The following is a 111,418-nucleotide window of genomic DNA, read 5'->3' as shown; positions in this document are numbered from 1 at the left end:
CATGGTCGCGCCGGTGTTCAGCTCGACCTCGAAGCCCGGCTCGGGGGTGCCGGAGGCGGCCACGTCGCGGCGGTAGACCACGAGTTCCAGGCCGCGCGCCGGGCACGGCAGCGACTCGTGGCGCAGCCGGTCCACGAGCAGGCGCTTCGCCGCCTCGGGCAGCGGCGCGGCGACCAGCAGCGCCACGTCCACGTCGCTGCGCCCCGGCTGGTACGCGCCCAGCCCGACCGACCCGGCCGCGTACGCGCCGACCAGGTCGTCACCGAGCACGTCGCGGGAGCAGCGGACCAGTTCGGCCAGGTAGTCGCGGATGTCGTCGCGCATTACGGCATCCTGCCCCGGCCCGGTCGCGGTCAGTCCGCCGGGTCGGGACAGCACACGGTCAGCGCGCCCGGCACCACCTTCACCTTGAGCCGTTTCGCCTTGCCCCGGGCGCCGCCGTCCAGCTCGTACGTCTTCGGCGCGTCGAACCGCACCTTGATCTTGCGACCGCGGGTGATCCGGACGAACGGCGACTCCTCGGAGCGCCCGGCGGCCATCCGGCCCAGCGTGCGCGCCCAGTCCACGGCGCCGCTGGCGGTGGAGACGCCGACTTCGAGGGCCCCGTCGTCGGGGCGGGCGTCGTCGAAGGCCGGGATGCCGCCGGTGATGGTGCCGACGTTGCCGAACAGCACGCAGCTCGCCTCGTCGTCGAACCAGTCGGCGCCGTCGACCCGGATCCGGGTCCGTACGCACTCCCCGCGCACGTGCCGCAGCCCGGTCCAGACGTACGCGATCCGGCCGAACCGGCCCTTGAGCTGCCGGTCGGCGTCGCGGATCAGGTCGCCGTCGAAGCCGGCGCCCGCCATCACCGCGAAGTGCTCGCCGTTGATCCGGCCCAGGTCCAGCTCACGCCGGCGGCCGTGCAGCGCGATCCGTACCGCCTCGGGCAGGTCGACCGGGATGCCGAGGTTCACCGCGAACAGGTTGGCGGTGCCGGCCGGCAGGATGCCCATCGGCACGCCGCTGCCGGCCAGCGCGTCGGCGCACCGCTGCACCATGCCGTCGCCGCCCCACACCAGCACCAGCTCGGCGCCGGAGTCCAGCGCCGCGCGGACCCGCTTGGGCGCCTTGCGGCTCTTCGGCACCTCGTACCAGAGCAGCCGCCCGACCCCGGCGGCCACGAGCCGGGAGCGCAGCTCGTCGAGCCCGCCCCCGAACGTCTTCTTCCGGTGGGCGACGACAGCGACCACTCCGGCCGGGGGCGCGGCGGGAGCGGGGGCGGTGTCCGGGCGTTCGGCCGTGCGCGTGTCCATGGTCCGGCTGGTACCCGGACGCCGCGGATCCCACGCCTGCGCCCGGCGCGACGCGCCCGATCCGGATCAACGGCGTACTGTGCCCGGGCCGCCACGTTCGGTACAGTGCGGGACGTCGATCCGTGCCGCCGGGCGCGGGTCCGAAGGGTGCGGGATGTCGGTTCGGACCGGGTGGATGGCGCGCTGCACGCTGCGCCTCGGCCTGCGCCTCGGCCTGCTGCTCGGCGCCGTGGCCGTCGTCTGGGGCGCCCACGAGGCCGCATTCGGCTCGGCCGCCCACGCCGCCGACCGGGAGCCGTCCGGTCCGCTCACCGCCACCGTCGGGGTGCTCACCCACACGCTCGGGACGGTGCTCGGCCTGCCCGTGTCCGGAACCGACGACGGCGGCGCGCCCCCTTCCGGGTCCGGCGACGCCGCGGCGGTACCGGCGACACCCGCCGCGCCCGCGCCTGCTCCCGCCGCACCGGTGCCCGCGCCCGACGCAACCGCGTCGAAGCCGGGTACGCCGCCCTCGCCCGGCGCGGGCAGCCCGGCGGCGCAGCCGGCCCCCGCGACGCCGGTCACCGGCCGGGTGGTCGAGGCGGTGGTGACGCCGGTCCGGGACCACGTGCTCACGCCCGTCACCGGCGGCCTGCACCCGGTCACCGACCCGCTGCGCGACCACCTGCTGGCGCCCGTCGCCGAGGGTCTGCGCCCGGTCACCGACCCGGTCAAGGCAGGCGTGCTCGACCCGGCGGCGGACCTGCTGTCCCCGGTCGTGGAGCCGCTGCGCCCGATCCTCGGCCCGGTCTGGCGAGGGCTGGAACCGGTGCTCGACCCGCTGGACCCGGTGCTCGATCCGCTCAGCCCGGTGACCGATCTGCTCGACCCGCCGGCCGCGCCGGAACCCGGATCACCGCCGGCACCGGGCGAGGCCGCGCCCGGGCCGGCCGATCCGAGCGTCCCGGCCATCCCGGTCGACCCGGCCGCGGCGCCGGCTCCCGGGCGTGTGCACGACGCGCCGTCCCGCTCCGCCGGGCCGGTCCTCGCCGCCCCGGGCGCGCGCACCCTCACCGTCGTCGTCGGCACGCGGTGGGTCGACGCCGTACGCGGCCGGGCAGCGGCGGCGGTCGGCCCGGCGGCGCACGTCACGACCAGGCCCGCGCTGCCGCTGCCGCTCGACGGCGTCACCCACGGCGGCGGCGCCGTGCACAGCGAGCCGGCCGACGCGGACGCGAACCGCTGGCGGCCGCCGGCGCTGACCCACGGGTACGCGCGACCGGCGGCCGACCCGCTGCCGCCGTCCCGCACGTCGCGCCCCGGCACCAGACCCGCCTGAGCGGACTCCACAGGCACCACCTCCGATCCGGAGCACGGGCGTGTCCCGCCCGACTGCCGCATACGCGGCGGCGCTGCCGTCCGGCGCCCACAACCGACCCGATCACGCCTGGAACACAGGAGTTCGTTCATGAGCACAGCTCTGCCCGTCGTCCGCGCCCGGTGGTGCGACATCGGCCGGATCGCCGATCTCGTCGCCGAGGCCCTCGCGCCCACCGCGCTGGCCGCCTGGCTCGTCCCCGACACGTCCCGCCGCCTGCCGGTCCTCGCCGCCGTGGCGCGGATCTGGACCGAACACGCGTTGCTGTTCGGCGACGCGTTCCTGCTGCCCGACGGCAGCGCCGCCACCGTGTGGTTCCACCGCTACCGCCCGCTCCCCTCCCCCCACCGGTACGCCGACCGGCTCGCCGGCGCCGCCGGGCCGGACGGGGACCGGTTCCGCCGCCTCGGTGCGGAACTGGCGGCACGCCGCCCGGCCGAGCCGCACAACCATCTGGCGCTGCTGGCCGCGCCCCGGGGCGGTGCGACGCAGGCGCTGTCCGCGGCGCAGCGCCGGATGGACACGTTGAGCCTGCCCACGTACGCCCACCCGTGCGCCGGTGAGCAGGAGGAGGAGCTGCTGCGGCGGCTCGGCTACGCCGAACGGGAGACGTTCGCCGCCCCGGACGGCACGCCGGTGCGGTCGTTGTGGCGGTCGGCGCCGTTCCACGCGGGCGGCAACGACAGGTGGCGGACCCGCCGGGCCGCCCGCCGGGAACGCGACGACCGGACCGCCGGGTGGGCGGCGCGCTGACCCGGTGAGCCCCCGGGCCGGGGCGGCAGCCGCCCGCCCCGGCCCGGACCGCGCCACACCTTCCGGGTTCGTCGGCCGGTGCGGCCGTCGCAGCTCGGTTAGCCTGCGAGCCGGGCACGACTCAGCCGAGCAGTCGGAGGTAAAGCGTGCGGAACAGCGGATCCACAGCGGAACCGGGCGGCGCGGCCCAGGTGCGTCCCAGGCGCAGGCGGCGGCGTCTGCTGGTCGTCCTCGCGGTCTGCACGCTGCTGGCCGGCTGCGGACTGGTCGCCGGCGGCTACTACTTCGACAGCGTGCCGACGCCCAGCGACCTGAAGCTGCCCGAGTCCACCACCGTCTACTACGCCGACGGGCGTACGCCGATGGCGAAGCTGGGCGCGCAGAACCGCACCATCGTGCCGTACGACCAGATGAACGACTCGGCCAAGCAGGCGATCGTGGCGGCCGAGGACCGTACGTTCTGGACGAACCAGGGCATCGACTTCAAGGGTGTGCTGCGGGCGGCCTGGGCGAACGTGAGCGGCGGGCAGCGGCAGGGCGCGTCCACCCTCACCCAGCAGTACGCGCGCATCGCCGCGGACCTGCGCGGGGTCACCTACTCCCGCAAGCTGCGCGAGGCGGTGATCGCGTGGAAGCTCGACGACGCGTACTCCAAGGAGGAGATCCTCGGCTTCTACCTGAACACCGTGCCGTTCGGGCGGGGCGCGTACGGCATCGAGGCGGCCGCGCAGACGTACTTCGGCAAGACGGTACGCCGGGACGCGCCCGCCGCGCGGCAGCTCACGCCGGCCGAGGCGATGGTGCTCTGCGCGATGGTGAAGCAGCCGGAGGCGGACCCGGCCGACCCGGAGGGCTCGCCCGGCTACGACCCGCGCCGCAACGCGCTGGCCCGGCAGAACTCGATCGACAGGTGGAACTACATCCGCGACGGCATGGTCAAGCTCGGCTACCTGACGCCGCAGCAGGCGGCGGATCTCGCGTACCCGGACACGGTCCGGCCGATCGACAAGGACGCGGGCCGGTCGGACCTGGACCGGCCGACCGGCCTGGTGGTCAACCACGTGCTCGCCGAGCTGCGCGAGACCGAGCCGTTCCGCGGCAAGCCCGACGAGGTGATCCGCGACGGCGGCTACCGGATCGTCACCACCATCGACAAGCGCGTGCAGGACGCGGCCGAGGCGGCGGCGGACATCCGCCGCGACACCGCGCCGCAGGCGGTCCGCGGCCAGCCGGACAACTGGCAGGCGGCGCTGGTGGCGGTGGAGCCGGGCACCGGCCGGGTGCTCGGCTACTACGGCGGCGACAAGGGCTCGGGCGCGGACTACGCCGGCTGGTACTACGACGAGAACGGCGAGACCCGCGGGTTCGGCCAGCATCCGCCGGGGTCGTCGTTCAAGGTGTACGACCTGGCCGCCGCCGTACGCGACGGGATCTCGGTGAAGCAGCGGTTCGACTCGCCGGAAACCAAGGAGTTCCCCGCCTCGGGGCGCACCAGGGGCAGCGCGGCCGGGCCGATCCGCAACGCCGAGCGCGCGCCCTGCCAGCCGGACTGCGCGCTCTGGGAGGCCACCGTCTCCTCGCTGAACGTGACCTACTTCGAGCTGACCGAGAAGCTGGGCACCGACAAGGTGATCGAGATGGCCCGGCAGGCGGGCGTGGAGTCGATGTGGGAGACGGTCCGGGGCAATCCCCGGCCGCAGCGTGTCGACCTGCGCAGCGATCCCGCCGACGAGGTGGCGAAGCGGTTCTCCACCGAGGTCGGGATCGGGCAGTACGGGATCACCGTGCAGGACCACGCGAACGGGATGGCGACGTTCGCGGCCGGCGGCAAGCGTGCCGACGCGCACTTCGTCCGGTCGGTGACAAAGGACGACGAGCAGGTGTGGACCGAGCAGCTGCGAACGACGGACCTGGGCCTGGACCGGGAGGCGATCGACCAGCTCGACTGGACGCTGCGCCGGGTGCGGGCCGCCGAGCTGGGCAACGGCTGGGACTCCGCCGGCAAGACCGGCACGTGGCAGGCCGGGCAGAGCACCACGCAGAACGTGCACACCTGGATGGTCGGCTGGACCGGCGCGCTCGCCTCGGCCGTCTGGCTGGGCACCACCGACGGCAAGCCGCTGCGGACGAAGGGCGGCAGCTACGAGGTGTACGGCTCGACCGGCGCCGCGCCGATCTGGCGGCAGTTCATGACCCGGGCCACCGCGGCGATGAAGCTCGACCCGGGCAAGTACCGCTTCGGTGAGCCGAAGTTCCCCGGCGAGACCCCGGAGCCGACCCGGTCGGCGCCGCCGCCGACGACCGCCGCGCCCACGCCGCCGGAGTCGGAGTCGCCGAGCCCGAGCCCGGACCGGTCCAGCCGGAGCCCGGACCCGACCGGGCGGCCGACCTCGCGGCCGACGCTGACGCCGTCGCTGCCACCGCTGCCCACCGTGTCGCCGACGCGTACCCGCGGCCCGCGCTGACCCAGCCGGGCGGCGGCGCGACCGCCGCCCGGCCTCGCGCGCGGCGGCCTCGCGTCTATGCGCGCCATTCGCACACAGCGGCAACGTCCGCAATTTGCACGGCCATCTATCCATCGCTGGCGATATTCGCCCTGATCAGTGCCTATTGAAGATCATGGTTGCCTGAATCGACGTGCGCGGCGACACGCCCGACTGCCAGTCGTTGCCCAGGTCACCCATTGCTCCGGGCTCGGGCGGCGTGTGATTGTGCACCAGCGAGCCGCCGACCCCCGGCGACTCGCGACGGTCGATCTGTCGACCCGGAGCCACGCCGGCAGCTCCGGTGACCGGCCGTCACCCTGCCTCGCACCACCGCGCCGCCCGTCCCCACCGGGCTCCGTGCGGCGCGCCTGTAGAACAGGAGCACACCCCCGTGAAACTCTCACCTCGCCTCGCCGCGCTCACCGGCGCGGCCGCGGCCGGCCTGCTCGCCGCAGGCACCGCCGCCGCCGTGCAGGCCGCGCCACCCGGACCCGCCGCCCCCGACCCGGCGCAGGCCCGGGCGACCGCCGCCGACTCGGCCCGCGCGCTGGTCGCGAACCGCCCCGCCTACCTGCAGGCCGGCTCCGACGACGCGTTCGTCCAGAAGCCGGTCATCTCCTCCGAGGGCACCCAGTACGTGCCCTACGAGCGCACCTACAAGGGCCTTCCGGTGGTCGGCGGCGACTTCGTGCTCGCCACGGACGCGGCCGGCAACCTGAAGTACGCCTCGGTCGCCCAGCAGCGGCCCATCGGTGCCCTCGCCACCACTCCCGCGCTGACCCGGGGCGCCGCCGCGAAGACGGCGCGCGCCCAGCTCAAGACCGTGAACGCGGTCGAGGGCACCACGCTCGTGGTCTACACGCTCGGCGCCGCACCGGCGCTGGCCTGGGAGACCACTGTTCGCGGCACCGGCGCGGACGGCCCCAGCCGGCTCACCGTCGACGTCGACGCCCGCACCGGCGCGGTCCTGCGCAAGCAGGAGCACGTGGTGCGCGGCACCGGCACCGGTGCCTGGAACGGACCCAGCCCGCTCACGCTCAACACCACCCAGTCGGGCTCCACGTACACCATGAAGGACCCGACGGTCACGAACCTGAGCTGCCAGGACGCGGCGAACAACACCACGTTCAGCGGCTCCGACGACGTGTGGGGCAACGGCACCGCCACCAACAAGGAGACCGGCTGCGTGGACGCGTTGTTCTCCGCGCAGACCGAGCACAAGATGCTCTCCCAGTGGCTGGGCCGCAACGGCGCCAACGGCAACGGCGGCTACTGGCCGATCCGGGTGGGCCTCAACGACCAGAACGCCTACTACGACGGCAGCCAGGTGCAGATCGGCAAGAACACCGCCGGTCAGTGGATCAGCTCGCTGGACGTGGTGGCGCACGAGATCGGCCACGGCATCGACGACAACACCCCCGGCGGCATCTCCGGCGGCGGCACGCAGGAGTTCGTGGCGGACACGTTCGGCGCGGCCACCGAGTGGTTCGCCAACGAGCCGTCCAGCTACGACGCGCCGGACTTCCTGGTCGGCGAGAAGATCAACCTGGTCGGCTCCGGCCCGATCCGCAACATGTACAACCCGTCAGCGCTCGGCGACCCGAACTGCTACTCCAGCAGCATCCCGTCGACCGAGGTGCACGCCGCGGCCGGCCCGGGCAACCACTGGTTCTACCTGCTGGCCAACGGCAGCAGCCCGACCAACGGGCAGCCGTCCAGCTCGACCTGCAACGGCAGCAGCGTGACCGGCCTCGGCATCCAGAAGGCCATGAAGATCATGTACAACGCGATGCTGCTGAAGACGTCGTCCTCGTCCTACCTGAAGTACCGCGTGTGGACGTTGCAGGCGGCGAAGAACCTCTACCCGAGCAGCTGCGCCGAGTTCAACGCGGTGAAGGCGGCGTGGACCGCCGTCAGCGTGCCGGCCCAGTCCGGTGAGCCGACCTGCGCCGGCGGCACCCCGACGCCCACGCCGAGCACCACGACCACCCCGCCGTCGGGCGGCTGCTCCGGCAACAAGCTCGCCAACCCGGGCTTCGAGTCGGGCAACGTGAGCTGGAGCGCCTCGTCCGGCGTCATCACCACGGACAGCGGCCAGGCCGCGCACGGCGGCTCGTACAAGGCGTGGCTGGACGGGTACGGCTCGTCGCACACCGACACGCTCAGCCAGTCGGTGACGATCCCGGCCGGATGCCGGGCGACGCTGAGCTTCTGGCTGCACGTCGACAGCGCGGAGTCGACCACCAGCACCGCGTACGACAAGCTCACCGTCAAGGCGGGCAGCACCACGCTGGCCACCTACTCCAACCTGAACAAGGCCACCGGCTACGTGCAGCGGTCCTTCGACATCTCGTCACTCGCGGGCACCACGGCGACCATCTCGTTCAGCGGCGTGGAGGACAGCTCGTTGCAGACGTCCTTCGTCGTCGACGACACCGCGGTCACAGTGAGCTGACCGTGGCGTGGCGCGGCCGGTCGTCGTCCTCCCGGCGGCCGGCCGCCTCCTCGTGTCAGGCCGGCGCCGCGTCGCGCGTGGTCGGCGCCGCGTCGCGCGTGGTCGGCGCCGCGTCGCGCGTGGTCGGCGCCGCGTGCGGGGCGGCGCCGCGTCGCGCCGGGGCGCGTGCGGTCGGGTCAGGCCGGGCGCCCGGCCCGGGACGGGGTGCCGCGGTCGCGGTGGATCCGCGCGGCCGCCTCGTGCATCGCGCGGCCGAACAGCTCGGCCTGATCGCCCATGCTGCCGAGCCGGGCGGCGAGCGCGTCGGCGTCGGCCCGCGCCGACGCGCTGACCCGGTCGTCCAGCTCGGACAGCGCGGCGTTGGCGGCGGCGACGAGATGCCCGCAGAGGACGTCGAGGGGCTCACCGGCCAGCTCCGGGTCGACCGTCACGGAATCCAGCCGGCCACCCTGGACGGCGACCGCGCGGACCCGCCCGCCGGCGGCAGTGCCCTCGGCCCGGAGCAGGTCGCCCGGCTCGCCGTCGGCGTGCGCCGAGGCCCGGGAGCGCATCGCGGTGAGCGCCTGCTGCGTGCGGGTCAGCAGCTCGTCGAGGCTCGCGGCCGCCGAGAACGGGTCGTTGGTCATTTCCGCGCCTTCTTCACGTCTTAGCCGAGCACCGTGACCCTAGCAACCGGCTCCGACGAATCGCGGTCACCCGCTGTCGCGGGCCGCGCCCCGGCACCGCGAGCAGGCCGGACACCGGCGACGCGGCGTGTCGCGGACGGAGCGAACGCCCGGCCGGACGGGCCGGCCGGGCGTTCGAGGGCCACTCAGCGCAGGCGCAGCCGCTGACCGGGGAAGATCAGGCCGGGGTCGTCACCGACCACTGCGCGGTTGCGCTCGTGCAGGGCACGCCAGCCGCCGTCGACGTGCTGCGCCACGGCGATCTCCGACAGCGTGTCCCCGCGCCGGACCACGTACGTCCCGGCGCCGGTCGCGGGTTGTGGCGCCGCCTTCGTCGCGGGCCGCTGCGGCGCGGCCTTACGCGTGGCCGCCCGCTTCGGGGCGGCCTTGCGCGGGACGGCCTTCGTGGTGGCCCGCTCGCCGGCCGCGGCCGACCCGGAGCTCGCCGAGCCGCCCTTCCTGCCGCAGACCGGCCACGCGCCGATGCCCTGCCCGCGCAGCACCTTCTCCGCGACGGCGATCTGCTCGGACCGGCTGGCCAGGTCGGCGCGGGCGGCGTACTTCTTGCCGCCGTAGCCGTTCCAGGTGGCGCGGGAGAACTGGAGCCCGCCGTAGTAGCCGTTACCAGTGTTGATCTTCCAGTTGCCGCCGGATTCGCAGCGCGCGACCGCGTCCCAGTTGACGCCCGCGCTGGCCGGAGCAGCCGGGCCGAACAGGGCCGCGGCGCCGACGGCGGCGCCGGCCACCACCGCTCCGAGCGCGGTACGGCGGCTTCGGGCTGAGTATTCAGTTGCCATGTGGATTCCTCCACGCCGACGAGGTGAGCTGTCGGGTTCGGGCCGAGGAGCCCGGCCGCCGGTGGCGGCTTCACCCCGAGGTGACGATGCACCGTGGAACGTGTGGTTCCCCCGCTCCCGCGCGAGGTTCGGTTACCGGGGCCGGCGGCGGGATTTGGCGTTTCCGGCACGCGGTGTCCGCGTCTGCGAACGAAACCGACGCTAGGAGCGTTTTGCGACGATCGTCCACTTCTTGTGACGCTCTTCACCCGGCCGGGCTACCGGTGACGGCGCTACGGTGGCAGGGCCAGGCAAGATCACGGGAGGGCGGGACGGATGACCGATCACGGACACGAGCTGACCTTCGGCGGGTTCCTCACCCCCGCCGCCGGGCAGCCCGACCAGGTGGTGGCGCTCGCCCGGCTCTGCGAGCAGGTGGGGCTGGACCTGGTCACGTTCCAGGACCACCCGTACCAGCCGGGCTTCCTGGACACGTGGACGCTCATGTCCTACGTGGGCGCCGCCACCGAGCGCATCCGCCTGGCCGGCAACGTGCTCAACCTGCCGCTGCGCCAGCCGGTGGTGCTGGCCCGCAGCATCGCCAGCCTGGACCTGCTCACCGGCGGCCGGGTCGAGCTGGGACTCGGCGCGGGCGCGTTCTGGGACGCGATCGAGGCGACCGGCGGGCGGCGCCTGTCCCCCGGCGCCGCCGTCGACGCCCTCGACGAGGCGATCCGGGTGATCCGCGAGGTCTGGGACACCGACCGGCGCGGCATGATCCGCGTGGACGGCGAGCATTACCGCGTGGTGGGCGCCAAGCGCGGTCCGGCGCCCGCGCACCAGGTCGGCATCTGGGTCGGCGCCTACAAGCCGCGGATGCTGCGCCTGGTGGGCCGCGCCGCGGACGGCTGGCTGCCGTCCCTGTCCTACCTGCCGAAGGGCCCCGACGAGCTGCCCGCCCTGAACAAGCTGGTCGACGAGGGCGCGGAGGCGGCCGGGCGCGACCCGGCCGCGATCCGCCGTATGCTCAACGTGACCGGCACGTTCGCCCGCTCGTCGGCCGGCTTCCTGGCCGGGCCGCCGGAGCAGTGGGTGGAGGAACTGGCCGGGCTCACGCTGGAGCACGGCATCACCACGTTCATCCTCGGCAGCGACGAACCGCGCGCGATCCAGATCTTCGGCCAGGAGGTCGCGCCCGCCGTGCGGGAGCTGGTCGCCGCCGAGCGCACCGCGCCCGGCGGTGGCGACGACCGCGCGGCCCCCGACGAGCAGACCGCCGCCGGCCCGAGCACGCTCGGCGTCACCCCCACCCCCGACCCGGGGGTACGCCTGAGCGCGCGCCGCCCCTGGGACGAGTCCACCCGCCCGAGCGCCCCGCCGCCACCGGCCGGACACGTCTACCCGGCCCGGGGACAGGCCGCCGGGCAGCACCTGGTGGACGTGCACGATCACCTGCGCCAGGAGCTGGCCCAGGTGCGCGACCTGCTGGAACAGGTCAAGCAGGGCTCGGTCACGCCGGGTCGGGCGCGGGCCGCACTGAACGAGATGACCATGCGGCAGAACAACTGGACGCTCGGGGCGTACTGCGCGGCCTACTGCACCATGGTCACCCAGCACCACGGGCTGGAGGACGCCTCGATCTTCCCGCACCTGCGCCGCTCCGAGGCCGGGCTGGCAGCGGTGCTGGACCGCCTGGAGGAGGAGCACGTGGTGATCCACGGGGTGGTGGAGAGCGTGGACCGGGCGCTCGTCGAGCTGGTCCGCCGGCCCGGCGACTTCACCGGACTCCAGGAGGCGGTGGACCTGCTCACGGACACGCTGCTGTCGCACCTGTCGTACGAGGAGCACCAGATCGTCGAGCCGCTGGCCCGGCACGGATTCTTCCCCGGCCAGCTGTGAGGTAGCTGACTTCTGTAACCCTAAGCCAGAGGGTACCGTCGACGCCATGACGGACCTCCTCGCCCAGCGTGACTCCTGGTCCACCGCCAACTGCTCGATCGCCCGGGCGCTGGAGGTGGTCGGCAACCGCACCACGTTGCTCCTGTTACGGGAGGCGTCGTTCGGCACCCGCCGCTTCGACGACTTCGCCCGGCGGGTCGGCGTCAGCGAGCCGGTGGCCGCCGCACGCCTCAAGCAGCTCGTCGCCGACGGGCTGCTCGACCGGCGTCCCTACCGCGAGCCCGGGCAGCGCACCCGCGACGAGTACGTGCTCACGGCAAAGGGAAGCGACCTCATCCCGGTGCTGGTCGCGCTACGGCAGTGGGGCGACGCGTACGCCGCCGACGAGGCGGGCCCGGCGGTCCGGCTGGCCCACGACGAGTGCGGCGCGGCCGTGCACGCCCAGCTGCGCTGCGACGCCGGGCACGACGTACCGCCCGGCGAGCTGGCCGTCCTGCCCGGTCCGGGCCTGCTGTCCGCCTGACCTCTTCCCCACACCTCGGAGCGAGACATGAAGATCGCTGGAAGCACCGCCCTGGTCACCGGCGCCAACCGCGGCTTCGGCCGGCACCTGGCCGCCGAACTCGTCGCGCGCGGCGCCACCGTCTGGGCCGGCGCCCGCGACCCGGACACCGTGGACCTGCCCGGCGTCACCCCGGTACGCCTCGACATCACCGACCCCGCTTCGGTGGCCGCCGCCGCGGAGCGGGCCGGTGACGTGACGCTGCTGGCCAACAACGCCGGCGTGAGCACCGGCACCGACCTGCTCGACGGCGACCTCGAGAAGATCCGGCTGGAGCTGGAGACGCACTACCTCGGCACGCTGTCGGTGGTGCGCGCGTTCGCACCCCGGATCGCGGCGAACGGCGGCGGCACGATCCTGAACGTGCTGTCGGCGCTGTCCTGGTTCACGTTCCCCGGCGTCGGCGCGTACGGCGCGGCGAAGGCCGCCGAGTGGTCGATGACGAACGCCCTGCGCCTGGAGCTGGCCGGCCGGGGCGTCCGCGTCGCGGGCCTGCACGTGGGCTACATGGACACCGAGATGGCCGCCGCCGTACCCGGACCGAAGGCCCACCCGGCCGACGTGGCCCGGCTCGCGGCCGACGGCATCGAGTCCGACAGCTACGAGATCCTCGCCGACGACGTCGCCCGCCGGGTCCAGGCCGGCCTGTCCGGCGGAGTGGCCGCGCTCTACCCCGGAGTGTAAGGAAGGGCCCCTTCTTAACGCCTGGGCGTTAAGAAGGGGCCCTTCCTTACATCTAGAGGGCGCGGGCGAGGCGGTCGGCGAGGATGCGGGTGAACCGGGCCGGGTCGGCCAGCTCGCCGCCCTCGGCCAGCAACGCCATGCCGTAGAGCAGCTCGGCGGTCTCGGTCAGCGCGGCGGTGTCGCCGCCCTCCCCGTGCGCCTTGCGCAGCCCGGTGACCAGCGGGTGGGCCGGGTTCAGCTCCAGGATCCGCTTGACCCGCGGCACCTCCTGGCCCATCGCCCGGTACATCTTCTCCAGCGTCGGCGTCATGTCGTGCGCGTCGCCCACCACGCAGGCCGGCGACGTGGTCAGCCGGGTGGACAGGCGCACCTCCTTGACGCTGTCGGCGAGCGCTCCGCCCAGGAACGTGAGCAGGTCGGCGTACTCCTGGCGCTCCGCCTCGGCCTTCTCCTTCTCCTCCTCGGTCTCCAGGTCCACCTGTCCCTTGGCGACCGAGCGCAGCGTCTTGCCGTCGTACGCGCCGACGCGCTCGACCCACACCTCGTCCACCGGGTCGGTGAGGATCAGCACCTCGTAGCCCTTGGCGCGGAACGCCTCCAGGTGCGGTGAGTTCTCGATGGTGGCCCGGTTCTCGCCGGTGGCGTAGTAGATCTCGGTCTGGCCGTCCTTCATCCGCTCCACGTACGCGCGCAGGGTGGTCGGCTCGGCCGGGTCGTGGGTGCTGGCGGCGCGGACCAGTTCCAGCAGCGTCTCGGTGTTGTCCGGGTCCTCCAGCAGACCCTCCTTGACGACCGCGCCGAACTCGGTCCAGAACGTGCGGTACGACTCGGCGGACATGTCCTTGAGCGTGGCGAGCACCTTCTTGACCAGTCGGCGGCGCACCGCGCGGATCTGCCGGTCCTGCTGGAGGATCTCCCGGGAGATGTTCAGCGACAGGTCGTGCGCGTCCACCACGCCCTTGACGAAGCGCAGGTAGTTGGGCATCAGCGCGTCGCAGTCGTCCATGATGAACACGCGCTTGACGTAGAGCTGCACACCCCGGCGGCCCTGCGGGGAGAACAGGTCGAGCGGGGCGTGTGACGGCACGAACAGCAGCGCCTCGTACTCGAACGTGCCCTCGCCGCGCATGTGGATGGTTTCGAGCGGGTCGGCCCAGTCGTGCGCGACGTGCCGGTAGAACTCCTTGTACTCGGCCTCGTCGACCTCGTCCCGCGAGCGCGCCCAGAGCGCCTTCATCGAGTTGAGCGTCTGCTCCTCGCGCGTGGTGGCGCCGTCCTCACCGGGCTTGTCGAGAGTCATCCGGATCGGCCACGAGATGAAGTCGGAGTAGCGCTTGACGATCTCCCGGATCGTCCACTCGGCGGTGTAGTCGTGCAGGTTGTCCTCGGTGTCGACCGGCTTGAGGTGCAGCGTGACCGAGGTGCCCTGCGGTGCGTCGGCGACCTCCTCGATCGAGTACGTGCCCTCGCCCGCGGACTCCCAGCGGGTGCCGCCGGACTGCCCGGCGCGGCGGGTCAGCAGCGTCACCCTGTCGGCGACCATGAACGTGGCGTAGAAACCGACGCCGAACTGGCCGATCAGCTCCTGGGACGCGGCGGCGTCGGCGGACTCGCGCAGCTTGCGGAGCAGTTCGGCGGTGCCGGACTTGGCGATGGTGCCGATCAGGCCGACCACCTCGTCGCGGGACATGCCGATGCCGTTGTCCCGCACGGTGAGCGTACGGGCGTCCTTGTCGACCTCGATCTCGATGTGCAGGTCGGAGGTGTCGGCCGACAGTTCCTTGTCGACGAGCGACTCCAGCCGCAGCTTGTCCAGCGCGTCGGACGCGTTCGAGATCAGTTCGCGCAGGAAGACGTCCTTGTTCGAGTAGATCGAGTGCACCATCAGCTGCAACAGCTGACGGGCCTCGGCCTGGAACTCCAACGTCTCGACCCCGTCGCTCACACCGACTCCCTTCCCTCTGGCGGGCCTACGGCGGAAAGGATACGAGGGGTGATCGAGACGGCACGCACCGGCCGCCCCCGAGAACCACTGGTACAACCAGTTGACGAGTTGATGTGTCCGGGGCCACACTGCTGCGCATGACCTTCGATCCCGCGCCTCGTGTCTCGGTCTCCGACCACGTCTTCGGCCGGCTTCGTGACGCGATCGTGTCCGGTCGCTACGCGCCGGGCGAGACGCTGCCCGGCGAGCGGGAGCTGGCCGCGGCGTTCGCCGTCAACCGGCACGCGGTCCGGGAGGCGCTGCGCCGCCTGCAACAGCTCGGCCTGGTCCGGGTCAGCCAGGGCGGCGCCACCCGGGTGCTGGACTGGCGGGTCCACGCCGGGCTCGACCTGGCGCTGTCCCTGGCGCGCTCCGGTGACGTACTCCCGGTCGAGACGCTGGTGCGCGACATGCTGGAGATGCGGGCCTGCGTCGGGATCGACGCGGCCCGGCTCTGCGCCGAGCGCGCGGACGCGGCGGTCGTCGCCGCCCTGGTCCGGGCCGCCGAGGAGTACGGCGACCTGGCCCCCGACCTGGACCTGATGAACGAGGCCAACATCGCCATCTGGCGACTGGTCGTGCGCGGCAGCGGCAACACCGCCTACCAGCTCGCGTTCAACAGCCTGGTGGCCGGCACGTTCGCGGTCGGCGACGTCCCCCCTGACGCCCGCGCGGCCGAACTGCTCGACGTGGCCGGGCACCGCCGGCTCGCCGCGTCGGTGGCCTCCGGTCAGGGCGCGGCGGCGGCCCGGCACGCCCGGGCGCTGCTGACCGCGCCGGTCACCACCCCCACCACCCCCACCACCGGAAGGGAAGCGCGCGCATGATCCCCGCCGTGCTGTACGCCGTCCCGGCGTTCCTGCTCCTGATCGTCGTCGAGGCGGTCTCCTACCGCTTCCTGCCCGACGACGACGAACGCGGCTACGAGCTGCGCGACACCACCACCAGCCTGTCCATGGGGCTGGGCAGCCAGATCATCGGCTTCCCGTGGAAGCTGCTCACGGTCGGCCTGTTCGCGGCGCTGTGGACCGTGGCGCCGGTGCACCTGTCCCCCGGCGACTGGTGGACCTGGGTGATCCTGTTCTTCGCCGACGACCTGGCCTACTACTGGTTCCACCGCTCGCACCACGAGGTACGCGTGCTCTGGGCCAGCCACGTCGTGCACCACTCCAGCGTCTACTACAACTTCTCGACCGCGTTGCGGCAGAGCTGGACGCCGATGACCTCGCTGCCGTTCTGGCTGGCGCTGGCGCTGCTCGGCATCCCGCCGTGGATGATCTTCCTCCAGCAGTCGGTCAGCCTGCTCTACCAGTTCTTCCTGCACACGGAGCGGATCAGGGTGCTGCCCCGGCCGATCGAGTGGATCTTCAACACGCCGTCGCACCACCGGGTGCACCACGGCTCGAACACCGAGTACCTGGACCGCAACTACGGCGGCATCCTGATCATCTGGGACCGGCTGTTCGGCACGTTCGAGCCGGAGCGGGCCACCGCGCGCTACGGGCTCACGAAGAACATCGGCACCTACAACCCGCTGCGGGTGGCCACCCACGAGTTCGCCGCGATCTGGTCCGACGTACGCCGGGCCTCCTGCTGGCGGCACCGGCTGGGTTACCTGTTCGGCCGTCCCGGCTGGCAGCCGGCCCGATGAGGCGGCTGCTGCCCCTGTTCGGGCTGGTCGCCGCCGTCGAACTCGTCGGGGTCGCGCTCGACTCGACTGTGCTCCAGTGGCTGGCCAAGCCGCTACTCGCGCCGGTGCTGCTGGCGTACCTCTGGACGCAGCGGCGCCGGATCGACGCGGTGGCGGTCGGCCTGGTCGCCGCCACCGCGGGCGACGTCGCCCTGCTCCTGCCCGGAGACACCGCGTTCCTGGCCGGCATGGGCTTCTTCCTGGTCACCCAGATCGCGTTCATCACCGCCTTCGTCCGGCACCGACGCGCCCGGGTCGTGGCGTGGGCCGGTTACCTGCTCGCCTGGGCCGGCGCGAACGCGCTGCTGTGGGGCATGCTCGGGCCGCTGCGGCTGCCGGTGCTCGGCTACAGCCTGGCGCTGTGCCTGATGGCCGCCGCCGCGACCGGGGTGTCCGCGCGGGTCGCTGCGGGTGGGGCGTTCTTCCTCGTCTCCGACCTGCTCATCGGCGTCGGCGCGGCCGGCGTGGACCTGCCCGGGCGGGGCCTGCTGGTGATGGTCACCTACTGCGCCGCGCTGCTGCTCATCACCACCGGCTGGGTGGCCGCGACGCGACCGGCGACCGGCTCGCAGCCGCCGCCGGCGGGTACCCTGCTCGCGTGGCCAGGGAGAACGGGCGCAAGCTGATCGCCTCGAACAAGAAGGCGCGGCACGACTACGACATCCTCAAGACGTACGAGGCGGGCATCGTGCTGGCCGGCACCGAGGTCAAGTCGCTGCGTGAGGGGCGGGTGTCGCTTGTCGACGCGTTCGCCCAGGAGCGCGACGGCGAGATCATGCTGTACGGCCTGCACATCGCCGAGTACGGCTTCGGCACCTGGACCAACCACGCGCCCCGGCGCACCCGCAAGCTGCTGCTGCACCGGGTGGAGATCGCCCGGATCCTGGAGAAGCTGCGCGACGGCGGCGTCACGCTGGTGCCGCTGTCGATGTACTTCGCCGACGGCTGGGCCAAGGTGGAGCTGGGCCTGGCCCGGGGCCGCCGGTCGTACGACAAGCGCCAGGCGCTCGCCGAGCGGGACGCCAAGCGGGAGATCGCGCGGGAGATGGGCCGCCGCCTCAAGGGCCGGACGGCCGGCCGCCGAACCTGATCCGCCTCGTGTTGCGGACAGTACCTGTCCGCTGGTTCCGGCAGGCTGGACGCGACCGATCACACGCGCCGCCGTTTCGCCGGCGGACCGGACGGAAGGCGAGCTGACATGGCCCGCGATGTACAAATCACCATCGACTGCGCCGATCCGGCGAAGCTGGCGGCGTTCTGGGCCGAGGTCCTCGGCTATCGGGTCCAGGGCCCGCCGGAGGGCTTCGACTCGTGGGAGCAGGCACTGACCGCGATGGGGGTTCCGCCGGAGCGGCACAACGACGCCTCGGCCGTGGTCGACCCGGAAGGCTCCGGTCCGCGATTGTTCTTCCAGCGGGTGCCGGAGTCCAAGCGGGTCAAGAACCGGGTGCACCTGGACGTCCGGGCAGCGCCCGGGCTGACCGGCGAGGCCCGGATGGCGGCGCTGGAGGCGGCGGCCGACCTGCTGGTCCCGCTCGGCGCGACCCGCGTCGAGCGCTACGAGCCCGGCCCCCCGATGGACGCAGGGCACCTGCTGATGATCGATCCGGAGGGCAACGAGTTCTGCCTCGACTGACCCCGTCAACCAACAATGCTTCTTGTACATTGTTTCTTGTGGGTCTAGCCTGGCGGCATGACCGACGGGACCGGCAACCGGCGCGTGAGCGACCCGCGAGCCATGCGGGCGCTGGCCCACCCCACCCGGCTACGGCTGCTCGGCGAGTTGCGCCTACGCGGCCCGCAGACGGTCGGCATGCTGAGCGAGCGGACCGGTGAGGCGGTGGGCTCGGTCAGCTACCACGTCGGAAAGCTGGCCGAGCACGGCTTCGTGGCCGAGGCGCCCGAGCTGGCCCGGAACCGGCGCGAGCGGTGGTGGCGGGCCGCGCACGCCACCACCGACTGGGATCCGCTCGAACTGCTCGACGACCCGGAGCGCCGGCTCGCCGGCAACATGCTGCGCCAGGCCGCCATGCAGCGCTACGTGGACCGCTACCAGGCGTACCTGGATTCCGAGGCGAGCCTCGACCCGGCCTGGGTACGCGGCACGACCAGCAGCGACATGGTGCTGCGCCTGACGCCGGAGGAACTGGTCGAACTGCGCGACGAGTTGTCGGCGCTGGGCCGGCGCTGGCAGGAGCGCGGCGCACCCGGCCGGCCCGGCGCGGAGATGGTCACGCTGATCTGGCAGGCGTACCGGGGGCCGCAGTGACCCGCGACCGCCGGCCGCTGGCCGGACTGCTGATCGGGCACGCCGTCTCGCTGACCGGCAACGTGCTCACGCTCATCGCGCTGCCGCTCTACGTGCTGGCCGAGACCGGCTCACCGGCCGCCACCGGGCTGGCCGGCGCGTTCGCCACCGCGCCGGTGGTGCTCGGCGGCGCGTTCGGCGGCGTGCTCGTCGACCGGATCGGCTACCGGCGCTCCAGCGTGCTCGCCGACGTGATCTCCGGCGTGACGATCGCCGCCGTACCCCTGTTGCACGCCACCGTCGGCCTGCCGTTCCCGGCGCTGCTGGCCCTGGTCTTCGTCAGCGGGCTGCTGGACACACCCGGGCAGACCGCGCGCACAGCCCTGCTGCCGGAGGCCGCGGAGGCGGCCGGGGTGCCGATCGAGCGGGCGGTCGGCTGGGCGGAGGCGACCTCGCGCGGCGCCCGGATGATCGGCGCGCCGGTGGCCGGCCTGCTCGTCGGCGTGTTCGGCGCGCTGCCGGTGCTGGCCGTGGACGCGGTGACGTTCGCGGTGTCGGCGCTCGTGGTGACGCTGCTGGTCCCGCGCGGCCTGAGCCCGTCCGGCGACGGGAGCGAGCCGGAGACCGGGGGCTACTGGCGGCAGTTCGCCGCCGGGCTGCGCTTCCTGGTCCGCGAGCCGCTGCTGCGGGCCATGGTCCTGCTGGTGCTGGTGACCAACCTGTTCGACGCGGCCAAGAGCCAGGTGCTGCTGCCGGTGGTCGCCGACCGGGAACTCGGCGGACCGGCCGCGTTCGGCCTGCTGGTGGGCGTCATGGGTGGTGGCGCCCTGGTCGGCTCGCTGGTGTTCAGCGCGATCGGGCACCGGCTGCCCCGCCGGGCCACGTTCGTCACCGCGTTCGCGCTCTGCGGCGCGCCGCCACTGTGGGCACTCGCCGCCGCGCCGCCGCTGCCGGTGGTGGTCGCCGTGGTCGCGGTGGCCGGGCTGGCCGCCGGCTCGCTCAACCCGCTGATGGGCGCCGTCGAGCTGGAGCGGGTGCCGCCCGCCATGCGGGCCCGGGTGTACGGCGTGATCGGCGCGGGCGCGTGGGCGGCGATGCCGGCCGGCGCGGTCGGCGCGGGATTCGCCGCCGATCGGTTCGGCACCACGTCCACACTCGTCGTGATGGGCGCCTGCTACCTGCTGGTCGTGCTGACGCCGCTGCTGGGCGGCCCGTGGCGGGGCATGCGACGGCCCGCCGTGGTGCGGCAACGCGAGCCGGAGCCCACGTCGGAGCGCCAGCGGGAAGCACTCTCTTGACATCGACCGACTTCGTTCATACCTTCATCGAAGTCTAATTGTATGGTTTGTTAACCGTTGGGCGGGGCCGGCCGCCGTTACGGAGAACGGCCACCACCCCCGCAGGAGGCGCCCCGTGCGCACCATCCGTACCCTCGCCGCACTGGCGGCGACGGCCGTCGGCCTCACCGCCGCCCTCGCCCTCGTCCCCCACTCCCCCGCGATCGCCGCCCCCGGCGCGGTCACCTGGTCCGACGACTTCAACGGCCCGGCCGGCGCCGCCCCCGACGCGAGCAAGTGGCGCTACGACATCGGTGGCGGCGGCTGGGGCAACAACGAGCTGCAGTACTACACGAACAGCACCCGCAACGCCGCGCTCGACGGCAACGGCAACCTGGTCATCACCGCCCGCAGGGAGAACCCGTCCGGCTACTCGTGCTGGTACGGAAGCTGCCAGTACACCTCGGCCCGGCTGCTCACAAACGGCACGTTCGCCCAGGCGTACGGGCGGTTCGAGGCACGCATCAAGGTCCCGCGTGGACAGGGGCTGTGGCCGGCGTTCTGGATGCTGGGCAACGACATCGGCACGAACCCGTGGCCCGGCAGCGGCGAGATCGACATCATGGAGAACGTCGGCTACGCGCCGTCGACCGTCTGGGGCACGCTGCACGGCCCCGGCTACTCCGGCGGCAGCGGCGTCGGCGCGTCCACCTCACTGCCGGGCGGCCAGGCGCTCGCCGACGCCTTCCACACGTTCACCGTGGACTGGGCGCCGGACTCGATCACCTGGTACCTCGACGGCGTCGCGTACTCCCGCAAGACGCCCGCCGACATCGGCGGCAACCGCTGGGTCTTCGACCACCCGTTCTTCATGATCATGAACGTGGCGGTCGGCGGCAACTGGCCCGGCTCGCCGGACGGCAGCACCACGTTCCCGCAGACCATGACCATCGACTACGTCCGGGTCCAGGCCTGGGACAACGGCGGCGGGGGCACCGGCGGGCAGATCGTCGGGTACGGCGACAAGTGCGTCGACGTGGCCGGCGCCAACACCGCCAACGGCACCCCGGTTCAGCTCTGGACCTGCAACGGCACCGCCGCCCAGCGCTGGACCTGGAACGCCGACGGCTCGGTACGCGCGCTCGGCAAGTGCCTCGACGTGGCCGCCGGGTCCATCGCGAGCGGCGCCAAGGTGCAGCTCTACGACTGCAACGGCACCGGCGCACAGAAGTGGGTGTTCAGCGCGGCCGGGGACATCGTCAACCCCCAGGCCGACAAGTGCCTGGACGCCACCGGTCCCAGCTCGGCCGACGGCACCCGGCTGCAGATCTGGGACTGCACCGGCGCCGCCAACCAGAAGTGGCGCCGCTGACCGGCGTCCCGGCCCGGGGCGGGCGGCGCACCCCGCCCGCCCCGGCGCACCCGCACCCGCACCCGCACCCGCACCCGCACCCGCACCCGCACCCGCACCCGCGATGTTGCACTTTCGGCCCGAGTCGCGCCCCGAATGCCCCGTTCGCCCGGGCACAAAGTGCAAGATCGCGGGCAGGGGTGCGGCGCCGACGAAGCCGGTCCACTTGTGATCAAGGAGTTTGTGTCCGGGGCGGACGCGGATCGGGACACAAACTCCTTGATCAACGGGAGGTCAGGGAGGGGTCAGAAGGGGGCGTCCACGGACAGGCGGCGGACCTGGGTGAGGTAGGGGTCCAGCTCGCCGACCTCGAACCGGCACGTGCCGATGACGTGCCAGAACTGGCCGCCCGGGTCGCCGTCCAGCTTGTACCGGCCGTCCGGGCTGACCGCCGCCCAGCCGTCCGGCAGACCGATGAGCGTGGTCCGCAACTGGGCGTGCTCCGGGTCGGCCACGTCCCACAGCCGTACCGTGCCGTCGTCACCGGCGCTGGCGAGCAGGCTGCTGTCCGGGCTGAAGTGCACCGACCAGACGCGTCGCGTGTGCGCGGCCAGGGTGCCGTGCAGGCGGCCGGTGACCGGATCCCAGAGCCGGATCACCAGGTCGTCCCCGGCGGTGGCGAGCAGGTTGCCGTCGGGGCTGAACGCGCAGGACCAGAGCCGGCCGTCGTGTTCGGTGAGCACCAGGCGCCGCTCGCCGGTGACCGCGTCCCAGATCACCGCCGTGCCGTCGTTGCCGGCGCTGGCGAGCAGCGTGCCCTCGCTGTTGAAGCCGACCGAGTAGACCCGGTCGGTGTGGTGTTCGAGGGTGAGCCGGCAGGTGGCGGTGGCGGCGTCCCAGAGCCGTACCGTCTGGTCGTCGCAGCCGGTGGCGATGGTCTCGCCGTCGGGGCTGAACGCAACGGTGCGCACGCGCCCCCGGTGCGGGGTGAGCGTGGCGAAGTGCCGGCCGGTACGGCGGTACCACAGGCGTACCGTGTCGTCGTCGTTCGCGGTGGCGAGGGCGTCGCCGTCGGGGCTGAACGCCACCGCCCAGACGTGGTCGGTGTCCACGTTGAGTTCCCGCTCGTCGGCGCCCGTGTCGGTGTTCCACAGGTGCACGCCGCCGTCGCCGCTGGGGGTGGCCACCAGGGGCTCCTCGGGGCAGAACACCACCGACAGCAGCCGGTCGGCCGGGCTGGCGAGCTGCCGCAGCAGGCGGCCGGTACGCGGCTCCCAGAGCCGGATCACGCCGTCGTTGCCGCAGGCGGCGAGCACCTCGCCGTCGTCGCGGAAGGACAGCGCGGTGACCCGGCGGCCGTGCCCACGCAGCGTGTGCTGGAGCTGCCCGGTGCGGACGTCCCACAGCCGGGTGGTGCCGTCGTTGCTGCTGGTCGCCACCTGGTTCTGGTCCGGCCGCCAGACCACCGGCCAGACCGAGCCGCGGTGCCGGGTCAGCTCGTGGCGCACCTGCCCGTCGTCGGTGTCCCAGAGCTGGATCGCGCCGTCGCTGGCGGCGGTGGCGAGCAGGCTGCCGTCACCGTTGAACCGGACGCTGTAGATCGCGCCGCGCTGCCGCCCGAGCACCCGTACCGGCCGGCCGGTCTCGGTCTCCCACAGCCGCAGCGCGCCGTGCGTGTCGCCGGTGGCCATCAGCGTGCCGTCGGGGTGGATGTCGAGGGCGTACACGTCGGCCTCGTGGCCGCGCGGCGCGCGCAGCAGCTCGCCGTCGGCGGCCCGGCGGATCCAGATCCGGCCGTGCTGCCCGACCGCGGCCAGCAGCCGGCCGTCCGGCGAGTGCACCACCCGGTAGACCACCTCCGGCTCCTGCACCTCGAACGCCAGCTTGCCGGTGGGGATGTCCCAGCCGCGGACCGTGCCGGCACTGTCGGCCACCACGATCCGCCGTCCGTCCGGGCTGAACGAGGTGCCCCAGATCGGCGCGGAGTGGCCGGGCCACTCGTGGCGCAGCCGGGCGCCGCGGGTGTCGTACAGCCGCACCACGCCCGCCGCGTCGCCGACCACCAGCCGGCCCCGGCGGCCGTCGGTGAGCAGCGGCCACACCCAGCCGGTGAAGACGTCCTCGATGACGTGCCGCACGTCGCCGTGGTCGGCGTCCCACAGCCGTACGGTGAGGTCGGCCGAGCCGGTGACGAGCTGGTGGGAGGCGGCGTCGTAGCGGACCGCGTACACCCGGGACCGGTGTCCCTGGAGCGTGCGCACCGGCAGCCCGGTGGCGGTGTCGCAGAGCAGCACACCACCGTCGTCGCTGCCGACGGCGAGCACCGCGCCGTCCGGGCTGTACGCCACCGGCACCGGCAGCCGGCCCACCTCGAAGCCGTAGCCGACGCCCACCGCCGGCGGGGCCAGGCCCGGCGCGACCGGCCGGCCCGGCGCGACGACGGCGCCGCGCAGTTCCGGGGCGCGCAGCAGCGCCGGGTCGGCGCTGACGTCGATCAGCGCGGTGCGGTGCCAGCTGCTGCCCGCGACGCGCGCGCCGCGCAGGTCGGTACGGAACAGGCGCGCGCCGGCCATCTCCGCGTCGCGCAGGTCCGCCCCGGCGAGGCGGGCCTGGTCCAGGCGGGCGCCGCGCAGCCGGGCGTGCTCCAGCCGCGCCTCGGTCAGGTTGGTCGCGACCAGCCGCGCGTCGGTCAGGTCGGCGCCGGTCAGGTCGGCACCGGCGAGTTCCCGGTGCGACAGGTCCTCCCCGCGTAGCACCGCGCCCCGCAGGTCGGCCCGGTCGGGCAGGCGCAGCCGGGCGGACAGCCGCAGCGCGTTGGCGCGCAGCGTCTCGCCCGCCGACTCGTCGCCGAGCACCCGGGCGGTCCACGCGGTGCAGCGGGCCGGGTCGGCGAGGTCGCCGAGGAACTCCACGGCGAGCGCGGACAGCGACCGCACCGCCAGCGCGGCCGGCTCCTCGCCCCGGTTGATCTGCTCGGCCACCCCCTCGGCGACGAGCCACTCCATCACCGAGGTGTGGATGAACCCGAACAGCCCGTCGTCGGTGCGGACCAGCAGGCTGCCCGCGCCGACCGCGTGCGCCGCCTGCGGGCCGGACAGCCGCGAGTCGGCCCGCCCGGCGAGCCGGCCGGTGGACTCGGCCAGCTCGGCCAGGCGCAGGTATGCCTCGCCGCTCTCCCAGAGCTGGAACGCCAGCCGGCTCACCGCCTGCCACAGCTCGGGCCGGCGCAGGCTCACCGGGGCGCCCGGGATGCCCTGGGTGCGGCGTTCCTCGAAGTCCAGCCAGGACTCCAGGATCTCCCGGTAGAGCGCGGCGGCGCTGAACGTGCCGCCGGCGCCGGCGACGGCGGCGAGCCGCCCCTCGTCCAGGTTGGCGATGAAGCCGAGCATGCGCGGGTTGCGGGAGAGTCCGAGCAGATCCTTCACGCCGGCGAGCAGGTCCATCCGCTCGCGGGCGGCCCGCTCGTCGCCGCCGTACCGGTTGCGCAGGAACGCCTCGATCTGCCCGGGGGTGAAGTCCTCCACCGCGAGTACGCGCCGGTGCGGCAGCAGGCCGACCCGCTCGCCCAGCGCGGTCAGCACCTGCGAGTTGGTCTTGAAGTGCTGGGTACGGCTGCTCACCACGATCTTCGCGTTGCCCTCGGCGGCCTGCAGCAGCGTCTCCAGGTGGTCGGCCGCCCGGTCGTACGTCACCCGGGCGACCAGCTCGTCGAACCCGTCGAACAGCAGCACGATGCGGCCCTGGCGCAGCATGTAGCGGAACGCCTTGAGGTCGATCACCTGCTCGCCGTGGTTGGCCAGGTGCGCGGCGACGAGGCCGTCCACGGAGTGCGCCTTGTCCAGCGCGCGCAACTCGACCAGGATCGGGATGAGGTCGGGCGCGGCGGTGGGCAGCCGCCGGGCCACCTCCCGCAACGCGAACGTCTTGCCCCGCCCGAAGTCGCCGAGCACCAGCACGAACCGGCCGTCCGGCGCGGAGACGGTCTCCAGCAGCTCGTCCACCACGTCGTCGCGTACGCGCTGGTCGGCGCCGACGAGGTGGCGGTAGCGCTGCGGCACGTACTGCCCGGGCGGGTAGAGCCGGTCCGCCTGGAGCCGGGCGGTCTGCGCGGCGACGTACTCGCGCAGGTCGAGCAGGCCCTGGAACTCGGTCAGGTGCAGCACGCGTACGCCCCGGCGCTGCGCCTCCTCGGCCAGCCCGCGCGGCACCCGGTCGCCGTCGTAGACCAGCTCGGAGGCGATGTCCGGGTCGGTGGCGTGCACCCGGCGGGCGAAGACGTCCACGTCGGCGGCGGTGGGGGTGCCCACGTGCGCGCCGACGCGCTGCTGGCGGACCACGCCGTCGGAGCGGTAGCTGATGTACAGGTGCGGTGGGTCGGTGCCGACGCGGCGCACCACCACCCGGTCGTAGCGGGCCTCACAGACCTCGGCGAGCCGGTCCAGCAGCCGTTGCACCGGGGCGACCGGCGCGGCGGCCGCCGCCGCGCCCTGGGTGGCCCCCTCGACGGCGACCGGGCGGCGCGGGTCGGGCACCTGGGCCGGGCCGGACGCGCCGAAGGTGGCCTCCGCGTGCGGCCAGGACACGGCGGTGACCGTGCCGCCGTCGAGCCGGTCGTCGCGGCCGAGCACCCAGCGGGTCATCCCGTCGCCGCCGAGCCGCAGCACCTGCGCCCGGCCGTCGCGGGGCGCGGCGGCCAGCGGCACCACCGGGTCCACCCGGGCCGACGGCGCGGCGTCGGAGAGCAGCAGGTTGAGCATCGGCCCGACGAGCCGGTTGACCGAGCCCCTGTCGCGCAGCGACACCGGGTCCGGCGGAACCTCGTCGGCGTACGGGCTGCGCGCCCCCGGGGCGTGCGCCATCGCGCCCAGCCGCAGCCAGCCGGACTGCTGGTAGTGGCGCAGCCGCTGCGCGAACCAGCTGGACTGCGCCTCGCCGAGGAAGCCGTACCGGTCCTCCTCGCGGTGGGTGATGGCGATGGTGGAGTTCAGCCCGGCCACCACCACCCGCAGGTCCGGCACCGGGAACAGCGTCCAGGGCTGCTCGCTGTCGAAGATCCGGTCGTCGAGACCCTGGTAGAGGTCGTCGAACAGGCGCGCGTAGTGCCGCCACTTCGGCCAGTACGGCGGCTGCGGGTCGACGTCGTCGGCCTCGCAGGTGGCGAAGTACGCGCGGCACGCGGCCATCGTCACGTCGCGCGGGCCGGGCACCACGACGAGCCGGTGCGGTTCCAGCCCGAGCAGCACCCGCAGGCCGGTGAGGAAGCTCAGCGCGTCGGAGAACTCCCGCGGACTGCCCGACTCGGTCAGGTTGCCGGCGACGACGAGCAGGTCAGGCCGGGGCACGCCGTCGTTCATCAGCAGCGTCAGGTCGCCCATCAGGTGTTCCTGCACCTCGCCGGGGGTGACCGGCGCGCCGGGGGTGATCACGCCCCGGCCGAAGCGCGGCCCGGCGACCTGGAGCACCGTGACGGTGTCCCGGGCGGTCGGTGGCGCCGCCGCGGCCGGCGGGAACGGCGGCGGGTTGATCGGGGTACGCCGGGCGCGGCGGGGCGCGGGCGCTCCGGCGGCGGGCGCGGCGAGCACCCCGTGCGGGTCGGCCGGGTGGTGCGGGAACGCCGGCTGCCGCATCGGCTTGGCCCGGCCGTCGAGCGCCTCCCGGATGCGGTCGAGCACCCGGTTGCGGGCCTGCACCGGGTCGTCCACGCCGACCAGGTCCACATAGGTGATGGTGGCGAGCAGGCCGTCGATCGGGCAGTCCTCGACGCGTACCGTGACGAGCTTGTTGCCGGTGCCGTCCGGGTCGGCGCGCAGCGCGGCCTGCCACTCCAGCTTGCCGTAGGTGGAGTGCAGGTAGCGCTCCGACAGCACCGCCACCACCACCTCGGCCTCACGGACGCCGCGGTCCATGAAGTCGATGAAGTTGGTGCCCGCGACGAAGTCCCACGCCTGCAACAGCGTTCGATAGCCGGCCGCCTCGAACTCCCACGCCAGCCACGTGGCCCAGCGTTCGTCCGCGGGCGAGTAGCTGATGAAGAAATCGATGGGGCGGTCGGACCGGGTGGGGTGCGCGCCTACAACCACATGGTCATTATGGCCACCGACGGTCAACAGATCGACACCCTCGGCAGCTCGGATCGCGACCGCGTCGGGCCCCTGTGCCCGCGCCGGCATGTGCGAGGATCATCCCTCGTGGAGACCCCCGGCGATCCGCCGAACGCCGTGCCCGACCGTTCCCGCTGGGGCCGCCTGCACGTGCTGGACTGGATCGCGATCGGGCTGGCCGTGCTCGGGGTGGTGTGCGTGCTCACCGGGCTGCTGCCCCGCGCCGACGCCGAGGGCACGATGCGGCGGATCGTCCCGATCCTGATCTTCCTCGGCACGGTGGTGGTGCTGGCCGAGCTGACCGCTGTGGCCGGGGTCTTCGACGCGCTGGCGACCCGGGTGGCGGTGACCGCGCGGGGCAGCTTCCGGGCGCTGTTCTGGCTCTGCGTCGGCTTCGCCTCGGTGACCACGATCGCGCTCAACCTGGACACCACTGCGGTGCTGCTCACGCCGGTGATGATCGCGCTGGCCCGGGCGCTGAACGTGCCGCCGACGCCGCTGGCCATGACCACCGTGTGGCTGGCGAACACGGCGAGCCTGCTGCTGCCGGTGTCCAACCTGACGAACATCCTGGCCAGCGACCGGGTGGGCCTGGACCCGGTGCCGTGGGCGGCCCGGATGTGGTGGCCGCAGCTGGTCGCCGTCGCGGTGACCGCGCTGCTGCTGTGGTGGTGGTACTGGCGTCCGGCGCGTGCCGGGGCCGACCCGTTCGTCCCGCCGCCGCCGTACGTGCCGCCGGACCGGGTGCTGTACCGCACCGCGCTCGCCGCCTGCCTGCTCTTCGTCGCCGGGATCCTCGCCGGGGTGGAGATCGGCATCGCCTCCGGGGTGGCCGCCGCGATCCTGGTCGCGGGCTTCGCGGTGCGGGCCCGGCACCGGTTGCGGCTCGCGCTGGTGCCGTGGCGGCTGCTGGTGTTCGTGACCGGGCTGTTCCTGGTGGTGCAGACCATCGGGCGGTACGGCCTGGACACAGTGATGGGCACGCTCATCGGCGCCGACCCGGGCGCGGAGGGGGCACTGCGGGCGGGCGCGGTCGGCGCGCTGTTCAGCAACGTGGTCAACAACCTGCCCGCGTACCTGGCGGGCGAGGCGGTGATCGCGGCCGACCGGCACACCCAGCTGCTGGCGCTGCTGATCGGCACGAACGTGGGTCCGTTGGCCACGCCGTGGGCGTCGCTGGCGACCCTGATCTGGTACGAGCGCTGCCGGGCCGCCGGGGTGGCCGTGCCGCTGGGCCGGTTCGTGGCCACCAGCGCCGCGCTCGCCGTGCTCGCCACCACCGCCACCGTCACGGCGCTTCTTGTCGGTCCCGGCGCCTAGCATCGCGACCATGAGCAACACGCCAGAGATCGTCCGCCGCTACTTCACGCTCGCCGGCCAGGCCGACGAGGAGCCCTACCTCGCGCTGTTCGCCGACGACGCGGTGGTCGAGGACGAGGGACGCACCCACCGTGGGATCGACGAGATCCGCGCCTGGCGCAGCGGCACGCCGCTGGTGTCGTACGAGATCACCGACGTCGAGCAGACCCCGGCCGGGACCGTGGTGACCGCGACGATCAGCGGTGACTTCCCCGGCAGCCCGTTCGCCGGCCTGCGGTTCCGGTTCGAGGAGTACGACGACACGCACATCCGCCGGCTGCGCATCGCCCCCTGAGCCGGGGCGGGAAAACCGCTAAGGCGCGGTCCCGGCCGCTGGCTACCGTGGCCCGCATGACCGCCGCGCCGACGCTGCACTTCTGCACCGACCCGGGCGAGTTCCTCGCCGCCGCCGAGGCGTACCTGGCCGCCGATCCGGTGGTCAACACGGTGGTCGCCACCGTCGCGCGCCGGATGGCGGCCCGCCACGCCGAGGGCGTCGCGCTGCCCGAGGGCGACTGGTGGCTCGTGGTCCGGGACGCCTCCGGGGCGGTGGTGGGCGCCGCGATGCGTGCCGCGCCGTTCCCGCCGCGACCGCCGTTCCTGCTGCCGATGCCGCGGGAGGCCGCCGTGGCGCTGGCCCGGGCGTGGCACCGGCGCGGCGAGCGGGTCCGCGCGGTGAACGGTGCGCTGCCCGCCGCGCGCGCCTGCGCCGACGAGGTCGTACGCCTCGACGGCGGCCGGGTCGAGGTCGCCCAGCACACCCGGCTGCACCTGCTCGACCACCTGACGCCGCCCGCCCCGGTGCCCGGTGCGCTGCGGGTCGCCGGGCCGGACGACGTCGACCTGGTCGCCGCGTGGTTCGGCGAGTTCATGGCCGACGCCGACGAGCAGGCGGGCCGCCCGCGCGGGACGAGCGCGCACGAGACGCCCGACCGTGCCGAGCTGCTGCGCCGGATCCGGGACGGGCGGGTCTGGTTCTGGACCGACGGGTCGGGTGCTCCCGTGCACCTGACCGCCGCCAATCCGCCGTCGTTCGGTGTGGCCCGGGTCGGACCGGTCTACACGCCGCCGGAGCAGCGCGGACGCGGCTGGGCCGGCAACGCGGTCGCGCAGGTGTGCCGGCTGCTCACCGCCGAGGGCGTGCGGGTGTGCCTGTTCACCGACCAGGCCAACCCGGTGTCGAACCGGCTCTACGCCCGGCTCGGTTTCCGGCCGGTGGTCGACATGGCCAACCTGGTCGTCGCCGGCTGACCCGGCTGCCTCACGCCTCGGCCGGCTGAAGTCGCCGTCCGGTCTCCGGGGCGTCCAGGCTCGCCGACGCCAGCAGCGCCAGCTTCTCGGCGTCGCCGGACCCGGCCTCGGGGTGAAAGACCACGACCATCAGCGTCTCGGCGCCACCGATGGCCAGCCGCTCCCGGTTGAGGGTCAGCTCCCCGAGCTGCGGGTGCCGCATCCGGATCGGCCCGCCGCTCTGTCCCCGTACCTCGTGCCGGGCCCAGAGCTGGCGGAACCGGGCGCTGCCCAGCGACAGCTCGCCGGTGAGTTCGATGAACCGGGGATCGTCGACGTCGGTGCCCACCGCCTGCCGCAGGTTCGCGACGAGACATTCGGTGAGGTCCTGCCAGTCCGGGTAGCGGGCCTGCTCGGCCGGGTCCAGGAACATGTCCCGGAGCTGGTTGCCACCGACGGCGAGCCGGGGCGACAGCGCGCGGGCGAGCCGGTTCGAGGCCAGGATGTCGAAGTACCGCCCCTCGATGTACGCGGGCTGGGCGAGGGAGTCCAGCAGCTTGAGCGCGCCCGGCGGCGGGGTCTCCTTCGGCGACCGGCGGCGCCGCCGGGGCTGCTCCGCGACGAGGGTCAGCAGGTGGGCCAGGTGGTCGTCGTCGAGGCGCAGCACCCGGGCGATCGACTCCAGCACCTGCACCGACGGGCGGCGGTCCCGGCCCCGCTCCAGCCGCAGGTAGTAGTCGGCGCTGATGCCGGCCAGCATGGCGACCTCCTCGCGCCGCAGCCCGGGCACCCGCCGCACTCCCCCGTCCGGGATGCCCGCCTGCCGCGGGGTCACCAGCTCTCGCCGCGCCCGCAGGTACGCGCCGAGCGCGTTCGTCGTCTCGCTCACCACACCACCGTACGGCGCGGCGACGCCCGCAGAGGGGGCCCTGTCAGGACCCCGGTTCGACAGGGCTCTGGCCGGTGCGGAGGGCCGTTCGTAGCGTTCCCCACGGCCGTCCGGCCCACGTACCGCGAGGAGAGACATGACCGTCACACTGATCACCGGCGCCAACAAGGGCATCGGTTTCGAGACCGCCCGGCAGCTGCTCGACCTGGGCCACGTCGTCTATGTCGGCGCGCGGGACGTCGAGCGCGGCGAGAGGGCCGCGGCGACGCTCGGCGCGCGGTTCGTGCAGCTCGACGTGACCGACGACGCGTCGGTCAGCCGGGCGCTGGCAGCGATCGACGCGGCCGAGGGCCGGCTCGACGTGCTGGTGCACAACGCGGGAGTGCTCGACGAGGCCGTCAGCGGCCCGACCGCCCTGCGTGTCTTCGACACGAACGCGGTGGGCGTCGTCCGTGTCACCGAGGCGGCGCTCCCACTGCTGCGCCGGTCGCCGAACCCCACTGTGGTCACGGTGTCCAGCAGCGCCGGGTCGTTCTGGGCGACGACAAACCCGGACCGGCCGGAGTACGGCATGCCGGCACTGCTCTACGCCTCGTCCAAGGCGGCGGCCACCATGCTGACCCTCCAGTACGCCAAGGCGAACCCGGGAATCCGGTTCAACGCGGTCGAGCCCGGCTTCACCGACACCGACATGACCGCCGCGATGGCCGGCGGCCGGTCGCCGCGGGACAGCGCCCGGGTGATCGTACGGCTGGCGACGCCGGACGCGGACGGACCGACCGGGACGTTGCAGGACGAGCACGGCGAGCTGCCCTGGTAGGACGCGGCTCAGCCGGCGGGGCCGAGCGCGCGGCGGCGGACGCCGGCCGAGGTGGCGGCCCGGCCGGCCGAGCGTCGTCGCGGCGGGCGGCCTGACGCGCCACCGGTCAGGCGTGGCGGGCGCGATCCGGCTGGTGGAACTGCTCGAACATCACCTCGTAGCCGTCCGGGTCGAGCCCGTAGAAGATCCGTGCCCAGCCCACGTCCTCCGGCTCCAGCGTGACCGGCAGCCCCTCGTCGCGCCACAGCGCGTACGTGGCGTCGAGGTCGGCGGTGGGCACGGTGAGCACGACACCGAGCCCCGGCGGCCCGGCCTTGACCTGGCGTTCCCGATCGCTGTCGTGGTGCCCGTGGTGGTGCAGGTCGGACAGGATCAGCCAGGTGTGGCCGAACGTCAGGTAGCGCAGGTCGGGCTGGTCGGGCTGCGGGATCTGCTTGAAGCCGAGTCGCAGGTAGAGCCGGTGGGAGCGGTCCAGGTCACGGACCCGGAGCCCGAGCTTGAGCTGTCTGGCGGCCATCCCGCCGAGGTTAGCGGACCCGGGGTCACCAGCCGACCGAGCCGAGACCGACCGGGGTGAGGCGGCGTACCTGCGGCTCGATCCACTGTGCCGCGGTGACCAGTTTGACCAGCCGGTCGATGGTCTCCGGTGGCCCGGCCACGAAGCTGCGCCGGTCCGCCGGGCAGCCGTACCTGTCGTCGAACGTGCCGCCGTCGAGCGCGCGTACCGCCATGCCGGCCTCGACGGCGAGCAGCATCCCGGCGGGCAGGTCGACCGCCTCGGGGCGGTAGCCGACGATGCCGTCGATGTCGCCGCGGGCCAGCATCACCCAGGACAGCAGCGGTGCCCACAGTTGCAGCACCCGGCGCGCGCTGGTGTCGAGCACCACCTTCAGCGCCCGGGCGGTGCTGTCGTCCCGGCGTACCTCGTGCCCCTGGGTCCAGGCCAGCACGGGCGCGGACGGCACCGGACGGTGCGCGGCCCGCAGCGGCCGCGCCGCCGGGCCGGACGCGTGCACGAACGCGCCCCGGCCGCGCACCGCCGACCAGGTCCGGCCGGCGACCGGGTCGTGCACCACGCCGAGCACCGGCGAGCCGTTGTCGCACAGGGCGATCCCCACCACGTACGCGGGCAGCCCGATCGCCACGTTGTTGGTGCCGTCGAGCGGGTCGACGAGCCACGCCCAGGTGGTGTCCGGGGCGTACTCGCCGCCCTCCTCGGCGATCACGCCGTGCTCCGGCCAGCGGGCCCGGATCCGGTCGACGATCAGCCGCTCGGCGGCCAGGTCGAGGTCGGTGACCAGGTCACCGGTGTCGTTCTTGGCCCGGGCGTGCACCTCCCCCCGGGTGCCCCGGCGCAGCAGGCGGCCCGCCGCCTGGGCGGCCTCCACCGCGAACCGGTGCGCGTCGCGCAGGTCGGGCCCGCCTCTGCTCGGCTCCACGTCCATGGCTCCTCCAGCCAGTCAGCCCCGTGCCACCAGTCGCGCGATCTCCCGCGCCATCCGCGCGGTCTCCGCCGCGTCGCAGCGGTCCCGGCGTACCCGGTGGCTGCGCCCGTCCACCGCGCCGAGGCTCAGGTCGCACGCGCCGGGAGTGGTCCGGCCGAGCGCCACTGTCACGGCCGGCTCACCGGCGTCGACCTCCGAGGTGTGGAAGCCGCCGGCGCGCAGCGCGTACGAGTCGCCCGCGGAGTGTGTCTCCACCGCCGCGGTCATCGCGGTGACCAGCCGGTCGGTGGCGGCCATCTCGTCCACCTCACCGAGGCTGTGCACCTCGTAGATCCGCCAGGCCGGGTCGGCCGGCGCGTCGTCGACCTCGATCAGCTCGTTGCGGACCGTGCCGTGCAGCACGTGGCTGAGCAGGTCCCAGCTGTGCGAGTGCATGGTGGAGGTGGTCGGGCGCACCGGCGGCGGGTCGGCCGGCCAGGCGTGCACGCAGATGCCGTCCGGTCCGTCGCGTTCCACGGGCAGGCAGGTGAAGCCGAGCGGGTGCCGGACCGCGCGCAGCGGCCGCCGCCCGTCGGCCACGTCGCCGAGCACGTCCAGCACCCAGCCGCGCAGCATCTCCGGCCGGGTGCCCCGGTCGATCTCCCGTTCGAGGTCGGCGTAACTGGTCATGAGTAGGGGTTCCTCGCCTGGACGGCCTTGCCGATGATGTCGGCGACCTCGCGGTCGCCGAAGGACCGGGGCAGCGTCAGGCCGAGGGCGGTGAACAACCGCCGTACCTGCTCGACCGACGGCTCGTCGTCGAGCTTGACCTGGGCCGCCGCCTCGATCGGCACGCGCCGGCTCTGCCGGCGGCTGTAGTCCAGCTCGATGTTGAAACGGTTGTAGTAGACCTCGCCGCGGTCGATGCGCAGCGCGGGCGTCTGCGGGTTCTCCTGGGTGATGACGACGCAGGACGAGGAGAGGTCGTAGCGGAACGTGGTCATCTGCGCGGAGAGCCGGACGTCGACGGTGAGCAGGCCGGATCGTTGCAGGTGCCAGCAGGCGGCCAGCACCGTCGCGTACGACTCCTTGCGGGTGCGGTCGACGGTCCAGGGCTCGCCCGGCGCGTCCGGGTCGAGGCTGCGCCGGAACCGCGCGTACCGCTCGCACACCTCCTCGTCGGTCGGGTCGATGATCTCGATCGCGACGGTGAGCGTGGCGTTGCGCCGCCGGGCGTGCTCCAGGCAGTCCGGCAGCGTGACCGCGCGCAGGAAGGTGCCGGTGCCGCCCTTGAAGCTCCACTGGTCGGTGTGCCGCCGCGCCTCGGCGAGCGCCTGCCCCACCTCGCTGCCGTGCAGCACGCGCACCATGGAGACGCTGTCGATGGCCTCGCGGGCCCGGTTCAGCGCGCCCTCCGGGCCGGTGATCTCCTGCATCTGCGGCACCAGGTCGGTCAGCCGGTCACGGGTGTCCGAGATGACCTGGCGGACCTCCCGCTCGGTGGTGCGCCGGCGCAGCCGGTCCCGCAGCATCGCCTGCGCGAGCAGGCCCAGGACCAGCAGGATCGCGCTGTTGACGACCTCCTGGTCGACCGCGTTGGTGAGGCCGAGCACGGACACCGTGAGCGCCAGGACGAGGCCGATGAACGCGTCGAGATTGGTCACGACCCAGGCGAGCAGGCGCGTCATGACATCCCCCGGTCGACGACGGAACCTCCATGATAGCCCGCTGTCAATGTCGCCATCACGCCCTGTTCTGCGGCGGTGGCGGTGCGCCGTGGCGGCGGGCGGCGCAGATCAGCGAACCGCCGAGCCCCGGTGCGGCGCGGGCCAGCCGGCGCGAGGCCACCCACCGGCCGCCCGGCAGCCGCCAGCCGACCTCGTTCGACCGCAGCGCCACCGGCGTGAACCCGGCCCGGCGCAGCGTCCGGCGCAGCAGCGAGGCGGTGAACGGGCGGATGTGCAGCCACAGGTACGGGTGCAGCGGGTCGACCTGCCGCGGCGCCCGGCCGGCCAGGAACGCCAGCCGGTCCTGCACCGGCGCCAGGTTCGGGGTGGTGAGCACCAGCAGGCCGTCGGGCGCCAGCACCCGGTGACACTCCCGCAGCAGCGCCAGCGGGTCGTACACGTGCTCGATCAGCTCCCCGGCGAGCAGCCCGGCGAAGCTGCCGGCCCGGAACGGCAGCCCGCGGGTGGCGTCCAGCCGGACCGGCAGCGCCCGCCCGCCGGCCGACGCGTGGGCCGTGCGCAGCGCCGTCTCGGCCATGTCCGCGAGCACCACCGGACCGGGCAGCGCGGCCGGGTCGAGCATGCCGCGCGGCCCGCAGCCCAGTTCCAGCACCGGCCCGCGCCGGGTCACCCCCTCGGCCATCAGCCGGGCCGCGACCGCGCGGCGCACCCGGTGGTACGGGTCGTCGACGTACCCGTCGACCTCGGCGCCGTCGTGGTAGCGGTGGTGGTTGGCATGCCTGCCGTGCGCCTGCGCGCGGTGCGACGACGTCCCGGTCGGCGGCTCGGCCATCACCCCTCCACAGCGGACGCCGGCCCCTTCGGCGGCGTCCGCTCCAAGCCTCGCACCGGTCGCGCCCGGCGGCGCGGATCTCCACCCCGCCGGGCGTGGGCGGGAGTCAGATGGCGCGGGCCCAGTCCAGCCGCGTGCTGTCGTCGTACTCGTCGCCGGGGATCCACCACTGCTCGCCGAAGCCGCTGGTGGACACGATGATGTTGCCGCCGTCGGGGTACTCGTTCTCCGGCGGGATCGACAGCGCCGCGCAGTAGCGGCCGTCCGGGGAGAACACCGGCGACAGGTAGAACCGGGGCTCGTCGGTGAGCTTCTTCAGGCCGGTGCCGCCGATCCGCACCGACGCCAGCGACTGGTTCAGCGTCTCCAGGTCCGGATACCAGCGGTCGGTGCAGAACACCACGCGCCCGGAGTCCGGCGTGAAGACCGGCGAGAGGAACATCTCGCCCGCCACCGGCGTGTAGATCGGCCGCGCCGTGCCGGTCGCGAGTTCGAGTACGCGCAGTTGCCAGCCCTGCGAACGGCTGCGCCACCTCACGACGATCATCGAGCCGTCCCGGGACCAGTCCGGGTCGGTCATGGTGTGCCCCTCGACCAGCACCCGGGTGCCGCCGGTCGCCACGTCGACAGCGATCAGCCGGTCGTTGTTCTCCCCGGTGACCAGGGCGATCTCGGTGCCGTCCGGCGACCAGGTCGGCGCGCCGTAGTGGACGCCGAACGGGTCGGCGAGCAGCGTACGCTTCTGGCCGGTGATCCGGTCGTACACCGCCACGAACGGCTCCAGCGTGCCGTCGCCCGAGCGGGCCGTGTTGACCCACGCCACGTACCGGCCGTCCGGTGAGGCCTTGGCCTGGTCGCCGTTCGACAGCAGCTCCCGCGGCGTGGTGCGGCCCGGGTCGATCTGGAGCACACCCCAGCCGACGCTGACCAGCCACGACCCGTTCACCGCGTCGGCGGCGGACGCCGGTGCGGCGGACGCGACGGCGGGCCCGGCGGCCAGCCCGGTCGCGGCGGCGAGCCCGGTCAGCGCGGCGGTGCGCAGCAGGGCACGACGATTCATTGCGGTCATTCGACAACCCCCGTGATAGACGTGGCCCCCACCCTCGCGAGTGGATCGACGCACCGGAATCGGACGACCGGGCGCTTCACGTTCGGCTGCTCGTCCATCACCGGCGGTGAGCCCGGAGCGGCCCGGTACGCTCGCCCCGATGACCTCCGACGCGCTGCGCCGCGCACTCACCGAACCGGGCGACCCGCCGCTGCTCCCGCTGCCCGGCGTGGCGGTCGAGCTGCTGGCCGCCCTCGCCGCCCCGCCGCGCCTGGGCGCGCACCTGCGGCTGGTGCACGACGTCGCCTGGCACCTGACCGCCGCGTTCACCGACCGCTTCGGCGCGGTGCCGTTCGACAGGCAGGCGGTGCTGTTCGGCGCGGCCGTGCACGACCTCGGCAAGGTCGAGCATCCCGCCGAGCTGACCGGCCCCGGGTCGGCGCACGAGGAGGCGGGCTACCAGTTGCTGCTGCGCTTCGGCGTACCGGAGGAGCGGGCCCGCTTCGCCGTCACCCACGCGGCCTGGCACTCCCCCGGCGTGCAGCTGGAGGACCTGCTGGTCAGCCTCGCCGACAAGGTGTGGAAGGGCCGCCGGGTCACCGACCTGGAGCAGCTCGTGGTCGACCGGCTCGCCGGCATCACCGGCCAGGAGCGCTGGCAGACGTTCCTGGACCTCGACGACGTGCTCGCCGAGCTGGCCGCCGGCGCGGACCGCCGGCTGGCGTTCCAGGCCGAGCATCCGGTGTACGGCTGACGCCACGCCCGACCCCGGCGCCGGTGCGACGATGAGTCCGGCGCCGGCGGGCGGTCTTCCCTGAGTCGGTGTTCTCCGATCTCCGGGAGGAAGCATGAACACCAGCGAAGCGAGGGGCCGGGTACGGGCGTTCGTCACCGTGTCCCTGGACGGCTACGTCACCGGCCCGGACGACCACGCGGGCCAAGGCCTGGGCGTCGGCGGCGAGCGGCTGCACCACTGGGTGATGGGCGGGCCGTGGACCTACGACACGCCGCGCGAACCCGGTGCCGGCATGACCGACGAGGACCGCGCGTACTTCGACGAGATGCTCGCCGGCACCGGCGCCGCGCTGTGCGGGCGGGGCATGTACGACGCCGCCGGCGCGTGGGGCGGCCGGAACCCGTTCCAGGCTCCTCTTGTCGTGCTCACCCACCGCACCGCCGACCAGCCCGACCCGAGCGCAGGTTTCCTCATGGTGGACGGGTTCGACGAGGCGCTGGCCGCGGCCCGGCGCACGGCCGGTGACGGCGCGGTGGTCATCGGCGGGGGTGCCGACGTCATCCGGCAGGCGCTCGCGGCCGGCGTGGTCGACGAGCTGGGCCTGTCCACCGCGCCGGTGATCCTCGGTCGCGGGAAGCGGCTGTTCGAGGGCTTCGACCACGACGTCGACCTGGAGATCCGCGCCGTGCACCACTCGCGGTACGCCGTGCACGTCCGGTACGCCGTCGGCCGCCACCCGAGCGATACCGATTGACTTTCGATAGGTTCCGCGCGATAGTCGATGCATGCTTACCGCTCAACGCGCGGTCACACCACTCCGCGCATTCCTGGTCCTGCTGTTCGCGATCCTGGTGCTGTTCCAGACCATGTCGCTGCCCGGGCAGTTCGCGCACATGGCGCGCGAGAACCCGGACATGGCGTACCTGCGGTGGCCCGCCACCGCGGTGACGATCTTCTGGGTGCTGTGCGTGCAGGTGGTGATCGTCTGCACCTGGCACCTGCTCACCCTGGTCAAGAACGACCGCATCTTCACCGAGGCGTCCCTGGGGTGGGTCGACGGGATCGTCTGGGCGGTCGCCGCCGCCTGGGTGGTGCTGGTCGGCGTGTTCCTCTACGTGGGCTTCAACGCCGACGACCCCGGCCTGCCGCTGCTGCTGTTCCTGCTGGTCACCGGCGTCAGTGTGCTCGGGCTGCTGATGGTCGTCCTGCGCGCGCTGCTGCGCCAGGCCACCACGCTGCGCACCGACATGGAAGCGGTGATCTGATGCCGATCGTCGTGCGCATCGACGTCGAACTGGCCAAGCGCAAGATGAGCGTCGGTGAGTTCGCCGAACGCGTGGGGCTCACCCCGGCGAACGTCGCAGTGCTCAAGAACGGCCGCGCCAAGGCCGTCCGGTTCAGCACCCTGGAGGCCATGTGCCGGGTGCTCGACTGCCAGCCCGGCGACCTCCTCGAATGGGTCGCCGACGAGGAGGAACGATGAGATATCTGGCCGCCGCCGCAGCCCTGCTCGCCGTCGCGCTCGGCGTCGCCGGCTTCGTGTACGGGGAGGCCGACGACTCCCCCGGCCTCCAGCTCCTGTCCGCGCTGCTCGTCATCGGCGCGGTCGCCATCGGCGTACGCGTCGCCCGGCGTACCCGGTAGGGCCGGCGCCCCCTCGACACCGGCCCTGCCGCTCAACCCTTCACGCAGACGACCTGCTTGAGGTGGGCGACCACCTCGACCAGGTCGTCCTGCTGCGCCATCACCTCGGTGATGTCCTTGTACGCGCCGGGGATCTCGTCGACCACACCGGCGTCCTTGCGGCACTCCACACCGGCGGTCTGCGCGGCCAGATCCGCGGTGCTGTACGTCCGCTTCGCCTGCCCCCGCGACATCCGCCGCCCGGCGCCGTGCGACGCCGAGCAGTACGCGTCGACGTTCCCCTTGCCGCGCACGATGTACGAACCGGTGCCCATCGAGCCGGGGATGATGCCCAGGTCCCCCTTCCCGGCCCGGATCGCGCCCTTGCGGGTCACCAGCACGTCCACCCCGTCGTAGCTCTCCTCCGCCACGTAGTTGTGGTGGCAGGAGATCGGCTCGTCGTAGCCGACGTGCGGGAACGCGTCCCGGACCACCTGGCTCAGCAGGGCGAGCATGACCGCCCGGTTGCGGCGGGCGTACTCCTGCGCCCACCACAGGTCCCGCCGGTACGCCTCCATCTCCGGCGTGCCGGCGAGGAACACCGCGAGGTCCCGGTCCGGCAGGTCGGTGTTGTGCGGCAGGCCGCGCGCCACCGCCATGTGCCGCTCGGCCAGCTCCTTGCCGATGTTGCGGGAACCGGAGTGCAGCATCAGCCAGACCCGGCCGTCGTCCGCGCCGCCCTGCTCCAGGCAGACCTCGATGAAGTGATTGCCGCCGCCGAGCGTGCCGAGCTGCCGCTGCGCCCGGGTCTGGAGGTGGGCCACCTTCCGGTCCAGCGTCGCGAACCGCCGCCAGAACTCGTCCCAGCCCGCCTGCTCCAGCCCCCGGACCCGGCGCGGGTCGACCGCGTCGTCGCGCATCGCGAAGCCCACCGGGATCGCCGCCTCGATCGCCGACCGCAGCGGCGCGAGGTCGTCGGGCAGGTCGGCGGCGGTCAGCGAGGTCCGCACCGCGGACATGCCGCAACCGATGTCCACGCCGACAGCGGCCGGCGACACGGCCTGCCGCATCGCGATCACCGAACCGACGGTGGCGCCCTTGCCGAAGTGCACGTCCGGCATCACCGCGACGCCCTGCACCCACGGCAGCGCGCCGATGTTGCGCAGCTGCCGGGCCGCCTGCGCCTCGATCGCGTACGGGTCGGTCCAGACCCGGACCGGTGCCCGGGTACCGGCCAGCGGGGTGAAACCCATCGTCGTCTCCTTGCTCATGTCCGTCTGAGATAGGTGCCCCGGACACGAAGAACCGCCCGGCTCCGGTGTCGGGGCGGGCGGTTCGCGCGGATCGTCGCGCCGGCGCTAGACGCGCCACCACCCTGGTTGCCACTGCCGTCGCCGGCCCGTGCCCGGTTCGGACAGCAGGACACCGGCGCGCGGCGCGAGCCGCTCGGCGCGGGTGCGGTTCTGCTGCGACACGGCAGGCTCCCTGGTGGATCGGATCGACGTTGCCCGCTCACGGTACGGCGGCCGCGCACGGGCGGCAATGCGATATTCCTTCGGCGCGTCGGTGACGGCGGGGGCGACGACCGACGCACCCGCACCGCGGTTCCACTGTGCCGGGTGTGCCGGCGGCCCGGCTGTCAGCCGGCGTGCGCCACCGGGTGGCGCCGCATCTCCTCCATGAACGGGTAGCGCGCGGTCAGCTCGGCCAGCGTGATGCCGACCCGCCACGCGGCGGCCACCTGCGCGACCTGGAGCAGGTCGGTGGCGTCGCCCCGGGCCTGGACGTCGCCGTCCACCCGCAGGTCGATCATGAAGTAGCGGGCCTGGGAGCCGAGGCTGACGCAGACGACGCCCCGGGCAGAGGTCATCTCGGCGCAGGTGAACCGGCTGCGTCCCTGCTCGGGCGCGGTCACCTCGCCGACGTCGAGCTGGTGCGCGGCGGCGGTGGCCACGAGCGCGGGGGCGAGACCGCCGGGCTCGACCAGGTCCGGGTAGAGGCGCACACCCAGTGCGGCCGACACGTCGCTCATGACTGACTCCCACTTCCTCGTGACAGAGACCAGCAGCGCGCAGGTTACGGGTGTGTTTCCGGCACGCACGGCCATCCTGTCCCGCGCGACCGCTCCGGGGCAATAGGAACGCCCCCATCGAACACCTCCGAGGTAGGCTGCCGCCCCATGGCGCTGATCCGGTGTGACTTCTTCTCCGAGGCGCTCGGCGTGGGCACCTCGATGACGGTGCTCCTGCCCGATCGCGGCGCGGCCGGGATCGGCGTGCCGGGCGCGACCGCCGACGGTGACCCGCCGGTGCTCTACCTGTTGCACGGCCTGACCGACGACGACACCGTGTGGACCCGGCGCACCTCCATCGAGCGGTACGTGGCACCGCTGGGGCTGGCCGTGGTGATGCCGCAGGTGCAGCGCAGTTTCTACTGCGACGAGGCGCACGGCAACCGGTACTGGACGTTCCTCAGCGAGGAGCTGCCCGAGGTGTGCCGGTCGTTCTTCCGGCTGTCCAGCCGCCGTGAGGACACGTTCGTCGCGGGCCTGTCGATGGGCGGCTACGGAGCGGTGAAGTGGGCGCTGCGCCACCCGGACCGGTTCGCGGCGGCGGCCAGCCTGTCCGGCGCGCTGGACGTGACGCGTCGCCGCCACCATCCGACCCATCCGGTCGACCCGGCGGTGTGGCACACCGTCTGGGGTGACGGCCCGGTGCCCGCCGACGACGACACGGTGGGGCTGCTGGAGCGCTCCGGCGACGACCTGCCCGCGCTCTACGTCGCCTGCGGCACCGAGGACTTCCTGTACGAGGACAACCTTCGGTTCCTCGACGTGGCACGCAAGCGCGACGTGCCGGTCACAGTCGACTTCGGTCCGGGTGACCACGACTGGGCGTACTGGGACGCGCGGATCTCCGACGTGCTGGCCTGGCTGCCGCTGCGCACGCGCTGACGAGGTGAGCGCGTGCGCCGACCGCGCCGGCTCAGACGCCGACGGTGCCGTCGATCGCCTCGCGGATCAGGTCGGCGTGCCCGTTGTGGCGGGCGTACTCGTGCAGCATGTGCAGCATGACCAGGCGCAGCGAGACGTCCTCGCCCCAGCGGGCCTGGTGACCTGTCACGTCGAGCGAGGCGGCCTCCCGCTCGATGCGCCGGGCGTGCTCGACCTCCCGGCGCCACGCCTCGAACGCCTCCGCCGCGTCGGCGTCGCGGGCGTCGTACGCCTGCTGGAAGTCGCCGCTGTCCGACCACACCAGCGGCACGTCCTCGGCGGCGATGACCCGGCGGAACCAGGTGCGCTCCACCTCCGCCATGTGCCGGACCAGGCCGAGCAGCGACAGCGTGGACGGCGGCGACGCCGGCCAGCGCAGCTGCTCGTCGGTCAACCCCTCGCACTTCAGGGCCAGCGTGGCCCGGTGGAAGTCGAGGAAGGCGCGCAGCGACTCCCGCTCGTCGGCGAGCAGCGGCGGGCCGATCCGTTCGGTCTCCATGAGCGCCAGCCTAGCCACAATCGATCATGGTGGAACGACCGCGTCACCGCAGTGACGAACCGGCCACCGGGAAGTCGAACCAGGTGTCCGGGTACGGCTCGTCGACGTATCGGTAGTGCCACCACTCCAGCGGATAGTTCTCGAAGCCCTGCGCGGACATCAGCCGTCGCAGCAGGTCGCGGTTGCTCCGGGCGGTGCCGCTGATCCGCGCGTCGGCGGTGTGGGCGCGCGGGTCGAAGCAGTCGAACCCGGTGCCCATGTCGATCGAGTCGTCGGCGAAGCGGCGGCCCGCCGGCTCGGTACAGGGCACGAGCGGCTGGCCGGGCGTGTACGCGGGCTGCGCGGCGGCGGAGACCGGGACCAGGGTCAGGTCGACGGTGCTGCCCCGGCTGTGCGCGGTGGGCGCGCCGATGTAGCCGTCGGCGAACAGCCGGTCCTTGGGTACGCCGGGGTAGAACTCCCCCTTCATCCGCTGCTCGCCGGGGAGTTTCGCCCAGGCGACGAAGTCGTCCGCCGCGCGCTGCGGGCGGTAGCAGTCGTACACCTTGAGGCTGTGCCCACCGGCGAGCGCGGCGGTCTGCACCCGGTGCAGCGCCTGCGCCGCCGGTCGGGTGAGCAGGCAGCGCGGTTCGGCGTACCCGTCGATCGGCCGGCCGACGAAGTTGTGCGGGCCCGCGTACCGGATGTCGGTGCGGACGGTGGGGTCGACGGTGCTCAGGTCCACGAAGTCCGCCGGGGCGCGCGGGCCGGTCGGCGTGGGTGACGGCGGCGCGGACGGCGACGGGGACGGCGCCGGCCGCTGGCAGGCGCCGGCGAGCAGCGCGGCCGTGACGGCCAGGACCGCCGTCGCGCGTCTGCCGGTGCCCACCCGCCGTGTCTACCAGCCCGCGTGGGCCGGCATCGGCGGAACCGGTGGTCAGCCGCCCAGCACGGTACGGAGGAAGTCGACGGCGGCGGCGTCGTCGTCGATGCCGCCCGCCTCGTGGCCGTTGAACCGCCACACCGTCAGGTCCTTCTCGCCCCGGTACTCGTGGTAGGCGGCGTAGACGGTGGACGGCGGCGTGATCTCGTCCATCAGCGCGACGGAGAACCGGGCCGGCACCGTGGCGCGGCGGGCGAACGCGACGCCGTCGACGTAGCCGAGCGTGCGCAGCGCCTGCTCCTCGCGGTCCCGGTGCACTGCCAGGTAGTCGCGGATCTCCCGGTACGGCGTGGCGTCGGTGATCGTGACGGCACGCGGGATGTCGCAGAGGAACGGCACGAGCGCCACCGCCGCGCGTACCCTCGGCGCCAGCGCGGCGGCGGCGAGCGCCGCGGCGCCGCCCTGGCTGTGACCGAGCACGGCGATCCGGTCCGGGTCGACCGCCGGCAGCTCGCACGCGGCGTCCACGGCTCGGACCGCGTCGGTGAGGAAGCGCCGGTAGTAGTACCGGTTCGGGTCCTCGATCCCCCGGGTGGCCATGCCCGGCGCCTGCGGTCCGGCGGCGGCGACGTCCGGCGTGTCGCCCCGGCTCCACCCCGAGCCCTGCCCGCGCGTGTCCATCTGCAGGTGGGCGAAGCCGGCGGCGGACCAGAGCAGGTTCTCCAGCGCGTGGCCGCGACCGCCGCCGTACCCGACGTACTGCACGACGGTGGGCAGTGGCTGCGTCGCGCCGCGCGGCACCCGCAGCCAGGCGCGGATCGGCTGTCCGGCGAAGCCGGGGAACGTCACGTCGAAGACGTCGACACCTGTCAGCGGCGTGGGCAGCGGTGTCGCCGACACGGGGTCGCCGCACGAGCGCGCCTGTGCCAGAGTGTCAGCCCAGAAGGCGTCGAAGTCCGCAGGCTCGTGCAGGTCGCTGCGGTAGGTACGGAGTTCGGCCTCGGTCAGGTCGGTGAACACGCCTCGGAATTCCTCGTCGTTCGTCGGGGATGGACGGCGAGCCGTCGGAAGATGGCGGGCGCATTTCCGGAAGGTTTCCGCAACTCGTGCGAACGCTAGGGCCGGTCCGGCCTGTCGTCAAGCCCTGGGCGTACGGCAAGATGTGCGTGGGGCGGGACGGTCTACCGGTCGGTTCCGGCAGCCGGCGAAGGGAACACGGGTGAGCGCGGACGACGAGCGCAGGGTGACCATCACCGCGATCGCACGGGAGGCCGGCGTCTCGGTCCCGACCGTGTCGCGCGTGCTCAACGGGCGTTCCGACGTCGCGCCGGACACCCGGGAACGGGTCGAGGAGCTGCTGCGCCACCACGGCTACCGGCGCCGGGGCAGCCGTACCGTGCGCCGGGCGGACCTGGTCGACCTGGTCTTCAACGACCTGGACAGCCCGTGGGCGGTGGAGATCATCCGCGGCGTGGAGGACGTCAGCCACGCCGCCGGGGTCGGCACCGTCGTCTCGGCGATCCACCGCGAGTCCAGCTCCACCCGGCAGTGGCTGCACAACCTGCGCGCCCGCGCGTCCGACGGCGTGATCGTGGTGACCTCGCACCTGAGCCCGGCCGTGCAGGCCCAGCTGCGGCGCCTCAACGTGCCGGTGGTGGTGGTCGATCCGGCCGCCGGCGTGGCCGCCACCGACGTGCCGGCGATCGGCGCCACCAACTGGACCGGCGGTCTGGCCGCCACCGAGCACCTGCTCAAGCTCGGCCACCGCCGGATCGGCTTCGTGGCCGGCCCGCCGCACCTGCTGTGCAGCCGGGCCCGGCTGGACGGCTACCGGGCCGCGCTGGCCGCCGCCGGAGTCGCCGCCGACGACCGGCTGGTGCAGCCCGGCGACTTCTACCACGCCTCCGGGTTCACCGCCGGTGGCGCGCTGCTCGACCTCGACGACCCGCCGACCGCCATCTTCGCCGCCAGCGACCAGATGGCCTTCGGGGTGTACGAGGCGATCCGCCGCCGCGGGCTGCGGGTCTGCGACGACGTGAGCGTGGTGGGCTTCGACGACCTGCCCGAGGCGCGGTGGGCCTCACCGCCGCTGACCACTGTGCGCCAGCCGCTGGTGGAGATGGGCCGGCTCGCCGCGCGCACCGTGCTGCGGCTGGCCCAGGGCGACGAGATCGACTCGCCCCGGGTCGAATTGGCGACCGAACTCGTCGTACGGGACAGCACCGCTGGGCCCGCCTGCCGCTGATCCGGGCCGCCCCTTTCAGTCCTGTTCCGGAATTTCCGGCTCCCGCAGGGCCGACCCGGCCGACATGGCGACGGCGGCGGCGTTGCGGCGACGCCGGGCCAGCAGCAGCGCTCCCCCGGCCGTCAGCACCGCGCCCACCGCCACGGTCACGCCCGCGCCGGGCCGCGGCCCGGGTGCCGCCCCGCCGCCGGTCAGACCGGCGTGCCCGGCCAGGGCCGAGGCCGCCCCGCCCGCCGCGGGCGCCGACCGGTCCAGTTCCCCCGGCTCGACCAGCCGTCCCACCGAGGCGTCGCGCGGCTGCGCGAACCCCCAGTCCAGCAGCGCCGCGCCCTGCTGCCAGCCCCGCTGCGTGGTCACCTCGGCGCCCAGCAGCGTCACCACCAGGCGCCGCCCGCCGCGCTCGGCCGCGCCGACGTACGTGTGCCGGGCCAGGTCGGTGAAGCCGGTCTTGCCGCCGAGCGCACCGGGGTAGTGGTCCAGCAGCATGTTGTCGTTGGAGATGGCGAACGCCTTCGCCCGCTGCGCCGGCTGGGCCGGTATCTGCGCGGACCGGGTGGCGGCGTACCTGCGGAACGCCGGGTCGGCGAAACACGCCCGGGCGATCAGCGCCAGGTCGTAGGCGCTGGTGAACTGCCCCGGGCCGTCCAGCCCGGACGGGGTGACCGCGTGGGTCTGCCGGGCGCCGAGCCGGTGCGCCTCCTCGTTCATCGCCCGTATCCCGCCGGCCAGCCCGTCCGGGCCGCCGCCGAGCCGGGCGAGCGCGTTGGCCGCCTCGTTGCCGGAGCGCAGCAGCAGGCCGAGCCAGATCGTCTCGATCCGGTAGCGCCCGCCCTCGACCAGCCCGGCCGCCGAACTGCCCGGTTCGACAGCCAGGTCCCCGGCGGTGACGGTGACCTCCCGGTCCGGGTCCAGCCGGGGCAGCATGGTGGCGGCGAGCAGGAGCTTCTGCACGCTCGCGGGCACGCCGTACTCGTGCGGGCCGCAGCCGCCGAGCACCGCGCCGCTGTCCAGGTCGGCGACCACCCAGGAGGTGGCGGTCACCGCCGGCGGCGCGCTCGACGCGGGCGGGACGACAAGGCCCGAGGTGTCGAGCGCGGCGCCCCCGACGGCCCGGGCGGCCGGATCGGGCGCCGGCGGCGGCTGCGGTGGCCGGATCGACGGGGCCGGCACATTCGGGCAGGGCGGCGCGGCCGGCAGCCGGCGTACGGGCACGCGGGCGGCGGCCACCGCCGGTGTCACCGGCGCCGGCAGCAGCAGGGCGGCGGCCAGCGCCACGAAGGGTCCCCAGGTCCTCATGACCCGGACGCTAGCCACGCCGACCCGAACGGGTCACCGGGTCCGGGATTCGCGTTCCGGCGCCCCAGGCGCGCGGTAGGGTGCCGCCGGGTCAGGCGCGGCGGCGTCCCCGGCGGCGGGATCGGCTCCGGCGGGCGGCGAGCACCGCGGCCACCCCGCCCACCGTGAGCGCCAGCAGACCGGCGACCGGCACGATCACCCGCCAGTCCCCGTCGCCGATGCGTTGCAGCGCCGTCCCGGCCGGCCCCCGCCACGGCGGGGAGGCGGTACGGGTGGGCTCGGCGGCCGGTGCCTGCCGGGGCTGCGCCGCCTGGGCTTCCCGCTCGCCCGGCTCGACCAGCCGGCCGACCGAGGCGTCCCGGGGCAGCCGGAAGCCCCAGTCGAGCAGCTGGGCGCCCTGCTGCCAGCCGCGTACCGGACGGGCCTCGGCGCCGAGCAGCGTCACCACGAGGCGGCGTCCGTCCCGTTGCGCGGCGCCGACGTAACTGTGGCGGGCCAGCTCGGTGAAGCCGGTCTTGCCGCCGAGCGCGCCGGGATAGCGGTAGATGAGCTGGTTCTCGTTCTGGATCTGGAACCCGCCCTTCTTCAGCGCGGGCTGGGCCGGGATCTGCGTGCGCTCGGTGAGCGCGTACCGGCGGAACGCGGCGTCGGCGAAGCAGGCCCGCGCGATGAGCGCCAGGTCGTACGCGCTGGTGAACTGGCCGGGACCGTCCAGCCCGGACGGCGTGACGGCGTGCGTCTGCCCGGCGCCGAGCCGGCGGGCCTGCTCGTTCATCTCGGCGACGCCGGCCTGTGCGCTGCCGGCGCCGAGGCGGGCCAGCATGTTCGCGGCGTCGTTGCCGGACTGCAGCAGCAGTCCCAGCCACAGCGTCTCCACGCTGTAGCGGCCGCCGACGAGCAGGCCGACGGCCGAGCTGCCCGGCTCGATGTCGAGGTCGGCGCGGGTGGCGACGGCGACCTGCTTGGGGTCCAGCCGGCTCAGCATGGTGGCGGCCAGCAGCAGTTTCTGGGTGCTGGCCGGGGTGCCGGGGACGTGTGCGCCGCACGCGCCGAGGACCGCACCGGTGTCCAGGTCCGCCACCAGCCAGGTGGTGGCGGTGACCGCGGGGGGCGCGGGGCTGCCCGGTGGCACGACCAGCCCGGTGCCGGCCAGCGCCTCGCCGCCCACCGCCGCCTGTTCCGGTGTCGTGGCCGGGGGCGTCGGGCGGGGCGGCCGGCTGACCTTCGGAGCGGGCAGGCGCGGGCAGGGAGCGGTGGCGGCGGGTGTCGCGGCCGGGGCGGCGGCGGATGTCGCCGGTGTGGCGGCCGGGGCGGCGGCGACCGGGGCGGGCGCCCCGGCGGCGAGCAGGGTGACGGCGGTGGCGGCGGCCAGGACCCGGGCTGTCATGAGAAGGCACCCTACCGAGCCCGATGATCAGGTCCGGACGGCTCACCGGTGTCGTGACGCCGTGGCGGTCGGGCGGCCCCGTGCGGTGACCGGCGCGGGTGTCAGCGCACGCCTCGCAGCCACCACCGCTGCCACGGCGTCTCCACCGCGCGCCGGTGATAGCGGGACCGGACCCAGGCCACCGCCCGCGCGGGCGGCAGCCCGTCCAGCACGGCGAGCGCGGCCAGCGCGGTGCCGGTGCGCCCGACGCCGCCGTGACAGGCCACCTCGACCCGCTCCCCCGCGTACGCGCGCCGCCGCGCCTCCCGCAGCGCGTCCAGGGCGTCGGCGCGGTCGGACGGGATCCAGAAGTCGGGCCAGCGGACGCGCCGGGCCGGCCACTCCGGCTCCGGACCGGGCGCCAGCAGCAGGGCGAAGTCGGCGGGCGAGGCGGGCCCGGCGACCCTACGTCCGCGTACGGTGGCACCCCCGGGCAGCGTGAGCAGGCCGGCCTGATCGGTCCACGGTGTCGCGTCCATGGCTCATTGTGTCGTGTCACCCGGACACGTGAGTGCCCGCCGGACGAGGTCCGGCGGGCACTCACGATCGAGCCGGGTCGTCCCCGGCGCGCCCCGGATCAGCCGAGGCGACGACGGCGCCAGGCCATGGACGCCAGCAGCAGCACCGCACCGGCGGCGGCGAGGCCCCCACCGAGCTTCAGCGGCGTGCCGATGCTGTCACCGGTCACCGGCAGACCGCCGTGGTGCGGCGACTTGGTCGGCCGCGGCGGCAGGACGGTGCCGGTGGCGCTCGCGATCCGCCCGGACGTCAGGCCGGTGGCGGTGAACGTGTACCGACCCGGCCGGGTCGGCCGGTAGGTGACGGTGAAGTTGCCGTTGGCGTCGGCCGTCACGGTGAACGTGGTCGGCGCGGGCTGAGGCTGGGCGCGGTTGGGCGTGTAGGCGACGGGCGCCATCGCCACCGTGCTGCCGTCGCTGCGCCGCGCGGTCCCCTCGGCCGGGGCGGCCGCGGGCAGGCCCGAGATCGCCACGTCGATCCGCACCGTCTCGTTCGGCGCGAAGTTCGAGCCCCGCAGGGTGAACGTCTCGCCGAGCCGGATGGTGGTCGGTGAGACGGTCAGCGACGCGACCTCGGGCGGGTAGACCGGGGGCTGCGGCTGCGCCGCCCCGGCCGCGGTCGGCACGGCCGCTACGGCCAGGCCCACCGTGAGCGCCATGATGATGCGGGATAGCCGCATGATGGATTCCCTCCTACTGTTCACAGCTTGGTGCGTTGACTACTTGGGTGGTCCATGGGGTGACGGTGGGCGTGTGCACCAGCTCGGCCGTCCCGGCGCCGGTCTTGCCGGTGAGCACCGTGACGTCGAGCGTCCGGGTCTGCCCCGGGCGGGCCTCGACCTTCGCCACCGCCACCTGGCGGCGGCCGTCCGTGCCACTGCCCATCGCGGTGTCCCGTCCGTCAAGCCGGCCGGTGAGGACCGCGCCGCCGGTGGGCGTGTGCACGGAGACGAAGGTGCGTGCGGTGTACTTGTCGCCGGCCAGAGCCAGTCCGGTGACCGACTTGCTCAGGCCCGACTTCGGGGCGGTGGAGTGCACCGTGACCCGCAGCCGCAGCTCGCGGCGCCCGTCCGGGTGGCATTCGCCGACCGTCACGGTGGCCGAGAACCTGAGGTAGTAGCCGAGCTTCGCGCCGCTGCCGTCGTTGAGGAACACGCCGACGGTCGGCACGGAGTCCTTCTCCGGGAGCTGACCGGCCAGCCGGCTGCCGGCCAGTGCGCGTTGCTCCTCAGATCGGACACTCCAGAACAATATCCGACGTTCATTGATTGAACGGGTAAAAACGGTCAAAAGTGCACGCGGGTCGACCGTCTTGGTGAACAGGGTGTCGAAGACGCCCGAGGCCGCCTTGGTGAAGTACTCGTCCTGGTCCTTCGTGTCCAGGTCCCGGTACGAGTCACTGAGGAGCGTGCGTACGGCGGTGGCGGCGGCGAGCGACGGCCCGTCCGGCACGTTCACCGGTCCCACCACGCCGAGCAGGTACGACAGGACCACCGGGTCCACCGCCAGCACGCCGTCCACCGTGGTGCCGGTCCGGCGACGCACCATGTCCCGGTAGAGCGCGGCGGCGGCCGGGAAGTCCGGGTTGAGGTTCACGTCCGCCGGATAGACGCCCGGCAGGTCGCCCCAGAGCCGCTGCGCCTCCGCGTCGACCTTGAGTGGCGGGTCGAAGAACCGCAGGTCGGAAGAGCTGCCCTGCTTCACGAGGCGAATCCGTCCACCCTCGGCGCGCAGGACGGCGTACGCGCCGAACATGCCGCCCGTGGCGCGCAGCTCGGCCGGGTTCTGCGAGACCAGAAGATAGCTGCGCGGCCCGTCCGCGCCGAGCAGTGGCGGCAGCAGCCGCGCGCCGCGATCAGCCGCCGAGGTCAGCTGGCCGAGCTGGTCCAGCTCGGTGCGCAGCGCCGTGACCGCGTCGCGTACCTGGGTCACGAGGTCGCCGGTGGGCACCTTCCGCAGCCGGTCGGCGGTCGTGCGCACCGCCTGGTCGGCCGCGGAGACCTCGGCCGAGACGGCGCGCAGGCGGGCCAGGTCCAGCTTGCCCTGCTTCGGCACCAGCGAGGCGAGGTCGACGCGCAGCAGCGTGGGGAACGCGAGCCGGGCCAGGTCGTCCACCGCCACCGAGATCTTCCGTACCGCGGCGAGGTTGTTCCCCGCGTACGGGGTCTGCTGGCCGACCCACCACACCGGGTCCCCGGTCTCTCCGCGCGCGGCGGCGGCCTGCTCCTGCAACGCGGCGAGCGTGCGCTGGGCCCGGGCCACGTCGCCGTCGAGCACCTGGGCGCTGAGTTCCCGGGCCAGTCCGGCGGCATTGACCAGATGGGCGCGGGCCTGCCAGCCCCGGAACGCGACCCAGCCGCCGGCGCTGAGCAGCACCGACACGACGACCAGGCCGGTCAGCAGGATCCGGCGGACCCGAGCGCGCCGGCGCCGGCGCGAGCGGCGCCGCCGGACGGGCGTGGCACCAGGTCCGGTCACGGATTCCCCCTACGTGTCGGTCGAATCGGACACAATTCGCGATCGAGTGCTTTTTAGCACGAGAAAGTGCCTGTTCGAGGCGTTATTCGACACTCTGATGAATTAGGTGCTGTGTGCGAGTTTTGTTCGGTTCGGCGTCTGCTCGGCCGCCTCGTGCAGCAGCGCCTCGATCCGGTCCACACCGGCCCGCATCGACATGTCCCGCAGGTACGCGTCGCGGCCCCGCCTGCCCATGTCGAGCCGGGCGGCCGGTGGGATGGCGGCAGCCAGCCAGAAGCGGTCGGCCAGCGCCGCCCAGTCCTCCGGCGGGCAGGACAGACCGGCACGGGCCCGCTCCACCACCTCCGCCGTCTCCCCCGCGGCGGAGGCGACCACCGGCGCGGCGCAGGACAGCGCGGCCTGGAGCTTGCCGGGCACCCGGCCGCGCAGCTCCGGCAGGTCGCGCTGGGCCACGAGCTGGTAGTCGGCGGCGGCGTAGAGCTGCGGCATGTCCACGGCGGACCGTCGTTCCAGGAACCGGACGTTCTCCGCGCCGAGGTCGGCGGCGAGCCCCCGCACCCGCCGCTCCTGTGGGCCCGATCCCACGAGCACCAGGTCCATCCGGTCGCCGAGCGCCGCCGCCGCGCGGACCGCCGTCTCCAGATCCTGGCGCGCGCCGATCGTGCCGGCGTGCATCACCACGCAGCGGTCGTCCCGGCGGACCAGCCGCCGCACCGCCGGGCCGGCCTGGGTGGGGCGGAAGATGCGCTCGTCGGTCCAGTTCGGCGCCGTGCGCACCCGGCCCGGGTCTGCCCCACCGGCGCGGACCAGATCCGCCATGGACGGCGAACCGACCGCCACCACTGCCGCCTCCCGGTAGAGGCGACGGGTCGCGGCCCCCAGCCGCGCCGGCCACCCGCTGTCCCGCTCCGCGCGCCCGTCCCGCTCGGTCCACACGTCCTGCACGTGCAGCACGGCCGGCGTACGGCCGAGCAGCCGCAGCAGCCCGGTGGCGGCGAACGTGACCGCCGGGTGGCCGTAGACGTAGAGCACGTCGACGTCGCGCAGCAGGCCCCGGCCGGCCAGCGCGGCGCTGCCGGCGAAGGACAGCCAGGTCGCGGTGCGGGCACGGGCGGAACCGTCGCCCGCGGCGTACCGGGGCACCCGGCGCACGGTCAGCCGCTCGCTGTGCGTCTGGTGCCGCCAGCGCTGCCGCCAGCCGGGATACACGTGGCCGCCCGGGTAGTCCGGGAAGCCGGTGAGCACCCGTACCTCGTGGCCCCGGGCCACCAGTTCCTCGGCCAGGCTGCCCGGGACGAACGCCGGCTCCGGCGGGAAGTGGTAGGTGAGGATGCCGACCCTCATGACCGCTCTCCCGGCGCGGCTTTCCGGACGGCCGGGCGCCGCACCGCGTACGATTCCCGCATCCCCTCTGCGTCCGGCCGCGACCGCCGGAAGAACGCCGTCGCGGCACCCTCCGTCGCGACCGCGCCGACGAGAGGGGTGCAGATGGTCGACGAGGTGCTCTTCGTCTGCCACGCGAACATGTGCCGGTCACCGATGGCGGAGTTCATCGCCCGCCGGATGCTGGCCGGCCTGCCGCTGGCGGTGGCCAGCGCGGGGACCGACGCGATCGACGGGGCGGCGATGCACCCGTACGCGGTCGAGGTGACCGCGGCCACCGGCGCGGACCCGGCGGCCTTCCGGACCCGCCGGCTGCGCCCGGAGCACCTGACCGGTGCGGCGCTGGTGCTGACCGCTACCCGCCGGCAACGCTCGGCCTGCACGGCGCTGGCGCCGGCGGCGCTGACCCGGACGTTCACGCTGCGGCAGTTCGCCCGGCTGGCGGCCGAGGCCCGCCCCGCCGAGGCGGAGGCGGACGCGGGCACGCCGTTGCGGGCCGCGGTGTCGGCCGCGGTCCGCGCCCGGGGGCGGCTGCAACCCGCCGCCCCCGACGCGGAGGACCTGCGCGACCCGATCGGCGGCTCGCCGGCCGACTTCCGGCGCTGCGCCGAGGAGATCGAGCGGTCGATCCGGCCCGTGCTCGCGCTCATCGCGACAGCCGGGTGAGTTCCTGCGTCCGGTCGCCCACGGCCTTCGCGCCCCGGCGGGCGTCGGCCCGGTCGGCCGGCACGGAGGGCGCCGCGGGCGGCACGACCACCTTGTACGCCTCGTACTGGTAGGCGTCCGACTTGGCCACCTTGGCCATGTTGAGCACGCAGCCGAGCAGGCGCACCGAGACCGAGCTGAGCGCCTGCGCCGCCGCCGCGACCTGGCTGCGGGAGGTACGCCCCTGCTGGGTGACCAGGAGCGCGCCGTCGGCCTGCACGGCCACCACCACGCCGTCGGTGACCGCCAGCAGTGGCGCGGTGTCAATGACCACGATGTCCGCCGAGTCCCGCAGCGCGACCAGCAGGTCCGCCATGGACTTGGAACCGAGCAGCTCGCTCGGGTTGGGCGGGGTGGCGCCGCTGGGCAGCACCAGCAGGGACTTCTCGCCCCAGCGCTGCACCACGTCACCGACCTGGACGTCGCCGACCAGCACGTCGGTGAGGCCGACGCCGCCGTCGAGCCCGAGGTAGTCGGCGACCTTGGGGCGGCGCAGGTCGGCGTCGAGCAGCAGCACCCGCCAGCCCGCCTCGGCCAGCGCGATGGCGGTGTTGCAGGCCATCGTGGTCTTGCCCTCGCCCTGCAGCGCGCTGGTCACCGCGATGACCCGGGCCGGCTCGTGCACGTCCACGAAGCGCAGGTTGGTCCGCAGCTTGCGGACCGCCTCGGCCCGGGCCGAGGTGGCCGCGTCGCCGACGATCAGCGGCGCCGAGCGCGCGCCGGTCTCGTAGGGGATCTCGCCGAGCAGCGGACTGCCGGTGACCCGTTGCAGCCCGGCGCCGTCGCGCATCCGGACGTCGGCCACTCCGCGCAGCACGGCCAGGCCGACGCCGGCCAGCAGGCCGAGCAGACCGCCCAGGACCAGGTTGCGGGTGGGCTGCGGCGAGACCGGGTTGGAGGTGACACGGGGACCGCTGACCACCTCGATCTTGATCGGCGGGGCCTTGCCGTCCGGCGGCGTCTCCACCTTGCGAACCAGCTCGGTGAACTTGGTCGCGAGCATCTCGGTGGTCTTCAACGCCCGGGTCTGGTCGGTGTCGGTGATCGTCGCCTTGAGCAGGACCGTACCGGCCGTGGCGGTGGTGTGGATCCGGCTGCGCACCTGGTCGGCGGTGAGGCCGAGCGGCGCGTCGGCGACCACGCTCTGCGCCAGCCGGTCGCTGGTGAGCAGGTCACCGTAGGACTTCACCCGCTGCTGGAGGAAGAGGCTGCCCTGGTAGGCGTCGGTGACCCCCTGGCTGGGCGTGGTGACGAAGAACGTCACCGAGGCCTCGTACCGAGGCGCCGTCCGGACCGTCACCAGCGCGGCGGTGCCCAGGCCGAGCATCACCGTCACCAGCACGATCCACCAGTGGCGTCGGACCAGGCGCAGGTAGCCGAGAACGTCCATCACGCTCCCCCTCGCGACACGCCGGTCTGCCGATGAAACTGCACGAAAGCCCCCTAAAAACCCCAGTCGCCGTGCCAGGATCGAATCGCCTATTCACGACGTTACGTGACTGGACGACAGTAAACGACCGAACAGGCACAGACGGTCTATTCCTTTCAATACGGATAGGACACAGAGGGCAGCCCATGGATCGTGACGCGATCACAGCCGTTCGACCGCCCGGCCGGATCACCCACCGCGCCGCCACCCTTTCCCTGTTAACGCTGGACACGGCCGCGTGGTGCGGAGGATTTCTCGGCGCGGCCTGGACGCGGTACGAGTTCGACCTCACCGCCGCCGCCAGCGCCCGTACGCTCGGCCTGGCGCTGGCCTGCGCCGCGCTGTACGCCGCGCTCACGCTGCTGCGGTCCCGGCTCTACGGCCGGTATCCGATCGGCAGCGCCGGCGACGCGCAGGGCCTGGCCGTCACCGTCGCGCTCGTCACCGCCGCCGGATTCGTCGCCGTCCTGCCGTGGACGCAGCACCCGGTCCCGGCCAGCACGCCGCTGGTCGGCGGCGCGGTGGCGCTCGTGGTGATGGCGGGCGCCCGGGGACTCTGGCGGGCGCACGCCGACCGCCGGCCGCCCGCGGCACGACACGCCGAGCGCTGCCTGATCTACGGCGTGGACGCCGCGAGCGAGCGGCTCGTCCGGGTGCTGCTGCACGACCCGGACAGCAGCTACCGGCCGGTGGGCCTGCTCGACGACGCACCCGACAGCCGCGGCCTGCGGCTGGAGCGGCTGCGCGTGCTCGGCGGCCGGGAGCAGATCGCCGCCGCCGTCCGGGCCACCCGGGCGAGCACCGTCATCTTCTCGATGAGCGGCTCCGACCCGCAGCTGCTGCGCGACGTGCGCACCCGCACGCTGGAGGCCGGGGCGGCGTTCAAGGTCCTGCCACCGGTACGCGAGGTGCTCGACCGCCCGGTGGCTGCCACCGACGTCCGCGACCTCCAGCTCACCGACCTGCTGGGCCGCGCGCACCGGGTGGCCGAGCTGAGCGTCGAGCGCGGCGGGCTGGCCGGGCGCCGGGTGCTCGTCACCGGCGCCGGCGGCTCGATCGGCTCGGAGCTGTGCCGCCAGATCGCCCGCTGCGAGCCCGACGAGCTGATGATGCTCGACCGGGACGAGTCCGCGCTGCACGCCCTGCAGATGTCCCTGCACGGCCGAGCCCTGCTGGACGGGCCGGAGCTGATCCTGGCCGACATCCGCGACGCCGAGGGCATCGCCCGGGTGATCGCCGACCGGCAGCCCGACGTGGTGTTCCACGCCGCGGCGCTCAAGCACCTCACGCTGCTCCAGCGCCATCCGGGTGAGGCGATCAAGACCAACATCATGGGTACGCTGAACGTGCTGGAGGCGTGCCGGGACGTGGCCGAGTTCGTGAACATCTCCACCGACAAGGCGGCCAACCCGGCGAGCGTCCTCGGCTACTCCAAGCGGATCACCGAGCGGCTCACCGCGTACCACGCGCAGCGGCTCAACGGGCGGTACCTCAGCGTCCGGTTCGGCAACGTGCTCAGCAGCCGCGGCTCCGTGCTCACCGCGTTCCAGGCGCAGATCCGGGCCGGGGTGCCGATCACCGTCACCCACCCCGACGTGACGCGCTACTTCATGACCGTGCAGGAGGCGGTGCACCTGGTGCTCCAGGCCGCGACGATCGGCCGGGGCGGCGAGGCGCTGGTGCTCGACATGGGCGAGCCGGTCCGGATCGCCGACGTGGCGCGGCGGCTGGCCGCCGAGGCGGACCGCCCGGTGGAGATCGTCTTCACCGGTCTGCGCCCGGGCGAGAAGCTGCACGAGCACCTGTTCGGCGCCGACGAGGTGGACAGCCGGCCGCTGCACCCGCTGATCTCCCACGTCCCGGTGCCCGAGCTGGACCCGGACGAGATCCGCGGGCTCGACCCGTACGCCGACCCGGACGAGCTGATCAAGCGGATGGCCGCCTTCTGCGACCCGGCCGCGGTGTCCCTGCCGGCGCTGCCCGGGCAACGCTGACCCGTCGGCGGATGGGACGCCCCGACCACGTGATGAGACGGGCGTCCCATCGGCACGGCTCGGCTCGCCGCCGGTGGCGGCGCCCGTTAGGGTTGGTCCCGGTGTGCCGGGAAGCCTGGTCGGCGATGGTTCCGCCGACCCCAGCTTCCGAACGGACGCCGCATGCCCGAGCACACCCCGCACCGGTCCCGCCTGCTGTCCCGCCGCTCCTGGCCGGAGGCCCGCTTCCTGGCCGACGTGCTGCGCACCGAGACGGTCGGCGGCGGCCTGCTGCTGCTCGGTGCGGTGCTCGCCCTGATCTGGGCCAACTCGCCGTGGCGGGCCGCGTACGCCGAACTGAGCCACTGGGTGCCCTGGCCCGGCGGCGCCGGCCTGCACCTGGACCTCGACCTGCGCACCTGGGCCGCCGACGGGCTGCTGGCGATCTTCTTCTTCGTGGTCGGGCTGGAGCTCAAGCGCGAGTTCGTCGCCGGTGACCTGCGAGACCCGCGGCGCGCGGCGCTGCCAGTGATCGCCGCGCTCGGCGGCATGATCGCGCCCGCGCTGATCTACCTGGCGGTGACACTCGGCGCCGGCGGCGCCGGCCTGCGCGGATGGGCCATCCCCACCGCCACCGACATCGCCTTCGCGCTCGCCGTGCTCGCCGTGGTCAGCTCCCACCTGCCGCAGGGGCTGCGCGCGTTCCTGCTCACCCTCGCGGTGGTCGACGACCTGTTCGCGATCACCATCATCGCGGTGTTCTACACCGCCGACTTCCAGCCGCTGCCGCTGCTCGGCGCACTGCTGCCGATCGCCGCGTTCGGGCTGCTCGTGCAGCGCCGGCGGACCTGGTGGTGGGCGCTGATCCCGCTGGCGGTGGCCGCCTGGACGCTGGTGCACGCATCCGGCGTGCACGCCACGGTGGCGGGCGTGCTGCTCGGTTTCACAGTGCCGGTGCTGCGCGGCCGCGACGGCGCGCCCGGCCTGGCCGAGCGGCTGGAGCACCGCTGGCGGCCGGTCTCCGCCGGCCTGGCCGTGCCGGTCTTCGCCTTCTTCGCCGCGGGGGTGACGCTGGTCGGCGTGGACGTGGGCAGCGTGCTGGCCAACCCGGTGGTGATCGCGGTGGCCGCCGGGCTGGTGCTCGGCAAGGTGATCGGCGTGTTCGGGTCGACGTACCTGCTCGCCCGGTTCACCCGGGCCGAGCTGGACGAGGAGATCACCTGGGCCGACCTGCTCGGGCTGGCGCTGCTGGCCGGCATCGGCTTCACCGTGTCGCTGCTCATCGGCGAGCTGGCGTTCGGCGCCGGCAGCCCGGAGGAGGACGGCGTCAAGGTCGCGGTGCTGCTCGGCTCGTTGATCTCCGCCCTGCTCGCCTCGGTGGTGCTGGTCCGGCGCAACCGGGTCTACCGGCGGATCAGCGAACGGGAGAGCCGGGACGCCGACGGTGACGGCGTGCCGGACGTCTACCAGGAGGGCCCGGCCTGAACCGGTGCGTCGGGCGTGACCACACGGTCACGCCCGCCGCGCGGCGGTACGCCTCAGCGCCGTCGCTCGGCCGGGCGCGGCTCGCGCTTGGGCTCCGATTCCTCGAGCGCCTCGGCGGCCGGGCCGGTGAGGTCGTCACCGGGCACGGCCACCTCCTCGGCGCGGTCCAGCTCGTCCTCACGCCCGCCCGGCGGCGGCTCCGGCGCGGTGGCGCCCCCGGCGAAGCCGTACTCGTTGGGCTCGTCGTGCCTGCTCATGGGCGGAACCTCCCGGTCGTGCGATTCGTCCTCCGCCGGGCGGTCACCGCCACGGCGCTCACCCGGGCTACTTACCCACCGGAGCGCTCTCCGATCATCGGGCGCCACCGCGCCACTCACGTCGGTTCCGCTCAGGTCAGCTCGGAGACCGCCTCGAAGATCAGCCAGAGGCCGCAGATGGCGAACAGCACCGCCGCGCCGTAGCGGATGGCCCGCTCCGGCAGGTGCCGGCCGAGCATCCGGCCCACCAGGATCGCCAGCGCGTCCGCGGCCACCATGCCGAGCGTCGACCCGAGCCAGGTGCCGAACCAGCCGTACTTGGTGGCCAGCGTGATGGTGGCGAGCATGGTCTTGTCACCCAGCTCGGCCAGGAAGAACGCCACACCCACGGCGATGACCGCGGACCGGCCGCCGCGCTCGGCCTTGCGCTTCTCCTCCTCGGTCAGCTTGTCCCCGCGCAGCGTCCAGGCGCCGAAGCCGAGGAACGCCAGACCGGCGATCAGCGAGATCCAGTCGGTGGGCAGGGCGGCGTTCAGGCCGTACCCGATGGCCACCGAGGCCAGGTGGACGACGGCGGTGGCGATCGTGATGCCGATGAGCACCGGCACCGGCTTGAACCGCGTGGCGAACGTCAATGCCATGAGCTGGGACTTGTCACCCAGCTCGGCGACGAAGATGACGCCGAAGCTGACCACCAGCGCGACGAGGAAACCCTCCATGTGAACCTTCCCGATCAAAGCCGGGAGGAGGAACGGGGGCGCCCTCGACCCGGCTGCGACAGCCTGAGTCGAAGGTCTCGCCCGCCCCGGGGACCGGGGCCGCGTGGCCGGATGCGGAACGCACCAGTGTGTCGACCACGACATTGGGGGCTACTCCCCTTCGCGCCGCCCAGCCTAGCCGATCACCGGCGGACCCGGTCACCGGGTGCGGGCGGGGCCGCGGCGGCGCTCAGTCGGCCCGGGCCAGGCTCACCCCGAACAGCCCGTCCGGGTCGGTCCAGAACGCCCGCCGGTCGAACCCGGCGGCGGTCAGCTCTGCCGCGACGCCCTCCGGCCGGAACTTGGCCGACACCTCGGTACGCAGCTCCTCACCGGCGGCGAACACCACGTCGGCGTCCAGGACCCGCACCCGGGCCGGGTGCTCGGCGCGCAACCGCATCTCGATCCACTCCCGCTCGGGGTCCCAGACCGCCACGTGCCGGAACGCGTCGACGTCGAAGTCCGCGCCCAGCTCGCGGTTGATCACCCGGAGCACGTTGCGGTTGAACTCGGCGGTCACGCCCGCCGCGTCGTCGTAGGCGGGCACGATCACACCCGGGTCCTTGACCAGGTCGGTGCCGACCAGCAGCCAGTCGCCGGTCTCCAGCGCCGCGCGCATCGCGGTGAGGAACTCGGCCCGCTCCACCGGCAGCAGGTTGCCGATCGTGCCGCCGAGGAACGCCACCAGCCGCCGGCCGCCGGTGGGCAGCCGGTCCAGGTGGCGGGTGAAGTCGCCGACGATCCCCCGCACCCGCAGCCCCGGGTACGCGGCCGCGATCTGCTCGGTGGACGACCGCAACGCGCTCACCGAGACGTCCAGCGGCACGAAGGTGCCCAGGTCGCCGTGGCGGGTGAACGCGTCGAGCAGCAGCCGGGTCTTCTCCGACGAGCCCGAGCCCAGCTCGATCAGCGTCTTCGCGCCGGTCATCGCCGCGACGTCGTCGGCGTGCGCGGCCAGCACCGCCCGTTCGGCCCGGGTCGGGTAGTACTCCGGCAGGCGGGTGATCTCCTCGAACAGCTCGCTGCCCCGGGCGTCGTAGAACCACTTCGGCGGCAGCCACTTCGGCGTCGCGGCCAGCCCGGCCCGTACGTCCTCCCGCAACCCACGGTCGAGGTCCTGCTGCTCCAGGTGGATCTCCAGCGGCTCCGCGCTCATCGAGTGTCCTCTCTCGCGGTGGGTACGGATCGTCAGGCGGCGGTCGTCTCCCGCACGTCGAGCCCGCCCGTGGTCGCCACCACGAGCCGGCCGTCCGGCACGGCCCGCCAGGCCGGGTCGTCGTCGAACGGTTCGGACGCCAGCAGCACCGAGTCCGGGCCGCGGCGCACGGACAGCGCGTGCCCGGCCGTGCTCGCCACCACCGTCGTACCGTCGGTGAGCAGCAGGTTCAGCCGTGAGCCGGGAGCGGCGGCGGCGACCGCCGCGACGGTGTCCGCCACCGCCTCCTCCGGCGGCGCGCCGGCCCGCAGCCGGTGCCGGACCAGCGCCCACAGCAGCGCCGAGTCGGTCGGCACGTCGAGCGTGACCAGGTCGCGGACGGGCAGGCCGGCGGCGAGCGGGACCAGGCTGTCCGGCCAGCCCCGCACCACGCCGTTGTGGCTGAACAGCCACCGCCCCTCCGCGAAGGGCGCCGCGGCGGTCTCGTGCAACGGCATGCCGACCGTGGCGGAGCGGACCGCGGCCAGCACCGCCCGCACGCGCGTCACGGCGGCCAGCTCCGGCAGCGTCGTGTCGCTCCACATCGGCTGGGCCCGCCGGTAGCGGACCGGGTCGCCGCCGTCCGGGTACCAGGCGACGCCGAAGCCGTCGGCGTTCACCGTGCCGCCGCCGCGCATGTCACGCGGCGCCCACGACTGGCGCAGCAGCCCGTACGGCGGGTCGAACAGCAGGCTGGACAGGAGCACTGGTGGACCGAGGTACGCGAGGTGACGGCACATCGGGCCGGCTCACTCCTCCGGTCCGGCGTCACGGGCGCAGCGGAACCCGCTGAAGATCTGCCGCCGGATCGGGTAGTCCCAGTTGCGGAACGTGCCCCGGCAGGCGGACCGGTCGGTGCCGAACGAGCCGCCCCGCAGCACCCGGTGGTCGTCGCCGAAGAAGACCTCCGAGTACTCCCGGTACGGGAACGCGGTGAAGCCCGGGTGGCCCCGGAACGGCGAGGAGGTCCACTCCCAGACGTCACCGACGAGCTGGTGCACACCCAGCGGCGAGGCGCCGGCCGGGTACGCGCCCACCGGCGCCGGCCAGAGGTGCCGCTGGCCCAGGTTGGCGTGCTCGGTGGTGGGGTCCTCGTCGCCCCACGGGTAGCGCCGGGACCGGCCGGTCGCCGGATCCCAGCGGGCCGCCTTCTCCCACTCCGCCTCCGTCGGCAGCCGCTTGCCGGCCCACGCCGCGTACGCCTGCGCCTCGTACCAGCAGACGTGCACCACCGGCTCGTCGTCGCGCACCGGCGACCAGCGGCCGAACCGGCGGTACGCCCAGCCGTCCCCGTCGCGCCGCCAGTGCATCGGCGCGCTCAGGTCCGCCTCGACGCGGTGCCGCCAGCCCGCCTCGCTCCACCAGCGCGGCTCGTCGTACCCGCCGTCGGCGATGAACGCCCGGTACTGCCCGTTCGTCACCGGGGCGGCGTCGATGACGTACGCGGGCAGGTCGACGGTGTGGGCCGGGCGCTCGTTGTCCAGCGCCCACGGGTCGGTGGAGGTGCCCATGGTGAACGGCCCGGCCGGCACCCGTACCTCCCCGCCGACCCGGGCGCAGGGCTCCGGTGGGGGCGGCGCGTCGAGCACCGGGGCGCCGGCGCGCAGCTGGTGGGTGGCGAGCATGGTCTCGTCGTGCTGCTGCTCGTGCTGCACGATCATGCCGAACGCGAACCCGTCGGCGACCAGGGGACGCTCGGTGAAGCGGATGCCGTCGAGCAGGTCGAACACCTTGTCCCGCACCGTACGCACGTAGGCGCGGGCCTCGGCCGGCGGCAGCAGCGGCAGCGCCGGCCGGTCCTTGCGTGGTTGTTTGAACGCGTCGTAGAGGTCGTCGATGTCGTGGCGCACCGGGTCGCGGCCGCCGACGTCGCGGACCAGCCACAGCTCCTCCTGGTTGCCGACGTGCGCCAGGTCCCAGACCAGCGGCGACATCAGCGTGGAGTGCTGCCGGACCAGGTCGTCGTCGTCCACCGCGTCGGTCAGCAGGGCGGTACGGGCCCGGGTGCGCTCCAGTTCCGCGGCGATGCGGTCGCGTAGTCGCTCGGCGGTGGTCACCGGTGTCCCCTCTCCGCGGCGGCGCGGTGCCGCCGGATCGCTTGCTGGATCTCGTCGTGGATGCCGGCCGGCAGGTCGAGCCGGGGCAGGGCGGCCAGGGCCAGGTCGAACAGCGCCGCCGCGGCGGTCGCCAGCGGGCGCTCGGCCAGCCCGCACCGGGCCGCCGCGCGCCACCGGTCGGCGACCGGCGTGGCCGCCGCCAGCGCGTCCCGGGTGGTGGCCGGGTCGGCGAAGATCGCCGCCAGCACCGCCAGCGGCACCGTCCACTCCGGGCCGGGCTGGGTGTCCAGGTAGCGCAGCTCCAGGTAGCCGCGCGGGCGTACCGGCGGGAACAGCGTGCTGAGGTGGTAGTCCAGGTCGTCGGTGGTGGGCGGGCGGGGCAGCGCCCCGGCCAGCCAGTCGGCGAACGTGACACCGGGCGGCGCGGTCCAGTCCGGGCCGTCGCCGCGGACGCAGAGCAGCGGCGCGGTGAGCGCGTACCCGGTCCAGGCCGTCACCGGGTCCTCGTCGGCGTGCTCGGGCGACCAGACCGGGCGGGTCCGCGCCGGGTCGATGGCCAGCCAGGTGGCCATCCGGGCGGAGGCCCAGCCGGTACGGCGCCCCGCGTGCCGGTCGGCGGTGGCGAATGCGGCGAGCAGCGGCGGGCCGACGGCGTGCGCGGCCGCCCACCGTTGCGCCAGATGGTCCGGCTCGCCCGCGTCCAGGCAGATCTGGAGCCCGGCGGTGCTGTACATCATCGCCCGTCCCGCCGGGCCACGGCGGTCGAAGGCACACCGCATGGCCCGGTAGCGCGGGGTCTCCACGACCGGCCGGGGAAGGCGCCAGGGGTCCATGCCGCTGCGGCCGAGCACCAGGCCGGCGGCGTCCAGCCGGGCCCGCAGTTCGGCGACGTCGGCCTCGGTGGCCAGGATGAGCGCGGCGACCGACGATCGCGGTGTCGCGGAGATCTCCACCTGCCCGCCGGGCTCCACGGTCACGGCGCCGCCGCGCCGGAGCTCGTCGGCCGGACTGGTGGGGTCGAGGGTCACGGGGCTGTGCCGCCCCAGCGCCTCGCGTAGTCGCTCGCGGTCGACCGGCCGGGCCGGGTCCGCGGCGTCGTGCACGGTCCATTCCAGTTCGACGCCGACGAGTGCCGGTGGCCCGGTCTTGAAGCAGATCCGGGCGAGGTGGCCGCGGGCCGCCTCCTCGTCTCCCAGGACGACTGCCCGGTCCAGATCCGGCGACATCACCATGGGACGGCTCCTCCTCGGCGATGGGCGACGACGTCGTCGCGACGCGCCCGGCCGGGACGGCACGGGACGCCGCCCCACCATCCTCTGTCTAGCAGACGAGTTCCGCGTGCCCGGAGAGATGAATTTTTGTCCGGAATCTGATTGCGGCGCGGCTGCTCAGTCGTCCGCCGCCGGGCCCGGGTGCGAGGGCTCCGGCGCGTCGCCCGGGTCGTCCGCGGGCAGGCCCAGGAGGTTCCGGCAGTAGCTCTCCACCTGCTCCGGGCCGCCGGCGGCAGCGACCAGGTCGGCGTAGCCCGGCTTGGTGAGCACCTTCTCCCGCTGCCGCTCCGGCTTGGCCAGGTAGGCACGGCAGTGGCCGGCCATCTGCGCCCCGCCGGACGGGGGTGCGGGTCGCCGGGCCGCGGCGCTCGGCGTTCCGGACGGCTCCGCCGTCGTCGAGGGAGCCGGTGGCGACGTCGCGCCGGGCGCGTCGCCGGCCGGGGTGCTCGGAGCCGGCCGCGACGGCCCGGTGACGGCCGGGCCGTCGCCGGTCGGTCCGTCGCCGGTCGGTCCGGCGCTGCTGGGCCCGGCCGTCGTCGCGGGCGGGAGCACCGGCTCCGGTTGGCGGTCCAACCGCACGGCGGCGAACGCCACCCCGGCGACCGCCGTGGCGGCGAGCCCGGACAGCGCGGCGGCGATCCGCAGGCGCCGGCGCGGGCGCGGCGCGGCCACCGCTGCCGGCGCCGGGGCCGGGGCCGCCCCGGCCGCCGCGCGGGCCGCCCGGAAGGCGGCGAGCGCCCGCTCCTCCCCGGCCACCTCGCCGGGGGCCGCCGGTCCGGCGGCGGCGGACAGCAGCCGGGTCAGCGGGTCGGCGTCGGCCCCCGGCGGCGTGCCGGCGCGCGCGGCGTCGAGCAGGCGGTCGGACTCCGCCCGGTCGGCGGGACCGCCGGACCGGCGAGCATGCATGCCGTCGTCTCCCCTCACGTCAGCCCTCCGCCGGCTCGGCCTCGGGCGCGTGCGGCACCTGGCGGTCGGTACGGGGACGCGGCGCGACGGCGTCCCGGGCATCGTCCGGCGCGGCCTGCGCCGCCGAGCGCTCCAACATCGCGGCCAGCCGGCGCAGGCCCCGGTGCGCAGCGGTACGCACCGCGCCGGCCCGCCGGCCGAGCACCCGCCCGGCGGTCTCCGCGTCCAGGCCGATGACGGCCCGCAGCATCACCGCCTCGGCCTCGGCCGGTGGCAGCGTACGGATCAGCGCCAGCGCGCTCTCGGTGGCGATGGCCTCACCGGCCCGGTCGGCGGTGTCGGCGTCGGCGGCCAGGTCGTTGAGCGCCTGCACGGGCACCGGCACGGAGGGACGCCGCCGCTGTCGGCGCAGATGGTCCATGGCCCGGTTACGGGCGATCGTGACCACCCAGGCGCGGAACTCGCCGCCGGTGAACGACGGCAGGTCGCGGGAGATCTGGAGCCACGCCTCCGAGGCCACGTCCTCGGCGTCGGCGCCGACGAGCGCAGTCAGATAGCGCAGCAACGCGGGTTGCAGGCTGCGGTAGAGGAACCGGAACGCCTCCTCGTCGCCCGCCTGCGCCCCGGCGACCGCCTCGTTCAGTTCGGCCGTCACGCTCGCCGTCCCGCCGCAGTGGCAGCCGGACGCCGGGCGCAAACGGGAGCCAGTGGCCACACCGCCATCCGCACTCCCCCCGGTGAGCTGATCAGGCACGCGCACGAGCGTGCGGTGCGCCTCGGACGATGCCGCGCGGCATCGGGCGTCGGCGGGACATACCGTACCGGCGTCCGGGGGCGGCCGGGAGTCGGGCCGACACCGGGACGGGCAAGGTGCGTCGGCAAGGCATGGAGGGCCGGAAAAACAGAGAGAAATGTCTACCCCTGTTTCCGGCGTGTCGAGGTAACACCGAGTGCCGGCGTGACGCTCCCCGCAGCGGGCCACGCCGGTGCGGCGCGGTCGCGAGCGCGGGGACGCGTGACTTTTCTGGCCGATCGTACCGGGTCGATCACGATCAGCCGATCGGCGCCCCGGTCGCCGGACACCCGGCCGAACAGCCCGGCCGGACGGCCACGGATATCGCGGGAAATACTTCGCGCCTGCTGTGGGTACGGTATGGGGGTGCTGTCCTCAGACGTCGTACTCAGCGGTCGGTACCGCCTGGATGACCGTGTCGCCACCGGCGGCATGGGCGACGTCTGGCGTGCCACCGACCTGGTCCTCGGTCGTCCGGTCGCGGTGAAGGTGCTGCTTCCCGCCCTGGTGTCCGACCCTGACTTCATCGCCCGGTTCCGCGCCGAGGCGCGGATCATGGCCTCCCTGCGCCACCCCGGCGTGGTCCAGGTCTTCGACTGCGGCGAGGACGACCTGCCCGGCGGCGGCCGGGCCGACTACCTGGTGATGGAGTTCGTCGCCGGTGAGCCGCTGTCGCGGCGGATCGAGTCGGCCGGGTGCCTCGAGGTCGCCGAGACCATGTCGATCGTGGCCCAGGTGGCGCAGGCGCTGCACGCGGCGCACGGCCGGGGCATCGTCCACCGGGACGTCAAGCCGAGCAACCTGCTCGTGCAGGACGACGGCACCGTGGTCCTGGTCGACTTCGGCGTGGCCCGCTCCACCAACGTCACGAGCATCACCAGCACGAACGCGGTGCCCGGCACCGCCCTCTACATGGCGCCGGAGCAGGCCGCGGGCCGGCCCGTCTCGGGCGCCACCGACGTGTACGCCCTCGGCGCCGTCGCGTACTGCTGCCTCACCGGCAGCCCGCCGTTCACCGGCGACAACCCGCTCCAGGTGGCCGTACGCCATCTCGACGACGAGCCGCCGGAGCTGCCGGCGGAGATCCCGGCGGCGGTCCGGGAACTGGTGTCGCGGGCGCTGGCGAAGGATCCGGCCGACCGCTACCCGACCGCGGCGGCGATGGCCGACGCGGCGCGGGCCGCGCGCACCGACTCGCCGAACGCGACAGTGGCGCTGCGCGGCGCGGCGGGTCCGGCGCGGTCGCGGGACGACCAGCCGGCGGTCCGCCAGGGCGCCGCGGTGGCGACGTCGCCGCGGCGGAGCCGGCGCGGCACGCTCGTCGGGGCGCTGGGCGCGGTGCTGGTGGCGATGGGCGCGCTGGGTGCGCTGGTGGCCGCCGCGAACGACACCGCCGAACCGGCTACGAAGATCGACAAGACGGCGCCCGCGGTGGCGCCGAGCGACCGGGCCGCCGAGCCGGTCGTCGACGAGCCGTCGGCGGACGACGACTACACCTACCGTCCGGTCGGTCCGGGCGGTAGGCCGTCGGCCACGCCCTCGGCCACGCCGAGCGCCTCCCCGACCCCGTCGGCCCAGCCGAGCGTGACCGACGAGCCGGCCCCCACGGACGAGCCGAGCAGCACGCCGTCCAGCGCGCCGACGACCACGGAACCGGTCACGCCGACGACGACCCCACCGAGCACGCCGCCAGCCGAAGGCGGCGGCGGTGACGACGGCACCACTGGGCAACAGGCCACCCAGCCCTGACCCACGGCGCCCACGAGCCGGCCCCGCCCGCGGCGGAGCCGGCTCGTCCGTGTCCGGAACCGGCCGGTCAGTCCGCGCCGAGCGACGCCACGACCGGCCGGGACAGGGCGCGGCGGGCCGGCAGGACCGAGGCGAGCAGCGCGGCCACCACCGCCACGGCGACGATCAGCCCGATCCGTCCCCAGGGCAGCACCAGCGTGAAGTCGCCGCCGATGCGGGCGACCACTGCCATCGCCCCGGCCGCCGCCCCGGTGCCGAGCGCGATGCCGAGCAGCGTGCCGACGAGCGCGGTGAGCACCGCCTCGACCGCCAGCACGCCCCGCATCCCGGCCCGGCTCAGCCCGACCGCGCGCAGCACCGCGGTCTCCCGGGTGCGTTCCACGACGGACAGGCTGAGCGTGTTGGCGACCCCGACCAGCGAGATCACCACGGCCAGGCCGAGCAGCGCGGTGACGAACCCCAGCACCAGGTCGACGGTGCCGGTGAGCATCTTCTTGTACGCGGCCTGGTCCATCACGTTCACCGTCGGGTAGCGGGCCAGCACCGACTCGACAGCGGCCCGGGCCGCGTCGACGCTCACCCCGGCGGCCGGGTCCACCTCGGCCAGATAGCCGCGCTCGGCGGGGAACATGGCGCTGAAGTCGGTGTCGACCACGTCCACGAGGTGACCGGCGGGCACCGGGCTGCCCGCCAGGACCGGCTCCTCGTCGGCCACCACCGCGACGACCCGGAACGGCCGCCCGGCGAGGGTGATCGTGGAACCTGCCGTCCAGCCCCGGGCCGCGGCCAGCTCCCGGTGCACCAGCACCGCTCCCGGCCCCAGGTCCGCCGGGTCGCCGGCGTCCACGGCGGACAACGTGCGCCGGACCAGCGCCGGATGCGCGGCGCGCAGCTGCACGTCGCCGACCACCCGGCTGCGCTGCTCGTGCACCACGCCCAGCTCGGGCCGGGCGGCCAGTTCGCCGGCGAGCGTGGCCGGCAGGTCACCGCCGATGCCGGTGACCAGGAAGTCCACCCCGATCCGGGCGTCCACCGCGCGTTCGATACCGGACTTGACGCTCGCCGCGCCGACCACGAAGGCCGAGACCAGCCCGATGCCGATCACCATGGCCGTGGCGGTGGCGGCGACCCGGCGCGGGTTGCGTACCGCGTTCGACACGGCCAGCCCGCCGGTGGCGCCGAACGCCGCGCGCAACGGCCCGCCGAGCACCCGTACCAGTGCCGGTACCAGCACCGGGCCGAACGCCACGATGCCGCCGAAGGCCAGCAAGCCGCCCGCCGCGACCAGCACCACCTGGCCGGTGGCCCCGGCGCCGGCCAGCGCCGCCACACCGGCGGCGAGCGCCAGCGCGCCGACCGCCAGCCGGATCCGTCCGGCCGGGCGGACCGGGTTGATCGCCGCGTCGGTGAGCGCTGCCACCGGGGCGACCCGGGTGCCCTGCCAGGCCGGCAGCGCGGCCGACGCCACGGTGAGCAGCGTCCCCAGCCCCAGCGAGAGCAGCAGGGTACGCGGGGTCAGCGTGAGCCCGCCGCCCAGCGGCGCGCCGGTGCCGGCGAGCAGGAGGCCGAGGCCACCGGCCACCGCCGCGCCGGCCAGCACTCCGACCACGGAGGCGAGCAGGCCGGTCACCGCCGCCTCGGACAGCGTGGCCCGGTAGATCTGCCCCCGGGTCGCGCCGACCAGGCGCAGCAGCGCGGTACGCCGGGAGCGCTGGGCGAGCACGATGGCGAAGGTGTTGGCGATCACGAAGCCGGCCACCACCACGGCGACCGCCGCGAACGTACCCAGCAGCATCCCGAACTGCCGCAGGTCGCGTACCGCGTCGTCGACCGCCGCGTCGAGGACGGCGTCCCGGTCCCGGACCGTCACGTCCGGACCCACCACGGCGCGGATCCGGTCGGCCAGGGCCGCCACGTCCACACCGGGCCGCGCCGCCACCATGATCCGGCCGTAGCCCTTCTCGCCGCTGACCGTGAGCGCGTCCGGGCCGGTCAGCCCGATGTACGGGCCACCGACGTCCCGGGAGCTGCCGTCCACGTCGACGGCACCGACCAGTGTGTACGGGCGGGCCGCGCCGTCCCGGCCGCCGATCGACACCGGGCCGCCCACCGTGAACCGCTGCTCGGCGACGGTCCCGGCGTCCAGCACCACCTCACCGGGGCGCTGCGGCAGCCGCCCGGCCACCACGTCGTAGGACTGCAGGGCCGCCTCGGTGGGGATCGCGGCGAGCACGGCGTACCCGAGCACGGGACGGCCGTCGGCGCCGACCACACCGGCGGAACCGGTCAGCTCGCCCGCGGCGGCGGCCACCCCGTCGACGGCGCGAACCCGGTCCACGAGCGCCGGGGGCAGCGGATCGGTCTCGGCGTACGCGGCCAGGTCGGTGTGCCTGTCGAACTCACCGGCCCGCTCGTACGCCCCGGCGCGCATGCCGTCGGTGAACATCAGCGTGCCGGCGACGAACGCGACGCCGAGCACGATCGCCAGCGAGGACAGCAGCAGGCGCAGGCCGTCGGCGCGGACCTGGCGCAGGGTCAGGCGCAGCATCCCGCTCACCGCCCCGCCGGGGCCACGGCCGGGTCGAGCCGGCTGAGCGCGTCCCGGACGTCGCCGACCGTCGGCTCGTGCAGCTCGTCGACCAGCCGGCCGTCGGCGAGGAAGACCACCCGGTCGGCGTGCGCGGCGGCGGCCGGGTCGTGGGTGACCATGACGACGGTCTGGCCGAGCGTGTCCACCGCCTCGCGCAGCAGCCGCAGCACCTCCGCGCCGGAGCGCGAGTCGAGGTTGCCGGTCGGCTCGTCGGCGAAGATCACCCACGGCCGGGTGATCAGCGCGCGGGCCACCGCGACGCGCTGCTGCTGCCCGCCGGACAGCTCGGCCGGGCGGTGCCCGAGACGGTCGGTCAGGCCCACCGCGGCCACCACCTGACGCAGCCACGCCGCGTCCGGCCGGCGGCCGGCGATCGCCAGCGGGAGGACGATGTTCTCCTCCGCGGTGAGCGTGGGCAGCAGGTTGAACTTCTGGAAGACGAAACCGATCCGGTCCCGGCGCAGCCAGGTGAGCCGGCGGTCGTCGAGCCGCGTCAGGTCGGCGTCACCGATGTGGACCGCACCGGCGGTCGGCCGGTCGAGGCCGGCGAGGCAGTGCAGCAGGGTGGACTTGCCGGAGCCGGAGGGGCCCATGACGGCGGTGAACCGGGCGGCGGCCAGGTCGAGGTCGACGCCGTCGAGCGCGACGACGCGGGACTGCCCGGCGCCGTACTCCTTGCGCAGCGCGCGGGCGGCGAGGGCGACGCCTGTGGTCGGTGTTGCGGACACGGTGGTGCTCCTGTCGGACACGGTCTGAAGACCCTTCCGACGCTAGGTCCGGCACCGGCTCGTTGATCTCCACCTGCGCGCTCGACCTCGGTGCGACCACGGTCGTCCCCCACCGGGGGAACCCGTACGACCTGGGACGTACGTCCGGTCAGCCGCCGGGCGTGATCAGACCGCTCTCGTACGCCAGCACCACGGCCTGGACGCGGTCGCGGAGCTGGAGCTTGGCCAGGATCCGGCCCACGTGGGTCTTCACCGTCGCCTCCGCTACGTGCACCCGGGCGGCGATCTCGGCGTTTGACAGCCCTTGCGCCACCAGCAGCAGCACCTCGCGCTCCCGTTCGGTGAGCTGGGCCAGCCGGGGGTCCGCCGCCGGTGCGGGGCCGAGCTGGCCGGCGAACCGGTCGAGCAGCCGCCGGGTGATCGACGGGGCCACCACCGAGTCGCCCTGCGCCACCACCCGGATCGCCGCCATGAGCTCCTCCGGCGGCACGTTCTTGAGCAGCAACCCGCTCGCCCCGGCGCGCAGCGCGGCGAACGCGTCGGCCTCGGTGTCGAACGTGGTGAGCACCAGCACGCGCGGGCCGCCGCCGGCCGATCGGGCGCAGATCCGCCGGGTCGCCTCCACCCCGTCCATGGTGGGCATCCGCAGGTCCATCACCACCACGTCGGCCTCGACCCGGTCCAGCACCCGCAGCGCGTCCGCGCCGTCGATGGCCTCGCCGACCACCTCCAGATCCGGCTGGGAGTCGAGCACCATCCGGAACCCGGCCCGCACCAGCGCCTGGTCGTCGACGATCATCACCCGCACGGTCACGCCGCCGCGCTCCCTTCCTCGGTGCCGGCCGCTGCCGGCAGTGGCAGCCGCGCCTGCACCCGCCAGCCACCGGCGAGTGTGGGGCCGGCGGTGAGGCTGCCGTCGTACACCCCGACCCGTTCCCGCATGCCGACCAGGCCGTGCCCGCCGGACGGCGCCGGCCGGACCACCGGAGCGCCGCCACCGTCGTCCACCGCCCGGACCACGACGGCGTCCGCGGCCCACTCCAGCGTCAGCTCCACCGACGCGCCGACGCCCGCGTGCTTGAGCGCGTTGGTCAGGCTCTCCTGCACCACCCGGTAGACGGTCAGCTCCAGGCCGGGCGGCAGCACCCGGGGCGTGCCGGCGCCGCCGCAGGTGATCCGCAGCCCGGCGGCACGGAACCGGTCGAGCAGCGCGGGCAGCTCCACCAGCGCGGGTCGCCGGTGTGCCGGCTCGGCAGCCGGCTCGTCCGCCGCCGGCGGCGACTCCGGGCGGTCGGGTTCCCGGAGTACGCCGACCAGCCGCCGCATCTCCTCCAGCGCCGCCCGGCCGGTGTCCGCCACCACCTTGGCCGCCTCCCGGGCGGTGGCCGGGTCCCGGTCGAGCGTGAACCGCACCCCGTCCGCCTGCACGATCATCACGGCCATGCTGTGGGCGACCACGTCGTGCAGCTCCCGGGCGATGCGGGTGCGTTCCTCGGCGACGGCGGCGCGCGCCTCCGCCTCCCGTTCCCGCTCCAGCGTGGCGGCACGTTCCTCCAGGCTGAGCACGTAGAGCCGGCGGGTCCGCAGGTTCAGTCCGGCCAGCCAGACCGCGCCGACGATCAGGGCGTAGAAGAACGCACCCATCCACCAGGGCCCGGTGCCGGGCGACTGGAGCGCGGCGAGCACGCCGCCGATCACCGCGACGATCCCGGCCACGATGCCGTCGCGGAGCTGGTCGGCGTACTTGACCACGCTGTAGAGGGCGACCAGGACGGCGACGTCGTAGCTGAGCGGGCCCCAGCCGGCGATCACCTGGACCAGCGCGAGCGCGGCCACCAGGGCGCCCACCACCGACGGGTGGGTACGCCGGAAGAACAGCGCCGCCGCCATCGCCAGACCGACCGCGGACGCCGCGAGCCCGGTCAGCCCGGCGAGGTACCCGGACAGCACGAAGAACACGACGAGCCCGCAGACGGCGGCGTCGAACGCGACGCCCCGCAGCGGACGACCGAGGATCAGGCGGTTCACGGTCCCCCAGCCTAGGCCCGCGCTCCGGCCTCCCCCGTCCCGCTACCAGGTCAGGGGGCCAGGAGGGCCTGCATGCGGGCGATCTCGGCGGACTGCTCGACCGCGACAGCGGTGGCGAACTCCTGCATCGGCTGGTCGACGCCGACCTTCAGCAGGTCGGTGGACATGACGATCGCGCCCCGGTGGTGATCGGACATCATCTGCACGAACAGCCTGTCGAACGCCGCGCCGCGCGCGTCCGCGAGCCGCCGCATCGCCTCGGCGGACTGCATCCCGCGCATGGTGCCGTGATCGTGCCCGGGCACGTCGGCGGGCAGGTCGCGCGTGCTGAGCCAGGCGCGCAGCAGGCCCACCTCCGGACCCTGCGCGGCGCGGATCCGCTCGGCCACGGCGCGGATCCGCGCGTCGGCGGCGCGTTCGGGCGCGAGCGATGCCATCTCCAGTGCCTGCTCGTGGTGCGGGATCATCATCCGGACGTACCAGACGTCGAGGCTGTTGAACCGCGGCGCGGTGGCGCCCCGGACCTGCTCGGCGGGCCGTGTCGCGGCGGGCTCCCCCGGCCGCCCCGGCACCACCACCGGTGGCGCCGACCCGGCGGCGCTCGCGCTCGGCTCGGCCACCGCGACGGTTCCGGCCGCCTCCGGGGTACGGGCGTCGTCGCGCCCGGTCAGCGTCAGCGCGCCGACCACCACGAGGGTCACCAGTGCTGTGACGCCCACCCACACTCGCGCCTGCCGGCTGGTCATACGACGCCTCCTCCGGTCAAGGTGACAGCGATCCTATCCATAGACGAAAGTTCCCTAGTGTGACCCAGCTCACATTGATGGGCGTCGTCAATAGGTAAGGTGTGGCGAATCATGACCCCCTTTCGAAGGGTGTTGCCGATGATCAACATCCGCACGTCCCGCATCCGGATCGTCAGCCTGGCCGCCGCCGGCCTGCTGCTCGCCGGCGTGTTCACCGCGCCCCCGAGCAGCGCCCAGGAGATCCCCCGCGCCCAGGCCGCGCCGGCCACCGTGGACAACGCCGTCCCCGGTGTCGACGAGATCTCCAGCAGCCCCAACCTGCGTCAGGTGGCGAACCTGCCCAAGCAGGCGCCGTTCGACACCACGGCCGCCCTCGGCACCGACATCGCCTTCCAGGGGCGGTACGCGTTCGTCGGCAACTACGACGGGTTCGTCGTCTACGACGTCTCCCGCCCGAACCGCCCGACGATCGTGTCGCAGGTGCTCTGCCCCGGCTCGCAGAACGACATCTCGGTCCACGGGAACCTGCTGTTCCTGTCGACCGACTCCTCCCGCAGCGACGACTCCTGCGCCAGCGCCACCCAGCCGGCGTCGGTGAAGGAGTCCTGGGAGGGCATCAAGATCTTCGACATCCGCGACAAGCGCAACCCGCGCTACATCAAGTCGGTGGAGACGGCGTGCGGCTCGCACACCCACACGCTGGTGCCCGGCAAGGACAAGCGGAACGTCTACCTGTACGTCTCCTCGTACAGCCCGCGTGCCGAGTTCCCGGACTGCCAGCCGCCCCACGACTCCATCTCCATCGTCAAGGTGCCGGTGAAGAACCCGACCACGGCCTCCGTGGTCGCCACGCCGAACCTCTTCCCGGACGGCGGCTACCCGGGCGTCCCGGGCCAGTCGTCGGCCACCACCGGCTGCCACGACATCACCGCGTACCCGTCGAAGGACCTGGCCGCGGGCGCCTGCATGGGTGACGGCATCCTGCTGGACATCTCCAACCGCGAGGCTCCCCGGGTGATCGAGCGGGTCACCGACGCGGAGAACTTCGCGTTCTGGCACTCGGCCACGTTCAACAACGCCGGCACCAAGGTCGTCTTCACCGACGAGCTGGGCGGCGGCGGCGCGGCCACCTGCAACGAGGTGGTCGGCCCGAACCGCGGCGCGGACGCCATCTACGACATCACCGGCCGCGGTGACGCGCGCAAGCTGGAGTTCCGCAGCTACTACAAGATCCCCCGCGTCAACACGGACACGGAGAACTGCGTGGCCCACAACGGCTCGCTGATCCCGGTGCCCGGCCGCGACATCATGGTCCAGGCCTGGTACCAGGGCGGCATCTCGGTGTGGGACTTCACCGACTCGCGCAAGCCCAAGGAGATCGCCTACTGGGAGCGCGGGCCGCTGGACGCCTCTCAGCTGCGTACCGGCGGGTCCTGGTCGGCCTACTGGTACAACGGCCACATCTACTCCAGCGACATCCAGAAGGGACTGGACGTGCTGGAGCTGCGTGACCCGCGCACCTGGCTGGCCCAGTTCCTGCTGGTGCCCGAGCTGAACGTGCAGACCCAGGCCGGTTACCTGAGCTGGTGACCCGCTGACCGCCGCCGGGCCCGGTGCTCCCCTCGGGGGCGCCGGGCCCGGCGCGTGCGGCGGCCGCAAACCCCTGGCCGCATCGGCTGCCGCGGGCGATCCTGTCCTCTGTGAAGCGGTACGTGAGCGACCCGCTCGACGGCGCCGACGTCGTGCTCGTCGGGCTCTTCCCGGCCAAGGACAAGGACTACGAGGCCCGCCTCGACCGGCTCGCCGCCGTGGCCGAGGAACGCGGCGCCCGGGTGGTGGGCCGGTTCGTGCAACGTCGAGGCGTCTCCGACCGGTGGCACGCCCGACCCGGCGGAGCTGCCCGCATGTCCCAGCCGTTCTCCCGCCGGACGCTGCTGACGCACGGCAGGCTCCGCGAGGTCGCCGAGGCGTGCCGGGAGGCCGGCGTCGACGCCGCCATCTTCCTGAACACCCTGACGTCGGTCCAGCGGACCGTGCTCGCCGACGTGCTGGGCTGCCTCGTGATCAGCGGCGACGACCTCAGCCGGAGCGGTCCCCCCGGCCCGGATCAGCTCATCGGCAGGCGGTAGTCGCGGGTGCCGCCGCCCGCCGTCACCACCCGCACCTCGCCGCTGCGCAGCCCGTACGTCACCGACCAGCGGGTGTGCGACTGGCGTACCGCGTTCAGCAGCCGCAGCGCCCCGGTCGTGTCGACCACCCCACCGGTGCGGTCCAGTTCCTTCGCCAGCACTCCGTACCTGTGGTCCTGCCGCAGTTCCCGGTCCGGCACACCCACGGCCGGCACGTTCGTCAGCGCCTGCCACGGGCCCTGTCGCCGGTCCACCGTGAGCTTTCCGTCGACGAACTCCACCACCGCTGACGCCCCGGTCACGTCGGCCAGCAGGTAGTGCAGCGGCGGCCCGCCGTCGAAGTCCAGGTTGTAGCGCTTGAACACGGCGACCGCCTCGTCCACTGTGGCGGCCGAGTCGAGCACCAGGCGCAGGATGCGCACCGAGCCCACCTTCGGCAGCCCGGGCACCGGCTCGGCCCGTGCGCCGTCGTCGGCGGCCAGCCCCACCGCGAGGCCCCGCTCGTTCATGCCGTCGAACGGCAGCAGCGGCGCGTCCAGCAGCCGCCGGTCCCCAGTCGGGTCGGCGGCCACGCCCAGGTACGAGATGTCGACCAGCGAGATCGAGGCGTACCCGTCCGGCGGGTCGGTGCGCAGCACCAGCGCGGGGTTCGGCTCCCAGTCGAAGTTGCGGGCGAACAGCGGCCGGTCCCGGTCGCCGAGGGCGGCGAACAGCGAGCAGCCGAACGGGCTCGGCGGCGTCGACCCGGCCAGCCCGGCGGTCGGGTCGTAGTCGCCGTCGTACGTCATCTCGTACATCGGCAGGTCGTCGATCTTGCGGAGGCTGGCCAGGGTCCGCTCGACCTGCCCCGCGTCCTGCCGTGAGGCGGTCGGTGAGCCGGCCGCGGCCGGCGGGCCGGACCGGCGGGTCTCCCCGCAGGCCGTGCCGAGCAGGAGCAGCGCGAGCCCGCCGGCGATGAGGGTCCTCCGCATGACAGCGACGCTAGAAGAGGCGTCCGCCGATGTCCATCGGGGACCCGGTCAGCTCCGCACGACGGCGAACATCCAGCAGCCGTACACGACGTTGCGGCTGTGCAGCAGGTCCACCGCCGGATCGGTGAACAGCTCCGCGATCACCGCCTCCGGGTCGCCGCCGTCGTGTCGCCGTCCGCCCACGATGCGGCCCCGGCTGTCGTACGCGCGCAGCACCTGTTCCCGGCCGCGCCACTGCGACGGGTACGCCGTCACGTCGTCCGGGCCGGCGCAGGCGGCGGCGTGCGCGAACACCGGTCCCACCTCCCGGTACGGGCCGGGTGGCAGCGGCGGGGCGTACCCGAACAGCAGCAGCGCCTCGTCCGGCCGGGCGTCGCGCAGGCAGCAGCGCAGCGGCTCGCCGCCGGTGGCGTGCCGGTGCTCGGGCGGCTGCCCGGTGGCGTCGCGGCCGGTGCGCCGCAGCTCGGCGAGCGTCCCGGCGGGCAGCGGGCGGATTCCGAAAGCGGTACGGGTGGTCGTCACGGTCCCAGCCTGGCGCGGCGCCCGCCGCGGCGCTGGCGGTGATCGGACCTGGCATTCGGGTGCCGCGAAATTGCCGGCCGAGCGGGCACCCGCGGACCGCGTCCGGTGCCGACAATGGCCGGATGGACGTCGACGACTACCGGACCCACTCCCCGTACAGCGATCCCCGTCACCATGCGTCGCTGCTCGACGCCGTGCCCGCCGACCTGCCCACCGTCGCGGCGACCGCCCGCAACGTGATCGTCCACTACCGCGCCGGTGGCGTGGAGCTGCCGGACGTCCGCCGGGCCGAGGTGAACCTGCGCTGGATGGACCGCATCCTCGACGCCGACCAGTCCCGGTTCCCGCTTCCGCTGACGGCCGAGCGCCCGGCCGCCGAACGGGTCGCCGGCTGCTGCCGGGACCACACGCTGCTCACCGTCGCGGCGCTGCGTCAGCACGGGATCCCGGCGCGCAGCCGGATCGGGTTCGTGAGCTACTTCGTGCCCGGCTGGCACCACGACCACGTGCTGGCGGAGTGGTGGAACGGCGAGCGCTGGGTCTGGTCCGATCCGGAGCTGGACCCGGCCGGCGACCGGCCGTTCGACGGCTACGACATCGACCCGGAGGCGGGGCACTTCGACTCGGCGGCCCGGGTGTGGCTGGCGTACCGGGCGGGGCGGATCGACCCCGACACGTACGGCGTGGACCCGTCGCTGCCGATCCGGGGCGACTGGCTCATCCACGACTACGTGCTGCTGGAGCTGGCCCACCGGCACAAGGACGAGGTGCTGCTCTGGGACGGTTTCGGGGCGATGACCGAGGACCTGACCGGTGCCGACCTCACGCTCGTCGACGAGGTCGCCGCGCTGCTGGTGGCCGCCGACCGCGGCGACGCCGCCGCCGAGCGGGAGCTGGCCCGGCGGTACGCCTCGGACGCCCGGTTGCGTCCGGGCCCGACTGTGCACTGCCTCGACCCGGTCTCCGGCGTGGCCGCCGACGTCGACCTGCGACGCTGACCGGGCTCAGCCGGGCAGGGGCGCCTCGTCGCCTCGGGTGCGGCGCGGGTTGACCAGCCGGCGGACCATCGGCGCGGCGTTCCAGCGGGCCGCGCCGACCAGGTCCCGGGCGTGTTCCAGCACCGTGTAGTCGGGCCGGGCCATGCCCTCCGCGATGGCCCGGTCGAGGTCGTTGCCGCAGCGGGTGAGCACGCTGTCGAAGTCGCGGCGGACCGGTTCGAGCAGGTCGTAGCCGAAGGACCGGTGCAGCCGGGCGAACAGCGGCTTGTAGAGGCGGGCCCGCTCGTGCAGCCCCGACGAGTACGACATCGGGTTCTTCGGCCGCTGCCGGACGTAGGAGGGCAGCACGTCCGCGAAGGCCCGCCGGACGATCCACTTCTCCTGCCCGTCGCGCAGTTTCACGCTCAGCGGCAGCCGCATCGCCAGCTCGACGACACTCAGGTCGAGGAACGGCACCCGGGCCTCCACCCCGTGCGCCATGCTGGCCCTGTCCACCCGTTGCAGCTCGGTCCGGCACAGGTTGCGGATCTTGTGGAGGAACAGGCGGCGGGACCGCTCCGGCCCGACCCGGTGGTACATCGGGTACCCGCCGAACAGCTCGTCCGAGCCGTCGCCGGTGAGCACCACCCGTACGCCCAGCTCACGCAGCCGCCGGAAGATCGGCACCGAGACGACAGCGTTGATGATGTCGCCGTACTCGGTCAGCTCGGAGATCCGGATGGCCTCGCGGACGTCGGCGAGCCGGATGTCGCGCGGGCGCAGCTCGATCACCTCGTGCGGTACGCCGAGGTCGGCGGCGAGCCGCCGGGCGTACGCGACGTCCGGGCTCTCCGGCACGCCGATGGTGACCGCCACGCAGTCCGGGTGCAGTTCCCGGGCGTGCAGCAGCGCCAGCGAGCTGTCCAGGCCGCCGGAGAGCACCACGCCGACGGTGAGGTCGGTGTCGAGCCGGGCGCGCATCGCGTCGGTGAGCGCGACGCGGACCAGCAGTGCCGCCTCGTCCGGGTCGTCGATCACCGGCAGGCCGTCGCCGAGGGTGAGCAGGTCGACGTGCGGGCCCAGCCGGACCGGGCGGCCGGGCTCGACCCAGCCGTGGTGGCCGGGCGCCACCTCGCCGATCGGCGCGCCGTGCCCGACCAGCGCCTTGACCTCGGAGGCGAGGTGCAGGCAGCCGGGCAGGCGGGACCAGTACAGCGGTTTGACCCCGAGCGGGTCGCGCGCCAGGTACGCCCGGCCGGTGTCCCGCTCGACGATCACGAACGCGTACTCGCCGCGCAGCCGGCGTACCGCGTTCCCGCCCCACTGGTGGAACGCGGTGAGCACCACCTCGGTGTCGCCTGTGGTGCGGAAGCGGTGCCCGAGCCGGGTCAGCTCGGCGCGCAGCTCGTGGTGGTTGAAGATCTCGCCGTTGAAGCAGAGCAGGTGCCGCTCGTCCGGCGACATCCACGGCTGGACGGAGCGTTCCCGGTCCACGATCCTCAACCGCCGTACGCCGGCGAGGAGGCCGTGTTCCTGCCGGGTCTCGGTGACCTCACCGCGCGGCGCGAGCGCGGCGAGCATCCGCCGGAACGTGGCCGGGTCGGCGTCGGGGCCGATGCTCAGCGCGATGCCGCACACCGGGTCACACCCCCATCTCGGCCTCGTACGCCCGCCGGTACCGGCGGCGGGCGGCCGGGGCGAGGCACACGTGCCAGGCCTGTCCCTCGTCGACCACGTTCACCTCACCGGCGTCCTGGCGGGCCAGGAGCAGCCCGGCGAGCACCGGGCGGGCGCCGAAGCGGTCGTACCACTCCAGTTCGACGTCGGCGGCCCAGCCGAGGCAGTGCCCGCTCGGCACCAACGCGGCGTACCCGAGGCGGCGCAGCCGGTACTGGTGCTCGGCGCTGCGGGCCAGGCTGGTCACCCACAGCGGCGGGGTGCCGTCCGGCGCGACAGCTGTGAACTCCCGGGCCAGGTCGTTGAGGAAGGCGATCATCTCGCGGCGGGCCCGGGGGAACAGCAGCCCGGCGGTACGCGGGGTGGCGTCCGGGCGCAGCCGCCGCCGGACCGCCCGCAGTCCGCGTCCCACCACTGTGGCGGGCTGTTCCTGGTAGCGGAACTCCAGCAGGCCGCGGCGGCGCAGCCACTCCAGGTCGACCAGTTCGGTGCTGGCGCGTACCTGGTCGTCGGTGAGGAACGTCGGGCTGTCCCGCCACCAGAGCACGTCGACGCGGGAGAGGAGATAGATCCGGACCAGCGCGGTGAGGTCCTGCGCCGAGCTGCGCGCGTTGGGCTGGTAGCGGGCCATCTCCAGCAGCAGCGTCTCCCGGGCGCCGATCAGTCCCTGCGGGGTGGCGTCGAGGACGGCGGCGATGGCCGGTTCGCGCAGCCGCTGGTCGAGCAGCACCTGGCGGGCGGTGGTGGACGGCGCGTCGGCGAGCGCGCCGACCTCTACCAGGAGTTCCGCCACCGCCGCCCGGTACGCGGACAGGTCCGGCCCGGCACCCGCGCGCCGGCCGCCCGCGGGCACCCGCCGGGCGGGAGCGGTGGACGTGGCGGCGGGACCGGGCTGGCGACCGGGGCTGCGGCTGGGCACTCGCATGGTCTCCGTCCCCTCTCGGTCAGGACACGGCGTGATTGGGCCTGCACACACCGTAGTGAGCCGAGAGGGTGCCAATCGTCCCATCTCCCCCGAAGTGCCCGATCAGGTGGCGGACGGCTGCACCAGCGCCTGCACCTCCTCGTACCCGGGCGGAGCCGGCAGGCCCGGGTCGCGCCCGGCGCCGATCGCGTCGGTCAGATGCAGCGCCGCGCCGAGCGCGGCCCGGAACAGCAGCGAGCCGGTGCTGACCCGGGCCACGCCGAGCCGTCCGAGGGCGGCCAGGTCCGGTCCGCCCGGCCGGTACAGCACGTTCAGCGGCAGCCCCACCTCGCCCGCGAGCACGCCGACCAGGTCGTCGGGTGCGCCCGGCACGAACAGGCAGTCGGCGCCTGCGGCCCGGAACAGCGCGGCCCGCCGCCGCGCCTCGCCCAGCGGCGCCGGCACGCCCAGCCACCAGGCGTCGGTGCGGGCGTTGACGACCATCTGCGGTACGGCGGCACGGACGGCCGCGATCACGGCGGCGACGTGCTCGGCCGGGGCCAGGCGCCCGTCCGGGCGGCCGTCCTCCAGGTTCACGCCGACCACGCCGAGCGCGGCCAGCTCGCCCACGAACCCGGCGACCTCCGCCGGATCGTCGTGGAAGCCGTCCTCGACGTCCACCGTCAGCAGCGTCGGCAGGTCCCGCAGCCGGTACGCCAGCTCCAGCGTCTCGGCCCCGGTGGCGCGGACCGCGTCCGGCCGGCCGGCGGCCGCCGCCACGCCCAGGCTGGTGGTGCCGATCGCCCGATGGCCCCGGGCGGCGAGCGCCGCGGCGGAGGCGTGGTCCCAGGCGTTCGGCAGCAGCAGCGGGTCGCCGGGCCGGTGCAGCTCACGGAACGCGCGGTATTCGTCGGTCGTCACACGATCACCTCGAGTCGGGTCGTCAGGGCGTCGGAAATCGGGGCAGCGGGACGGCAGCGGCGGCGCAGCACGCCGACCACGCCGGCGGCCAGGGCGAGCGCGTGCCGCTGCCCGGGGCAGTTGCGGGGACCGGCGCCGAACGTCAGCGCGGCGCGCGCCCGGTCGCCGCGAAAACGGTCCGGCTCCGGAAAGGCCGCCGGGTCGCGGTTGGCCGCGTCGAACCGCAGCAGCAGCCGCTCCCCCGCGCGCACCACCTGGCCGCCCACGCTCAGCGCGTCGGTGGCGACCCGGCGGGTGACCCGCACCGGCGGATCGAGGCGCAGCACCTCCGCGAGCAGCGCGTCGGTCCCGAGCCCGTCCGGCGCGGCGAGCCCGTGCCGGACGGCGGCCACGATCAGCCCGGCAGTGGCGTCGGCGGCCTGCACCAGCAGCCCGAGCCGGTTCGCTGTCACCTCGGCCGGAGCGGGCGGCGACATGGCCAGCAGCGCCGCCACCGCCGCGTCCGCCCGCCGCACCGCCGCCGGTTCGGCGCCCGGGTGGTAGGCGGCGGCCACCGCCGTCACCTCCGCGACGGCCGCCGCCGGGTCGGCCAGGCCGAGCCGCTCCGCCAGCACCACGAGGGGTACGCGCCGAGCCAGGTCACCTGTCACATCCACCCGGTCGCCGCCGTCCTCGCCGGTCGCGGCGCGGTCGAGAATTCGCCCGGTCAGCCGTTCCGCTGCCACGCGCAGTTCGTCCGGGTCGAGCGCGTCGAGCGCCGCCACCCCGACGGCTCGCCGCGCGGCGTGCCGCTCCGGCGGACTGAACCGGCTGACCGAGCCACGCAGCCAGGCCAGCCCGCCCTCGTGCCCCTCCTCGGCGGGCGGCACCACGCAGCGGGGATCGGTCAGGACGGAGACGACGTCCGCGTACCGGGTGACCACCCAGCCGCCGTCGCCTGAGGTCGGCTGCCCGCAGGGCGGTGTGCCCGGAGCAGCCGTGATCGTTGGTGAATCCATCACCCGACCGTAGGGCGACGACAGTTCGGTCCGGACCGAACGATCCGGCCGGGCACATCGGACGGTCAGGCGCGGGCCGGACCGGTGCCGCGGGACGCGGGCGGGTCAGGCGCGAGCCGGACCGCTGTCGCGGGACGCGGGCCGGGCCAGCAGCGCCGGGTCGAGCGCGAGCGCCTCGGCCAGCGCCTCCCGGCCGGTCGGGGTGAGCCGTACCGCCCGTCCGGTCCCCCGCGTCGTCCAACCGAGGTCGAGGAAGCGCCCGCACAGCGCCGCCCCGACCGCTCCGGCCAGGTGGGGACGCCGTTCGGTCCAGTCCAGGCAGTCGCGCACGAGCGGCCGCCGCGTCGCGCGCAGCGGTTCGACGGGTACGCCGAGACCGGCCAGCCAGGTCACGCCGGCGCCGGTGAGCGCCAGGCCGCCGGAGCGGTCGAGCACACCGCTGTCGAGCAGGGCGTCGTACAGCAGCACGCCGAGCCGCCCGGCCAGGTGGTCGTAGCAGGTCCTGGCGTACGCCAGGGCGGCGCCGGCCGACGCGGCGCGCAACGTGCGGGGCGGGGTGACCGGTGCGGGCGCCCGCGCGGCCAGGTCCTCGACGAGCTGGGCGACGCCCGGGTCGGCGAGGCGGACGTACCGGTGGCGGCCCTGCCGCTCCTCGACGAGCAGGCCGCCCGCCACCAGCCGGGTGAGGTGGTCGCTCGCGGTGGACGCGGCGACCCCGGCGGCGCGGGCCAGTTCCCCGGCGGTCCAGGCGCGGCCGTCGAGCAGGGCGAGGCAGAAGCCGGCCCGGGTGGGGTCGGCGAGAAGCGCAGCGAACCCGGCGAGTCCGCGGCCGTCGGCGCCAGTGGTCATCGGCCCATGCTGACACGGGCACGGTTCGGGCCGCGACGAACGGTCCCGGGGTTCTTTACAGCGCTCTCTCCAACGTTGTAGAAACGGTGGCACCGCACCTCCGTCTACTCCCGAGGGCAGGCCCGATGGGACACCTCCGCCGCGGCGGCGCGCTCGCCGCCGTACTCACGCTTCTGCTCGCCGGCGCGGCCCCCGCGTCCGCCGGCGCGCCCGACCGCTACCGCAACCCGGTCTCCGCCGGGTTCGCCGACACCTTCGCCGACCCGGTCGTGGTGCGCGGCGACGACGGACTCTGGTACGCCTTCGGCACCTCCGACCCGCTGCGCGAGGGCGAGGGGCGCGCGCATCGCGTGCCGATCGCCCGCTCCGCCGACCTGGTCGACTGGGCCTACGTCGGCGACGCGTTCGCACCGGACCAGCGGCCCGCCTACGCGGCGCCCGGCACCGCGTTCTGGGCGCCGGACGTGCGGCGGGTGGCGGGCCAGTGGGTGATGTACGTGACAGTCACCGACACAGGCGTCTCCAACGACACGTTCGACACCGCGGTCGGCGTGGCCACCGCGCCGAGTCCGGCCGGACCGTGGACGTTCGCCGACACGCCCGTGGTCGCGCCGCGCCCGGGCGCCGGCGGCGGTTACCTGTGGACGATCGACCCGAGCCAGCTCACCGGCGCCGACGGCCGCCACTGGCTCTACTACGGCAGCTACTACGGCGGCATCTCGGTCACCGAGCTGTCCCCGGACGGGCTGCGCGCGGTCGGCACCTCGACGCCGGTCGCGATCGACAACAAGTTCGAGGGCGCGTACGTGCTGCGCCGCGACGGCTGGTACTACCTGTTCGCCTCCACCGCGAACTGCTGCGCGGGCCCGGCCACCGGCTACTCCGTCCAGGTCGGCCGGTCCCGTGACCCGCGCGGCCCGTTCACCGACCGCGACGGTCAGCGCCTCGACGTGTCCCGGGCCGGTGGCACGCCCGTGCTCACCCAGAACGGCAACCGCTGGATCGGCACCGGGCACAACGCCGCGCTCACCGACCTGTCCGGGCAGGACTGGATCGTCTACCACGCGATCGACCGCGCCGACCCGTACCTGGACGAGCCGTTCGGCGTCAACGAGCGGCCGATGCTGCTGGACCGGCTCGACTGGATCGACGGGTGGCCCACTGTGAACGCGGGCGCCGGTCCCTCCGATACCGCCCGGCCCGCGCCCGTCACCACCGGCCGGATCGACGCCCGCTTCGCCACCGCCGACCTGCGCGGCTGGCGGGCCGAGCACGGCCGCTGGCAGGCCACCGGCGGGGTGCTGACCGGCAGCGGCACGCTCACCTCGCGTACCCGCATCGGTGGCGACCTGCGCGCGGAGACCGACCTGCGGCTGACCGGCGCGACCACCGCCGGGCTGCGGGTGGGCGGCGTGGACGTCCGCGTCGGGCGCGGCCGGCTCACGGCGGGCGCCGCGTCCACCACGCTGCCCGCCGGCCTGGACCTGCGCGACCGGCACAACCTCGCGATCGAGGTACGCGGACAGCAGCTCGTCGCCACGCTCAGCCCGTCGCGCCTCGGCGACCCGGTCGCCCGGGTGACGGCACGGCTTCCCCGCCCCGCGACGGGTGAGGTGTCCGTGCGCGCCGAGGGCGGCCCGGCCGAGTTCGACAACGTCAGCGCCGCACGGCTGTACCGACCGGCGCGGCACACCGCCCCCGACCCGCGCGTCGGTCCGGTGCTGCGCGGCTACTCCGACGAGTTCACCGGCGGGCTCGACCCGGCCTGGCAGTGGGTACGCCAGGACCCGGCCGCCACCGTGTCCGGCGGCGCGCTGCGCTGGCCGGTCCAGGACGCCGACCTGTCCGGCACCGGCAACACCGCAGGGGTGCTGCTGCGCGACGCACCGGCCGGGAACTACGTCGCCGAGACGAAGGTGACGCTCGACCTGGGCGAGGACAGCGTGCGCAACTACCAGCAGGCCGGTCTGGTCGCGTACGTCGACGACGACCGGTTCGCCCGGCTGACCCAGGTGGCGATCTGGAACACCCGGCAGGTCGAGTACGGCTACGAGCTGCCGTTTGCCGGTCAGCCCGTGTACGGCGGCAGCATCGTCGGCACCCCCGGCACCACCACCTGGCTAAGGCTCGCCCACCGGGTCGACCCGGTGAACGGCGAGCACGAGTTCCGGGCCGGGTCCAGCCGGGACGGGAAGCGCTGGACGTGGGGCGCGGTGTGGACCTTCCCGGCCGACACGACGCCCCGGATCGGGCTGGTGGCGCACGGGGGCGCGACACCGGCGGTGACCGCCGAGTTCGACTACCTGCGCTTCCACCGCTGAGGTGCGGGGCCGTCCCCTCCCGTGGGGGCGGCCCCGGCTCAGCCGCCGGAACGGGGGCAGGCGGTGCTCAGCTCGCTGACCGTGCGCGTGTCGCCGTCGTAGCTGCGCGCCGCCACGAACGCACCGGCCGGCGGGTGCGCCCCTGCGACCGCCCGGGCCCGGCGCCGGTCCGCCGCGCCGAAGCGCAACGCCAGGCTCAGGTGCGGAATCCAGCGACCGGGCAGGTGCCACGAATGGCCGCCGGACGCGTCGGCGAGCACGTCCCAGACGGCGCCGTGCAGCGCGACGAGCTGCGGTGTCGGGCGGACCAGCCACACCAGCGGCGCGCTGCCGTCGAGCACCGCCACCCGGCCCAGCCGCACCGGCAGCGGCAGCGCCGCGTCGCAGAGGTCGGCCAGGCGCTGCTCGGCGCCGGGCGGGAACTCCTCGACCGAGGCGAGCGTCAGGTGCGGCCGGTTCGTCGGGTGCGTGTTGCGGGCCAGGCTGGGCAGGCCGGCGGCGGCGAGCCGGTCCCAGGCAGCGCGAACCGCCGCTTCCAGCTCGGGCGAGCAGAGCAGTTCGACCGTCCGCACGTGATCAGGCTAGTCGGCGTCAGCCGCCCACGACGCCCCGTACGTCAGAGCCAGCCGGCCTCACGCGCCCGCCGTACCGCCTCCGCCCGGTCGGCGGCAGCGAGCTTCTGCACGCAGGCGCTCAGGTGGTTGCGGACCGTGCCGGCGGCCAGGTGGGTCCGCCGGGCGATCACCGCGACCGGGGTGCCCAGCTCGGCCAGCCGTAACGTCTCCAGCTCACGCGGCGTCAGCGGGCACTCGGGCAGCGTCAGCGCGTCGGCCGCCAGCGCGGGGTCGACGTAGCGGGCGCCCGAGTGCACCCGGCGGATCACGTCGGCCAGCGCGCCGCCGGGGGCGCCCTTGGCGAGGAACCCGCGTACCCCGGCGGTGAGCGCGGGCCGGAGCTGGGCGGGCCGGCCGTGTCCGGTGAGGATCACCGGGGCGCAGCCGGGCAGCGCCCGGGTCAGCTCGGCGGCGACCTCGACGCCGCCGGGCGGCGGCATCTCCAGGTCGAGCACGGCGACGTCCGGGCGGTGGGCCAGCGCGGCGTCCAGGGCGCTGCGTCCGTCGTGGGCGTGCGCCACCACCTCGATGTCCGGTTCCAGGTCGAGCAGCGCGGCGAGCGCGAGCCGGATCAGCTCCTCGTCGTCGGCCAGCAGCACCCGGATCACGGCGTCACCGGCACTGTCGCGACCAGGCTGAACACGCCGTCGACGGCGTGCGCCCGGACCCGGCCGCCGGCCGGTGCCAGCCGGTCGGCCAGGCCACGCAGGCCGCCGCTGAGCCGGTCCGGCCCGCCGTCGTCGCGGACGCCGTCGTTGCTCACGGTCAGCGTCACCACGTCGTCGGTCCGGGTGATCTCGATCCGGCACCAGCCGGCCCGGCTGTGCCGGAGCACGTTCGTCCCGGCCTCGCGCAGCACGGCGGCCAGGTCGGCGGCGATCGGCGCGGGCACCTCACCGGCCGGCGGGACCACAGTCGTGCGTACCCCGCTGGAACGCAGCACCTCCCCCACCGCGGCGGCCTGCTCGGCCAGGTCGACGGCGCGGTAGCCGTGCACCGCCGCCCGTACCCGGGTCAGCGCCGTACCGGCCAGCCGCCGGGCCTGCGCCGCCTCCCGGGCGGCCCGGGCGGCGTCGCGCGGCGCCAGCCGCTCCGCCAGCTCCGCCTTGAGCGCGATCACCGTGAGGTCGTGGCCGAGCAGATCGTGTACGTCCCGGGCGAAGCGCAACCGTTCCTCGGCCGCGGCGAGCCGCGCCTGGGCGGCCTGCCCCTGCCGGGCCTCGACGAGTAGGTCCCAGAACCAGACCTGAACCCAGGTGAGCGCGGCGATCCCGGCGCCCACCACGCCGGTGACCAGCAGCGCCGTGGTCACCGGCCCGCCCGTCGACCAGGTGACGGCGGCGGACACCGCGAGGACGCCGCCCGCCGCCACCGCCGCGACTGCGGGCCGGAACAGCAGCGGCGTCATGCCGACCAGGGACGCGCCCAGCCACGCCCAGGTGGGCCAGGATCCGGCCGCGACCGGGCCGAGCAGCGGCAGGCTGAGCAGCGCCGCCACCGTGAGCGCGGCGTGCCGGCGACGGCGGGCCGGTACGGGCAGCCACGGCGTGACGGCGGCGTGCAGCACCGCGATCTGGGCGGCGGCGAACGCGACCAGCCCGGCCGCGCCGAGCGCGACGCGCACCGGGTCGGGCTCGCGGATCAGGCCGACGACGGGCAGCAGCAGAGTGGTCCACACGTTGGTGGCCAGCGACAGCAGCGTGACCCGCCGGGCCCGGCGCAGCCGGTGGTCGGCGGAATCGACTGTCATGCCCGCCGATCCTAGGGCGTGCACCCGCTCGCCCACCCCTGGGAAATGTCACGGCCGAACCATGCGATCCGCACGGTTTCCCGATGACTGACGCGCCTTCTCCGGTGCGCCGGACGGCGGCAGGGTCGGGGCATGACGGAGATGACTGTGGGCGTACCCCGGCGGTGGGCCGGGTGGGCACGGACCCGGCACCTGGCCGGGATGGTGGTGGCGATGGTGGCCGGGATGGTGCTGCTCGAGCCGCTGTGGCGGGTGGGCGCGGATGTCCTGGGCGGCGCGGCGGTGCTGGCGCGGCCGGACGTGGGCGCGCTGGTGATGGCGACGAACATGGCGCTGGGCATGGCCGCCTGGATGTGGCACCGGGGGGACGGCCCGGCCGCCACCGCCGAGATGTCGGCGGCCATGTACGTGCCGTTCCTGCTGCTGCTCCCGCCCTGGTGGGCCGGGTGGGTCGGGGACGACACGCTGCTGCTCGGCGGTCACCTGCTGATGGTCCCGGCGATGCTGCTGGTGGCACTGCGCCACCGGCACACCGCGGCCGCGCCGCCGCGCCGGCATCCGCTCGCCGCGGCGGTGGCGCGGGGATGGCCGGCCGGGCTGGCGCTGCTCATGACCGTGGACTTGTGGTTCGCGCCCGGCGTCTTCGCGCCGTGGACGCTCCTGGTCCTGCCCGCCGGTTACCTGCTGATCGGCACGTGGCGCCGGCAGTGGGGCGACCGGCGCGCGCTGGCGGCCCAGCTCGCGGGAGCCGCCGTGTGGGGCGGCCTCGCGGTGGTGGCGATGACCGCGCCCGCCGACCTCGCCGGGGTGCTGGTGGGCGTGGGCTGGCTCGTCCACGCCGCCTGGGACGCCTGGCACCACCGCACCGGCGCGGTGGTGCCGCGCGGGTACGCGCTGTGGTGCGCGGTGTTCGACGTCGGGGTGGGTCTCACCACGCTGCTGGCCGTCCTGTCCCGGTGATCCGGCGGGGGCACGGGGCTGCGCCGGATCACCCGGAGGGGACGGCACGGCGTGGCGTGGCGAACGTTTACCCCGGTCGCCGCGACCGCCGTGCGGCGGTGATGAAAAACTTGCCGGATGAGCGCCGCACCGACCCCGACCGACCCTGCCATCTCCGCCGACGCCGAGGACGCCATCGCCTTCGCGGACCTCGGGTTGCGCGACGAGTTGCTGGGCGCGCTCGCCGCGCTCGGCTACGAGGAACCCACCCCGATCCAGCGGGAGGCGATCCCTCCGCTGCTGGGCGGACAGGATCTGCTGGGCCAGGCGGCGACCGGTACGGGTAAGACCGCCGCGTTCGCCCTGCCGCTGTTGCAGCGGATGCAGGTGGGGCGGCCGGACGGCGACCCGGTGTCGCTCGTGCTGGTGCCCACCCGGGAGCTGGCCGTGCAGGTCTCCGAGGCGTTCCACCGCTACGGCAAGGAGCTGGGCGCCCGGGTGCTGCCGATCTACGGCGGGCAGCCGATCGGCCGGCAGCTGCGCGCGCTCGACCACGGGGTGGACGTGGTGGTGGCGACGCCGGGCCGGGCGCTCGACCACATCGCCCGGGGCACGCTGCGGCTGGGCGCGCTGAGCACCGTGGTGCTGGACGAGGCGGACGAGATGCTCGACATGGGCTTCGCCGAGGACATCGAGGCGATCCTGGAGCACGCCCCGGCGAATCGGCAGACCGTGTTGTTCTCGGCCACCATGCCGGCCCGCATCGACGGGCTGGCCCGGCAGCACCTGACCGACCCGGTCCGCATCCGGATCGAGCGGGAGCGGCCGGTGGCCGGGGAGGCGCCCCGGGTGCGGCAGAGCGCGTACATCGTGGCCCGGGGGCACAAGCCGGCCGCGCTGGGCCGGGTGCTGGACGTGGAGTCGCCCACCGCGGCGATCGTGTTCTGCCGCAGCCGGGAGGAGGTGGACCGGCTCACCGAGACGATGAACGGCCGCGGCTACCGGGCCGAGGCGCTGCACGGCGGGATGAGCCAGGAGCAGCGGGACCGGGTGATGGGCCGGCTGCGCGCCGGCACGGCGGATCTGCTGGTCGCCACCGACGTGGCCGCCCGCGGACTGGACGTCGAGCAGCTCACCCACGTGGTCAACTACGACGTCCCGTCGGCACCGGAGTCGTACGTGCACCGGATCGGCCGGGTCGGCCGGGCCGGGCGGGAGGGCGTGGCGATCACGCTCGCCGAGCCGCGCGAGCACCGGATGCTCAAGACCATCGAGCGGGTCACCGGGCAGCGGATCGCCATCGACAAGATCCCCACGGTGGCGGACATGCGTACCCGGCGGCTGGAGCTGACCCAGGGCGCGCTGCGGGAGAGCCTGCTGGAGGACGACCTCGACCCGTACCGGGTGATCGTGGAGTCCCTGACCGACGAGTTCGACCTGGTCGAGGTGGCGCTGGCGGCGGTGAAGCTGGCGCACGAGGCGACGTCGCCGGGCTCGGACGACGAGGAGGAGATCCCGCAGGTTCCGGTCCGCGCTCCGCGCGAGGGCCGGCCGGAGACCGGCGGACGGGGCGAGCGCCGGGGTCCGGGCCGCCCGCGTACCGGCGGGACCACCCAGGTCTTCATCGGGCTGGGCCGGCGGGCCGGGGTGCGGCCGCAGGACCTGGTGGGCGCGATCACCGGGGAGACCCGGATCAACGGCCGGGACATCGGCTCGATCGAGATCGCGGACCGGTTCTCCCTGGTCGAGGTGCCGCAGGGGGTGGCCGACGAGATCATCGCAGGGCTGCGGGGCACCACCATCAAGGGCCGCAAGGCGACGGTGCGCCGGGACCGCGACGGCGACGGTCCGGGCGAGCGCCGCGACCGGGGGTACGAGCGGCGCGACCGCCGCTGAGCCCGGCGCGGCCGGCTTCCGTGGCGGTCGGCCTGGACCACAGCGGGCGGACACGACGACGCCCCGGCCACCGTGCGTGCGGTGGCCGGGGCGACGGTCGTCAGGCCGCGGCGAGCGCCGGACCGTCCAGCGACTCCGTGTCGATCTCGACCGGGCGCAGCGCCAGCGCGAGCACGTCCGCCACGTCGGACAGGGTGTGCACGGTCAGCGCCTCCCGCACCTCCGCCGGCAGGTCGTCCAGGTCCGGCTCGTTGCGCTTCGGGATGATCACCTCGGTGAGGCCGGCCCGGTGCGCGGCGAGCAGCTTCTGCTTCACCCCGCCGATCGGCAGCACCCGGCCGGAGAGCGTCACCTCGCCGGTCATCCCGAACTCGGGCCGTACCGGCCGTCCGGTCACCAGGGAGGCCAGCGCGGTCACCATGGTGATGCCGGCGCTCGGGCCGTCCTTGGGTACCGCGCCCGCCGGGACGTGCAGGTGGATCCGCCGCCCGGCCAGCGCGTTCGGGTCCAGGCCGTACCGCCGCCCGTTGGACCGCAGGTACGACCACGCGATGTGCGCGGACTCCTTCATCACGTCGCCGAGCTGGCCGGTGAGCGTCAGCCCCGGGTCACCCTCCATCGTGGTGGCCTCGATGAACAGCACGTCGCCACCGGCGCCGGTGACGGCCAGGCCGGTCGCCACGCCGGGCACGGCGGTGCGTTCGGCCGACTCCGGGGTGAACTTCGGCCGGCCCAGGTAGCGGGCCAGGTTGCCGGCGTCGACGTGCACCGGCGCGGAGTCCGTGGCGAGCGCGACGGCGACCTTGCGCAGGATCTTCGCGAGGGCCCGTTCGAGCTGCCGGACGCCCGCCTCCCGGGTGTACTCGCCCGCGATCAGCGCCAGCGCATCGTCGGCGATCGTGACCTCCTCGGTGGTCAGCCCGGCCCGTTCCCGCTGCCGGGGCAGCAGGTGGTCCCGGGCGATGGCCACCTTCTCGTCCTCGGTGTAGCCGTCCAGCGCGACCAGCTCCATCCGGTCCAGCAGCGGGCCGGGGATCGCCTCGACCACGTTGGCGGTGGCCAGGAACAGCACGTCGGACAGGTCGAGGTCGACCTCCAGGTAGTGGTCGCGGAACGTGTGGTTCTGCGCCGGGTCGAGCACCTCCAGCAGGGCCGCCGCCGGGTCGCCGGCGTAGCCGGCGGCCAGCTTGTCGACCTCGTCGAGCAGCACGACCGGGTTCATCGAGCCGGCCTCGCGCAGCGCCCGCACGATCCGGCCGGGCAGCGCGCCGACGTAGGTGCGCCGGTGACCGCGGATCTCCGCCTCGTCCCGGACACCGCCGAGGGAGACGCGGACGAAGGTGCGGCCCAGCGCCCGGGCGACCGACTCGCCGAGGCTGGTCTTGCCCACACCGGGCGGGCCGGCCAGGGCGAGCACCGCGCCGGAGCCGCGTCCGCCGACCACGCCGAGGTTGCGCTCCGCGCGCCGGTTGCGCACCGCGAGGTACTCCAGGATGCGGTCCTTCACGTCGGCCAGGCCGGCGTGGTCGGCGTCGAGCACGGCCCGCGCCGCGGCCAGGTCCGTGTTGTCCTGGGTACGCGTGTTCCACGGCATCTCCAGGACGGTGTCCAGCCAGGTGCGGATCCAGCCCGCCTCCGGTGAGGCGTCACTGGCCCGCTCCAGCTTGCCGACCTCGCGCAGCGCCGCCTCGCGTACCTTCTCCGGCAGGTCGGCGGACTCCACCCGGGACCGGTAGTCGGCGGAGCCGTCCGGCTCGTCCTCGCCGAGTTCCTTGCGGATCGCGGCGAGCTGCTGGCGGAGCAGGAACTCGCGCTGGGACTTCTCCAGTCCCTCGCGTACGTCGCTGTTGATCTGCTCGGTGACCTCCTGCTCGGCCAGGTGTTCCTTCACCCAGCCGACGAGCAGTTCCAGCCGGGCGGTGACGTCCGGCGCGGCGAGCAGTTCGGTCTTCTGCGTCAGGCTGAGCCAGGGCGCGTAACCGGCCGAGTCGGCCAGCTCGGACAGGTCGGTCATCCGCTCCATCGCGTCGATCACCTGCCAGGCGCCGCGCTGCTGCAGCACCGACGTCATGAGCGCGCGGTACTCGCGGGCGAGTTCCCGGGCGCGGCCCGCCGGCGCGGGCTCGTCGAGTGTGGTCGCCTCGACCCACAGCGCGGCGCCGGGACCGGGCACGCCGGAGCCGATGCGGGCGCGAGTCAGACCACGGATGACCGCTGCCGGCTCGCCGCTGGGCAGCCGGCCCACCTTCTCGATCGTGGCGACCACGCCGACGGAGCCGTACTCGCCGTCGATGCGGGGTACGGCCAGGAGTTCCTTGTCGCCGGTGGCGCGCGCCGCGTCGACAGCGGCCTGGGTGGTCGGGTCGAGGGTCACCGGGATGACCATCCCGGGCAGCAGGACGGCGTCGGTCAGAGGAAGTACCGGAAGAGTTGCCATCGAACACCTGCCATCACGTTGGTTGAGCGTGTCTGGCTCAAGTAACAAAACGTGTCCCTTGTTCCGGGTTGTGACCCACGCCACTACGAAGCGCCGCGTTCCCGCGCCCCGCGCCCAATGGCGGCACCCTTTACCGCGACCCGCCGAATGGAAACAGCCGACTATTGTTGCGGAATTACCGCGCGGTAGGTCAAACTCTTAGCCACACCCCGCCCGACACAGGGAGTAATGGCGATGGCAAGGAAAGTAATCACCGTTCTGACCGACGACCTCGACGGCGGAAAGGCCGATCGGACCGTCGAGTTCAGCCTGGACGGCGTGGCGTACACGATCGACGTCTCCGACGAGAACGCGGGCGTCCTGCGCAAGGCGCTGGATCCGTACATCAGCGCTGGCAGGCGAATCGGCCGGGGAGCCACCGAGGTCACCCGCGGCGCCCGCCGCACCACCCGGCCGAGCACCTCGGGAATGGACCGCGAGCAGAACCGCGCCATCCGGGAATGGGCCGCCAAGAACGGGTTCGAGATTTCCGAGCGCGGGCGCATCCCGGTGTCGGTGGTCGAGGCGTACAAGAACCGCTGACCGCCACCGGTTCACCGTCGGGCATCCCGGGGTCACGCTGAGAAATCGGTGTGGCCCCGATCGGCTTTCTTTGGTCGACGCTTTTCATCCGGCTGGATACCGCCGGCACGAAATTTCCTCCGGGATCGGCTCCCACCGTGCCCGTCCACGGGAACGGCAGCGGCCGCCCGGAGGAGTCCCCCGGACGGCCGCCGCCGTTCGCCCGCTCAGTTGACTCGGATGCGCACCACGTCGATGGCGGGGGTCTGGTTGGCCCGCTCCATCATCGGGATGCGGTGCGAGCCGTCGCCGGCCCAGACCGCGCACTGCGCCACGCCCGACTGCGCCAGGCCCGGGATCTGGATCAGCACGTCGTCCGGCTGGTCACCGCCCCGCCCGTCCTCGGTGGCCACGAAGAAGGCCGGCACGTCCTGCGGGTTCGGCGGCTGCCGGGTGCTGCCGAGCATCCGGCAGGCGGTGTGGAAGTGGCCGCGTACCAGGCCCTGCCCGTTGAGCAGCGAGCTCTCCAGGTAGTAGCCGCCCTGGCCGGCGGCGAGGAAGCGATCGCGCACCAGGTTCTTCGTGGTGACCCGGAGCGTGAACGGCTGGTTGCGCCGCACCTGGTTCGGGAACTGCGTGATCAGCAGCGACGGGTTGTTCGCCGCGGCGCCCACCTCACCGAATGCGGTGCTCACACACCGGTTGCCGTTCTGGAAACCGTCGTGGGCCTGGAGCTGGCTGCCGGAGCAGTCCTTGGCGAGCACGTTCAGGCCGTTGCCGCCACCGTTGTTCTGGCCACCGCCGTTGTTGTTCCCGCCGCCGTTGTTCCCGCCGGTGTTGCCGCCGTTCTGGCCGCCGTTGTTGTTGCCGCCGTTCTGGCCGCCGTTGTTGTTCCCGCCGTTCTGGCCGCCGTTGCCGGGGGTGTCGGTCACCGCGCACTGGGCGAGCTGGTCCAGGCCCTGCGGGCGCTGGGCGACCCGGCCGATGGCGGTGGCGATGCGGTTGAGCGCCGCGGTGCGCTTGTCCGCGAGCGGACGCAGGATCGCGTTGTTTATGAACTCGCCGCCGTTGCGGCCGTCCGCGGCGAGCCGCCGGTTCGCGTCGGCGATCTGCGACTCCAGCAGCGCCAGCGTGCGGTCCACCTCGGCGCGGGCCCGGCCGGGCACCTGCGGCAGCCGGCTCCGGACGTCCGGGCAGGCCACGGTCGGGGTGCCGGCGCCGGCTCCGCCCGCGTTGGTCTGCTGGCACTCGGCCGGTGACATCTGGCCGTCGCCCCAGTGCTGGCGCACCCAGCGGCCGTTCTGCCAGGTACGGGTGGTGCTGCCCTGGCCGTCCGGGGCGGTCGCCCCGGGGCTCGCGGGCACGCAGGACGCCGAGGCGGCGCGGGTGGTCGTCCGCCGGTCCTGGGCGGACGAGATCTGGGTGACGGCGACGATGCCGCCGAAGACCGCGAGCGTGCCGACAACCGCCAGCAACCGCTTGCTCCGCGCGTTACCGGATGACCGGCGCGCCCGTGTGGACCTGCGCATCGAATTGCTCTCCTTCTCGATCCGGTAGTTGACTGGTGATCCCGGCGGACCGACGAATTCGGGGTGTGAGATCACTGCGACGCTCGGTCGCACGTCAATGGCCGACGATGCCCTTTCCGCACCGTCTCCGCGCCGTCCGGGCGCGGCGGGGAAGATCTGCGTCCGTTCCCGATGAGGTACGGAGCGCCGTCGGCGAAGGTTCAACCGGAGATCGGAAAAAATCGAAACCCGCCGTCGGCGGGATGAGAACAGGTCAGTCGGCGCAGAGGTGGTCGAAGGCGAACCCGCCGTCGAAGGAGTCCCGCCGCGCCGCCAGCGCGCGTACCCGCCGGAGAAGCTCGTCGCGGTCCATCAGGGACGGCACGGCGCCGTCGAGGTCACGCAGCCGCTCCCCCAGCGCCACCACGGCCAGGTCCTCGGCGAGCCGCCCCGGTTCGACGCCGCAGGAGAAACCGCGCGAGGTCAGCCGTACCCGCTCCAGCAGGCAGCGGCCCGGCCGCACCTCGGCCCAGGCCCAGCCCTCCGCCGGGCCGCCGGTCCAGCGCACGTGCAGGCCGCGCAGGATCGGGTCGGTGATGCGGCCCGCCACGTACGCCTCGACCGCCTCGACCCGGGCCAGCGCGCCCAGGTCGTTCACCGGTCCGCGCCGGCCGTCCGGCAGCCGGCCGATGATGTCCCGGAAGCCGACAGCGTCGCCGCCGTCCGGGTCGGTGCCGTCGGCGTAGGCCCGCGCGTCCAGCACGTACCCGGCGAACCGGCGGGCCTGCTCCGCGCCGCCCAGCGTCGGCGACTCGACGCGCAGCAGCGGCAGGCCGACGGCGGCGCAGACCGCGTCGGTCAGCCGTTCGGACCGCCGCGCGGACGACCCGTCGGGGACCGGCGCGGTGAACCGCACCGCGAAGCGCGGCAGCCCGGTGTCCGCGGCGCAGACCACCAGGTCGAGCGACTCCCGCCCGGCGGTGCTCCACTGGCTGCCGGTGACCCCCGGCGGGCGGCCCTGCACCAGCTCACCGAGCCGCCGCCCGGCGTGACCGACGTGGCCGGCACGGACCAGCGAAGGCGCGACACCGGGCGGGACCGGTCGCAGCCAGGAGGCGGTCACGCTGCCTGTGCTCGTCATCTCGCCCCGATCCCTCTCGTCCGGTCGACGCCCGAGTGTAGGCGGTGCGGCACGACCGGACCGGCCGACCGGTGCGCTACCGCGCCCGTCCCTCTAGGCTCTGCCCGTGCCCAGCGGACGGACCCCGGAACAGTTCACCAAACGCAGTCTCGTCGCCGTCTCCCACGCCATCGAACGCGCCGCGCTCGCCGAGGCCGAGGACGGCCCGCTCGTCGTGCTCGCGCTGTTCCAGCGGCTGCCGTACTTCGCCCGGGAGCGCGAGGTCTACCGGCGCATCGCCGGCCGCGCCGCCGTGACGGTGGTGGCGATGGTCGACGGACCGCCGCCCGACCTGCCAGAGGGCGCCTACGGCGTGACGCTGGACGAGGCGGAGGCGCTGGCCCGGGAGTGGACCGTGGTGGCCCTGAGCCCGCGTTTCGGCGCCACCCTCGTCGCACGCGACCGGGCCGAAGTGGCGCCCGCGCCGACGCTGGAGTCCGGCCGGCTGTTCGAGGGGCGCTGGGGTTTCCGCCGCGACGAGGCGCTGCACGAGGCGATCCGGCTGCGCGAACAGCTCGCCGAGCGGCTGCCGGCCGCGGCACGTGGCGCGCTGGACGAGGCGATCGCCCGGGTGCGGGACATCCCGGCCGGGCCCGGCGAACCGCGCGCCGAGGCGGCACTGCGCCTGCTGGCCCGCCGCGGCGACCGGAACAACCAGCCGGTCGAGCCGGCCGAGGCGATGCTGGACGAACCCGGCCTGGCCCGGTGGTCCGGCGCGGACGGGGTGACCGCCTCCGGCACGCTGCCGGTGGCGCTGGTCGGCCTGCGGGTGGACGCGCCGCCCGGCTCACCGGAACGCTTCGGCCGCCGCGGTGTCGCCCGCGAGGGGCACGCGGTGCTCACCGCGATCACCGCCGTGCTGCGGCCCGTCGACCGCGCGCTGCGCGTCACCGAGAACGAGTTCCAGCTCCTCCTGCCGGGGCTCGACGAGCCGGCCGCGCTGGAGGTGGTACGCCGGCTGCACGACGCGATCGGCGCGCTGGCCCGGTCGTACCCGTTCATGGCGTACACCGTGCACGCGGCGGTCGGGGTGACCACCCGGCGGCCGCTGCCCACCGCGGACCTGCGCGCCGCGGTCGACTGGGCGGTACGCAAGGGCGTGCCGGTGGCGGGCCTGCCGACGGAGACCCCTGACGCCGTGACCGCGGCGGCCCGCTGACCGGCGGTCCGGCTCGAAGGGAGGAGACGCGGTGCGGGTGGTGTCGCTGGTGCCGTCGCTGACCGAGGCGGTCGCGGCCACCCGCCCTGAGGTGCTGGTCGGGGCGACCGACTGGTGCACCCATCCGGCCGGGCTGGACGTGGCCCGGGTCGGCGGGACGAAGTACCCGGACCTGGGCCGGGTGCTCGCGCTGGAGCCGGATCTGGTGCTGCTCAACGAGGAGGAGAACCGGCTGGCCGACGCCGAGGCGCTGCGCGCGGCCGGGGTGCCGGTCCGGGTCACCTTCCCGCGTACCGTGCCGGAGGCCCTCGACCAGCTCGGTGAGCTGGTGGTCGCGCTCGGCGTGCCGGCCGAGCCGCAGTGGCTGCGCTCGGCCCGCCGCGCGTGGGCCGCGCTGCCGGCGCCGGGACGCGTCCGCACCGCCGTGGTGCCCGTGTGGCGGCGGCCGTGGGTGGTGCTGGGGCGGGACACGTTCGCCGGGGACGTGCTGGCCCGGCTCGGTGTGCGCAACGGCTGGGCCGACGACGCGGAGCGCTATCCCCGGCCGAGCCTGGACGAGCTGCACGCCCGGGCGCCGGAGCTGGTGGTGCTGCCCGACGAGCCGTACCGGTTCACCGCCGACGACGGGCCGGAGGCGTTCCCGGGCGTGCCGGCGGCGCTGGTGTCCGGCCGGCACCTCACCTGGTACGGCCCGTCGCTGGCCGAGGCACCGGCGCTGCTCGCCGCCCAGCTCGCCACCGAGGGCCCCACCTGACCGGTGGGGCCCGGGCGGCGGCGCTCAGGCCACCGGGGTGGCGTGCACCGGGTCCAGCTCCATCAGCGTCGTGTCGTCCACGTCGTACCCGATCACGTTGTGCACCGCGACCACGCCCGCCACCTGGGCGGCGAGACGGCCGGCGAGCTCGACGGCGCTGCGCCGGTCCAGCCGCCCGTCCATGGTGACCTCGCCGCCGCGGACCTGGACGGTGACCAGGCCGTCGCGCACCGACAACACCCGGCGCAGCACCTCGTGCACGACCTCCTCGCGGATCTCCGCGTCGGTGCGCAGGTGTACACGCAGCAGGTCACCGCGGGTGACGATGCCGGCGAGCCGGCCCAGGTCGTCGAGCACCGGGAGCCGCTTGACCGCCTCGTGGTCCATCAGCCGGGCGGTCGCCACGAGCGACGCCCGCTCGTGGGTGGTGACCGCCGGGGCGGTCATCAGGTCCCGGGCGACGAGCGCGCCCGCCTTCTCCCGCGCGGTACGGCGGCGCCGGCCCTCGAAGACCCGCCGCTCGTCCGGGTGGCCGGACCGCTCCACCTTGTGCAGAAGGTCCGCCTCGGAGATCACCCCGAGCACCCGGCGGAACGAGTCCACCACCGGCACGCCGCTGATCCGCTGCCGGACCAGCACGTCGACGACCTCGCGGTACGGAGTCTCCTCCGTCACCGTCGCGACGTCCCTGGTCATCACGTCGGCCACCTGCCACGTCCTCATCACGACCTCCTCGTGCCGGGCCTCCACCTGCGACGGTAGGCGGCCGGCGGGCGCGCTGGTCAGGGGCGGCGGACCGGCGGTGACGGGCCGACCGGACCGGGTACGGACGGGACCTATGACCCGGTCACGAGGGCACCTCTCGGCCCTGCTCCCGGACGCCGCGCGGCGGTGGAATGAATGTGCCACCGGGAAGCGCGGTGCGAGGCACAGGAAGGGACGTGGAGACAATGACCGCGACAATCGAGCGGACCCCCGCCGTCAAGCGGACCCCCGCCGCCACCATCGCTCCGGCGGCGCACACCGAGACCACCCGCCAGAAGGCCACCCGGTACGTCTGGGCCGGTCTGCGGCTCGCCCTGGGCTGGGTGTTCCTCTGGGCCTTCCTGGACAAGATGTTCGGCCTCGGCCACGAGACCCCGGCGAAGAACGCCTGGATCAACGGCGGCAGCCCCACCGAGGGCTTCCTCGGACACGCCGTCGAGGGACCGTTCGCGGGCCTCTACCAGAACCTGGCCGGCGCGGCCTGGGCGGACTGGCTGTTCATGCTCGGCCTCCTCGGCATCGGTGCCGCCCTGATGCTCGGCATCGGCATCCGGATGGCCGCCGTCGCGGGTGGGCTGCTCCTGGTCCTGATGTGGACGGCCGTGCTGCCCCCGGCGAACAACCCCTTCATGGACGACCACCTCATCTACGCGGGCCTGCTGGCCGGCCTGGCCCTGGTGGGCGCCGGCAACACCCTCGGCCTCGGCCGGGTCTGGGCGAGGCTCCCCCTGGTCCAGCGTCTCCCCTGGCTGAAGTGACCAGCTCGCCCCGGGGCGGGCGTCGCCGAACAGGCGGCGCCCGCCCCCTTTCCTGTCCCCGCCACACCGTGTGCGGGGACCGGCGCGTATCGGCCGGTCGCGATCCGGCAGGATCGACAGTGACCACACCGTCAGCATCCGAGGAGACCCGCTCATGGACAAGCCCGAGGTCGGCCCGATCGAGGGCGCGCCGCCCGCCGATCTCGTCGTCGAGGACATCACCGTCGGCGACGGCCCGGAGGCCCGTCCGGGCCAACTGGTGAGCGTGCACTACGTGGGCGTGGCCCACTCGAACGGTCGCGAGTTCGACGCCTCGTGGAACCGGGGAGAGACGTTCGAGTTCCCGCTCGGCGGCGGCCAGGTCATCGCCGGCTGGGACCAGGGCGTCGTGGGCATGAAGGTGGGCGGCCGGCGCCGGCTCACCATCCCGCCGCACCTGGGCTACGGCGCCCGGGGCGCCGGCGGCGTCATCAAGCCGAACGAGACGCTCGTCTTCGTGGTGGACCTGCTCGGCGTGCGCTGAGCGCGGCACCGTTCACGTCGGGCCGTCGGCACTCGCGCCGGCGGCCCGACGCGTGCCCGGCCGACGCGGGGCGGCCCGGTTCGTGCTCGGGGCGCGCGGCGGCTCCGCTCGGGCTCCGGCCGCCCGGCGCCCTCTCGGGCTCAGGCCGCGCAGGCCACCAGGTCGTGGGAGCGGCCGGGCAGGTCGTGGGAGCGGCCGGGCAGGTCGTGGGAGCGGCCGGGCAGGTCGTGGGAGCGGCCGGGCAGGGATTGCGAGCGGTCGGAGCAGCGCACCGGGAGCACCCGGTGCAGGCCGGTCACCCGCAGCACCCGGGCCACCACCGGGTCGGGGTCGGTGAGCACCAGCTCGCCACCGCGGGCCCGGACCCGCAGGTGGGTGGCGACCAGCGCGCGGACCCCGGCGGCGGAGAGCAGCCGCACGCCGGACAGGTCGACCCGCAGCACCGGCCGGGCCGGCGCCGCCCAGAGCGCGGCCCGGAACGCCGTCACGGAGGCGATGTCGATCTCGCCGACCGGGCGCAGCTCGACCACGTGATCGTGCACGTCCATCGCCACGTGGAAGCGCTCAACGCTGTGTACCATGCGGCCAAACCTACCCGGCCCCACCGACATTTCCGGACCTCGCGGCCGGGGGTTCCGGGTACTGTCCGGGACCCGACCCCGAGCCGCCTCAGGGTCATCCCGCAGCCGCCACGCCACGCGCGGGAAGCGGCGAAACGCCGCCGGGGGCTGCCCCGCGCGACGCCGCCGGGCCACAATGAGCCGATGGTCGTCCCCCGCCCGCGCGCCCCACTGCTGATCCGGCCGGTCCGCGAGCCGGCGACGGTGCCGCCGCCGCTCACCGGCCCCTGGGCGCCCGCGGACACCCGGCTCGACCGGGCCGACCTGCTGCCCCTGCCGGCCGGCGGGCACGGCCCGGAGGACGTGGTGGTCGACGGCGACGGCCGGGTGGTCAGCGGCGACGAGGACGGCCGGCTCTGGTGGTGGCCGGCCGACTCCCCGCCCGGCACGCCGCCGACGCTGCTGGCCGAGACCGGCGGACGGCCGCTGGGCATCGAGTGCGATCCGGTGGACGGCGGGTTGCTGGTCTGCGACGCGTACCGGGGGCTGCTGCGGGTCGACCCGGCCGGCCGGGTGCACGAGCTGACCGGGACCGCGCCGCCGGTGCACCTGGCCGACAACGCGGCCGTGGCGCGCGACGGCACCGTCTACTTCACCGACTCGTCCGACCGGTTCCCGCTCTCGCACTGGAAGCGCGACCTGCTGGAGCACCGGCCCAACGGGCGGGTGCTCGCGTACGACAGGGACACCGGGCGTACCGAGGTGGTCGCGGACGGGCTCTACTTCCCCAACGGGCTGGCGCTGACCCCGGACGAGTCGGCGCTGATGCTGGCCGAGACCGCCACCCACCGGCTGCTCCGGGTGGACCTGCCGAGCGGGCGGGCCACGGTGCTCACCGACCTGCCCGCGTACCCGGACAACATCTCCGCTGTCGGCGACGGCACCTACTGGGTCGCGCTGCCCAGCCCCCGGCTGCGCGCCATGGAACGGCTGCTGCCACATCCCCGGGTGCGGCAGATCGTGGCCCTGCTACCCGGCGCGGTGCAGCCGCAGCCACGCCGCTACGGGCTGGTCGCGCTGGTCGACGGCACCGGCCGGGTGCTGCGCACGCTGCACGGCCCGAGCGGGGCGTACCCGATGGTCACCGGCGTGCGGCAACACGGCCGCCACCTCTGGCTGGGCAGCCTGACCGCGACCGGGGTGGCCCGCGTCGACCTGGAGTGAGCACGACGCGGGGCCGGCCCGCGCGGACGCGGGCCGGCCCCGTGGCCGTTCCTCCCCAGGTTCAGCCGCCGCTGTTGCTCCGCGAGGGGGCCGGGGCCGGTGACGACCCACCGGCCACCGCGCCCGGATGCGGCGTGGCGCTCTGCGTGGGCTTCAGCCCCGCCGGTACGGGAAGCGCGCTGCCCTTCGCGAACTCGTCCCAGCCGACGTTCCAGGCGGTGAAGCCGTTGCCCTGGTCGAGCTTCACCTCGGTGCCCTTGACCGTCACCAGGTCACCGACCTGCGTGAAGCCCATCAGCCAGTCCGCGGCGGTGGCCGAGACGTTGGTGCAGCCGTGCGAGACGTTCGTGCTCCCCTGGTCGCCCTCCGACCACGGCGCCGAGTGGATGAACTCGCCGCCCCAGGTCAGCCGCTGGGCGTCGTCGACGTCGACCACGTAGCCGCCGTTGGGCTCACCACGGGTGTCGAACGTGGTGTGCTCGTGCTTCTCCATGATCACCATGTTGCCGCTCGACGTCGGCGTGCTCGGCTTGCCGAGGCTGACCGGGATCTTCTTGAGCACCTTGCCGTCCTGGTAGACGGTCATCTGCTTGGTCTCGTTGTCGATGTCCAGCGTCACCTGGCGGCCGACCTTTGCGCTCGCGACCCGGTCGGAGTCACCGATCGCGTCCTTGCCGATGGGCAGCCCCTGCAACGCGCTGCGCACGCTGATCTTCGTGCCCGGCTTCCACCGGTCCGGCGCGCGGTACTCGGCCTGCTTGCCGTCGGCCACCCAGGACCAGGTGCCCGGCTGCGGCGGGTCGGTCTTCACGAACAGCCGGCGCTGCACGTCCGCGCGGGCCTCCTCCGGAATCGGCGGGTCGAATCCGAGCACGACCGGCATCGCCGTCCCGTACGTCTGATTCGGCCGGAAATACAATTCGCTGGTGACGGCCGGTTTGGTGGATTTGGCCATCGTCGTGAACGTCGTCTTCTGCGTGGCGGTCTTACCGGAGTCTCCGGTCGCGGTCACCTCGGCGGTGTACGTCCGGGAATTGGCGAGCGGCCGGTCCGGCACCCAGCCGGAGCCGTCCTCACGCGGCTGGGCCGGCACGGCGTTGCCCTTGTCGTCGGTCAGCTTGACGGCTGTCACCTTGCCGTTGCTGACCCTGGTACCCACCTCCGCGCTGATCGGCACGTCCCGGGTACGGTCGGCCGGCGACACGGAGACCGACGGCGGCGCGGCCTCGGCCCGCTTCGCCACCGACTTCGGGCCGGCGGTACACGCGCCGACCGCCAGTGGCGCGGCTGCGACGGTCATCGCGAAAAGCGTCAGTCGGCGCCTCGCAAACATATTTCGCCCCCCATTTCCGAACCCTCTCGCCCACATTCTGTAGGCCCGGGGTCGCGCCGTGGCACCTTCGGCGGAATTGCTCGGAAACAGCTGCGCGAATTGTGCCGGACACGTAATTCCCGTCCCAGCTTGCGCCCCACGCACCCTCCGCCCGGTTCCCCGCCGCCCCAGCCCGCCTCCCGCCCGCCTCTCGCCGCCTCCTGCCCGCCCCTCCTCCGTCGATCATGAAGTTGACGGTCTACGGCGTCCGGCTTGTCCCCGCCAACCTCATGATCGACGGGGAGGGGACGGGCGCAGGGAGGGCGACCGGGCGAGATCTTGGTACGAAACGTCCCTCATGGGGGCGCTTTCCTACCAAGATCTCGCCCGATCCCGCCCACCGGGACGTTCTCCCAGGACGGCAGCGCTGGACTCCGCACCACCGCCGCGATCTTGCACTTGCTGCCCGCGATATGCCCGATTCACACCCTTCTCCAGGGCAGCAAGTGCAAGATCGCGCGGGGCGGTGGGGACGCGAGCGGCCCCGGCCCCGTGTGGGGGCCGGGGCCGGGGGCGGCGGGGTCAGACGTTGGCGACCAGGAGGGCGGGCTGCTCGACGCAGTCGGCCACGTGGCGCAGGAAGCCGCCGGCCACGCCACCGTCGCAGACGCGGTGATCGAACGTGAGGCTGATCTGGGTCACCTTGCGGACGACGAGCTGCCCGTCCACCACCCACGGCTTGTCGACGATCCGGCCGACGCCGAGCAGCGCCGCCTCCGGGTGGTTGATGATCGGCGTGGAGCCGTCCACCCCGAACACGCCGTAGTTGTTGAGCGTGAACGTCCCGCCGGTCAGCCGGGCCGGTGGCAGGGTGCCGGCCCGGGCCGCCGCCGTGGTCTCGGCGAGCGCGGCGGCCAGCTCCCGGGTGGTCAGCCGCTGCGCGTCGCGCAGCACCGGCACGACCAGGCCCCTGTCGGTCTGCGCGGCGATGCCCAGGTGCACGCCCGCGGACTGCACGATCCGCTGGCCCTCGGTGTCGACGTGCGCGTTGAGCTGCGGATACCTCCGCAGGCCGCTGAGACAGATCCGGGCCAGCAGCGCCAGGATGCTCACCGGCGTCTCCGGGGTGGCCGCGTTGATCGCCGCGCGCGTCTCCAGCAGGCCGGTGGCGTCCACGTCGACCCAGATGGTCACCTCCGGGATCTCCCGGCGGCTACGGGAGAGCTTGTCGGCGATCACCTTGCGGATGCCGGTGAGCGGAATGACCGCGTCACAGTCACCGGCCGGGGCGAGCTCGGCGTGCGCGGCTGGGGCGTCCGGCACCGCCGCCAGCCGGGCCGCCGGAGCGGGGGCGGCCACTGCCGCGTCCAGGTCGGCCCGGCGGATCACGCCGCCCGGCCCGGTGCCGCGCAGCGACGCGAGGTCGATGCCGTGCTCCTTCGCCAGCCGCCGCACGATCGGCGAGATGACCAGCGGCGCCGCCGACGGTCCGCCGGTACGCGCAGGGTCGCCCATGCGGTCACCCGACGCGGCCGTGCCGCTCGGAGCCGACGAACCGGCCGGAGCCGGACCCGCCAGGGTCGGAGAGCCGGCCGGGACCGGAGAGCCGGTCACGGCCGCCGCACCGGACGCGGAGTCCGCCGAGGCGGGCGTGCCGGGCTCGGCGGCCAGCGCCAGCCGCGGACGACGCCGCCGCCGGCCCGTGCCGCCGTGGCCGGTGCCGTACCCGATCAGGACGTTGCCGGAGCCGGCCCGCTCCTCCTCGCGGTAGGTGGCGTGCGGGTCGGGGGCGTCGTCGAGCGGGGCGATGGTGATCAGCGGCTGGCCGACCGGGCGGACCTCACCGGCCGCGCCGTGCAGGGCCACGACCCGTCCGGCGTACGGGCACGGCACGTCGACCACGGCCTTGGCGGTCTCCACCTCGACCACGCTCTGGTCCACCGTCACCACGTCGCCGACGGCGACCCGCCACTCGACGATCTCCGCCTCGCTCAGCCCTTCCCCGAGGTCGGGCAGGAGGAAGTCCCGCGTACCCACAGCGGTGCTCATGCCGTGCCGACCGGGCATGCCCTCACGGCCCTCGCTCCGCTCGGTGCGTTCGCTCATGCCGTGCCGGCCGGGCATGCCCTCACGGCCCTCGCTCCGCTCGGTGCGTTCGCTCATGCCGTGCCGACCGGGCATGCCCTCACGGCCCTCGCTCCGCTCGGTGCGTTCGCTCATGCCGCCACCCACCTCGTGTCGGGCTGGTCGTCCCACTGGAGACGGGCCACGGTGTCCAGCACCCGGTCGACCGAGGGCAGGTGGGTGTGCTCCAGCATCGGCGCCGGGTACGGGATGTCCAGCCCGGACACCCGAAGCACCGGGGCGTGCAGGGCGTGGAAGCAGCGTTCCTGCACCCGGGCGGCGATCTCCGCGCCGACGCCGGCGAAGCCCTGCGCCTCCTGGATCACCACGCACCGGCCGGTACGCCGTACCGAGGCGGTGACTGTGGCGTCGTCGAACGGCACGATGCTGCGTACGTCGACGACCTCCAGGTCCCAGCCCTCCTCGCGGGCGGCCTCGGCGGCGGCGAGCGCCACAGGCACCGCCGGCCCGTACGCGATCAGCGTGGCGTCGGTGCCGGGGCGGCGCACCACGGCGGTGCCGATCGGCGCGGTACGGGCCGGCAGTTCCGCCTCGGCGCTGGTGAAGTAGAGCTTCTTGGGCTCCAGGAACACCACCGGGTCGGGGTCGTCGATGGCGGCGCGCAGCAGCGAGTACGCGTCGTCCACTGTGGCCGGCGTGACCACCTTCAGACCGGGGGTGTGCGCGTAGTACGCCTCGGACGAGTCGCAGTGGTGCTCCACGCCGCCGATGCCACCGGCGTACGGCACCCGGATGACGATCGGGACACTCAGCGCGCCGCGCGTGCGGTTGCGCAGCTTCGCCACGTGCGAGGCGATCTGTTCGAACGCCGGGTACGCGAACGCGTCGAACTGCATCTCGACCACCGGGCGCAGCCCGGACATGGCCAGGCCGACGGCGAACCCGACGATGCCGGCCTCGGCCAGCGGGGTGTCGAAGCAGCGCTTGTCGCCGAAGCGGGCCTGAAGCCCGTCGGTGATCCGGAAGACGCCGCCGAGCTGGCCGACGTCCTCGCCGAAGACGACCACGCGGTCGTCGTCGAGCATCGCGTCGGCGAGCGCGGCGTTGAGCGCCTTCGCCATGGTCATGGTGGCCATCAGGCGTCCCCCTCCGCGTCGGCGGCCAGCTCGGCCCGGACCATCTCGCGCTGCTCGACGAGTTGCGGCGTCGGCTCGGCGTACACGTGGTCGAACAGGCTCAGCGGGTCGACTGTCGGCTGGGAGTCCATCCGGCGGCGCAGCGCCGCGGCGTACTCCTCGGCCTCGTCGGCGACCGCCGCGACGGCGGCGTCGTCGAGCACGCCCCGGGCCCGCAGGTACGCCTCGAGCCGGGCGATCGGGTCGCGGTCGCGCCACGCCTCGACCTCGTCGGCGTCGCGGTAGCGGGTCTGGTCGTCGGCGTTCGTGTGCGGCTCCATCCGGTACGTGTGGGCCTCGACCAGGTAGGGGCCCTTGCCGGCGCGGGCGTGCGCCACCGCGCGCTCCAGCACCGCCAGGACGGCGACCGGGTCGTTGCCGTCGACCTGCTCGCTGGGTACGCCGTAGCCGACGCCCTTGTAGGCGAGGCTGGGCGCGGCGGTCTGCCGGGACAGCGGCACGCTGATCGCGTACTTGTTGTTCTGCACCAGGTAGACGACCGGGGCCTTGAACACGGCGGCGAAGTTGATCCCCTCGTGGAAGTCGCCCTCGCTGGTGGCGCCGTCGCCGATGAACGCCAGCGCCACCGTGTCGCGCCCCTGGTACGACTCGCCGTAGGCCAGCCCGGCGGCGTGCACGCACTGGGTGGCGAGCGGGGTGCACTGCGGCGCCGTGTGGGTGGCGGCCGGGTCGTACCCGCAGTGCCAGTCGCCGCGCAGCAGCGTGAGCACCTCGACCGGGTCGAGGCCGCGCGCGGTGAGCGCCATCGACTCGCGGTAGGTGGGGAACACCCAGTCGGTGTCGCGCAGCGCGAGGACGCCGCCGATCTGGCAGGCCTCCTGGCCGCGCGCGGACGGGTAGACGGCGAGGCGGCCCTGCTTGGTCAGCGCGGTGGCCTGCACGTCGAAGCGGCGGCCGACGACCATCCGCCGGTACATCTCGCGCAGCGTCTCGACCGGCGGCTCCGGGTAGTCGTCGCGGGCCGGCAGCGGGGTCCCGTCGGGTTCGAGCAGCCGGACCGGCTCCCGCTGCGGCATGAAGCCGGCCGACGGGTCGGGTACGGCCGGGGTGGTCTTCCGGCGGGTGCGCGGGGATGCCCTGCGGACCGCCTGGGGTGTGGTCGTCACGGCGGGGACCTCCTGGACGTGTGGTGGCCCTATGCTCCCGGTCGTGGATGATTGACTCAACATCCGGGATGAACGCGGGACGAATGGCACGGGAGGGCGGCTGAGGTGAGCCAGGAGACCGGCGCCACACCGGGCGCGGCGGGCGGAACGGGACGTTCGGCCGGGCCGCTCGACGAGGTCGACCGGCGGATCCTGCGCGAGCTGGTCCGCGACGCCCGGACGTCCATCCGTACGCTCGCCGAACGCGTGCACGTCTCCCGCACCAACGCGTACGCCCGGGTGGAGCGGCTGCTGCGCGACGGGGTGCTGACCGGGTTCACCGCGCGGGTCGCGCCGGAGCCGGCCGGGCTGGGCACCTCGGCGTACATCGCGCTGACCATCGAGCAGAACACCTGGCGGGAGGTCTCGGCGGAGCTGGCCCGGGTGCGCTACATCGAGCACGCGGCGCTGCTCAGCGGCGAGCACGACGTGCTCGCGCTGGTCCGGGCGCCGGACAACGCGACGCTGCGGGACGTGGTGCTGGACCGGGTGCAGAGCATCGCCGGGGTGCTGTCGACACGTACCTGGCTGGTGTTCGAGGAGTTCGACGGCACGCAGAGCCCCTGGGACTGACCGCCTCAGCGTTCCGGCGGCGACTCCAGCCCTTCGGCGTCGGCCCGCTCCAGCAGCGGTTCCAGCGAGTAGCGCCGCCCGTCCAGACCGGCGTGCGGGTCGCCCCGATCGGCGAACCGCGCGGGCATGCTGACCACGTCGAAGTCCTCCGGCCGGGCGTCGTCCAGCTCGGACCAGTCCAGCGGTGCCGAGACCAGCGCCGCCGGCGTCGGCCGGATCGAGTACGCCGAGGTCATCGTGTGGTCGCGGGCCATCTGGTTGTAGTCGACGAAGACCGGCCGGTCCCGCTGATCACGCCACCAGGTGGTGGTGACCAGGTCGGGCAGGCGGCGCTGCATCTCCCGGCCCAGCGCCAGCACGGCCCGCCGGCACTCGCCGAAGCTCCAGCGCGGCTCGATCGAGACGTACACGTGGATGCCGCGCCCGCCCGTGGTCTTCGGGAAGCCCTCCAGGCCCAGCTCGGCCAGGTACGCGCGCACCTCGTGCGCCACCGGCACCACCTGCGCGAAGTCGACGCCGGGCATCGGGTCGAGGTCGATGCGCAGCTGGTCGGGGTGTTCCACGTCGTCCTTGGACACCGGCCACGGGTGGAAGCGCAGCGTGCCCAGGTTTGCCGCCCAGATCACCACGGCCAGCTCGCTCGGGGCCACCTCGTCGGCGGTACGGCCACTGGGGAACGTGATGTGCGCGGTGCGTACCCAGTCGGGCGCACCGGCCGGGAGCCGCTTCTGGTAGAACGCGTCGCCCTTGTTGGTCTGCCGGGTGGCGACCTTGGCGCCCTCGAACACGCCGCGCGGCCAGCGTTCCAGCATGGTCGGACGGTCCCGCAGCGCGCGCAGGATGCCGTCGCCCACGGACAGGAAGTAGTTGACCACGTCCAGCTTGGTCAGCCCGCGCTCCGGGAAGTAGGGCTTGTCGGGGCTGGAGACGCGGACCAGCCGCTCCCCCACCTGGATCTCCTGCGCCGCCGTGGTCGCCACCGTCACACCGTAGCGATCCTGGCCGGTTGTGGGGACCGGCTCACCGGGACTCCGCCGTCACGGACAGCCGGATCCAGGCGTCCACCCAGGCCTGTACCGCAGGTTCGCCGGGGTCGGCGTCGAGCGACCCGGCCCGGCCAGGTCGTCCAGCGCCAGCAGCGCCCAGCGCAGACCGGCCGCGTCGAGGTCGCGCCGGACCGCCGCGAGCCGGGCGTCCACGCCGGAACCCAGGTGCGCGGCACCGGTCAGCAGCACGTCGGCGGCGAGCGTCACCGCCGCGTCCAGCGCCGGACGGTCCGGCGGCACCGCCGCCTGGCGGTGGACTCGCCGGCGGCGCACCCGCGTCGACTCGGGCGCCCGCCGCATGGCCAGCCGCGCCGACCTCGCCCATCTCGGGCCCAAGGGTGTCGCCGACAGCGGCCGCCGGCTGAGGCCCAGCCTCGCCGACGTCGACCGGCCCGACCCCGGCCAGCTCGGCGTGCTGATCGGCACCACCGTCGCCGGCGGGATGCCGCTGCGCCAGTCGTGGGAGGACATGGCCGTCGACATCTGGGGCCCTCGCACCGGCAAGGCCACCAGCCGGGCGATCCCCGCCATCGTCGCCGCCCCCGGCCCGACCCTGGTCACCCGCGTCAAGGGTGACCTCATCGACGCCACCCGCGACATCCGCGCCGCCCGCGGCACCGTGTGGGCGTTCGACCCGCAGCACATCCTCGGCACTGAGCAGGGCATGTGGTGGAACCCGCTGCGCGCCCGTCGCCACCACCACCGACGCCCGCCGCCTCGCCGAGCATTCGCCGCCGCCGAACGCGAGCCGGCGTCAGCCGCGACGCCTTGTTCGACCCCAGCGGCCGGGCTTCCCCGGGGGCTGGCACAGAACCGTCGGCGCTCCGGACGCTTTCGTCGTTGAATACCCGGAAGTCGCCGTCGCCGGGCTCGAACTTCCGCGCGCCGGGGAATCACGGCCAGTTGCCCGTCTCCAGGAGTTCAGCACGATGGCGGCGTTGTCAGGGCACCAGCGGAGAGGCTGAGGCTGGCGATCGCAGGGAAGTGCCGGCCGCGCGAGCAGCCGGAGGAGTCCGTCCGGCGCTGGCGACATCATCCGCTGCGCCCACCGCACCACCCTGCGGGCACCGGGCGAGCGTCTCCGCTCTCGCCGTGAGCCGGGTCGTCGGTTGTCCCCACATCGCCGTCTCAAAACCCAGTGTGTCGCAAAAATTACGAGGTTTTGAGAACTCGGTAGATGGTGGCGCGTGAGACGCCGTACCGTTGGGCCAACTCGTCGACGCCGAGCCGGCCGGTCTTCCGCAGGCGGCGGACCTTCTCCGCGTCCGCGGCGGTCAACGCCGCCGGTCGCCCGCCGGCCCGGCGGGTGCGCGGCTCGGGTGCCGCGTCCGCGTCGGACGGCCGCGGACCGTCGGCGGCCGGGCCGTCGATCGCCAGCAGCGTGCGCGTGCCGTCGAGGATCAGTCGCCGGAGCTTGGCGGGTGGCACGTCCCGGAAGATCACGACGGGATCGGCGAGCCCGGCGACCACCTGGGCTGAGCGCACCCGCTGGGCGAGCCCGGGGCGGGGGCCGCTGACGAGGGTGTTGGCCAGGGCGATGGCGGCCCGGAAGCGGTCGGCGAC

At 74.3% G+C, this 111,418-nt stretch carries 104 protein-coding genes and 1 riboswitch (2 of these 105 cut by a window edge); of the genes, 44 read left to right on the top strand and 60 right to left on the bottom strand.

Annotation, left to right across the window (positions count from 1 at the left end; translation table 11 throughout):
- Together Q3W68_RS17175 and Q3W68_RS17170 are read right to left on the bottom strand one after the other, a co-directional pair.
- Positions 1-324: the beginning of a nucleotidyltransferase domain-containing protein gene (locus tag Q3W68_RS17175; protein WP_302906393.1), read on the bottom strand. 447 nt of this gene lie to the left of the window's left edge; only the first 324 of its 771 coding nucleotides appear in the window; the start codon lies at positions 322-324; the stop codon falls past the left edge of the window.
- Positions 325-353: 29 nt separating this feature from the next.
- Positions 354-1,295 carry a diacylglycerol kinase family protein gene (locus Q3W68_RS17170; protein WP_302906392.1) on the bottom strand — a complete coding sequence of 314 codons (942 nt, stop codon included), beginning with the start codon at positions 1,293-1,295 and terminating at the stop codon, positions 354-356.
- A gap of 154 nt (positions 1,296-1,449) precedes the next feature.
- Between Q3W68_RS17170 and Q3W68_RS17165 the strand changes: the two genes are divergently transcribed.
- The 4 genes from Q3W68_RS17165 (at position 1,450) to Q3W68_RS17150 (ending at position 8,346) form a co-directional block, all read left to right on the top strand.
- On the top strand, positions 1,450-2,613 hold the full coding sequence (locus Q3W68_RS17165) for a hypothetical protein (RefSeq protein WP_302906391.1): 1,164 nt from the start codon (positions 1,450-1,452) through the stop codon (positions 2,611-2,613).
- Positions 2,614-2,742: 129 nt separating this feature from the next.
- Entirely contained in the window at positions 2,743-3,405 is a 663-nt protein-coding gene (locus Q3W68_RS17160) for a hypothetical protein (protein WP_302906390.1), read from the top strand.
- 146 nt (positions 3,406-3,551) lie between these two features.
- Positions 3,552-5,870 (top strand): transglycosylase domain-containing protein, encoded by a 2,319-nt coding sequence (locus Q3W68_RS17155; RefSeq protein ID WP_302906389.1) that lies wholly within the window; start codon positions 3,552-3,554, stop codon positions 5,868-5,870.
- A gap of 412 nt (positions 5,871-6,282) precedes the next feature.
- Positions 6,283-8,346 carry a M4 family metallopeptidase gene (locus Q3W68_RS17150; RefSeq protein ID WP_302906388.1) on the top strand — a complete coding sequence of 688 codons (2,064 nt, stop codon included), beginning with the start codon at positions 6,283-6,285 and terminating at the stop codon, positions 8,344-8,346.
- Between the two features lie 176 nt (positions 8,347-8,522).
- Here the strand turns inward: Q3W68_RS17150 and Q3W68_RS17145 are convergent, their stop codons facing one another.
- Together Q3W68_RS17145 and Q3W68_RS17140 are read right to left on the bottom strand one after the other, a co-directional pair.
- Complete coding sequence (locus Q3W68_RS17145; RefSeq protein ID WP_302906387.1) at positions 8,523-8,972, bottom strand: YbaB/EbfC family nucleoid-associated protein; 450 nt, start codon at positions 8,970-8,972, stop codon at positions 8,523-8,525.
- A 185-nt stretch (positions 8,973-9,157) separates the two neighbouring features.
- Positions 9,158-9,808 (bottom strand): transglycosylase family protein, encoded by a 651-nt coding sequence (locus tag Q3W68_RS17140; RefSeq protein ID WP_302906386.1) that lies wholly within the window; start codon positions 9,806-9,808, stop codon positions 9,158-9,160.
- Positions 9,807-9,952: riboswitch (cyclic di-AMP (ydaO/yuaA leader) on the bottom strand. It overlaps the preceding gene by 2 nt.
- A 171-nt stretch (positions 9,953-10,123) precedes the next feature.
- Here Q3W68_RS17140 and Q3W68_RS17135 point away from each other — a divergent pair.
- Genes Q3W68_RS17135 through Q3W68_RS17125 form a run of 3 tightly spaced genes read left to right on the top strand, consistent with a single transcriptional unit; the run spans position 10,124 to position 12,932 of the window.
- Positions 10,124-11,686, top strand: coding sequence for an LLM class flavin-dependent oxidoreductase (locus Q3W68_RS17135; protein WP_302906385.1), 1,563 nt, complete (start codon positions 10,124-10,126; stop codon positions 11,684-11,686).
- Positions 11,687-11,732: 46 nt separating this feature from the next.
- Positions 11,733-12,209, top strand: coding sequence for a helix-turn-helix domain-containing protein (locus Q3W68_RS17130; RefSeq protein ID WP_302906384.1), 477 nt, complete (start codon positions 11,733-11,735; stop codon positions 12,207-12,209).
- A gap of 27 nt (positions 12,210-12,236) precedes the next feature.
- The gene (locus tag Q3W68_RS17125) at positions 12,237-12,932 is read left to right on the top strand and encodes an SDR family oxidoreductase (RefSeq protein ID WP_302906383.1); all 696 of its coding nucleotides are present in this window, start codon (positions 12,237-12,239) and stop codon (positions 12,930-12,932) included.
- A 52-nt stretch (positions 12,933-12,984) separates the two neighbouring features.
- On the opposite strand, the gene htpG is transcribed toward Q3W68_RS17125, so the two are convergent.
- On the bottom strand, positions 12,985-14,877 hold the full coding sequence (gene htpG, locus Q3W68_RS17120; RefSeq protein WP_302906382.1) for a molecular chaperone HtpG: 1,893 nt from the start codon (positions 14,875-14,877) through the stop codon (positions 12,985-12,987).
- Positions 14,878-15,014: 137 nt separating this feature from the next.
- On the opposite strand from htpG, the gene Q3W68_RS17115 reads away from it, so the two are divergent.
- The 8 genes from Q3W68_RS17115 to Q3W68_RS17080 all read left to right on the top strand — a co-directional run bounded on the left by Q3W68_RS17115 (position 15,015) and on the right by Q3W68_RS17080 (position 21,503).
- Positions 15,015-15,743 carry a FadR/GntR family transcriptional regulator gene (locus Q3W68_RS17115; RefSeq protein WP_302906381.1) on the top strand — a complete coding sequence of 243 codons (729 nt, stop codon included), beginning with the start codon at positions 15,015-15,017 and terminating at the stop codon, positions 15,741-15,743.
- Positions 15,740-16,567 carry a sterol desaturase family protein gene (locus tag Q3W68_RS17110; RefSeq protein WP_368045744.1) on the top strand — a complete coding sequence of 276 codons (828 nt, stop codon included), beginning with the start codon at positions 15,740-15,742 and terminating at the stop codon, positions 16,565-16,567. Before Q3W68_RS17115 ends, Q3W68_RS17110 begins: the two co-directional genes overlap by 4 nt.
- Positions 16,564-17,232 (top strand): lysoplasmalogenase, encoded by a 669-nt coding sequence (locus Q3W68_RS17105; RefSeq protein ID WP_302906379.1) that lies wholly within the window; start codon positions 16,564-16,566, stop codon positions 17,230-17,232. The genes Q3W68_RS17110 and Q3W68_RS17105 overlap by 4 nt, the downstream gene beginning before the upstream one ends.
- A complete protein-coding gene (smpB, locus tag Q3W68_RS17100) occupies positions 17,205-17,696 on the top strand; it encodes an SsrA-binding protein SmpB (RefSeq protein WP_302906378.1) in 492 nt (163 codons plus the stop codon). The genes Q3W68_RS17105 and smpB overlap by 28 nt, the downstream gene beginning before the upstream one ends.
- A gap of 108 nt (positions 17,697-17,804) precedes the next feature.
- Positions 17,805-18,242, top strand: a complete 438-nt coding sequence (locus Q3W68_RS17095) for a VOC family protein (RefSeq protein WP_302906377.1) — start codon at positions 17,805-17,807, stop codon at positions 18,240-18,242.
- A gap of 57 nt (positions 18,243-18,299) precedes the next feature.
- Positions 18,300-18,875, top strand: a complete 576-nt coding sequence (locus Q3W68_RS17090; protein WP_302906376.1) for a helix-turn-helix domain-containing protein — start codon at positions 18,300-18,302, stop codon at positions 18,873-18,875.
- Positions 18,872-20,152, top strand: a complete 1,281-nt coding sequence (locus Q3W68_RS17085; protein WP_302906375.1) for an MFS transporter — start codon at positions 18,872-18,874, stop codon at positions 20,150-20,152. The genes Q3W68_RS17090 and Q3W68_RS17085 overlap by 4 nt, the downstream gene beginning before the upstream one ends.
- Before the next feature lie 115 nt (positions 20,153-20,267).
- The gene (locus Q3W68_RS17080; protein ID WP_302906374.1) at positions 20,268-21,503 is read left to right on the top strand and encodes a family 16 glycosylhydrolase; all 1,236 of its coding nucleotides are present in this window, start codon (positions 20,268-20,270) and stop codon (positions 21,501-21,503) included.
- A gap of 284 nt (positions 21,504-21,787) precedes the next feature.
- On the opposite strand, the gene Q3W68_RS17075 is transcribed toward Q3W68_RS17080, so the two are convergent.
- A complete protein-coding gene (locus tag Q3W68_RS17075) occupies positions 21,788-27,562 on the bottom strand; it encodes a TIR domain-containing protein (RefSeq protein WP_302906373.1) in 5,775 nt (1,924 codons plus the stop codon).
- 108 nt (positions 27,563-27,670) lie between these two features.
- Here Q3W68_RS17075 and Q3W68_RS17070 point away from each other — a divergent pair, with 108 nt between their 5' ends.
- Genes Q3W68_RS17070 through Q3W68_RS17060 form a run of 3 tightly spaced genes read left to right on the top strand, consistent with a single transcriptional unit; the run spans position 27,671 to position 30,193 of the window.
- Positions 27,671-28,903, top strand: a complete 1,233-nt coding sequence (locus Q3W68_RS17070) for an SLC13 family permease (RefSeq protein ID WP_302906372.1) — start codon at positions 27,671-27,673, stop codon at positions 28,901-28,903.
- A 10-nt stretch (positions 28,904-28,913) separates the two neighbouring features.
- A complete protein-coding gene (locus tag Q3W68_RS17065) occupies positions 28,914-29,237 on the top strand; it encodes a nuclear transport factor 2 family protein (protein ID WP_302906371.1) in 324 nt (107 codons plus the stop codon).
- A 56-nt stretch (positions 29,238-29,293) separates the two neighbouring features.
- Positions 29,294-30,193, top strand: a complete 900-nt coding sequence (locus tag Q3W68_RS17060) for a GNAT family N-acetyltransferase (protein ID WP_302906370.1) — start codon at positions 29,294-29,296, stop codon at positions 30,191-30,193.
- A gap of 10 nt (positions 30,194-30,203) precedes the next feature.
- Here the strand turns inward: Q3W68_RS17060 and Q3W68_RS17055 are convergent, their stop codons facing one another.
- Complete coding sequence (locus Q3W68_RS17055; protein ID WP_302906369.1) at positions 30,204-31,061, bottom strand: helix-turn-helix domain-containing protein; 858 nt, start codon at positions 31,059-31,061, stop codon at positions 30,204-30,206.
- Between the two features lie 136 nt (positions 31,062-31,197).
- Between Q3W68_RS17055 and Q3W68_RS17050 the strand changes: the two genes are divergently transcribed.
- A complete protein-coding gene (locus Q3W68_RS17050; RefSeq protein ID WP_302906368.1) occupies positions 31,198-31,881 on the top strand; it encodes an SDR family NAD(P)-dependent oxidoreductase in 684 nt (227 codons plus the stop codon).
- A 106-nt stretch (positions 31,882-31,987) separates the two neighbouring features.
- On the opposite strand, the gene Q3W68_RS17045 is transcribed toward Q3W68_RS17050, so the two are convergent.
- From Q3W68_RS17045 to Q3W68_RS17020, 6 genes are all read right to left on the bottom strand, one after another.
- Positions 31,988-32,398: a VOC family protein gene (locus Q3W68_RS17045; protein WP_302906367.1), complete on the bottom strand. Its 411-nt coding sequence runs from the start codon at positions 32,396-32,398 to the stop codon at positions 31,988-31,990.
- A 25-nt stretch (positions 32,399-32,423) separates the two neighbouring features.
- On the bottom strand, positions 32,424-33,326 hold the full coding sequence (locus tag Q3W68_RS17040; RefSeq protein ID WP_302906366.1) for an inositol monophosphatase family protein: 903 nt from the start codon (positions 33,324-33,326) through the stop codon (positions 32,424-32,426).
- Positions 33,327-33,341: 15 nt separating this feature from the next.
- The gene (locus Q3W68_RS17035; RefSeq protein ID WP_302906365.1) at positions 33,342-33,995 is read right to left on the bottom strand and encodes a hypothetical protein; all 654 of its coding nucleotides are present in this window, start codon (positions 33,993-33,995) and stop codon (positions 33,342-33,344) included.
- On the bottom strand, positions 33,992-34,993 hold the full coding sequence (locus Q3W68_RS17030; protein ID WP_091418084.1) for a hypothetical protein: 1,002 nt from the start codon (positions 34,991-34,993) through the stop codon (positions 33,992-33,994). Before Q3W68_RS17030 ends, Q3W68_RS17035 begins: the two co-directional genes overlap by 4 nt.
- Positions 34,994-35,048: 55 nt before the next feature.
- Positions 35,049-35,825 (bottom strand): bifunctional 2-polyprenyl-6-hydroxyphenol methylase/3-demethylubiquinol 3-O-methyltransferase UbiG, encoded by a 777-nt coding sequence (locus Q3W68_RS17025; RefSeq protein WP_302906364.1) that lies wholly within the window; start codon positions 35,823-35,825, stop codon positions 35,049-35,051.
- Positions 35,826-35,931: 106 nt separating this feature from the next.
- Positions 35,932-36,885: an LpqB family beta-propeller domain-containing protein gene (locus Q3W68_RS17020; protein ID WP_302906363.1), complete on the bottom strand. Its 954-nt coding sequence runs from the start codon at positions 36,883-36,885 to the stop codon at positions 35,932-35,934.
- A gap of 148 nt (positions 36,886-37,033) precedes the next feature.
- Here Q3W68_RS17020 and Q3W68_RS17015 point away from each other — a divergent pair, with 148 nt between their 5' ends.
- The 5 genes from Q3W68_RS17015 (at position 37,034) to Q3W68_RS16995 (ending at position 39,253) form a co-directional block, all read left to right on the top strand.
- On the top strand, positions 37,034-37,627 hold the full coding sequence (locus tag Q3W68_RS17015) for an HD domain-containing protein (RefSeq protein ID WP_302906362.1): 594 nt from the start codon (positions 37,034-37,036) through the stop codon (positions 37,625-37,627).
- A gap of 94 nt (positions 37,628-37,721) precedes the next feature.
- The gene (locus Q3W68_RS17010; RefSeq protein WP_302906361.1) at positions 37,722-38,363 is read left to right on the top strand and encodes a dihydrofolate reductase family protein; all 642 of its coding nucleotides are present in this window, start codon (positions 37,722-37,724) and stop codon (positions 38,361-38,363) included.
- 31 nt (positions 38,364-38,394) lie between these two features.
- Positions 38,395-38,874 (top strand): DUF2975 domain-containing protein, encoded by a 480-nt coding sequence (locus tag Q3W68_RS17005; protein WP_013476640.1) that lies wholly within the window; start codon positions 38,395-38,397, stop codon positions 38,872-38,874.
- Positions 38,874-39,092 carry a helix-turn-helix transcriptional regulator gene (locus tag Q3W68_RS17000; protein ID WP_013476639.1) on the top strand — a complete coding sequence of 73 codons (219 nt, stop codon included), beginning with the start codon at positions 38,874-38,876 and terminating at the stop codon, positions 39,090-39,092. The genes Q3W68_RS17005 and Q3W68_RS17000 overlap by 1 nt, the downstream gene beginning before the upstream one ends.
- Positions 39,089-39,253 carry a hypothetical protein gene (locus tag Q3W68_RS16995; protein WP_302906360.1) on the top strand — a complete coding sequence of 55 codons (165 nt, stop codon included), beginning with the start codon at positions 39,089-39,091 and terminating at the stop codon, positions 39,251-39,253. The genes Q3W68_RS17000 and Q3W68_RS16995 overlap by 4 nt, the downstream gene beginning before the upstream one ends.
- A gap of 32 nt (positions 39,254-39,285) precedes the next feature.
- Here the strand turns inward: Q3W68_RS16995 and Q3W68_RS16990 are convergent, their stop codons facing one another.
- Positions 39,286-40,485: an RtcB family protein gene (locus Q3W68_RS16990; protein WP_302906359.1), complete on the bottom strand. Its 1,200-nt coding sequence runs from the start codon at positions 40,483-40,485 to the stop codon at positions 39,286-39,288.
- Between the two features lie 386 nt (positions 40,486-40,871).
- Positions 40,872-41,264 carry a hypothetical protein gene (locus Q3W68_RS16985; protein WP_120569714.1) on the bottom strand — a complete coding sequence of 131 codons (393 nt, stop codon included), beginning with the start codon at positions 41,262-41,264 and terminating at the stop codon, positions 40,872-40,874.
- A gap of 147 nt (positions 41,265-41,411) precedes the next feature.
- Between Q3W68_RS16985 and Q3W68_RS16980 the strand changes: the two genes are divergently transcribed.
- Positions 41,412-42,185: an alpha/beta hydrolase family protein gene (locus Q3W68_RS16980; RefSeq protein ID WP_302906358.1), complete on the top strand. Its 774-nt coding sequence runs from the start codon at positions 41,412-41,414 to the stop codon at positions 42,183-42,185.
- Positions 42,186-42,216: 31 nt separating this feature from the next.
- Here the strand turns inward: Q3W68_RS16980 and Q3W68_RS16975 are convergent, their stop codons facing one another.
- Genes Q3W68_RS16975 through Q3W68_RS16965 form a run of 3 tightly spaced genes read right to left on the bottom strand, consistent with a single transcriptional unit; the run spans position 42,217 to position 44,605 of the window.
- Positions 42,217-42,723: a DinB family protein gene (locus tag Q3W68_RS16975; RefSeq protein WP_302906357.1), complete on the bottom strand. Its 507-nt coding sequence runs from the start codon at positions 42,721-42,723 to the stop codon at positions 42,217-42,219.
- Positions 42,724-42,766: 43 nt separating this feature from the next.
- On the bottom strand, positions 42,767-43,591 hold the full coding sequence (locus tag Q3W68_RS16970) for a M15 family metallopeptidase (RefSeq protein WP_302906356.1): 825 nt from the start codon (positions 43,589-43,591) through the stop codon (positions 42,767-42,769).
- 48 nt (positions 43,592-43,639) lie between these two features.
- Positions 43,640-44,605, bottom strand: coding sequence for an acetylxylan esterase (locus Q3W68_RS16965; RefSeq protein WP_302906355.1), 966 nt, complete (start codon positions 44,603-44,605; stop codon positions 43,640-43,642).
- Positions 44,606-44,804: 199 nt separating this feature from the next.
- Here Q3W68_RS16965 and Q3W68_RS16960 point away from each other — a divergent pair, with 199 nt between their 5' ends.
- Positions 44,805-45,830: a LacI family DNA-binding transcriptional regulator gene (locus Q3W68_RS16960; protein ID WP_302906354.1), complete on the top strand. Its 1,026-nt coding sequence runs from the start codon at positions 44,805-44,807 to the stop codon at positions 45,828-45,830.
- A gap of 15 nt (positions 45,831-45,845) precedes the next feature.
- Here the strand turns inward: Q3W68_RS16960 and Q3W68_RS16955 are convergent, their stop codons facing one another.
- The 6 genes from Q3W68_RS16955 to Q3W68_RS16930 form a co-directional block, all read right to left on the bottom strand.
- Complete coding sequence (locus Q3W68_RS16955) at positions 45,846-47,126, bottom strand: D-alanyl-D-alanine carboxypeptidase family protein (RefSeq protein ID WP_302906353.1); 1,281 nt, start codon at positions 47,124-47,126, stop codon at positions 45,846-45,848.
- Between the two features lie 91 nt (positions 47,127-47,217).
- Positions 47,218-48,513 (bottom strand): D-alanyl-D-alanine carboxypeptidase family protein, encoded by a 1,296-nt coding sequence (locus Q3W68_RS16950; protein WP_302906352.1) that lies wholly within the window; start codon positions 48,511-48,513, stop codon positions 47,218-47,220.
- A gap of 101 nt (positions 48,514-48,614) precedes the next feature.
- Complete coding sequence (locus Q3W68_RS16945) at positions 48,615-49,031, bottom strand: protein-tyrosine phosphatase family protein (RefSeq protein WP_302906351.1); 417 nt, start codon at positions 49,029-49,031, stop codon at positions 48,615-48,617.
- Between the two features lie 98 nt (positions 49,032-49,129).
- Positions 49,130-49,750 carry a hypothetical protein gene (locus Q3W68_RS16940; RefSeq protein ID WP_091418035.1) on the bottom strand — a complete coding sequence of 207 codons (621 nt, stop codon included), beginning with the start codon at positions 49,748-49,750 and terminating at the stop codon, positions 49,130-49,132.
- A 13-nt stretch (positions 49,751-49,763) separates the two neighbouring features.
- Positions 49,764-51,548, bottom strand: a complete 1,785-nt coding sequence (locus tag Q3W68_RS16935; protein ID WP_302906350.1) for a DUF4012 domain-containing protein — start codon at positions 51,546-51,548, stop codon at positions 49,764-49,766.
- 102 nt (positions 51,549-51,650) lie between these two features.
- Positions 51,651-52,892 (bottom strand): glycosyltransferase family 4 protein, encoded by a 1,242-nt coding sequence (locus Q3W68_RS16930; RefSeq protein ID WP_302906349.1) that lies wholly within the window; start codon positions 52,890-52,892, stop codon positions 51,651-51,653.
- Between the two features lie 144 nt (positions 52,893-53,036).
- On the opposite strand from Q3W68_RS16930, the gene Q3W68_RS16925 reads away from it, so the two are divergent.
- Positions 53,037-53,597 (top strand): low molecular weight phosphatase family protein, encoded by a 561-nt coding sequence (locus tag Q3W68_RS16925; RefSeq protein WP_302906348.1) that lies wholly within the window; start codon positions 53,037-53,039, stop codon positions 53,595-53,597.
- Here the strand turns inward: Q3W68_RS16925 and Q3W68_RS16920 are convergent.
- The gene (locus Q3W68_RS16920; protein ID WP_302906347.1) at positions 53,578-55,026 is read right to left on the bottom strand and encodes a polysaccharide biosynthesis tyrosine autokinase; all 1,449 of its coding nucleotides are present in this window, start codon (positions 55,024-55,026) and stop codon (positions 53,578-53,580) included. The genes Q3W68_RS16925 and Q3W68_RS16920 overlap by 20 nt on opposite strands.
- A gap of 185 nt (positions 55,027-55,211) precedes the next feature.
- Between Q3W68_RS16920 and Q3W68_RS16915 the strand changes: the two genes are divergently transcribed.
- A complete protein-coding gene (locus Q3W68_RS16915) occupies positions 55,212-57,059 on the top strand; it encodes a nucleoside-diphosphate sugar epimerase/dehydratase (protein ID WP_302906346.1) in 1,848 nt (615 codons plus the stop codon).
- A 162-nt stretch (positions 57,060-57,221) separates the two neighbouring features.
- The gene (gene nhaA / locus Q3W68_RS16910; protein ID WP_302906345.1) at positions 57,222-58,523 is read left to right on the top strand and encodes a Na+/H+ antiporter NhaA; all 1,302 of its coding nucleotides are present in this window, start codon (positions 57,222-57,224) and stop codon (positions 58,521-58,523) included.
- A 53-nt stretch (positions 58,524-58,576) separates the two neighbouring features.
- Here nhaA and Q3W68_RS16905 read toward each other — a convergent pair whose 3' ends face one another.
- The 8 genes from Q3W68_RS16905 to Q3W68_RS16870 form a co-directional block, all read right to left on the bottom strand.
- Positions 58,577-58,780, bottom strand: coding sequence for a hypothetical protein (locus Q3W68_RS16905; RefSeq protein WP_302906344.1), 204 nt, complete (start codon positions 58,778-58,780; stop codon positions 58,577-58,579).
- Between the two features lie 131 nt (positions 58,781-58,911).
- Positions 58,912-59,499 carry a TMEM165/GDT1 family protein gene (locus tag Q3W68_RS16900; protein ID WP_302906343.1) on the bottom strand — a complete coding sequence of 196 codons (588 nt, stop codon included), beginning with the start codon at positions 59,497-59,499 and terminating at the stop codon, positions 58,912-58,914.
- 229 nt (positions 59,500-59,728) lie between these two features.
- On the bottom strand, positions 59,729-60,694 hold the full coding sequence (egtD, locus tag Q3W68_RS16895; protein ID WP_302906342.1) for an L-histidine N(alpha)-methyltransferase: 966 nt from the start codon (positions 60,692-60,694) through the stop codon (positions 59,729-59,731).
- Positions 60,695-60,726: 32 nt separating this feature from the next.
- Positions 60,727-61,473 (bottom strand): ergothioneine biosynthesis protein EgtC, encoded by a 747-nt coding sequence (gene egtC, locus Q3W68_RS16890; RefSeq protein WP_302906341.1) that lies wholly within the window; start codon positions 61,471-61,473, stop codon positions 60,727-60,729.
- 9 nt (positions 61,474-61,482) lie between these two features.
- Positions 61,483-62,790, bottom strand: a complete 1,308-nt coding sequence (egtB, locus tag Q3W68_RS16885) for an ergothioneine biosynthesis protein EgtB (protein WP_302906340.1) — start codon at positions 62,788-62,790, stop codon at positions 61,483-61,485.
- On the bottom strand, positions 62,787-64,022 hold the full coding sequence (gene egtA / locus Q3W68_RS16880) for an ergothioneine biosynthesis glutamate--cysteine ligase EgtA (RefSeq protein ID WP_302906339.1): 1,236 nt from the start codon (positions 64,020-64,022) through the stop codon (positions 62,787-62,789). The genes egtB and egtA overlap by 4 nt, the downstream gene beginning before the upstream one ends.
- Before the next feature lie 156 nt (positions 64,023-64,178).
- Positions 64,179-64,967 (bottom strand): hypothetical protein, encoded by a 789-nt coding sequence (locus Q3W68_RS16875; RefSeq protein ID WP_302906338.1) that lies wholly within the window; start codon positions 64,965-64,967, stop codon positions 64,179-64,181.
- Positions 64,968-64,986: 19 nt separating this feature from the next.
- Positions 64,987-65,622: an RNA polymerase sigma factor gene (locus tag Q3W68_RS16870; RefSeq protein ID WP_302906337.1), complete on the bottom strand. Its 636-nt coding sequence runs from the start codon at positions 65,620-65,622 to the stop codon at positions 64,987-64,989.
- A gap of 498 nt (positions 65,623-66,120) precedes the next feature.
- On the opposite strand from Q3W68_RS16870, the gene Q3W68_RS16865 reads away from it, so the two are divergent.
- A complete protein-coding gene (locus Q3W68_RS16865; protein WP_302906336.1) occupies positions 66,121-67,509 on the top strand; it encodes a serine/threonine-protein kinase in 1,389 nt (462 codons plus the stop codon).
- A 67-nt stretch (positions 67,510-67,576) separates the two neighbouring features.
- Here Q3W68_RS16865 and Q3W68_RS16860 read toward each other — a convergent pair whose 3' ends face one another.
- The 5 genes from Q3W68_RS16860 to Q3W68_RS16840 all read right to left on the bottom strand — a co-directional run bounded on the left by Q3W68_RS16860 (position 67,577) and on the right by Q3W68_RS16840 (position 73,601).
- Positions 67,577-70,057 carry an ABC transporter permease gene (locus tag Q3W68_RS16860; RefSeq protein ID WP_302906335.1) on the bottom strand — a complete coding sequence of 827 codons (2,481 nt, stop codon included), beginning with the start codon at positions 70,055-70,057 and terminating at the stop codon, positions 67,577-67,579.
- A gap of 5 nt (positions 70,058-70,062) precedes the next feature.
- The gene (locus tag Q3W68_RS16855; RefSeq protein ID WP_302906334.1) at positions 70,063-70,827 is read right to left on the bottom strand and encodes an ABC transporter ATP-binding protein; all 765 of its coding nucleotides are present in this window, start codon (positions 70,825-70,827) and stop codon (positions 70,063-70,065) included.
- 148 nt (positions 70,828-70,975) lie between these two features.
- Positions 70,976-71,641, bottom strand: a complete 666-nt coding sequence (locus Q3W68_RS16850; protein WP_302906333.1) for a response regulator transcription factor — start codon at positions 71,639-71,641, stop codon at positions 70,976-70,978.
- Positions 71,638-72,855: a sensor histidine kinase gene (locus tag Q3W68_RS16845; RefSeq protein ID WP_302906332.1), complete on the bottom strand. Its 1,218-nt coding sequence runs from the start codon at positions 72,853-72,855 to the stop codon at positions 71,638-71,640. Before Q3W68_RS16845 ends, Q3W68_RS16850 begins: the two co-directional genes overlap by 4 nt.
- A 50-nt stretch (positions 72,856-72,905) precedes the next feature.
- Positions 72,906-73,601, bottom strand: coding sequence for a DUF305 domain-containing protein (locus tag Q3W68_RS16840; RefSeq protein WP_302906331.1), 696 nt, complete (start codon positions 73,599-73,601; stop codon positions 72,906-72,908).
- A 138-nt stretch (positions 73,602-73,739) separates the two neighbouring features.
- Between Q3W68_RS16840 and Q3W68_RS16835 the strand changes: the two genes are divergently transcribed.
- Positions 73,740-75,191 carry an LVIVD repeat-containing protein gene (locus Q3W68_RS16835; protein WP_302906330.1) on the top strand — a complete coding sequence of 484 codons (1,452 nt, stop codon included), beginning with the start codon at positions 73,740-73,742 and terminating at the stop codon, positions 75,189-75,191.
- Positions 75,192-75,301: 110 nt separating this feature from the next.
- On the top strand, positions 75,302-75,730 hold the full coding sequence (locus Q3W68_RS16830) for a hypothetical protein (protein ID WP_302906329.1): 429 nt from the start codon (positions 75,302-75,304) through the stop codon (positions 75,728-75,730).
- On the opposite strand, the gene Q3W68_RS16825 is transcribed toward Q3W68_RS16830, so the two are convergent.
- Together Q3W68_RS16825 and Q3W68_RS16820 are read right to left on the bottom strand one after the other, a co-directional pair.
- Positions 75,709-76,701, bottom strand: a complete 993-nt coding sequence (locus tag Q3W68_RS16825) for a carcinine hydrolase/isopenicillin-N N-acyltransferase family protein (RefSeq protein ID WP_302906328.1) — start codon at positions 76,699-76,701, stop codon at positions 75,709-75,711. The two genes, Q3W68_RS16830 and Q3W68_RS16825, sit on opposite strands and share 22 nt — an antisense overlap.
- Before the next feature lie 48 nt (positions 76,702-76,749).
- A complete protein-coding gene (locus tag Q3W68_RS16820) occupies positions 76,750-77,223 on the bottom strand; it encodes a DUF1203 domain-containing protein (RefSeq protein ID WP_302906327.1) in 474 nt (157 codons plus the stop codon).
- Positions 77,224-77,345: 122 nt separating this feature from the next.
- Between Q3W68_RS16820 and Q3W68_RS16815 the strand changes: the two genes are divergently transcribed.
- On the top strand, positions 77,346-78,221 hold the full coding sequence (locus tag Q3W68_RS16815) for a transglutaminase domain-containing protein (RefSeq protein WP_302906326.1): 876 nt from the start codon (positions 77,346-77,348) through the stop codon (positions 78,219-78,221).
- 6 nt (positions 78,222-78,227) lie between these two features.
- Here the strand turns inward: Q3W68_RS16815 and Q3W68_RS16810 are convergent, their stop codons facing one another.
- The 5 genes from Q3W68_RS16810 to Q3W68_RS16790 all read right to left on the bottom strand — a co-directional run bounded on the left by Q3W68_RS16810 (position 78,228) and on the right by Q3W68_RS16790 (position 83,549).
- A complete protein-coding gene (locus Q3W68_RS16810) occupies positions 78,228-79,838 on the bottom strand; it encodes an asparagine synthetase B (RefSeq protein ID WP_302906325.1) in 1,611 nt (536 codons plus the stop codon).
- 4 nt (positions 79,839-79,842) lie between these two features.
- Entirely contained in the window at positions 79,843-80,802 is a 960-nt protein-coding gene (locus Q3W68_RS16805; RefSeq protein WP_302906324.1) for a hypothetical protein, read from the bottom strand.
- 102 nt (positions 80,803-80,904) lie between these two features.
- Entirely contained in the window at positions 80,905-81,702 is a 798-nt protein-coding gene (locus Q3W68_RS16800; RefSeq protein ID WP_302906323.1) for an isocitrate lyase/phosphoenolpyruvate mutase family protein, read from the bottom strand.
- Entirely contained in the window at positions 81,699-82,700 is a 1,002-nt protein-coding gene (locus tag Q3W68_RS16795) for a cytochrome P450 (protein WP_302906322.1), read from the bottom strand. The genes Q3W68_RS16800 and Q3W68_RS16795 overlap by 4 nt, the downstream gene beginning before the upstream one ends.
- Positions 82,701-82,805: 105 nt before the next feature.
- Complete coding sequence (locus tag Q3W68_RS16790; RefSeq protein WP_302906321.1) at positions 82,806-83,549, bottom strand: helix-turn-helix transcriptional regulator; 744 nt, start codon at positions 83,547-83,549, stop codon at positions 82,806-82,808.
- 125 nt (positions 83,550-83,674) lie between these two features.
- Here Q3W68_RS16790 and Q3W68_RS16785 point away from each other — a divergent pair, with 125 nt between their 5' ends.
- Positions 83,675-85,870 carry a family 43 glycosylhydrolase gene (locus Q3W68_RS16785; protein WP_302906320.1) on the top strand — a complete coding sequence of 732 codons (2,196 nt, stop codon included), beginning with the start codon at positions 83,675-83,677 and terminating at the stop codon, positions 85,868-85,870.
- A gap of 38 nt (positions 85,871-85,908) precedes the next feature.
- Here Q3W68_RS16785 and Q3W68_RS16780 read toward each other — a convergent pair whose 3' ends face one another.
- The 3 genes from Q3W68_RS16780 to Q3W68_RS16770 are packed head-to-tail and all read right to left on the bottom strand — an operon-like array spanning position 85,909 to position 88,234.
- Positions 85,909-86,442, bottom strand: a complete 534-nt coding sequence (locus Q3W68_RS16780; RefSeq protein WP_302906319.1) for a 2'-5' RNA ligase family protein — start codon at positions 86,440-86,442, stop codon at positions 85,909-85,911.
- A gap of 44 nt (positions 86,443-86,486) precedes the next feature.
- On the bottom strand, positions 86,487-87,092 hold the full coding sequence (locus Q3W68_RS16775; protein ID WP_302906318.1) for a response regulator transcription factor: 606 nt from the start codon (positions 87,090-87,092) through the stop codon (positions 86,487-86,489).
- Positions 87,089-88,234, bottom strand: coding sequence for a sensor histidine kinase (locus Q3W68_RS16770; protein WP_302906317.1), 1,146 nt, complete (start codon positions 88,232-88,234; stop codon positions 87,089-87,091). The genes Q3W68_RS16775 and Q3W68_RS16770 overlap by 4 nt, the downstream gene beginning before the upstream one ends.
- 132 nt (positions 88,235-88,366) lie before the next feature.
- Here Q3W68_RS16770 and Q3W68_RS16765 point away from each other — a divergent pair, with 132 nt between their 5' ends.
- Both Q3W68_RS16765 and Q3W68_RS16760 read left to right on the top strand, forming a co-directional pair.
- Positions 88,367-89,194, top strand: a complete 828-nt coding sequence (locus Q3W68_RS16765; protein WP_302906316.1) for a hypothetical protein — start codon at positions 88,367-88,369, stop codon at positions 89,192-89,194.
- A 117-nt stretch (positions 89,195-89,311) separates the two neighbouring features.
- Positions 89,312-91,069, top strand: coding sequence for a DEAD/DEAH box helicase (locus Q3W68_RS16760; RefSeq protein WP_302906315.1), 1,758 nt, complete (start codon positions 89,312-89,314; stop codon positions 91,067-91,069).
- Positions 91,070-91,169: 100 nt separating this feature from the next.
- On the opposite strand, the gene lon is transcribed toward Q3W68_RS16760, so the two are convergent.
- Positions 91,170-93,506, bottom strand: a complete 2,337-nt coding sequence (gene lon / locus Q3W68_RS16755) for an endopeptidase La (RefSeq protein ID WP_302906314.1) — start codon at positions 93,504-93,506, stop codon at positions 91,170-91,172.
- Positions 93,507-93,740: 234 nt separating this feature from the next.
- Here lon and Q3W68_RS16750 point away from each other — a divergent pair, with 234 nt between their 5' ends.
- The gene (locus Q3W68_RS16750; RefSeq protein WP_252449146.1) at positions 93,741-94,088 is read left to right on the top strand and encodes an Lsr2 family protein; all 348 of its coding nucleotides are present in this window, start codon (positions 93,741-93,743) and stop codon (positions 94,086-94,088) included.
- 206 nt (positions 94,089-94,294) lie between these two features.
- On the opposite strand, the gene Q3W68_RS16745 is transcribed toward Q3W68_RS16750, so the two are convergent.
- Both Q3W68_RS16745 and Q3W68_RS16740 read right to left on the bottom strand, forming a co-directional pair.
- Positions 94,295-95,596, bottom strand: a complete 1,302-nt coding sequence (locus Q3W68_RS16745; RefSeq protein ID WP_302906313.1) for a hypothetical protein — start codon at positions 95,594-95,596, stop codon at positions 94,295-94,297.
- 253 nt (positions 95,597-95,849) lie between these two features.
- Positions 95,850-96,716, bottom strand: a complete 867-nt coding sequence (locus Q3W68_RS16740; protein WP_302906312.1) for a DUF2726 domain-containing protein — start codon at positions 96,714-96,716, stop codon at positions 95,850-95,852.
- Between the two features lie 106 nt (positions 96,717-96,822).
- On the opposite strand from Q3W68_RS16740, the gene Q3W68_RS16735 reads away from it, so the two are divergent.
- Together Q3W68_RS16735 and Q3W68_RS16730 are read left to right on the top strand one after the other, a co-directional pair.
- The gene (locus tag Q3W68_RS16735) at positions 96,823-97,914 is read left to right on the top strand and encodes a DICT sensory domain-containing protein (RefSeq protein ID WP_302906311.1); all 1,092 of its coding nucleotides are present in this window, start codon (positions 96,823-96,825) and stop codon (positions 97,912-97,914) included.
- A 31-nt stretch (positions 97,915-97,945) separates the two neighbouring features.
- A complete protein-coding gene (locus tag Q3W68_RS16730) occupies positions 97,946-98,668 on the top strand; it encodes a helical backbone metal receptor (protein ID WP_302906310.1) in 723 nt (240 codons plus the stop codon).
- Between the two features lie 24 nt (positions 98,669-98,692).
- On the opposite strand, the gene Q3W68_RS16725 is transcribed toward Q3W68_RS16730, so the two are convergent.
- The gene (locus Q3W68_RS16725; protein ID WP_302906309.1) at positions 98,693-99,391 is read right to left on the bottom strand and encodes a CBS domain-containing protein; all 699 of its coding nucleotides are present in this window, start codon (positions 99,389-99,391) and stop codon (positions 98,693-98,695) included.
- A gap of 227 nt (positions 99,392-99,618) precedes the next feature.
- Between Q3W68_RS16725 and Q3W68_RS16720 the strand changes: the two genes are divergently transcribed.
- Positions 99,619-100,191 carry a hypothetical protein gene (locus tag Q3W68_RS16720; protein ID WP_302906308.1) on the top strand — a complete coding sequence of 191 codons (573 nt, stop codon included), beginning with the start codon at positions 99,619-99,621 and terminating at the stop codon, positions 100,189-100,191.
- Positions 100,192-100,345: 154 nt separating this feature from the next.
- Positions 100,346-100,714, top strand: a complete 369-nt coding sequence (locus Q3W68_RS16715) for an FKBP-type peptidyl-prolyl cis-trans isomerase (protein WP_120569670.1) — start codon at positions 100,346-100,348, stop codon at positions 100,712-100,714.
- A gap of 140 nt (positions 100,715-100,854) precedes the next feature.
- On the opposite strand, the gene Q3W68_RS16710 is transcribed toward Q3W68_RS16715, so the two are convergent.
- Positions 100,855-101,295, bottom strand: a complete 441-nt coding sequence (locus tag Q3W68_RS16710) for an STAS domain-containing protein (RefSeq protein ID WP_302906307.1) — start codon at positions 101,293-101,295, stop codon at positions 100,855-100,857.
- A 183-nt stretch (positions 101,296-101,478) separates the two neighbouring features.
- Between Q3W68_RS16710 and Q3W68_RS16705 the strand changes: the two genes are divergently transcribed.
- Entirely contained in the window at positions 101,479-102,498 is a 1,020-nt protein-coding gene (locus Q3W68_RS16705) for an SMP-30/gluconolactonase/LRE family protein (RefSeq protein ID WP_302906306.1), read from the top strand.
- Positions 102,499-102,559: 61 nt separating this feature from the next.
- Here the strand turns inward: Q3W68_RS16705 and Q3W68_RS16700 are convergent, their stop codons facing one another.
- From Q3W68_RS16700 to pdhA, 4 genes are all read right to left on the bottom strand, one after another.
- The gene (locus Q3W68_RS16700; RefSeq protein ID WP_302906305.1) at positions 102,560-103,831 is read right to left on the bottom strand and encodes an Ig-like domain-containing protein; all 1,272 of its coding nucleotides are present in this window, start codon (positions 103,829-103,831) and stop codon (positions 102,560-102,562) included.
- A 561-nt stretch (positions 103,832-104,392) separates the two neighbouring features.
- Positions 104,393-105,859 (bottom strand): dihydrolipoamide acetyltransferase family protein, encoded by a 1,467-nt coding sequence (locus Q3W68_RS16695; RefSeq protein WP_302906701.1) that lies wholly within the window; start codon positions 105,857-105,859, stop codon positions 104,393-104,395.
- A gap of 167 nt (positions 105,860-106,026) precedes the next feature.
- The gene (locus Q3W68_RS16690) at positions 106,027-107,031 is read right to left on the bottom strand and encodes an alpha-ketoacid dehydrogenase subunit beta (RefSeq protein ID WP_302906304.1); all 1,005 of its coding nucleotides are present in this window, start codon (positions 107,029-107,031) and stop codon (positions 106,027-106,029) included.
- Entirely contained in the window at positions 107,031-108,230 is a 1,200-nt protein-coding gene (gene pdhA, locus Q3W68_RS16685) for a pyruvate dehydrogenase (acetyl-transferring) E1 component subunit alpha (protein WP_302906700.1), read from the bottom strand. The genes Q3W68_RS16690 and pdhA overlap by 1 nt, the downstream gene beginning before the upstream one ends.
- A 72-nt stretch (positions 108,231-108,302) precedes the next feature.
- Between pdhA and Q3W68_RS16680 the strand changes: the two genes are divergently transcribed.
- Positions 108,303-108,809 carry an Lrp/AsnC family transcriptional regulator gene (locus Q3W68_RS16680; RefSeq protein ID WP_013286599.1) on the top strand — a complete coding sequence of 169 codons (507 nt, stop codon included), beginning with the start codon at positions 108,303-108,305 and terminating at the stop codon, positions 108,807-108,809.
- A 5-nt stretch (positions 108,810-108,814) separates the two neighbouring features.
- Here the strand turns inward: Q3W68_RS16680 and Q3W68_RS16675 are convergent, their stop codons facing one another.
- Positions 108,815-109,795: a DNA polymerase domain-containing protein gene (locus tag Q3W68_RS16675; RefSeq protein ID WP_302906303.1), complete on the bottom strand. Its 981-nt coding sequence runs from the start codon at positions 109,793-109,795 to the stop codon at positions 108,815-108,817.
- Positions 109,796-109,846: 51 nt separating this feature from the next.
- A complete protein-coding gene (locus Q3W68_RS16670; RefSeq protein WP_302906302.1) occupies positions 109,847-110,128 on the bottom strand; it encodes a hypothetical protein in 282 nt (93 codons plus the stop codon).
- Positions 110,129-110,153: 25 nt separating this feature from the next.
- On the opposite strand from Q3W68_RS16670, the gene Q3W68_RS16665 reads away from it, so the two are divergent.
- Positions 110,154-110,699 carry a hypothetical protein gene (locus Q3W68_RS16665; RefSeq protein WP_302906301.1) on the top strand — a complete coding sequence of 182 codons (546 nt, stop codon included), beginning with the start codon at positions 110,154-110,156 and terminating at the stop codon, positions 110,697-110,699.
- Positions 110,700-111,007: 308 nt separating this feature from the next.
- On the opposite strand, the gene Q3W68_RS16660 is transcribed toward Q3W68_RS16665, so the two are convergent.
- Positions 111,008-111,418, bottom strand: the 3' portion of a protein-coding gene (locus Q3W68_RS16660; protein ID WP_302906300.1) for a TetR family transcriptional regulator. It continues 327 nt past the right edge of the window; only the last 411 of its 738 coding nucleotides appear in the window; its start codon lies beyond the right edge, outside the window — the gene reads right to left on this strand; it ends in the stop codon at positions 111,008-111,010.

Origin of the sequence: Micromonospora sp. C28ISP2-4 (assembly GCF_030519385.1) — a bacterium.
Classification (GTDB): domain Bacteria; phylum Actinomycetota; class Actinomycetes; order Mycobacteriales; family Micromonosporaceae; genus Micromonospora; species Micromonospora tulbaghiae.
Note: the sequence above shows the minus strand (reverse complement) of the source record. Positions and strands in the feature narration are given on the sequence as shown.

What these genes read in the sequence shown, in the direction of transcription:
- egtD (WP_302906342.1), bottom strand. Translation starts at nt 60,694, where the DNA reads ATGAGCGCGGAGCCGCTGGAGATCCACCTGGAGCAGCAGGACCTCGAC.
- Q3W68_RS16740 (WP_302906312.1), bottom strand. Translation starts at nt 96,716, where the DNA reads ATGACGAGCACAGGCAGCGTGACCGCCTCCTGGCTGCGACCGGTCCCG.
- Q3W68_RS16955 (WP_302906353.1), bottom strand. Translation starts at nt 47,126, where the DNA reads ATGAGGACCTGGGGACCCTTCGTGGCGCTGGCCGCCGCCCTGCTGCTG.
- Q3W68_RS16785 (WP_302906320.1), top strand. Translation starts at nt 83,675, where the DNA reads ATGGGACACCTCCGCCGCGGCGGCGCGCTCGCCGCCGTACTCACGCTT.
- Q3W68_RS16700 (WP_302906305.1), bottom strand. Translation starts at nt 103,831, where the DNA reads ATGTTTGCGAGGCGCCGACTGACGCTTTTCGCGATGACCGTCGCAGCC.
- Q3W68_RS16815 (WP_302906326.1), top strand. Translation starts at nt 77,346, where the DNA reads ATGGACGTCGACGACTACCGGACCCACTCCCCGTACAGCGATCCCCGT.
- Q3W68_RS16860 (WP_302906335.1), bottom strand. Translation starts at nt 70,057, where the DNA reads ATGCTGCGCCTGACCCTGCGCCAGGTCCGCGCCGACGGCCTGCGCCTG.
- Q3W68_RS16915 (WP_302906346.1), top strand. Translation starts at nt 55,212, where the DNA reads ATGGATCGTGACGCGATCACAGCCGTTCGACCGCCCGGCCGGATCACC.
- Q3W68_RS16950 (WP_302906352.1), bottom strand. Translation starts at nt 48,513, where the DNA reads ATGACAGCCCGGGTCCTGGCCGCCGCCACCGCCGTCACCCTGCTCGCC.
- Q3W68_RS16995 (WP_302906360.1), top strand. Translation starts at nt 39,089, where the DNA reads ATGAGATATCTGGCCGCCGCCGCAGCCCTGCTCGCCGTCGCGCTCGGC.
- Q3W68_RS17145 (WP_302906387.1), bottom strand. Translation starts at nt 8,972, where the DNA reads ATGACCAACGACCCGTTCTCGGCGGCCGCGAGCCTCGACGAGCTGCTG.
- Q3W68_RS17030 (WP_091418084.1), bottom strand. Translation starts at nt 34,993, where the DNA reads ATGACGCGCCTGCTCGCCTGGGTCGTGACCAATCTCGACGCGTTCATC.
- Q3W68_RS17045 (WP_302906367.1), bottom strand. Translation starts at nt 32,398, where the DNA reads ATGGCCGCCAGACAGCTCAAGCTCGGGCTCCGGGTCCGTGACCTGGAC.
- Q3W68_RS16825 (WP_302906328.1), bottom strand. Translation starts at nt 76,701, where the DNA reads ATGCGGAGGACCCTCATCGCCGGCGGGCTCGCGCTGCTCCTGCTCGGC.
- Q3W68_RS16760 (WP_302906315.1), top strand. Translation starts at nt 89,312, where the DNA reads ATGAGCGCCGCACCGACCCCGACCGACCCTGCCATCTCCGCCGACGCC.
- Q3W68_RS16865 (WP_302906336.1), top strand. Translation starts at nt 66,121, where the DNA reads ATGGGGGTGCTGTCCTCAGACGTCGTACTCAGCGGTCGGTACCGCCTG.
- Q3W68_RS17060 (WP_302906370.1), top strand. Translation starts at nt 29,294, where the DNA reads ATGACCGCCGCGCCGACGCTGCACTTCTGCACCGACCCGGGCGAGTTC.
- Q3W68_RS16900 (WP_302906343.1), bottom strand. Translation starts at nt 59,499, where the DNA reads ATGGAGGGTTTCCTCGTCGCGCTGGTGGTCAGCTTCGGCGTCATCTTC.
- Q3W68_RS17135 (WP_302906385.1), top strand. Translation starts at nt 10,124, where the DNA reads ATGACCGATCACGGACACGAGCTGACCTTCGGCGGGTTCCTCACCCCC.
- Q3W68_RS16770 (WP_302906317.1), bottom strand. Translation starts at nt 88,234, where the DNA reads ATGACAGTCGATTCCGCCGACCACCGGCTGCGCCGGGCCCGGCGGGTC.
- Q3W68_RS16720 (WP_302906308.1), top strand. Translation starts at nt 99,619, where the DNA reads ATGACCGCGACAATCGAGCGGACCCCCGCCGTCAAGCGGACCCCCGCC.
- Q3W68_RS16990 (WP_302906359.1), bottom strand. Translation starts at nt 40,485, where the DNA reads ATGGGTTTCACCCCGCTGGCCGGTACCCGGGCACCGGTCCGGGTCTGG.
- Q3W68_RS17130 (WP_302906384.1), top strand. Translation starts at nt 11,733, where the DNA reads ATGACGGACCTCCTCGCCCAGCGTGACTCCTGGTCCACCGCCAACTGC.
- Q3W68_RS17165 (WP_302906391.1), top strand. Translation starts at nt 1,450, where the DNA reads ATGTCGGTTCGGACCGGGTGGATGGCGCGCTGCACGCTGCGCCTCGGC.
- Q3W68_RS16975 (WP_302906357.1), bottom strand. Translation starts at nt 42,723, where the DNA reads ATGGAGACCGAACGGATCGGCCCGCCGCTGCTCGCCGACGAGCGGGAG.
- egtC (WP_302906341.1), bottom strand. Translation starts at nt 61,473, where the DNA reads ATGTGCCGTCACCTCGCGTACCTCGGTCCACCAGTGCTCCTGTCCAGC.
- Q3W68_RS16705 (WP_302906306.1), top strand. Translation starts at nt 101,479, where the DNA reads ATGGTCGTCCCCCGCCCGCGCGCCCCACTGCTGATCCGGCCGGTCCGC.
- Q3W68_RS17110 (WP_368045744.1), top strand. Translation starts at nt 15,740, where the DNA reads ATGATCCCCGCCGTGCTGTACGCCGTCCCGGCGTTCCTGCTCCTGATC.
- Q3W68_RS16665 (WP_302906301.1), top strand. Translation starts at nt 110,154, where the DNA reads ATGGCCAGCCGCGCCGACCTCGCCCATCTCGGGCCCAAGGGTGTCGCC.
- Q3W68_RS16805 (WP_302906324.1), bottom strand. Translation starts at nt 80,802, where the DNA reads ATGCGAGTGCCCAGCCGCAGCCCCGGTCGCCAGCCCGGTCCCGCCGCC.
- Q3W68_RS17020 (WP_302906363.1), bottom strand. Translation starts at nt 36,885, where the DNA reads ATGAATCGTCGTGCCCTGCTGCGCACCGCCGCGCTGACCGGGCTCGCC.
- Q3W68_RS16945 (WP_302906351.1), bottom strand. Translation starts at nt 49,031, where the DNA reads ATGGACGCGACACCGTGGACCGATCAGGCCGGCCTGCTCACGCTGCCC.
- nhaA (WP_302906345.1), top strand. Translation starts at nt 57,222, where the DNA reads ATGCCCGAGCACACCCCGCACCGGTCCCGCCTGCTGTCCCGCCGCTCC.
- Q3W68_RS16745 (WP_302906313.1), bottom strand. Translation starts at nt 95,596, where the DNA reads ATGCGCAGGTCCACACGGGCGCGCCGGTCATCCGGTAACGCGCGGAGC.
- Q3W68_RS17025 (WP_302906364.1), bottom strand. Translation starts at nt 35,825, where the DNA reads ATGGCCGAGCCGCCGACCGGGACGTCGTCGCACCGCGCGCAGGCGCAC.
- Q3W68_RS16925 (WP_302906348.1), top strand. Translation starts at nt 53,037, where the DNA reads ATGGTCGACGAGGTGCTCTTCGTCTGCCACGCGAACATGTGCCGGTCA.
- Q3W68_RS17040 (WP_302906366.1), bottom strand. Translation starts at nt 33,326, where the DNA reads ATGGACGTGGAGCCGAGCAGAGGCGGGCCCGACCTGCGCGACGCGCAC.
- Q3W68_RS16725 (WP_302906309.1), bottom strand. Translation starts at nt 99,391, where the DNA reads ATGAGGACGTGGCAGGTGGCCGACGTGATGACCAGGGACGTCGCGACG.
- Q3W68_RS17095 (WP_302906377.1), top strand. Translation starts at nt 17,805, where the DNA reads ATGGCCCGCGATGTACAAATCACCATCGACTGCGCCGATCCGGCGAAG.
- Q3W68_RS17105 (WP_302906379.1), top strand. Translation starts at nt 16,564, where the DNA reads ATGAGGCGGCTGCTGCCCCTGTTCGGGCTGGTCGCCGCCGTCGAACTC.
- Q3W68_RS16790 (WP_302906321.1), bottom strand. Translation starts at nt 83,549, where the DNA reads ATGACCACTGGCGCCGACGGCCGCGGACTCGCCGGGTTCGCTGCGCTT.
- Q3W68_RS16710 (WP_302906307.1), bottom strand. Translation starts at nt 101,295, where the DNA reads ATGGTACACAGCGTTGAGCGCTTCCACGTGGCGATGGACGTGCACGAT.
- Q3W68_RS17050 (WP_302906368.1), top strand. Translation starts at nt 31,198, where the DNA reads ATGACCGTCACACTGATCACCGGCGCCAACAAGGGCATCGGTTTCGAG.
- Q3W68_RS17015 (WP_302906362.1), top strand. Translation starts at nt 37,034, where the DNA reads ATGACCTCCGACGCGCTGCGCCGCGCACTCACCGAACCGGGCGACCCG.
- egtA (WP_302906339.1), bottom strand. Translation starts at nt 64,022, where the DNA reads ATGGTGATGTCGCCGGATCTGGACCGGGCAGTCGTCCTGGGAGACGAG.
- Q3W68_RS17115 (WP_302906381.1), top strand. Translation starts at nt 15,015, where the DNA reads ATGACCTTCGATCCCGCGCCTCGTGTCTCGGTCTCCGACCACGTCTTC.
- Q3W68_RS17065 (WP_302906371.1), top strand. Translation starts at nt 28,914, where the DNA reads ATGAGCAACACGCCAGAGATCGTCCGCCGCTACTTCACGCTCGCCGGC.
- Q3W68_RS16765 (WP_302906316.1), top strand. Translation starts at nt 88,367, where the DNA reads ATGACGGAGATGACTGTGGGCGTACCCCGGCGGTGGGCCGGGTGGGCA.
- Q3W68_RS16905 (WP_302906344.1), bottom strand. Translation starts at nt 58,780, where the DNA reads ATGAGCAGGCACGACGAGCCCAACGAGTACGGCTTCGCCGGGGGCGCC.
- Q3W68_RS16715 (WP_120569670.1), top strand. Translation starts at nt 100,346, where the DNA reads ATGGACAAGCCCGAGGTCGGCCCGATCGAGGGCGCGCCGCCCGCCGAT.
- Q3W68_RS16835 (WP_302906330.1), top strand. Translation starts at nt 73,740, where the DNA reads ATGATCAACATCCGCACGTCCCGCATCCGGATCGTCAGCCTGGCCGCC.
- Q3W68_RS16750 (WP_252449146.1), top strand. Translation starts at nt 93,741, where the DNA reads ATGGCAAGGAAAGTAATCACCGTTCTGACCGACGACCTCGACGGCGGA.
- Q3W68_RS17160 (WP_302906390.1), top strand. Translation starts at nt 2,743, where the DNA reads ATGAGCACAGCTCTGCCCGTCGTCCGCGCCCGGTGGTGCGACATCGGC.
- Q3W68_RS16840 (WP_302906331.1), bottom strand. Translation starts at nt 73,601, where the DNA reads ATGACCAGCCGGCAGGCGCGAGTGTGGGTGGGCGTCACAGCACTGGTG.
- Q3W68_RS16690 (WP_302906304.1), bottom strand. Translation starts at nt 107,031, where the DNA reads ATGGCCACCATGACCATGGCGAAGGCGCTCAACGCCGCGCTCGCCGAC.
- Q3W68_RS17000 (WP_013476639.1), top strand. Translation starts at nt 38,874, where the DNA reads ATGCCGATCGTCGTGCGCATCGACGTCGAACTGGCCAAGCGCAAGATG.
- Q3W68_RS16695 (WP_302906701.1), bottom strand. Translation starts at nt 105,859, where the DNA reads ATGAGCACCGCTGTGGGTACGCGGGACTTCCTCCTGCCCGACCTCGGG.
- Q3W68_RS17090 (WP_302906376.1), top strand. Translation starts at nt 18,300, where the DNA reads ATGACCGACGGGACCGGCAACCGGCGCGTGAGCGACCCGCGAGCCATG.
- lon (WP_302906314.1), bottom strand. Translation starts at nt 93,506, where the DNA reads ATGGCAACTCTTCCGGTACTTCCTCTGACCGACGCCGTCCTGCTGCCC.
- Q3W68_RS16930 (WP_302906349.1), bottom strand. Translation starts at nt 52,892, where the DNA reads ATGAGGGTCGGCATCCTCACCTACCACTTCCCGCCGGAGCCGGCGTTC.
- Q3W68_RS16795 (WP_302906322.1), bottom strand. Translation starts at nt 82,700, where the DNA reads ATGGATTCACCAACGATCACGGCTGCTCCGGGCACACCGCCCTGCGGG.
- Q3W68_RS17010 (WP_302906361.1), top strand. Translation starts at nt 37,722, where the DNA reads ATGAACACCAGCGAAGCGAGGGGCCGGGTACGGGCGTTCGTCACCGTG.
- Q3W68_RS17005 (WP_013476640.1), top strand. Translation starts at nt 38,395, where the DNA reads ATGCTTACCGCTCAACGCGCGGTCACACCACTCCGCGCATTCCTGGTC.
- Q3W68_RS16920 (WP_302906347.1), bottom strand. Translation starts at nt 55,026, where the DNA reads ATGGACGTTCTCGGCTACCTGCGCCTGGTCCGACGCCACTGGTGGATC.
- Q3W68_RS16875 (WP_302906338.1), bottom strand. Translation starts at nt 64,967, where the DNA reads ATGCATGCTCGCCGGTCCGGCGGTCCCGCCGACCGGGCGGAGTCCGAC.
- Q3W68_RS17125 (WP_302906383.1), top strand. Translation starts at nt 12,237, where the DNA reads ATGAAGATCGCTGGAAGCACCGCCCTGGTCACCGGCGCCAACCGCGGC.
- Q3W68_RS17170 (WP_302906392.1), bottom strand. Translation starts at nt 1,295, where the DNA reads ATGGACACGCGCACGGCCGAACGCCCGGACACCGCCCCCGCTCCCGCC.
- Q3W68_RS16940 (WP_091418035.1), bottom strand. Translation starts at nt 49,750, where the DNA reads ATGCGGCTATCCCGCATCATCATGGCGCTCACGGTGGGCCTGGCCGTA.
- Q3W68_RS17035 (WP_302906365.1), bottom strand. Translation starts at nt 33,995, where the DNA reads ATGACCAGTTACGCCGACCTCGAACGGGAGATCGACCGGGGCACCCGG.
- Q3W68_RS16985 (WP_120569714.1), bottom strand. Translation starts at nt 41,264, where the DNA reads ATGAGCGACGTGTCGGCCGCACTGGGTGTGCGCCTCTACCCGGACCTG.
- Q3W68_RS17140 (WP_302906386.1), bottom strand. Translation starts at nt 9,808, where the DNA reads ATGGCAACTGAATACTCAGCCCGAAGCCGCCGTACCGCGCTCGGAGCG.
- Q3W68_RS16980 (WP_302906358.1), top strand. Translation starts at nt 41,412, where the DNA reads ATGGCGCTGATCCGGTGTGACTTCTTCTCCGAGGCGCTCGGCGTGGGC.